Source organism: Ruegeria atlantica (assembly GCF_013032455.1).
Classification (GTDB): Bacteria; Pseudomonadota; Alphaproteobacteria; order Rhodobacterales; family Rhodobacteraceae; genus Ruegeria; species Ruegeria atlantica_B.
Genome location: NZ_WQCF01000003.1, coordinates 1 through 112,327 on the forward strand (window position 1 = coordinate 1; position 112,327 = coordinate 112,327).

The 112,327-nt window shown below is 56.9% G+C and carries 114 protein-coding genes (1 of these 114 cut by a window edge); 64 read left to right on the forward strand and 50 right to left on the reverse strand.

The genetic code is table 11. The annotated features are described in order from the left end of the window. Nucleotides 1-132: 132 nt before the first annotated feature. Complete coding sequence (locus GOW93_RS06840) at nt 133-972, forward strand: EamA family transporter (protein ID WP_170382529.1); 840 nt, start codon at nt 133-135, stop codon at nt 970-972. Nucleotides 973-1,040: 68 nt separating this feature from the next. Further along, complete coding sequence (locus GOW93_RS06845) at nt 1,041-1,811, forward strand: alpha/beta hydrolase (RefSeq protein ID WP_170382530.1); 771 nt, start codon at nt 1,041-1,043, stop codon at nt 1,809-1,811. Nucleotides 1,812-1,828: 17 nt separating this feature from the next. On the opposite strand, the gene GOW93_RS06850 is transcribed toward GOW93_RS06845, so the two are convergent. From GOW93_RS06850 to GOW93_RS06865, 4 genes are all read right to left on the reverse strand, one after another. After that, on the reverse strand, nt 1,829-2,110 hold the full coding sequence (locus GOW93_RS06850) for a hypothetical protein (RefSeq protein ID WP_170382532.1): 282 nt from the start codon (nt 2,108-2,110) through the stop codon (nt 1,829-1,831). Nucleotides 2,111-2,396: 286 nt separating this feature from the next. Next, complete coding sequence (locus GOW93_RS06855; protein WP_170382534.1) at nt 2,397-3,065, reverse strand: hypothetical protein; 669 nt, start codon at nt 3,063-3,065, stop codon at nt 2,397-2,399. Nucleotides 3,066-3,222: 157 nt separating this feature from the next. Beyond that, nucleotides 3,223-5,181, reverse strand: a complete 1,959-nt coding sequence (gene parE, locus GOW93_RS06860) for a DNA topoisomerase IV subunit B (RefSeq protein WP_170382536.1) — start codon at nt 5,179-5,181, stop codon at nt 3,223-3,225. A 148-nt stretch (nt 5,182-5,329) separates the two neighbouring features. Next, a complete protein-coding gene (locus GOW93_RS06865) occupies nt 5,330-6,169 on the reverse strand; it encodes a class I SAM-dependent methyltransferase (protein ID WP_170382538.1) in 840 nt (279 codons plus the stop codon). A 117-nt stretch (nt 6,170-6,286) separates the two neighbouring features. On the opposite strand from GOW93_RS06865, the gene GOW93_RS06870 reads away from it, so the two are divergent. The 3 genes from GOW93_RS06870 (at nt 6,287) to GOW93_RS06880 (ending at nt 9,520) form a co-directional block, all read left to right on the forward strand. After that, complete coding sequence (locus GOW93_RS06870; protein ID WP_170382540.1) at nt 6,287-6,895, forward strand: carboxymuconolactone decarboxylase family protein; 609 nt, start codon at nt 6,287-6,289, stop codon at nt 6,893-6,895. 242 nt (nt 6,896-7,137) lie between these two features. Beyond that, nucleotides 7,138-8,061: a polyphosphate kinase 2 gene (ppk2, locus tag GOW93_RS06875; RefSeq protein WP_170382542.1), complete on the forward strand. Its 924-nt coding sequence runs from the start codon at nt 7,138-7,140 to the stop codon at nt 8,059-8,061. 106 nt (nt 8,062-8,167) lie between these two features. After that, nucleotides 8,168-9,520: an MATE family efflux transporter gene (locus GOW93_RS06880; protein ID WP_254443486.1), complete on the forward strand. Its 1,353-nt coding sequence runs from the start codon at nt 8,168-8,170 to the stop codon at nt 9,518-9,520. Nucleotides 9,521-9,526: 6 nt separating this feature from the next. Here the strand turns inward: GOW93_RS06880 and GOW93_RS06885 are convergent, their stop codons facing one another. Both GOW93_RS06885 and GOW93_RS06890 read right to left on the reverse strand, forming a co-directional pair. Then, the gene (locus GOW93_RS06885; protein ID WP_170382546.1) at nt 9,527-9,928 is read right to left on the reverse strand and encodes a hypothetical protein; all 402 of its coding nucleotides are present in this window, start codon (nt 9,926-9,928) and stop codon (nt 9,527-9,529) included. 13 nt (nt 9,929-9,941) lie between these two features. Then, a complete protein-coding gene (locus tag GOW93_RS06890; RefSeq protein WP_170383184.1) occupies nt 9,942-11,144 on the reverse strand; it encodes a pyridoxal phosphate-dependent aminotransferase in 1,203 nt (400 codons plus the stop codon). Nucleotides 11,145-11,234: 90 nt separating this feature from the next. On the opposite strand from GOW93_RS06890, the gene GOW93_RS06895 reads away from it, so the two are divergent. From GOW93_RS06895 to GOW93_RS06905, 3 genes are all read left to right on the forward strand, one after another. After that, a complete protein-coding gene (locus GOW93_RS06895; RefSeq protein WP_170382548.1) occupies nt 11,235-11,627 on the forward strand; it encodes a helix-turn-helix domain-containing protein in 393 nt (130 codons plus the stop codon). Further along, nucleotides 11,624-11,881, forward strand: a complete 258-nt coding sequence (locus tag GOW93_RS06900) for a succinate dehydrogenase assembly factor 2 (RefSeq protein WP_368039645.1) — start codon at nt 11,624-11,626, stop codon at nt 11,879-11,881. The genes GOW93_RS06895 and GOW93_RS06900 overlap by 4 nt, the downstream gene beginning before the upstream one ends. A gap of 77 nt (nt 11,882-11,958) precedes the next feature. After that, nucleotides 11,959-12,456 carry a MarR family winged helix-turn-helix transcriptional regulator gene (locus GOW93_RS06905; RefSeq protein WP_438826183.1) on the forward strand — a complete coding sequence of 166 codons (498 nt, stop codon included), beginning with the start codon at nt 11,959-11,961 and terminating at the stop codon, nt 12,454-12,456. Here the strand turns inward: GOW93_RS06905 and GOW93_RS06910 are convergent, their stop codons facing one another. From GOW93_RS06910 to GOW93_RS06920, 3 genes are read right to left on the reverse strand one after another with little or no spacing between them, the layout of a single operon-like run. After that, on the reverse strand, nt 12,457-13,167 hold the full coding sequence (locus GOW93_RS06910; protein WP_170382550.1) for a DUF1194 domain-containing protein: 711 nt from the start codon (nt 13,165-13,167) through the stop codon (nt 12,457-12,459). Then, complete coding sequence (locus tag GOW93_RS06915; protein ID WP_170382552.1) at nt 13,167-13,868, reverse strand: DUF1194 domain-containing protein; 702 nt, start codon at nt 13,866-13,868, stop codon at nt 13,167-13,169. The genes GOW93_RS06910 and GOW93_RS06915 overlap by 1 nt, the downstream gene beginning before the upstream one ends. Continuing rightward, nucleotides 13,865-14,293, reverse strand: coding sequence for a VOC family protein (locus tag GOW93_RS06920; RefSeq protein ID WP_170382554.1), 429 nt, complete (start codon nt 14,291-14,293; stop codon nt 13,865-13,867). Before GOW93_RS06920 ends, GOW93_RS06915 begins: the two co-directional genes overlap by 4 nt. Before the next feature lie 176 nt (nt 14,294-14,469). On the opposite strand from GOW93_RS06920, the gene thyX reads away from it, so the two are divergent. Continuing rightward, the gene (gene thyX / locus GOW93_RS06925; protein ID WP_170382556.1) at nt 14,470-15,381 is read left to right on the forward strand and encodes an FAD-dependent thymidylate synthase; all 912 of its coding nucleotides are present in this window, start codon (nt 14,470-14,472) and stop codon (nt 15,379-15,381) included. A 31-nt stretch (nt 15,382-15,412) separates the two neighbouring features. Continuing rightward, nucleotides 15,413-15,619, forward strand: a complete 207-nt coding sequence (locus GOW93_RS06930) for a hypothetical protein (protein ID WP_170382558.1) — start codon at nt 15,413-15,415, stop codon at nt 15,617-15,619. Nucleotides 15,620-15,825: 206 nt separating this feature from the next. Here the strand turns inward: GOW93_RS06930 and GOW93_RS06935 are convergent, their stop codons facing one another. Further along, nucleotides 15,826-16,032 (reverse strand): cold-shock protein, encoded by a 207-nt coding sequence (locus GOW93_RS06935; protein WP_008758035.1) that lies wholly within the window; start codon nt 16,030-16,032, stop codon nt 15,826-15,828. 216 nt (nt 16,033-16,248) lie between these two features. Here GOW93_RS06935 and GOW93_RS06940 point away from each other — a divergent pair, with 216 nt between their 5' ends. Both GOW93_RS06940 and GOW93_RS06945 read left to right on the forward strand, forming a co-directional pair. Then, on the forward strand, nt 16,249-16,566 hold the full coding sequence (locus GOW93_RS06940) for an ArsC/Spx/MgsR family protein (RefSeq protein ID WP_170383187.1): 318 nt from the start codon (nt 16,249-16,251) through the stop codon (nt 16,564-16,566). Between the two features lie 42 nt (nt 16,567-16,608). Further along, nucleotides 16,609-16,977, forward strand: a complete 369-nt coding sequence (locus GOW93_RS06945) for a hypothetical protein (RefSeq protein ID WP_170382560.1) — start codon at nt 16,609-16,611, stop codon at nt 16,975-16,977. 1 nt (nt 16,978) lies between these two features. Here GOW93_RS06945 and GOW93_RS06950 read toward each other — a convergent pair whose 3' ends face one another. The 5 genes from GOW93_RS06950 to thrS form a co-directional block, all read right to left on the reverse strand. Beyond that, nucleotides 16,979-17,506: a DoxX family protein gene (locus GOW93_RS06950; RefSeq protein WP_170382562.1), complete on the reverse strand. Its 528-nt coding sequence runs from the start codon at nt 17,504-17,506 to the stop codon at nt 16,979-16,981. After that, on the reverse strand, nt 17,503-18,264 hold the full coding sequence (locus GOW93_RS06955; RefSeq protein ID WP_170382564.1) for an HvfC/BufC N-terminal domain-containing protein: 762 nt from the start codon (nt 18,262-18,264) through the stop codon (nt 17,503-17,505). The genes GOW93_RS06950 and GOW93_RS06955 overlap by 4 nt, the downstream gene beginning before the upstream one ends. Next, nucleotides 18,261-19,118 (reverse strand): MNIO family bufferin maturase, encoded by an 858-nt coding sequence (gene bufB, locus GOW93_RS06960; protein WP_170382566.1) that lies wholly within the window; start codon nt 19,116-19,118, stop codon nt 18,261-18,263. The genes GOW93_RS06955 and bufB overlap by 4 nt, the downstream gene beginning before the upstream one ends. 71 nt (nt 19,119-19,189) lie before the next feature. Further along, nucleotides 19,190-19,477, reverse strand: coding sequence for a BufA1 family periplasmic bufferin-type metallophore (locus GOW93_RS06965; protein ID WP_170382568.1), 288 nt, complete (start codon nt 19,475-19,477; stop codon nt 19,190-19,192). 222 nt (nt 19,478-19,699) lie between these two features. Further along, on the reverse strand, nt 19,700-21,658 hold the full coding sequence (gene thrS, locus GOW93_RS06970) for a threonine--tRNA ligase (protein WP_170382570.1): 1,959 nt from the start codon (nt 21,656-21,658) through the stop codon (nt 19,700-19,702). Nucleotides 21,659-21,866: 208 nt separating this feature from the next. Between thrS and GOW93_RS06975 the strand changes: the two genes are divergently transcribed. Genes GOW93_RS06975 through GOW93_RS06985 form a run of 3 tightly spaced genes read left to right on the forward strand, consistent with a single transcriptional unit; the run spans nt 21,867 to nt 24,243 of the window. Then, nucleotides 21,867-22,616, forward strand: a complete 750-nt coding sequence (locus GOW93_RS06975) for an alpha/beta fold hydrolase (RefSeq protein WP_170382572.1) — start codon at nt 21,867-21,869, stop codon at nt 22,614-22,616. Next, nucleotides 22,616-23,608, forward strand: coding sequence for an alpha/beta hydrolase (locus tag GOW93_RS06980; protein WP_170382574.1), 993 nt, complete (start codon nt 22,616-22,618; stop codon nt 23,606-23,608). The genes GOW93_RS06975 and GOW93_RS06980 overlap by 1 nt, the downstream gene beginning before the upstream one ends. 2 nt (nt 23,609-23,610) lie before the next feature. Further along, on the forward strand, nt 23,611-24,243 hold the full coding sequence (locus tag GOW93_RS06985) for a hypothetical protein (RefSeq protein ID WP_170382576.1): 633 nt from the start codon (nt 23,611-23,613) through the stop codon (nt 24,241-24,243). Nucleotides 24,244-24,303: 60 nt separating this feature from the next. On the opposite strand, the gene GOW93_RS06990 is transcribed toward GOW93_RS06985, so the two are convergent. Further along, a complete protein-coding gene (locus GOW93_RS06990) occupies nt 24,304-24,888 on the reverse strand; it encodes a DUF6151 family protein (RefSeq protein WP_170382578.1) in 585 nt (194 codons plus the stop codon). Nucleotides 24,889-24,892: 4 nt separating this feature from the next. Continuing rightward, nucleotides 24,893-26,164 carry a polyhydroxyalkanoate depolymerase gene (gene phaZ, locus GOW93_RS06995; protein ID WP_170382580.1) on the reverse strand — a complete coding sequence of 424 codons (1,272 nt, stop codon included), beginning with the start codon at nt 26,162-26,164 and terminating at the stop codon, nt 24,893-24,895. Between the two features lie 114 nt (nt 26,165-26,278). Here phaZ and GOW93_RS07000 point away from each other — a divergent pair, with 114 nt between their 5' ends. The 4 genes from GOW93_RS07000 (at nt 26,279) to GOW93_RS07015 (ending at nt 30,118) form a co-directional block, all read left to right on the forward strand. Beyond that, nucleotides 26,279-28,081 (forward strand): PHA/PHB synthase family protein, encoded by a 1,803-nt coding sequence (locus tag GOW93_RS07000; protein WP_170382582.1) that lies wholly within the window; start codon nt 26,279-26,281, stop codon nt 28,079-28,081. A gap of 130 nt (nt 28,082-28,211) precedes the next feature. Continuing rightward, nucleotides 28,212-28,658 carry a phasin family protein gene (locus tag GOW93_RS07005; protein ID WP_170382584.1) on the forward strand — a complete coding sequence of 149 codons (447 nt, stop codon included), beginning with the start codon at nt 28,212-28,214 and terminating at the stop codon, nt 28,656-28,658. Between the two features lie 135 nt (nt 28,659-28,793). Further along, nucleotides 28,794-29,348 (forward strand): polyhydroxyalkanoate synthesis repressor PhaR, encoded by a 555-nt coding sequence (gene phaR, locus GOW93_RS07010; protein ID WP_170382586.1) that lies wholly within the window; start codon nt 28,794-28,796, stop codon nt 29,346-29,348. An 8-nt stretch (nt 29,349-29,356) separates the two neighbouring features. Next, a complete protein-coding gene (locus tag GOW93_RS07015; protein ID WP_368039646.1) occupies nt 29,357-30,118 on the forward strand; it encodes a serine protease in 762 nt (253 codons plus the stop codon). Here GOW93_RS07015 and GOW93_RS07020 read toward each other — a convergent pair whose 3' ends face one another. From GOW93_RS07020 to GOW93_RS07045, 6 genes are all read right to left on the reverse strand, one after another. Beyond that, a complete protein-coding gene (locus GOW93_RS07020; RefSeq protein ID WP_170382588.1) occupies nt 30,119-31,333 on the reverse strand; it encodes a DegT/DnrJ/EryC1/StrS family aminotransferase in 1,215 nt (404 codons plus the stop codon). 113 nt (nt 31,334-31,446) lie between these two features. Beyond that, nucleotides 31,447-32,751, reverse strand: coding sequence for an NAD(P)/FAD-dependent oxidoreductase (locus GOW93_RS07025; protein WP_170382590.1), 1,305 nt, complete (start codon nt 32,749-32,751; stop codon nt 31,447-31,449). Nucleotides 32,752-32,759: 8 nt separating this feature from the next. Beyond that, the gene (locus GOW93_RS07030; RefSeq protein WP_170382592.1) at nt 32,760-34,118 is read right to left on the reverse strand and encodes a glutamine synthetase family protein; all 1,359 of its coding nucleotides are present in this window, start codon (nt 34,116-34,118) and stop codon (nt 32,760-32,762) included. Beyond that, complete coding sequence (locus GOW93_RS07035) at nt 34,118-34,798, reverse strand: type 1 glutamine amidotransferase (protein ID WP_170382593.1); 681 nt, start codon at nt 34,796-34,798, stop codon at nt 34,118-34,120. Before GOW93_RS07035 ends, GOW93_RS07030 begins: the two co-directional genes overlap by 1 nt. Nucleotides 34,799-34,856: 58 nt before the next feature. Further along, nucleotides 34,857-36,176, reverse strand: a complete 1,320-nt coding sequence (locus GOW93_RS07040; RefSeq protein WP_170382595.1) for a glutamine synthetase family protein — start codon at nt 36,174-36,176, stop codon at nt 34,857-34,859. A gap of 285 nt (nt 36,177-36,461) precedes the next feature. After that, nucleotides 36,462-37,619: an aromatic ring-hydroxylating oxygenase subunit alpha gene (locus tag GOW93_RS07045; protein ID WP_170382597.1), complete on the reverse strand. Its 1,158-nt coding sequence runs from the start codon at nt 37,617-37,619 to the stop codon at nt 36,462-36,464. 132 nt (nt 37,620-37,751) lie between these two features. Between GOW93_RS07045 and GOW93_RS07050 the strand changes: the two genes are divergently transcribed. After that, complete coding sequence (locus tag GOW93_RS07050; RefSeq protein ID WP_170382599.1) at nt 37,752-38,672, forward strand: LysR family transcriptional regulator; 921 nt, start codon at nt 37,752-37,754, stop codon at nt 38,670-38,672. A 125-nt stretch (nt 38,673-38,797) separates the two neighbouring features. Here the strand turns inward: GOW93_RS07050 and GOW93_RS07055 are convergent, their stop codons facing one another. After that, nucleotides 38,798-40,867, reverse strand: a complete 2,070-nt coding sequence (locus GOW93_RS07055; RefSeq protein WP_170382601.1) for an FAD-dependent oxidoreductase — start codon at nt 40,865-40,867, stop codon at nt 38,798-38,800. Between the two features lie 158 nt (nt 40,868-41,025). Here GOW93_RS07055 and GOW93_RS07060 point away from each other — a divergent pair, with 158 nt between their 5' ends. From GOW93_RS07060 to GOW93_RS07095, 8 genes are all read left to right on the forward strand, one after another. Beyond that, nucleotides 41,026-41,841 carry a helix-turn-helix transcriptional regulator gene (locus GOW93_RS07060; protein WP_170382603.1) on the forward strand — a complete coding sequence of 272 codons (816 nt, stop codon included), beginning with the start codon at nt 41,026-41,028 and terminating at the stop codon, nt 41,839-41,841. 149 nt (nt 41,842-41,990) lie between these two features. After that, a complete protein-coding gene (locus GOW93_RS07065; protein WP_170382605.1) occupies nt 41,991-43,271 on the forward strand; it encodes a flavin-containing monooxygenase in 1,281 nt (426 codons plus the stop codon). A gap of 17 nt (nt 43,272-43,288) precedes the next feature. Further along, nucleotides 43,289-43,705 carry a RidA family protein gene (locus GOW93_RS07070; RefSeq protein WP_170382607.1) on the forward strand — a complete coding sequence of 139 codons (417 nt, stop codon included), beginning with the start codon at nt 43,289-43,291 and terminating at the stop codon, nt 43,703-43,705. An 84-nt stretch (nt 43,706-43,789) separates the two neighbouring features. After that, the gene (locus tag GOW93_RS07075; RefSeq protein ID WP_170382608.1) at nt 43,790-44,464 is read left to right on the forward strand and encodes a DUF1028 domain-containing protein; all 675 of its coding nucleotides are present in this window, start codon (nt 43,790-43,792) and stop codon (nt 44,462-44,464) included. Nucleotides 44,465-44,479: 15 nt separating this feature from the next. Then, entirely contained in the window at nt 44,480-45,976 is a 1,497-nt protein-coding gene (locus GOW93_RS07080; protein ID WP_170382610.1) for an aldehyde dehydrogenase, read from the forward strand. Between the two features lie 25 nt (nt 45,977-46,001). Further along, nucleotides 46,002-46,940 carry a LysR substrate-binding domain-containing protein gene (locus tag GOW93_RS07085; RefSeq protein WP_170382612.1) on the forward strand — a complete coding sequence of 313 codons (939 nt, stop codon included), beginning with the start codon at nt 46,002-46,004 and terminating at the stop codon, nt 46,938-46,940. Between the two features lie 125 nt (nt 46,941-47,065). Then, nucleotides 47,066-48,214 (forward strand): acetylornithine deacetylase, encoded by a 1,149-nt coding sequence (gene argE / locus GOW93_RS07090; protein ID WP_170382614.1) that lies wholly within the window; start codon nt 47,066-47,068, stop codon nt 48,212-48,214. A gap of 6 nt (nt 48,215-48,220) precedes the next feature. Continuing rightward, nucleotides 48,221-48,481, forward strand: a complete 261-nt coding sequence (locus GOW93_RS07095) for a CBU_0592 family membrane protein (protein WP_170382616.1) — start codon at nt 48,221-48,223, stop codon at nt 48,479-48,481. A 17-nt stretch (nt 48,482-48,498) separates the two neighbouring features. On the opposite strand, the gene GOW93_RS07100 is transcribed toward GOW93_RS07095, so the two are convergent. From GOW93_RS07100 to GOW93_RS07120, 5 genes are all read right to left on the reverse strand, one after another. Continuing rightward, nucleotides 48,499-48,861 (reverse strand): cupin domain-containing protein, encoded by a 363-nt coding sequence (locus tag GOW93_RS07100; RefSeq protein WP_170382618.1) that lies wholly within the window; start codon nt 48,859-48,861, stop codon nt 48,499-48,501. Between the two features lie 100 nt (nt 48,862-48,961). Further along, complete coding sequence (locus GOW93_RS07105; protein ID WP_170382620.1) at nt 48,962-49,999, reverse strand: extracellular solute-binding protein; 1,038 nt, start codon at nt 49,997-49,999, stop codon at nt 48,962-48,964. A gap of 19 nt (nt 50,000-50,018) precedes the next feature. After that, nucleotides 50,019-50,828, reverse strand: coding sequence for an ABC transporter permease (locus GOW93_RS07110; RefSeq protein WP_170382622.1), 810 nt, complete (start codon nt 50,826-50,828; stop codon nt 50,019-50,021). 3 nt (nt 50,829-50,831) lie between these two features. Further along, nucleotides 50,832-51,761 carry an ABC transporter permease gene (locus tag GOW93_RS07115; protein WP_170382624.1) on the reverse strand — a complete coding sequence of 310 codons (930 nt, stop codon included), beginning with the start codon at nt 51,759-51,761 and terminating at the stop codon, nt 50,832-50,834. Then, nucleotides 51,761-52,852, reverse strand: coding sequence for an ABC transporter ATP-binding protein (locus tag GOW93_RS07120; protein ID WP_170382626.1), 1,092 nt, complete (start codon nt 52,850-52,852; stop codon nt 51,761-51,763). The genes GOW93_RS07115 and GOW93_RS07120 overlap by 1 nt, the downstream gene beginning before the upstream one ends. 418 nt (nt 52,853-53,270) lie before the next feature. On the opposite strand from GOW93_RS07120, the gene dusA reads away from it, so the two are divergent. From dusA to GOW93_RS07140, 4 genes are read left to right on the forward strand one after another with little or no spacing between them, the layout of a single operon-like run. Then, the gene (gene dusA, locus GOW93_RS07125) at nt 53,271-54,266 is read left to right on the forward strand and encodes a tRNA dihydrouridine(20/20a) synthase DusA (protein ID WP_438826184.1); all 996 of its coding nucleotides are present in this window, start codon (nt 53,271-53,273) and stop codon (nt 54,264-54,266) included. A gap of 39 nt (nt 54,267-54,305) precedes the next feature. Beyond that, nucleotides 54,306-55,130, forward strand: coding sequence for a sulfite exporter TauE/SafE family protein (locus tag GOW93_RS07130; protein WP_170382630.1), 825 nt, complete (start codon nt 54,306-54,308; stop codon nt 55,128-55,130). Beyond that, entirely contained in the window at nt 55,127-55,909 is a 783-nt protein-coding gene (locus tag GOW93_RS07135) for a hypothetical protein (protein WP_170382632.1), read from the forward strand. The genes GOW93_RS07130 and GOW93_RS07135 overlap by 4 nt, the downstream gene beginning before the upstream one ends. 34 nt (nt 55,910-55,943) lie before the next feature. Next, a complete protein-coding gene (locus GOW93_RS07140; protein ID WP_170382634.1) occupies nt 55,944-56,672 on the forward strand; it encodes an STAS/SEC14 domain-containing protein in 729 nt (242 codons plus the stop codon). A gap of 272 nt (nt 56,673-56,944) precedes the next feature. Here the strand turns inward: GOW93_RS07140 and GOW93_RS07145 are convergent, their stop codons facing one another. From GOW93_RS07145 to ccmI, 3 genes are read right to left on the reverse strand one after another with little or no spacing between them, the layout of a single operon-like run. Next, complete coding sequence (locus GOW93_RS07145; protein WP_170382636.1) at nt 56,945-57,172, reverse strand: DUF1289 domain-containing protein; 228 nt, start codon at nt 57,170-57,172, stop codon at nt 56,945-56,947. 16 nt (nt 57,173-57,188) lie between these two features. After that, entirely contained in the window at nt 57,189-57,653 is a 465-nt protein-coding gene (ruvX, locus tag GOW93_RS07150) for a Holliday junction resolvase RuvX (RefSeq protein WP_170382638.1), read from the reverse strand. Next, on the reverse strand, nt 57,650-58,870 hold the full coding sequence (gene ccmI, locus GOW93_RS07155) for a c-type cytochrome biogenesis protein CcmI (protein ID WP_170382640.1): 1,221 nt from the start codon (nt 58,868-58,870) through the stop codon (nt 57,650-57,652). The genes ruvX and ccmI overlap by 4 nt, the downstream gene beginning before the upstream one ends. A 195-nt stretch (nt 58,871-59,065) precedes the next feature. Between ccmI and GOW93_RS07160 the strand changes: the two genes are divergently transcribed. From GOW93_RS07160 to GOW93_RS07175, 4 genes are all read left to right on the forward strand, one after another. After that, nucleotides 59,066-60,310: a sarcosine oxidase subunit beta family protein gene (locus GOW93_RS07160; protein ID WP_170382642.1), complete on the forward strand. Its 1,245-nt coding sequence runs from the start codon at nt 59,066-59,068 to the stop codon at nt 60,308-60,310. 77 nt (nt 60,311-60,387) lie between these two features. Further along, entirely contained in the window at nt 60,388-60,717 is a 330-nt protein-coding gene (locus GOW93_RS07165; protein WP_170382644.1) for a sarcosine oxidase subunit delta, read from the forward strand. A gap of 67 nt (nt 60,718-60,784) precedes the next feature. Continuing rightward, nucleotides 60,785-63,799 (forward strand): sarcosine oxidase subunit alpha family protein, encoded by a 3,015-nt coding sequence (locus GOW93_RS07170; protein ID WP_170382646.1) that lies wholly within the window; start codon nt 60,785-60,787, stop codon nt 63,797-63,799. Next, nucleotides 63,792-64,358 carry a sarcosine oxidase subunit gamma gene (locus GOW93_RS07175; RefSeq protein WP_170382648.1) on the forward strand — a complete coding sequence of 189 codons (567 nt, stop codon included), beginning with the start codon at nt 63,792-63,794 and terminating at the stop codon, nt 64,356-64,358. Before GOW93_RS07170 ends, GOW93_RS07175 begins: the two co-directional genes overlap by 8 nt. Before the next feature lie 111 nt (nt 64,359-64,469). Here the strand turns inward: GOW93_RS07175 and GOW93_RS07180 are convergent, their stop codons facing one another. Next, nucleotides 64,470-65,237 (reverse strand): FkbM family methyltransferase, encoded by a 768-nt coding sequence (locus tag GOW93_RS07180; protein ID WP_170382650.1) that lies wholly within the window; start codon nt 65,235-65,237, stop codon nt 64,470-64,472. A gap of 100 nt (nt 65,238-65,337) precedes the next feature. On the opposite strand from GOW93_RS07180, the gene GOW93_RS07185 reads away from it, so the two are divergent. The 3 genes from GOW93_RS07185 to GOW93_RS07195 all read left to right on the forward strand — a co-directional run bounded on the left by GOW93_RS07185 (nt 65,338) and on the right by GOW93_RS07195 (nt 67,483). Then, complete coding sequence (locus GOW93_RS07185) at nt 65,338-65,937, forward strand: superoxide dismutase (RefSeq protein ID WP_170382652.1); 600 nt, start codon at nt 65,338-65,340, stop codon at nt 65,935-65,937. Between the two features lie 3 nt (nt 65,938-65,940). Beyond that, a complete protein-coding gene (locus GOW93_RS07190) occupies nt 65,941-66,822 on the forward strand; it encodes a metallophosphoesterase (protein WP_170382654.1) in 882 nt (293 codons plus the stop codon). 202 nt (nt 66,823-67,024) lie between these two features. Beyond that, nucleotides 67,025-67,483, forward strand: coding sequence for a host attachment family protein (locus tag GOW93_RS07195; RefSeq protein ID WP_170382656.1), 459 nt, complete (start codon nt 67,025-67,027; stop codon nt 67,481-67,483). Between the two features lie 35 nt (nt 67,484-67,518). Here the strand turns inward: GOW93_RS07195 and GOW93_RS07200 are convergent, their stop codons facing one another. Continuing rightward, nucleotides 67,519-68,070, reverse strand: a complete 552-nt coding sequence (locus GOW93_RS07200) for a TIGR00730 family Rossman fold protein (protein WP_170382658.1) — start codon at nt 68,068-68,070, stop codon at nt 67,519-67,521. A gap of 126 nt (nt 68,071-68,196) precedes the next feature. Between GOW93_RS07200 and GOW93_RS07205 the strand changes: the two genes are divergently transcribed. The 3 genes from GOW93_RS07205 to GOW93_RS07215 all read left to right on the forward strand — a co-directional run bounded on the left by GOW93_RS07205 (nt 68,197) and on the right by GOW93_RS07215 (nt 71,801). Beyond that, nucleotides 68,197-69,450 (forward strand): LysM peptidoglycan-binding domain-containing protein, encoded by a 1,254-nt coding sequence (locus GOW93_RS07205; protein ID WP_170382660.1) that lies wholly within the window; start codon nt 68,197-68,199, stop codon nt 69,448-69,450. Between the two features lie 93 nt (nt 69,451-69,543). Next, the gene (locus GOW93_RS07210; protein WP_170383191.1) at nt 69,544-71,334 is read left to right on the forward strand and encodes an ABCB family ABC transporter ATP-binding protein/permease; all 1,791 of its coding nucleotides are present in this window, start codon (nt 69,544-69,546) and stop codon (nt 71,332-71,334) included. A 62-nt stretch (nt 71,335-71,396) separates the two neighbouring features. After that, complete coding sequence (locus tag GOW93_RS07215; RefSeq protein WP_170382662.1) at nt 71,397-71,801, forward strand: DUF2147 domain-containing protein; 405 nt, start codon at nt 71,397-71,399, stop codon at nt 71,799-71,801. 65 nt (nt 71,802-71,866) lie between these two features. Here GOW93_RS07215 and GOW93_RS07220 read toward each other — a convergent pair whose 3' ends face one another. After that, complete coding sequence (locus GOW93_RS07220) at nt 71,867-75,733, reverse strand: efflux RND transporter permease subunit (RefSeq protein ID WP_170382664.1); 3,867 nt, start codon at nt 75,731-75,733, stop codon at nt 71,867-71,869. Then, on the reverse strand, nt 75,730-76,962 hold the full coding sequence (locus GOW93_RS07225) for an efflux RND transporter periplasmic adaptor subunit (protein ID WP_170382666.1): 1,233 nt from the start codon (nt 76,960-76,962) through the stop codon (nt 75,730-75,732). Before GOW93_RS07225 ends, GOW93_RS07220 begins: the two co-directional genes overlap by 4 nt. Before the next feature lie 225 nt (nt 76,963-77,187). Here GOW93_RS07225 and GOW93_RS07230 point away from each other — a divergent pair, with 225 nt between their 5' ends. The 5 genes from GOW93_RS07230 (at nt 77,188) to GOW93_RS07250 (ending at nt 82,558) form a co-directional block, all read left to right on the forward strand. After that, nucleotides 77,188-77,859, forward strand: a complete 672-nt coding sequence (locus GOW93_RS07230; RefSeq protein WP_170382668.1) for a hypothetical protein — start codon at nt 77,188-77,190, stop codon at nt 77,857-77,859. Nucleotides 77,860-77,898: 39 nt separating this feature from the next. Beyond that, nucleotides 77,899-79,221 carry a PQQ-like beta-propeller repeat protein gene (locus GOW93_RS07235; protein WP_170382670.1) on the forward strand — a complete coding sequence of 441 codons (1,323 nt, stop codon included), beginning with the start codon at nt 77,899-77,901 and terminating at the stop codon, nt 79,219-79,221. A 48-nt stretch (nt 79,222-79,269) separates the two neighbouring features. After that, nucleotides 79,270-80,733, forward strand: a complete 1,464-nt coding sequence (gene der / locus GOW93_RS07240) for a ribosome biogenesis GTPase Der (RefSeq protein WP_170382672.1) — start codon at nt 79,270-79,272, stop codon at nt 80,731-80,733. A 164-nt stretch (nt 80,734-80,897) separates the two neighbouring features. Next, the gene (locus GOW93_RS07245; protein WP_170382674.1) at nt 80,898-81,884 is read left to right on the forward strand and encodes a fatty acid desaturase; all 987 of its coding nucleotides are present in this window, start codon (nt 80,898-80,900) and stop codon (nt 81,882-81,884) included. A 95-nt stretch (nt 81,885-81,979) separates the two neighbouring features. Beyond that, entirely contained in the window at nt 81,980-82,558 is a 579-nt protein-coding gene (locus tag GOW93_RS07250) for a helix-hairpin-helix domain-containing protein (protein ID WP_170382676.1), read from the forward strand. Nucleotides 82,559-82,615: 57 nt separating this feature from the next. Here GOW93_RS07250 and serS read toward each other — a convergent pair whose 3' ends face one another. Then, nucleotides 82,616-83,908 (reverse strand): serine--tRNA ligase, encoded by a 1,293-nt coding sequence (gene serS / locus GOW93_RS07255; protein ID WP_170382677.1) that lies wholly within the window; start codon nt 83,906-83,908, stop codon nt 82,616-82,618. 71 nt (nt 83,909-83,979) lie between these two features. Next, on the reverse strand, nt 83,980-85,644 hold the full coding sequence (locus GOW93_RS07260; protein WP_170382679.1) for a mechanosensitive ion channel family protein: 1,665 nt from the start codon (nt 85,642-85,644) through the stop codon (nt 83,980-83,982). 202 nt (nt 85,645-85,846) lie between these two features. On the opposite strand from GOW93_RS07260, the gene yajC reads away from it, so the two are divergent. The 10 genes from yajC to GOW93_RS07310 all read left to right on the forward strand — a co-directional run bounded on the left by yajC (nt 85,847) and on the right by GOW93_RS07310 (nt 92,746). Continuing rightward, nucleotides 85,847-86,134 carry a preprotein translocase subunit YajC gene (gene yajC / locus GOW93_RS07265; protein WP_170382681.1) on the forward strand — a complete coding sequence of 96 codons (288 nt, stop codon included), beginning with the start codon at nt 85,847-85,849 and terminating at the stop codon, nt 86,132-86,134. A gap of 33 nt (nt 86,135-86,167) precedes the next feature. Beyond that, nucleotides 86,168-87,829 (forward strand): protein translocase subunit SecD, encoded by a 1,662-nt coding sequence (gene secD, locus GOW93_RS07270; RefSeq protein ID WP_170382683.1) that lies wholly within the window; start codon nt 86,168-86,170, stop codon nt 87,827-87,829. A 1-nt stretch (nt 87,830) separates the two neighbouring features. Then, nucleotides 87,831-88,799 (forward strand): protein translocase subunit SecF, encoded by a 969-nt coding sequence (gene secF, locus GOW93_RS07275; protein ID WP_170382685.1) that lies wholly within the window; start codon nt 87,831-87,833, stop codon nt 88,797-88,799. Next, nucleotides 88,792-89,538, forward strand: coding sequence for a sulfite exporter TauE/SafE family protein (locus GOW93_RS07280; protein ID WP_170382687.1), 747 nt, complete (start codon nt 88,792-88,794; stop codon nt 89,536-89,538). Before secF ends, GOW93_RS07280 begins: the two co-directional genes overlap by 8 nt. 8 nt (nt 89,539-89,546) lie before the next feature. Then, nucleotides 89,547-89,900, forward strand: a complete 354-nt coding sequence (locus GOW93_RS07285; protein WP_170382689.1) for an Mth938-like domain-containing protein — start codon at nt 89,547-89,549, stop codon at nt 89,898-89,900. A 56-nt stretch (nt 89,901-89,956) separates the two neighbouring features. Then, nucleotides 89,957-90,571, forward strand: a complete 615-nt coding sequence (gene ccmA, locus GOW93_RS07290; protein WP_170382691.1) for a heme ABC exporter ATP-binding protein CcmA — start codon at nt 89,957-89,959, stop codon at nt 90,569-90,571. Continuing rightward, nucleotides 90,568-91,224, forward strand: a complete 657-nt coding sequence (gene ccmB, locus GOW93_RS07295) for a heme exporter protein CcmB (RefSeq protein ID WP_170382693.1) — start codon at nt 90,568-90,570, stop codon at nt 91,222-91,224. The genes ccmA and ccmB overlap by 4 nt, the downstream gene beginning before the upstream one ends. Nucleotides 91,225-91,285: 61 nt before the next feature. Then, nucleotides 91,286-92,059 (forward strand): heme ABC transporter permease, encoded by a 774-nt coding sequence (locus tag GOW93_RS07300; protein ID WP_170382695.1) that lies wholly within the window; start codon nt 91,286-91,288, stop codon nt 92,057-92,059. After that, nucleotides 92,056-92,214, forward strand: a complete 159-nt coding sequence (gene ccmD / locus GOW93_RS07305; RefSeq protein ID WP_170325323.1) for a heme exporter protein CcmD — start codon at nt 92,056-92,058, stop codon at nt 92,212-92,214. The genes GOW93_RS07300 and ccmD overlap by 4 nt, the downstream gene beginning before the upstream one ends. Continuing rightward, on the forward strand, nt 92,207-92,746 hold the full coding sequence (locus GOW93_RS07310) for a DsbE family thiol:disulfide interchange protein (protein WP_170382697.1): 540 nt from the start codon (nt 92,207-92,209) through the stop codon (nt 92,744-92,746). Before ccmD ends, GOW93_RS07310 begins: the two co-directional genes overlap by 8 nt. 117 nt (nt 92,747-92,863) lie before the next feature. Here the strand turns inward: GOW93_RS07310 and acnA are convergent, their stop codons facing one another. Beyond that, complete coding sequence (gene acnA, locus GOW93_RS07315; RefSeq protein WP_170382699.1) at nt 92,864-95,554, reverse strand: aconitate hydratase AcnA; 2,691 nt, start codon at nt 95,552-95,554, stop codon at nt 92,864-92,866. A 222-nt stretch (nt 95,555-95,776) separates the two neighbouring features. On the opposite strand from acnA, the gene GOW93_RS07320 reads away from it, so the two are divergent. Next, nucleotides 95,777-96,478: a DUF1223 domain-containing protein gene (locus GOW93_RS07320; protein ID WP_170382701.1), complete on the forward strand. Its 702-nt coding sequence runs from the start codon at nt 95,777-95,779 to the stop codon at nt 96,476-96,478. On the opposite strand, the gene GOW93_RS07325 is transcribed toward GOW93_RS07320, so the two are convergent. The 4 genes from GOW93_RS07325 to purB form a co-directional block, all read right to left on the reverse strand. Further along, nucleotides 96,479-97,402, reverse strand: coding sequence for a lysophospholipid acyltransferase family protein (locus GOW93_RS07325; RefSeq protein ID WP_170382703.1), 924 nt, complete (start codon nt 97,400-97,402; stop codon nt 96,479-96,481). Between the two features lie 98 nt (nt 97,403-97,500). Further along, on the reverse strand, nt 97,501-98,589 hold the full coding sequence (locus GOW93_RS07330; protein ID WP_170382705.1) for a flagellar motor switch protein FliG: 1,089 nt from the start codon (nt 98,587-98,589) through the stop codon (nt 97,501-97,503). 68 nt (nt 98,590-98,657) lie between these two features. Beyond that, a complete protein-coding gene (locus GOW93_RS07335; protein ID WP_170382707.1) occupies nt 98,658-99,200 on the reverse strand; it encodes a tetratricopeptide repeat protein in 543 nt (180 codons plus the stop codon). Nucleotides 99,201-99,576: 376 nt separating this feature from the next. Continuing rightward, nucleotides 99,577-100,881: an adenylosuccinate lyase gene (gene purB, locus GOW93_RS07340; protein WP_170382709.1), complete on the reverse strand. Its 1,305-nt coding sequence runs from the start codon at nt 100,879-100,881 to the stop codon at nt 99,577-99,579. Between the two features lie 76 nt (nt 100,882-100,957). On the opposite strand from purB, the gene GOW93_RS07345 reads away from it, so the two are divergent. The 3 genes from GOW93_RS07345 (at nt 100,958) to GOW93_RS07355 (ending at nt 102,294) form a co-directional block, all read left to right on the forward strand. Continuing rightward, entirely contained in the window at nt 100,958-101,302 is a 345-nt protein-coding gene (locus GOW93_RS07345; protein ID WP_170501872.1) for a hypothetical protein, read from the forward strand. A gap of 65 nt (nt 101,303-101,367) precedes the next feature. After that, a complete protein-coding gene (locus GOW93_RS07350; RefSeq protein WP_170382712.1) occupies nt 101,368-101,928 on the forward strand; it encodes a hypothetical protein in 561 nt (186 codons plus the stop codon). A gap of 12 nt (nt 101,929-101,940) precedes the next feature. After that, the gene (locus GOW93_RS07355; RefSeq protein ID WP_170382715.1) at nt 101,941-102,294 is read left to right on the forward strand and encodes a hypothetical protein; all 354 of its coding nucleotides are present in this window, start codon (nt 101,941-101,943) and stop codon (nt 102,292-102,294) included. A gap of 10 nt (nt 102,295-102,304) precedes the next feature. On the opposite strand, the gene GOW93_RS07360 is transcribed toward GOW93_RS07355, so the two are convergent. Beyond that, entirely contained in the window at nt 102,305-103,519 is a 1,215-nt protein-coding gene (locus GOW93_RS07360) for a bifunctional alpha/beta hydrolase/OsmC family protein (protein WP_170382717.1), read from the reverse strand. Between the two features lie 235 nt (nt 103,520-103,754). On the opposite strand from GOW93_RS07360, the gene GOW93_RS07365 reads away from it, so the two are divergent. Beyond that, entirely contained in the window at nt 103,755-103,946 is a 192-nt protein-coding gene (locus GOW93_RS07365) for a hypothetical protein (protein WP_170382719.1), read from the forward strand. Here the strand turns inward: GOW93_RS07365 and dddP are convergent. Beyond that, nucleotides 103,943-105,283: a dimethylsulfonioproprionate lyase DddP gene (gene dddP / locus GOW93_RS07370; protein ID WP_170382721.1), complete on the reverse strand. Its 1,341-nt coding sequence runs from the start codon at nt 105,281-105,283 to the stop codon at nt 103,943-103,945. The two genes, GOW93_RS07365 and dddP, sit on opposite strands and share 4 nt — an antisense overlap. Before the next feature lie 123 nt (nt 105,284-105,406). Here dddP and GOW93_RS07375 point away from each other — a divergent pair, with 123 nt between their 5' ends. After that, nucleotides 105,407-106,147, forward strand: a complete 741-nt coding sequence (locus GOW93_RS07375) for a heme-dependent oxidative N-demethylase family protein (protein ID WP_170382723.1) — start codon at nt 105,407-105,409, stop codon at nt 106,145-106,147. A 36-nt stretch (nt 106,148-106,183) separates the two neighbouring features. Here GOW93_RS07375 and GOW93_RS07380 read toward each other — a convergent pair whose 3' ends face one another. From GOW93_RS07380 to GOW93_RS07400, 5 genes are all read right to left on the reverse strand, one after another. Next, a complete protein-coding gene (locus GOW93_RS07380) occupies nt 106,184-107,098 on the reverse strand; it encodes a hypothetical protein (protein ID WP_368039647.1) in 915 nt (304 codons plus the stop codon). Nucleotides 107,099-107,297: 199 nt separating this feature from the next. Then, nucleotides 107,298-108,086 (reverse strand): lytic murein transglycosylase, encoded by a 789-nt coding sequence (locus GOW93_RS07385; RefSeq protein ID WP_170382728.1) that lies wholly within the window; start codon nt 108,084-108,086, stop codon nt 107,298-107,300. 66 nt (nt 108,087-108,152) lie between these two features. Next, entirely contained in the window at nt 108,153-108,797 is a 645-nt protein-coding gene (locus tag GOW93_RS07390; RefSeq protein ID WP_170382730.1) for an MSMEG_1061 family FMN-dependent PPOX-type flavoprotein, read from the reverse strand. 100 nt (nt 108,798-108,897) lie between these two features. Continuing rightward, nucleotides 108,898-110,304: a type I glutamate--ammonia ligase gene (gene glnA / locus GOW93_RS07395; protein WP_170382732.1), complete on the reverse strand. Its 1,407-nt coding sequence runs from the start codon at nt 110,302-110,304 to the stop codon at nt 108,898-108,900. 41 nt (nt 110,305-110,345) lie between these two features. Next, the gene (locus tag GOW93_RS07400; RefSeq protein WP_170325301.1) at nt 110,346-110,684 is read right to left on the reverse strand and encodes a P-II family nitrogen regulator; all 339 of its coding nucleotides are present in this window, start codon (nt 110,682-110,684) and stop codon (nt 110,346-110,348) included. Nucleotides 110,685-110,853: 169 nt separating this feature from the next. Between GOW93_RS07400 and GOW93_RS07405 the strand changes: the two genes are divergently transcribed. Beyond that, nucleotides 110,854-112,327: the 5' portion of an NAD(P)H-hydrate dehydratase gene (locus GOW93_RS07405; RefSeq protein ID WP_170382734.1), read on the forward strand. It continues 131 nt past the right edge of the window; the window shows 1,474 of its 1,605 coding nt (coding positions 1-1,474); the start codon lies at nt 110,854-110,856; its stop codon lies beyond the right edge, outside the window.

A 112,327-nucleotide genomic window follows, 5' to 3' on the forward strand; every position in this document is an offset into this window, starting at 1 on the left:
AACCCAGTAGAACTCAACAAAGAAAACCTCAGCGAACTCTTTAAGAACGCGTTGTGAGAAGCAATCAGCTGTGTCAACAACAACACCGGTCCGTTTTACGGGCCGGTTCGTTAATGAGCAGGAGAGTCGAACGTGACTGTGTTTGTCATCGTCATCATTCTGACGGCGGCTTTGCTGCACGCGGTTTGGAATGCCATCGTCAAAACTGCTGCTGACCGGACAACAACCCTTGGTCTGGTGGCTCTGGGGCATGTCATACCTGCGTCAGTCATGGTGATGCTCCTGCCGCTTCCGAGCGCCGAGAGCTTTATCTACATCCTGCTCTCGACCGTGGTGCATTTTGGGTATTATTTCATGCTGGGTAAAGCCTATCAGCATGGTGATTTGAGCGTCGTTTATCCGATTGCCCGTGGCATCGTACCCGCGCTGGTGTCGCTTTGGGCGATGCTTTTGGTAGGCGAGGTTCTACCCCTGCAGGCCTGGGGTGGGATCGCATTGATCGCACTGGGAATACAACTAAGCAGCTGGAAAGCGCTACGCTCGGGCGTGGGCCGTGCGGCGTTGGGTTTTGCTGTCGGCACCGGTTTTTGCATTTCGGTCTATTCCGTGGTCGACGGGATTGGGGTGCGGTTGTCGGGTAATACGCTTAGCTATTGGGCGTGGGGCGCGTTTTTGCATCTGTTCATCGCCGGGTTCGTTGGCGTGCGGAAACGAGACACGCTGGCGCAGCTACCAGCAAAAGTGTGGATGATCGGCCTTTTGGGTGGTCTGGTGTCGATGACCGCTTATGGTCTCGTTCTTTATGCCAAGAATTTCGCTCCATTGGGCGCGGTATCAGCGCTGAGGGAAACCTCCGTCATATTCGCCGCGCTGATCGGATTTATTTTCCTGCACGAGGGCAATTGGATGCGCCGTCTGGGCGCGGCCGTTCTGATGGCGCTTGGCGTGGCACTGATCGGGTTGGCTGTATAGCCTCGGAACGTTGCCTTGCTGAATACGCCCTTTATATCTCATAGTGATATAAGTAGAGGGGCGTTTTTATGACCAAAGAGATTGTTTTGATCCACGGAGCCTTTGCCGGGCCGTGGTGCATGCAGGATTATGCGGGGTTCTTCCGCGATCGGGGCTGGACCGTACACACCCCGGCGCTGCGGTATCATGACAAAGATCCAAGGGCCGAACCCGATCCCCGACTGACTGATACCAGCGTGATGGACTATGCAAATGACATTGCCGAATTCGTGCAGGGGTTGGAGAGCAAGCCCGCCATCCTCGGTCACGCCATCGCGGGTGTTGTGGCGCAGCAGGTGGCGGCGCGTGGGTTGGCCAGCGCAATCGTCCTGATCAACCCGAACGCGGCGTGGGGGACGTTGCCCGAAACTGACGACGAACGCGCCATCCCGCGCGCGCTGATGGAGGGTGGGGCGTTTTGGAAACAGCCTATGCGGGTTGAGTTTGGCCTGATGGCCCCCTTCGCGCTCAACAAAATGCCGCGTGCGCAACAGCGCGAGGTTTTCAAGCAGTTGGGCGCCGAAAGCGGGCGGGTGATGTTCGAGATGTTTTTCTGGATGTTCGACGACCACCACGCGATGAAGGTGGATATCGGCAAGGTCGACTGCCCGGTGCTGATCGTCTCGGGTACCGAGGATCGAGCCGTGAACCCCGACACCTGTCGTGCGCTTGCAAAGCTATATGGAGACCGCGCGACATTCATGCCCGTGGAAAACCACGCGCATTTTCTGTTCATGGAACCCGGCTGGGAAAAACCCGCCGAACAGATCGCAGACTGGCTGGACCAGAAAGTGGGCTAGGGCGCCCACCCGCGGCTTTAGTTGTTGGTCGAGAATGTGCTCTGTGGTTTCCATTTTAGCGTGCCGTCACTTTCGCGATGGCAACGGAGCAAGCGTTCCTGGATCGTGCTGATCGTTTCAGTGACAGTGTTGTCGCCGGTCAGCAGAACAAAGGCGTCCTGCGAATAGGCCATGCCGTCGTAATAGCAGAACCGCGTCTCAGCGCCGTCCGGTATTGGTGAAGCAGTGCTGAGCGTCTGCTGTGCAGTCGCTTGTGTGGCCAGTAGGGCAAAAGCCAGCCCGAGTGTTAGTGTTTTCATGTCGTCCTCCCGTTCGGATATCCGTTTTTCAAATTGGGTCTTGGACGCTCGGAACCTCAAATGTCGTTCTTCAATGACGGTTTGAGAGTAAGTGTGAACGAGATCAACGGGTTAGGCAAGGGGTGTGTTTGTGTGCCGCTCGTTGGGACGTCCCGCGCTATCCGCCCAATGTTTGATGCAAAGCATCAATCACGCGCCCGACCCGACCCATGGACGGGTGCCTTACGCACGCACCCTCTGGCCGGGCGCGAGATATGTTGGGCAGTGCTGAGAATGTTCAGCCACTTCATTGTTTTCCAGTCCAATTCGCCTCTATCGAAACGATACGATTGTCCTCGGAAAGTCGCATATTGAATGCGTACCCACCGATTCTATAGCCGTTGGCGAAAATGTAGAACAGCAGGCTTTTGCGTGCCATGTACCGGTCTTTGAACACAGCCCCACTCCATTTGGCCGAAAGGGTTTGCATGGGTTGAGTTTCGTATCGCGGTTTGTAGCTTTCGGAACGTGAATTATTTGGTCCGTTTATTCTGAAGCCATGGTAGTCAAACCAGTCTTTTAGAGATTCTACGTCTCCTAAGCTGCGCGCGATGCGGAAAACGCAGACTTCAGCAGCGTGACCAAACCCCACTCGATCCCAATCTATCTTTAGTAGGTTCGGTTTTTCTTTAAGCTTCTCACTTTTCATAAGGCAATCGCGTACGTCAGAGTAATTACGTATGGAGCGCCTATAACTTAGCCACTTGTTGCTGTGTTTATCGACGACATGCCCGGAAAACATGTAGGGATCAGTGGCTTGAGTGGCTAAGTGATTAAATTCGATTACGCAGTTGTCATTAGGGCGGCAATGCTCCCAATTATTCTCTAGGTTATTCTCTGATAGTGCGGCCAACGCACTGCCAAGCCAAAAAACTAATGCCGCACAGACATTAAAAGAAAAAAAGAGCTTCGCCATCCACTTCACCGACACAGCTGAAAGGTTGATGAACTTGACCTTTTTAACCTATATGCGGCGCAAAATGATACCAGTCAGGTATACCCGACCGTCTAGGTGAGCAGGTAGAGATAGCAGAGTTACCTTTCGTCTTTTGTGGAAGAGTTGAACCTCGTCCTCAAACATCCAACTCCTCCACAAACCGCGCGTTCTCCTGAATGTACTGGAACCGCAGTTCGGGTTTTTTGCCCATCAGGCGTTCGACAAGGTCACCGGTCTCGCCGGGTTCGTCCTCGTCGATAGTGACCCGGATTAGTTTGCGCGAGGCCGGGTCCATCGTGGTCTCTTTCAGGTCCTTGGCGTCCATTTCGCCCAGACCCTTGAAGCGGGACACGTCGATCTTGCCCTTGCCGCCCAGACCTTTCTCAAGCCACTCATCTCGCTCGGCCTCGTCCAGGCAATAGACGCGCTTGGCGCCTTGGGTCAGACGATACAAAGGCGGGCAGGCGAGGTACAGGTGGCCCGCGTCGATCATCGGCCGCATCTGGGTAAAGAAGAACGTCATCAGCAAGGACGCGATATGCGCCCCGTCCACATCCGCGTCGGTCATGATGATGACCTTGTCATAGCGCAGGTCGTCGACGTTGAACTTGGTACCAAGGCCCACACCCAGAGCTTGAGTCAAATCGTTGATCTCGGCATTGGTGCCCAGTTTTGAACTGGCTGCGCCCAGCACGTTCAGGATCTTGCCGCGCAGGGGCAGCAGGGCCTGTGTCTTACGATCCCGGCCCATTTTGGCAGAGCCGCCCGCCGAGTCGCCCTCGACGATGAATAATTCCGTTCCGTCGCGTGTTGAACTACTACAGTCCACCAATTTGCCGGGAAGACGAAGTTTCTTAGTGGCGGACTTGCGTTGTGTTTCCTTCTCGGCCCGTCGGCGCAGGCGTTCTTCGGCCCTCAGGATGAGGAAGTCGAGGATCGCCCCGGCGGATTTCGTGTCGGCCGCCAGCCAGTTGTCGAAATGGTCGCGGACCGAGTTTTCGACCAGCCGCTGCGCCTCGACCGTGGCAAGACGGTCCTTGGTCTGGCCCACGAATTCTGGCTCACTGATGAAACACGACACCAAAGCGCAACCGCCGGTGATCAGGTCATCGCGGGTAATCTGACCCGCCTTCTTGTTGTTGATCAGTTCCCCATAGGCCTTGATCCCCTTGAGGACAGCGGCCCAGAATCCGGCAACATGGGTGCCGCCTTCGGGTGTGGGGACGGTGTTACAGTAGGACTGAATGAACCCGTCGCGCGAGGGCGTCCAGTTGATTGCCCATTCGACCTTGCCGGGGGTGCCGAACTTTTCCCGAAAATCCACGGTACCTGCAAAGGGCTGCTCGGCATAGGTGGAGGAGCCGTTCATCGTTTCCTTCAGGTAATCCGACAGGCCGCCGGGGAAGTGGAAGCTGGCCTCGGTCGGTGTTTCGCCGTCGTCGATGGCCGATTTCCAGCGGATTTCTACGCCCGAGAATAGGTAAGCCTTGGAGCGGATGGATTTAAAAAGACGCGCCGGCTTGAACTTATGATGGCCGAATATCTCGGCATCGGCGTGAAAGGTCACGGTGGTGCCGCGCCGATTGGGGGCCGCACCGACTTTTTCGACAGGACCCAGAGGGATACCGCGCGAGAACCGCTGTTCGAACAGCGTCTTGTCGCGGGCCACCTGAACGACCATGGAATCTGACAGAGCATTCACCACCGATGCGCCCACGCCATGCAGACCACCCGAAGTCTGATAGGCTTTGCCCGAGAACTTGCCGCCTGCGTGCAGGGTGCACAGAATGACCTCAAGCGCCGATTTGTCGGGGAACTTTGGGTGCGGGTCGATCGGAATACCGCGCCCGTTGTCGCGTACGGTCAGGGCATAGTCTGCGTGCAGTTCGACCTCGATCCGGTTCGCGTGACCTGCCACCGCCTCGTCCATCGAGTTGTCGAGGATTTCGGCGACCATATGGTGCAGTGCGCGCTCATCCGTGCCGCCGATATACATACCGGGGCGTTTTCTGACCGGCTCCAGACCTTCCAGCACCTCGATCGAGGAGGCGTCATAGGTCGCGGTCGCGCTGGGTGTCAACAGATCGTCGGGCATTGGTGCTGCTCTTGTTTTTGGGTTTGGTCCCATTATGGCAGGTGATGTGGTCCGGGGAAAGAGGGGCGCGAGGTCTTGTGGGAGATTGGCTGAAGTGGGGACCGAAAAGCTGAGCCATAAATGCGCTGACCTGCAGACCAGTCTGGAGTTATTGAGGTTTTTCAGCCGTCAAGCACACCCCCCCGATCCGCCGATTTTGCACGTCACTTACGAATTGAGCGTACATCTTCAGGAAATCATTCCCTTTGGAGGGGTTGCCGGCGCGTTCGGCCTCGGCATCAAGCGTTTGATACATACTGAGCCGCCGCGCCAGAATCTCGCCCCAAGATGCAGTGACATCTTCGGAGGAGATGACCTCGAACCCCGTTTGTTTCAATTGGGCCTCATATTCGGGAATGCTCAGCAGAGACTGGCAGGCAAAGCGCTGTCGATATTGCTCCATTTCGTCTTCGGGCAGTGGTGTGTGCATCACCCAGTCGGTAAAGGCAAAGCGTCCACCCGGGCGCAGAACGCGAAACACTTCGGCCAGGGCTTTGGATTTGTCGGGGATGTGCAGGAAGGATTCCTGGCTGACCGCGGCGTCGAATCTTTCCCCTTCAAACGGCAAGTCCATCGCGCTGCCCAATACCGGGTGAACCTGGTCCTGCAATCCGACCAGGGTATTCAGTTCATTCGCACCATCTACCCGGTTGGGGCTGATATCGACCCCAGTTACATCAACACCAAGTTCGGACGCGTACCAGCGTGCAGGCCCGCACAGCCCGGAACAGACATCCAGCACGCAGTCGCCGGATTTCATCTGTGCCTTTTCCGCCAGCCGGGCATTTGCGTTCAGCCCATCGTAGTGATCCTGATCATAGGGGTAGAGTTCCTGCGGCGTGATATCTGCTGCCGAACCACGAAGGTTTGTCAGTTTCGTCAAAATATGCGGCGCCGAGATTGGATGATTGGCATACCAATCCGCGACAGTTTTTTCCGCCATTTCCATAAGATACTCCCTCCCTTGCCTTTGGTCAGCTTAGCCTGACATGGTAGGCCAATCCAGTTTCGTCTCGCAAAGACCGAGGTCGGGTTTGGAAAGGCAAGGTAATAGCAAGGGGATCATATGAGCTGGATTAAGACCGTTCCATTTGACGAAGCCACCGGTAAGCTCAGGAAGCTGTACGAGCGGGTAACGGGACCGGACAACAACGTGGACAACATCATGATGGCGCATTCTCTGCGGCCGCATTCGATGGAAGGCCATATGGCGCTGTACAAGAACGTCCTTCATCATTCGGCCAATAAAATACCCAAGTGGTTTCTTGAGGTCTTGGGAGTTTGGGTCAGTTCCTTGAATCGGTGTAGCTATTGCGTTGAACATCACTTCAACGGCTTGCAGCGCCTGTTGGCGGACGAAAGTCGGGGCAATGCCATTCGTGCCGCGATCGAGATGGGAACTCCGGAAACAGCCCCTCTGGACTTGGCTCAGATTGCGGCGATGCGCTATGCCCGCAAACTGACCGAAGCGCCAGCGGACTTGGTTCAGGCAGATGTGCAAGACCTACGGGACGCCGGTTGGGATGACGGCGAAATCCTCGAGATTAATCAGGTCTGCTCATATTTCTCATACGCGAACCGGACGGTTCTTGGATTGGGGTGCTCGACCGATGGAGATGTTCTGGGCCTGTCGCCCAACAATTCGGATGATCCGGCGGATTGGGGACACAGCTAGGCGGTCGCTATCCAATCTGGGATGGCTTGCGCGACCTCCGGGATGCGGGTCATGCGATCCCATAGCGGAGCCATGTCATCCGGTCGCAAATGTCCTCCGGACGATGAATTCCGAGCCCATAGTCTGACTTCCTGCAAGCCGCATTCTCCTTGTTTCGAAGGCTGTCGATTTGACCCGGGTCAAAGCGCGAAACCGCATCTTCTGCTAGACGTTTTTGCGGATAGTGAAAAAGGAAAAATTGAATGGAAGCTGTGGCACGAATTGAACAAAATCAACCCTCTGTAAAAATAGCCCCAACACCCGAACTTGAACCGTCGCAACCCAGCCCCGAGCGAATTCGGCAGGCGTTCGAAAGCGGCAAATACCCCTATGCCCGCAAGATGGCGCGCCGCAAGTACGAGGCGCAGAAGGCGCAATTGCAGGCCGAACTGCTCAAGGTGCAGCTTTGGGCACAAGAGACAGGGCAGCGCTTTGTTTTGCTGTTTGAAGGCCGCGATGCTGCGGGCAAGGGCGGTACGATCAAGCGCTTCATGGAGCATCTGAATCCGCGTCAGGCACGGGTTGTGGCACTGAACAAACCGACCTGGGAAGAGAAGGGGCAGTGGTACTTTCAGCGCTATGTTCAGGAGTTGCCAACGGTTGGGGAAATGGTGTTCTACGACCGCTCGTGGTACAACCGTGCGGGTGTTGAGCGGGTGATGGGGTTCTGTTCCCCAAACGAATACCTGGAATTCATGCGACAGACGCCCGAGTTGGAGCGGATGCTGGTGCGCTCGGGTATCCAGCTTTACAAATACTGGTTCTCGGTCACGCAGCCAGAACAGCAGCGCCGGTTCAAGAGCCGGGAAACCGATCCGTTGAAACAGTGGAAACTGTCACCCATCGACAAGGCTAGCCTTGATAAGTGGGATGACTATACCGAGGCCAAAGAGGCGATGTTCTTCTACACTGACACCGCCGATGCGCCTTGGACCATCGTCAAATCGAACGACAAGAAGCGTGCCCGCCTGAACACCATGCGCCACTTCCTGTCGACGCTGGATTATCCGGACAAGGACCACGATATTGTTGGCCAGCCTGATCCGATGATCGTGGGACAGGCGCATCACGTCATTCATCAGTCCGAGCATATTCTGGGCAATTCGCTGCATCCTGACGCCCGATGAGTTAAGCAACCAATTGCCAGTAGTGTTGGTCTCACCTTGAAATTTAATTCATCGCCTCTTGTCCCGGCCTTTGGCCGGGCATAAGGCTGATGAAATGAACAAGGTAATGACATATCGTGCCCACTTCCGGGCGATCGCAGTGTTGGGCTTGCCGCTGGTCGGTGGGCATCTGGCGCAGTTTGCCATTGGTTTGACCGATACGATCATGCTGGGCTGGTACGGGGTCCAGGCGCTGGCGGCCGTGACGCTGGCCAGTAGCTTTTATTTCGTGTTGTTTCTGTTTGGCGGCGGTTTCGGGCTGGCGGTGATGCCGATGGTGGCGACTGCGGCCGCCGAAGAGGATGAGACCAGTATTCGCCGCTCGACCCGCATGGGGTTGTGGCTTTCCTTGCTGTATGCGGTGCTGGTTTTGCCCTTGCTGTGGTGGTCTCATCCGATTTTGATTGCTGCAGGGCAAGATCCGCAAGTGGCTGAAACCGCGTCGCAATATCTGCGTGTTGCGGGGTGGGGGCTGTTCCCGGCGCTTGTGGTCATGGTGTTGAAATCTTATCTGGCCGCGTTGGAGCGCACGCAGATCGTTTTGTGGATCACCGTGACGGCCGCGATCGTAAACGCGCTGACCAACTATGCGCTGATCTTCGGTAATTGGGGCGCGCCTGAACTGGGGGTGATGGGGGCGGCGATTGCCTCGGTGGTGACGCAGATGGTTTCACTGATTGCCGTGGTGGTCTACGCCGTGCGCGTTTTGCCCGAACACAACCTGTTCCAGCGGTTCTGGCGTCCGGATTGGGAGATGTTGTTCAGTGTACTGCGACTGGGTATTCCCATTGGATTTACCTTGCTTGCCGAAGTTTCGCTGTTTGCCATGTCAGCCTTCATGATGGGGTGGATTGGGCCGGTGCCGCTGGCGGCGCACGGAATTGCGCTGAACCTGGCTTCGGCAACGTTCATGGTACATCTGGGCCTGTCCAATGCGGCCACGATCCGAGCCGGGAACGCCTTGGGTCGCAAGGATCGGCCACATCTGGAAAAAGGTGCGAAAGCGGTGACCGTGATGTCTCTGCTGGTGTCTGTTCTGACGATCGCCCTGTTCTTGACCTGCGCCGAACCGCTGATTTCCATATTTGTGGAACCCGACGATCCGCAACGTCCTCAGATTCTGGCCATCGGCACCGGGCTGCTGGCCATGGCCGCCTTGTTCCAACTGGTCGACGGGGCGCAGGTGATTGCGCTGGGTCTGCTGCGCGGTTTGCAGGACGCCAAGGTACCTATGGTGATGGCCGGGCTCAGCTATTGGGTGGTCGGGATCCCGGCGTCCTATTACTTTGGCTTTGTACAGGGATTGAACGGGATCGGCATTTGGCTGGGCCTTCTTCTGGGCCTGGCCTGTGCGGCTGTTCTGTTGATGGCACGGTTCTGGACTCGCTCAGTCCAAACCGTCGGGGCGCCTGCGGAATAGCCGCAACTATCTATTCTTCAGGCGGTCCGCCTTTTTGCGCACCAGAACGGTGCGCAAATCGTGCATAGCCAGCAATAACCGGTCAGTGATGTCCTCAAGCTGGTCTTCCGTCGCCTTGGATTGCGCCCATTGCGTGGTCAGATTCATGTAATCGACTGCGCGGTGGATGTCGTCGATATCGCGCTGAGCCAGCAGGGCTTTGCGCTCTTCCATCCAGCGCGCGATTTCGGCTTGGTCGGCCTCGGACAGGGTGCGCTGCCCTTGCGGCTTCACTTCACCATTGCGGATGTTGATGACCGCGATCTGATCCATTTCGATCCGCCGCTGGCGGTTTTCGGTGTCGATCCGAAAAACCGCGGCGCCATTCTCGCGGACGCGGAAGTAGTATTCGGGCAGTTCTGCGGCCATCTTTACCTCCGGTTCAGGTCAGGGATGCGCAAAAGCGCTGGATGCGGGTGCAGGCCTCGGTCAGCGCCTCATCCGAAGTTGCGTAACTGACCCGGAAATTTGGGGACAGACCAAAGGCCGCGCCAAAGACCACTGCCACATCTGCTTCTTCCAGCAAGGCGGTGGCGAATGCTTCGTCCGAGTCGATTTTGGTGCCAGCGGGGGTGGTTTTGCCAATCAGTCCGGCGATCGAAGGATAGACGTAGAATGCGCCTTCGGGCGTAGGGCAAGTGATACCGTCGATCTCACTCAGCATTCGCACCACCAGATCGCGGCGGCGTTTAAATGTCACGTTGTTTGGGGCCAGAAAAGATTGCGTTCCATTCAGGGCTTCAACCGCCGCCCATTGGCTGACCGAACATGGGTTCGAGGTCGACTGTGATTGGATCTTGCGCATTGCTGCGATTACCTCGACCGGACCAGCGGCATAGCCAATGCGCCAGCCGGTCATGGCATAGGCTTTGGACACCCCATTGCAGGTCAGTGTCCGGTCATAAAGCCCCGGCTCGACCTCCGCTGGGGTGCAGAATTCGAACCCGTCATAAGCCAGATGCTCATACATATCGTCGGACATGATCCACACATGCGGATGACGCATCAGCACATCCGTCAGCGCCTGCAACTCATCGCGGCTATAGCCCGCGCCGGTCGGGTTCGACGGTGAGTTGAAGATGAACCATTTCGTCTGGGGTGTGATCGCAGCCTCAAGCTGCTCTGCCGTCAGTTTGAAATTGTTTTCGAGAGTTGTCTCAACAACGACTGGCGTGCCGCCAGCCAACAGAACCATATCCGGATAGCTGACCCAGTAGGGCGCGGGGATGACCACCTCATCGCCGTCATTCAGAGTCGCCATCAACGCATTATACAGCGTCTGCTTACCTCCGGTCCCGACCGAGATCTGAGCGGGCGTATACTCCAGCCCGTGATCGCGTTTCATTTTGGCGCAGACGGCCTGCTTCAATTCGGGAATGCCATCGGGGGCTGTGTATTTGGTTTTGCCAGCGGCAATTGCTGCAACGGCTGCGTCCTTGATATTCTGCGGTGTGTCAAAGTCAGGTTCACCTGCGCTCAGGCCGATCACGTCACGACCAGCGGCTTTCAGGTCGGCCGCTTTGGCTGTCATTGCGATGGTTGGGGATGGTTTTACGCGTGACAGTGTCGCAGACAGGAAAGTCATGGGGGCCTCGGTTTGTATGTTCAACCTGTCTGTCATAGGGTGCGCCCGAATGACGATCAAGCTGTATGAGAGATTGAATTGGAGACCCCGATGAGCGACGAAAACGACTGGTTTGGGCCAGAAGCAGCGACATTCGGGGACCGGCTGGCAGGCGCGCGCGAGGCGGCGGGTATGACGCAGTCCCAATTAGCGCGGCGGCTTGGGGTTAAAAAGGCGACAATTGCGGCGTGGGAGAATGACCTGTCCGAACCGCGCGCCAACCGATTGTCGATGATGGCGGGGATGATCAACGTTTCGATCAAGTGGCTGCTGACCGGCGAGGGTGAAGGTATGGATGCCCCGGTCGAAGAGGGTGAAGCCAATCTGGAGCTGGCTGATGCAGTGGCCGAACTGCGCGCGATCCGCGGCGAGATGCGGGCGAGCGCGGAACGGGCCGCAAGACTTGAGAAAAAACTGCGCTTGATGTTGGAGCAGGGACAGTGACCGAAACACGGGAAGTCAGAATTAAGCGCATGCAGATGCGCTCGATGCGCCGCGGGATCAAAGAGATGGATTTGATCCTGTCCGCATATGCCGAACGCAATCTTGCTGGGATGGATGCAGCCGGTCTGGATCTGTATGACGCTATGCTGCACGAAAACGATCAGGACCTGTACCAATGGGTCACCGGGCAGGTGCAACCACCTGAAGGTTTCGCCGACCTCATCGCAGACATTGCGCAGACCTTTCAAAAATAAAGAAAATCAAGCTTAACCGATTCTTCGGGATTTCGATTCATGCTGCCTGAAACAGCGCGACTGAATCGGAGGGTCGGATGAGTATGGAAATGCAGGTCTCCGCGCCGGAAACCAAGGGGTTTATGACCAGCTACCTTGAGGCTCTTGCCTTGGTTGAGCGGCTGCACCGTCTTTTGCTGGACGTGATCAAGGATGAGTTTGAACGGGTTGGCGTGCTGGAAATCAACGCCGTTCAGGCCTTGTTGCTGTTCAATATCGGCGATCACGAAGTCACGGCGGGTGAGCTGAAAAGCCGGGGTTACTATCAGGGCAGCAATGTCAGCTACAACCTCAAGAAGCTGGTTGAAATGGGGTATATGCACCATCAGAGGTGCGAGATTGACCGCCGCTCAGTTCGGGTGCGGCTAACGCCACGCGGGCGTGAAATTAGGGATACGGTTGCTGAACTGTTTTCCCGCCATGCCAAAGGGCTTCAGACTCGCGGCGTACTGGGGCTCGAAGGGATTGACGATATCACAACCTCTTTACGCCGGGTTGAGCGCTATTGGACGGATCAAATTCGGTATATCTATTGATCACTGGATGGCCTGGGACAGGTTCAACCCCTGCAGTTCCCGTATCAGTTTTCGGGTCATTGCGTCTTCGTAAGCTTCAAAGCCCAAGGCGACCTCGACAAAAGCATCCGGGCCTAGAATAACCCAAGCCTTGTAGTAAGCGGAAAGCTCTCCGGCCTGAACGTATCGTTTATCACCATGGCTGGGATCATCCGCGCCGATGACAAGCCCATTAATAGTGAGCCCCGAAGATTGAAGTGTGTATTTGACCTCTCGCGGGTGGGCGCCCAGATTGTGCTTGCCGTCCCCTGAAAGGTCCAGAGTGCGTTTCCAGCAGTTTGATTGTTGAGACAGCAACTTGGCCCCGAACAGCATGGCAGGCCCCACGGCAGTTCCTTGAGGTGCCGCGCTGCGCTTAGTGCTGTTCAGCAGCGATGCAATTTGTTTAAGGTCATTGGCCGATCGTAACGAAGTCCAGTTCAGCAACAGACGTTGATGGCCGGGCTCACTCCATTCAAAAATCGCCAACCGCACCGGGTTAGACGTGTCGGACAGGATCAGCTGAACCACTTCGGGCCGTTGCAATGCCGCTGCCAAACCATCCAATTGTAGACGATATTCGCTGCTGTCCACTGATCCCGAGACATCCAGCCCAAGTGCCAGAGCTTGGCGGCACTCTGCCGTGACCGACCCGGCAACTATGGATAGGATGGTTGCCAGAAGCCGCATCATCACTGGTCCGGCTCCTGAAGCGCGCCGATTTGCAAACCCGTCAACTCGCGCTCCAATTTGCGTCGCATTGCGCGCTCGAAGTCCTGAAACCCCTGAGCGACTTCAAGAAAAGCGCCGGGGCCACGTAGAACATTGTTCTCGAAAAAAGGAATTAAATATAATTCGCCTTCGAAGTCGGCTGCATTGATGACCAACCCGTTGACAACGGTGTTTTCGAACGGAAAGTGCCGGTAAGCCGAAGCGGGACCGTAACCGTCATTGTTCGAGCCATCTCCGGACAGGTCTATGGTTTGAAACAAACAAGGTGGCGCTTGCTGCATCAATGTCGCGCCAAAGGCCAAAGCGTGCCCCATGGCCGTAGCCGAACCACTGTCGGACCGCACAGATTGCTGCACGGTCGAGGCCGCTCCCAGCAGATCAGCCTGAGTGTGAACCATGGTCCAGCTCACAATGACACGTTGGGTGTTGCGACCGCTCCATTCATACACCGCGAGGGCAACGGGCATGGGAGAGGAGAAGAAAGCCTCGACCACTTCGGGCGCGACCAATGCTGCGGCCAGACCCTGCCGCTGTAATGTGTCTTCAGTTGCGTCCACTGAGGTCGAGATATCCATAGCCAAAGCAAGGGCCAGGCGGCAGGTTTCGGCCCGAAGCGGGCTGGCCAGTGAGGCCAACCCAAGTGCTGTCAGCCAACGGATCACCAGTGGCCGGTGCTTTCCATACTGACCCAGGGCTCGGCTGGTTCCAGCGCCTCGCCATTCTGCAGCAGTTCGACCGAGATATTGTCGGGGGACCGCACAAAGGCCATACGCCCATCGCGTGGAGGGCGGTTTATCAACACCCCATTATCTTGAAGGTGCTGGCAGATCTCATAAATGTTGTCGACGCCATAGGCGAGATGCCCGAAATGACGGCTGTCGCTGGGCAACGCGTCGTCGCCGTCCCAGTTATAGGTCAGCTCGATCGGGCGGTCCTCTTGCCCCGGAGGCGCCATGAAGATCAGCGAAAAGCGCCCTTGCTCACTGTCATAACGGCGGGTTTCCTTTAGGCCCAGCAGTTCATAAAACGCCATCGACTTCTCCAGATCCTTCACGCGGACCATGGTGTGAAGATATCTCAGCCCCATTGTGGCTTCCTTTCTGTTCAGGTGATGCGCAGCAGCTTAGCGCGCCGACCATTCGTGTCGAGGGGGCAGAAGGGACACATTTTCAAAAATGCGAAATTGAGCGCACATATGGCGGTTCCGGTCAGAGAGTTGCGGATATATAGTGGTGGGCGACTCATTTCAGGAAAGGAACTTTCATGCCGCTGTCCTCTGACCAACTGGCCGAGATCGAAGCGCAACGGGCGCAATCGCATCCAACACGCCGCGTTGTGGCTGCGGGTATGGAAGAGCACCTTTATACTGCCCATCAGGTGCTGGATCACGGCTTTGTGCGCGTGATCGACTATATGGGCGACGATGCAGCGATCTGTCAGGCGGCGCGGGTGTCTTACGGTAAAGGCACCAAATCGGTTCAGAATGACGAAGGCTTGATCCGGTATCTGATGCGCCATTGGCATTCGACCCCGTTTGAAATGTGCGAGATCAAGCTGCATGTCAAACTGCCCGTGTTCGTGGCTCGTCAATGGATTCGCCACCGTACGGCGAACGTGAACGAGTATTCGGCGCGCTATTCGATTCTTGATCGCGAGTTCTATATCCCTGCACCCGATCACGTCGCTGCTCAATCCGAGGTGAACAACCAGGGCCGGGGCGATGCCCTGCAAGGAGAAGAAGCCGCGCGGGTTCTGGATATTCTCAAAGCGGACAGCGCCCGCTGCTATGACAATTATGAAGCGATGATCAGCCAGGATGGCCAGCAGGGTCTGGCGCGCGAGCTGGCTCGTATGAACCTGCCCGCAAATGTCTATACCCAGTGGTACTGGAAGGTCGATTTGCACAACCTGTTCCATTTCCTGCGTCTGCGCGCTGATCCGCACGCTCAGTATGAAATTCGCGTTTATGCCGATACCATGTGCAAGATCGTGGCTGACTGGGTGCCCTTCGCTTACAAAGCTTTCGAGGATTACCGTCTGGGCGCGGTGAATCTGTCGGCGCAAATGGTCGACAGCCTGCGCAGAATGCTGGCGGGTGAGACGGTCACGCAGGAAAACTCAGGCATGACCGCGCGGGAATGGCGCGAGTTCGAAGCTGTCATTCGCGAAGATTAAGCGCGCATATCACTTGTCTATACGAATTGTCATGAAGCCGTTCATTGGCTTCATGACAGTTGCTGCAGCCATCAGAACCGCTTGTCTGTGCCTCGTACTGGCAACGGCAGCTCAGGCCAAGTCGCTGATTGCCGAGGTGATATGCGAGCCTAAATCTCGTATAAATGACAAGCTTGAACGGCAATTCGGCGCAGAGCGTATAGCGACCGGTGTCCGTGGGCCCGAGCAGTTGATGTAGGTCTGGACCAGCAAATCCGGCGATAGGACGATGGTCGTGACTTGTGCCAATTGGACATCTTGTATCTTGGCAATGGGCCAAAACTGATAAACTCATGCCAAGATTGACCCGGCGCGAGGGTAAAGGTCTTGTGACCTCTCGAAGATCGGTCAACGGCCGATAATTGGCCGTTGGCCTGTTTTAGTAACCCGCAAAATGCGGGGCGTTTACAGTGGCTTCAAATCAGCTGCCATTTGGCGGCCGTCACGTCCGTCTTGCAACTCATACGAGACTTTCTGATTGTCAGCGAGCCCGGTCAGACCGGACCGTTCAACGGCCGAGATATGAACAAATACGTCCTTGCCGCCTTCATCGGGGGCAATAAACCCGTAGCCTTTCGTGGTATTAAACCATTTCACGGTGCCAGTTGGCATTTCCCGTGTCTCCTTCTACTTACACGTTGTCCCACATAATTGGTGGGGGCAGTGGTTGACGCCGCCGCAAAACATCACCGTATCGTCCACACGATACAGCCCGATTTGCGTGTTTCGTCTTTTTCAACATTGCACGGTGAAGTAAAAAATCAAGAATTACCGAAACGAGCAGGCACATTTGCCAAAATTTTGAACTTAGAACCGGAGCTCCCCAAAATGCGCCTCTATGGCTTGAAGAACTGTGATACTTGCCGCAAGGCCCTGAAATCGCTTCCAGATGCAGAATTTTTCGACGTTCGGGCCGACGGTGTGCCAAATGATGTTCTGGCGCAGGCGCTGGACCTTTTCGGCAAGGCTTTGCTCAATACCCGCTCAACAACTTGGCGGGGATTGGATGAGGCAGATCGCATGCGCCCTCCGCTGGAACTGCTTGCGGAGCACCCGACCCTGATGAAGCGACCTCTGATCGAACAAGACGGCACGCTGTATCTGGGCTGGGCCGCGGAAACAAAGTCAGGACTTGGCGTTGCATAAGCGGGTGCTTATGTGAATGAACGCAGTTTTAGAGGGTTTTGAATGCGCAACGCAGCTATGATTCTGGGCGTGATCGCCGGTTTGATCGGAATGATCGTGGGTTTTTTCGGTTACGGCTATGTCGAGTTGATTGACCGGTTCGGCGAAATCGAAGGGTTGGCGGAACAGGTCGATAATGCGCAGCTTATTCAGGCGGCGTCGATTATCGCGCCGTTGTTGGCCATTGCCGGTGGCGCGATGGCCCATGCGCGTGCGTTGGTAGGTGGGGTGCTGTTACTGATTTCAGCAGCCGGGATGTATTACGCCTTTGGTTTCAACGTATTTACCATGTTCCCGGTGGCATTTGCGGCCGTGGCGGGCCTCCTTGGGCTGGCCGCGGGAAAACCGGACGAGCCCAAGGCGCATTTCTAAATCATTTTACGCGCAGGATGCGGTCGACTGACAGAGGACCTGCGCCATTGATCACAATCATCAGCAGCAGGAATGTCCACAGCGTCCGCTGGTCCAGAACGTTAGGGGCGGCGGTGAACCAATTGCCCAATGCAGTGCCATGGCCGGTGACGTCAACGATGGTCTGGACCCAGACGAAGGCAATCATGCCCAAGGCCGAGAACCGTGTCAGAAGGCCAATTACGATCAGCGCAGGCAAAAGAAACTCAGCCCAGGTGCCCGCAACTGCGACTGCCCAATGGAATACTCCCAGTTGCGAACTGTCATAGCTGACGGCTTCCATCGCTTTGGGGAAAATCTGCACATAGGCACCGTCCGACGGGGACAGGAATCCGAAGAACCCACTTCCCACTTTGGTCTTCGCCGAGTTCCAATAATACACCAGCAAGGTTGCCGCAAAAACCAGCCTAGCCAGGGTAGGTACCAGCCAGCCCGAGGTTACCTCAAGCCTTCCCAAGGTGTTGTTGTGAAATGAGATCAGGGCAGTCATGTTGCCAGCCTTTCGATAGTCACAGAGGTTATTGCGCCGCCCTGCAAAAGCAGCGCCAGAGTGGCCCCAAGGTCGAATTCGGGGATTTGGGCGGCGGTTTCTTCAAACGCGCCGCCTATGGTTCGCCCGGCCTGTAGGCCCGAGATCCACTCAGCGCCGCCCGGCGGCAGCAGATGCGGAGCCGGGTCATAATCCGGTCGGGTGATCAGAATGTCTTCGGCGACGGCTGCGGGTTTTGGCGCACCGTCTTCGGTGTTGAAACGCCAGATAGAGAATATGGGCCAATCCGAACGCACTACCTGCATTGAAGGTGCAAAGCCCAGCCGCGCACGCATGATGTCCTCGGGCGGAATGGCAAGCGCATCGGTCGGCGCGGCCTCTTTATCGGCCGCGTGGTAGGACTGGCGCAGGGCCAATTCCAATCGCGCGACGTCGGACAGGTAGCCCAGATGCGAGAGCTGTTCCATGCCGGCAAGAAAGCCGGGGAATTCTTCGCCATAGAACATCATCAGAGGTGACGATGGCGGATGTTTGCGCAGGAAAATCCCGGCTAACCCGTCCATATTCTGCGCACCCAGCAGTTTGGTGATAACCGGAAACGCCTGATGCATTGCGTCGGTCAAGGACACTGCGACGTTGTTGCGGTACACGCTGAACCGGCGTCCGGCGGGTTGTGCCGCGGCGTCCAGCAGTCCTTCGGGGATTGCGGCTGCGGGGTCCAGCAGCGCGGCGTGGAAGGTGGTTTGTGAGACGCTCATGCCGGAACCCGATCAAGGGCCGCTTGTGCGCGGTCTGCCTCGGCCCGCAGTATGGGCCAATCAGGCACATCTGTATCCCATTCAATCAGAACGGGTTTCGGGCCGGAACGGTCCAGAACGTAGTCCAAAAGCGCCCAGACCGTATCGACCACCTCGCGTCCATGGCTGTCGATCAGCAGGGGATGGCCGTGGTCGTCTTCATCCTCATCATGACCGCCAAGATGAATCTCGCCCACTTTTTCCAGAGGGTAGGCGTCAATATAGCCCTGAGGTGAGTAATCCAGATTGGTGGCCGATACGAAAACATTGTTCACGTCCAGCAGCATGCCACAGCCCGTGCGGCGCGCGATCTCACGCAGAAAATCCGGTTCGGACCATGTGCTTTCTTCAAACGCCAGATAGCTGGATGGATTTTCTAGCAGCATTTGCCGGCCGACGGTGTCCTGCACTAGATCAATATGCTCACAAATACGGGTCAGCGTGGCGTCGGTATACGGCAGGGGTAACAGGTCGTTCAGGAAATGGCTGTCATGGGTCGACCAGGCCAGATGCTCGGAAAAGCTGGCGGGGTTCAGCCAGCCGATCAATTGTTTCAGTCTTGCCAAGTGATCCGGGTCCAGTGGACCTTCACCGCCAATGGATAGGCCGACACCGTGGACAGAGATCGGGAATTGTTCAGAGAGATGACGCAGTTGGGCCAGTGGACGGCCACCATCGCCCATGTAGTTTTCGGCGTGAATTTCAAGCCACGAGACGGGGTGCGCATTGTCCAGTATCTGCTCAAAGTGCTGAGGCTTATAGCCGACGCCTGGCGCGGCTGGCAGATTGTTCGATCTGGTCGTGTTATCCAACATGTGTGTGCTCCCCAATCACGACGAAGAGGCGGGCGATATGGCCCGCCCCTTCGGTTTTTGAAAGCTCAGGCTTATGCGGGCAGGTCGCGGTCCAGCGGTTCCAACGAGCCTTTGCGGCTGTCCGGCAGTTCGATGTCGGCACAGGTGCCGGCGTCTACCAGAGTCCAGGCGTTGCCCTGATAATCTACGGTCGAGGTACCGGCGCAGGTTGTGCCGGGGCCAGCGGCGCAGTCGTTCTGACCGGCCAGAGACACGCCATAGCACTTCTCTTTGGCTTGGGCGGTGGCAGTGGTTGCTGCACCCGAAACGGCGGCTGCGACTGCGCTTGCGATGACCAGTGTTTTTGCGGTGTTCGACATCTCGGTAATCCCTTTTGATGACTGCGTATGTCTTCTTGTGACAATGACAAAGGTAGTGCTTGTGGGGCTGCAGTTGAATTCACGAGCACGTGTCTCACAACCCCGTCAGGACATGATATGCCCTCTTGCAAGTTAATAAACTGTTTTTGAAAAGAAAAATGGCAATTGTTTCAATCCGACCCCAAAAATGAGGTCGGATTACCAGCAATTTGCTGCCGAATGTTACAACAGGTCGGGCGGAGTTGCGGCCTTGGATAGCTCAATTGTTACAGCTTCAAGCGATTGAACCTGTGTTTGTTTTTCACCCAAGCGACGGACGCTCACAGTACGCTCTTCGACTTCACGGTGACCGACGGCCAGAATGACCGGTACTTTGCCAACCGAATGCTCGCGGACCTTGTAGTTGATCTTTTCGTTGCGAATGTCGGCTTCGGCCCGCACTCCGGCAGCTTTCAATGTTTCGACCACTTCGTTCACATAGTCATCTGCTTCGGATGTGATCGAGGCGACAACAACCTGACGCGGTGCGAGCCAGAATGGCAGCTTGCCCGCGTGCTCTTCGATCAGAATGCCGATGAAGCGTTCGAATGAGCCCAACGTCGCGCGGTGCAGCATGAACGGGCGGTGCTTGGCACCATCTGCCCCGATAAAGCTGGCGTCCAGACGTTCGGGCAGGTTGGGGTCAACCTGCAGCGTGCCGCACTGCCACGTCCGGCCGATGGCGTCGGTCAGAGTGAATTCCAGCTTGGGCCCGTAGAACGCGCCTTCGCCTTCGAGCAGTTCATAGTCATACCCGGCGGCCTTACAGGCATCGCCCAGCGCCTTTTCAACCAGATCCCAGCTTTCATCCGAGCCGATCCGTTTTTCCGGGCGGGTGGACAGTTTGATCGTCCAGTCATGGAAGCCCAGATCGGCATAAACCTTGGACAGGAATGCGATGAACTTGGCGGTCTCGGATTCGATCTGATCCTCGGCACAGAAGATATGGCCATCGTCCTGCGTGAACCCGCGCACACGCATTATCCCATGCAGCGCGCCCGAGGGTTCGTATCGGGCACACGATCCGAACTCGGCCATGCGCAGGGGCAGGTCGCGATAGGATTTCAGGCCCTGATTGAACACCTGTACGTGGCAGGGACAGTTCATTGGCTTCAGCGCGTTGATTGCCTTTTCGCGGGCATGGTCCTCGTCGACTTCGACGATGAACATGTTTTCTTGGTATTTGTCCCAGTGGCCCGAGGCCTCCCACAATTTGCGGTCAACGACTTGCGGAGTGTTGACCTCGACATAGCCGTCACGCTCCTGCATCCGGCGCATATAGTCCTGCAGGGTGGTGTAGATCTTCCAGCCGTTCGGATGCCAGAAGATCTGGCCCGGCGCCTCTTCCTGCATATGGAACAGGTTCATCTCGCGGCCCAGCTTGCGGTGATCGCGTTTAGCGGCCTCCTCAAGCATGTGCAGGTGCGCTTTCAGCTTTTCCTTGCCAGTGAAGGCCACGCCGTAAATGCGTTGCAGCATCGCGCGGTCGCTATCGCCGCGCCAATAAGCACCCGCGATGGACATCAGCTTGAACGCGTCGCCCGGCAGTTGGCCGGTATGCTGCAGGTGAGGGCCGCGGCACAAATCCTGCCAATGGCCGTGCCAGTACATGCGCAGCGGCTCGTCGCCCGGAATGGCTTCGATCAGTTCAACTTTGTAAGGCTCGTTGTTGGCCTTGTAGAACTCGATCGCGCGGTCGCGGTCCCAGACCTCGGTGGTGACGGGATCACGTTTGTTGATGATCTCTTTCATCTTTTTTTCGATGAGGCCGAGATCTTCGGGCGTGAAAGGCTCTTCGCGATCAAAGTCGTAGTACCAGCCGTTTTCAATGACGGGGCCGATGGTGACCTTGGTCGCGGGCCAGATTTCCTGCACCGCGCGCGCCATGACATGGGCCAGATCGTGACGGATCAGCTCATTGGCCTGAACCTCATCCTTCATGGTGTGGATGGCGATGTCGGAATCGGCCTCGATGGGCCACTGCAGGTCCCAGTGCTGGCCATTCACCGTGGCCGAGATGGCCTTTTTCGCCAGTGAGGTCGAGATATCGGCAGCCACCTGCGCGGGCGTTACGCCTGCTTCGTAAGAACGTGCATTGCCATCGGGAAAGGTGAGTGAGACGGATTTTGCATCCAGGGCCATATCGGCTCTCCTCGTCGGTTTGGCGCCCACTGAACGCCCGGTTGCGGGTTATGGTGTGCGGCTCATTTGGCAGGGGTTCGCGGTTGTGTCAAGGGTCGGAGCGAGGGGCCGGCCCCTCGCGCTCCCCGGAGTATTTCGGAAAAGATGAAGTGGGCGAATTGCACTTGGGGGTGGGGCGTGCATGATGCGGAAAAGGAAAGAGGGTTTCATGGCAGCAACGGATTTTCTGGATACCGCTCAGGGGCGGCGGTTGGCGTATCACAAGAGCGAAGGTGTGGGGCCGACCATCGTTTTTCTGGGTGGGCTGAAGTCGGATATGGAAGGTACCAAGGCGGTGCATCTTGAAGCCTGGGCACAAGCACGGGGGCAGGCGTTTTTGCGGTTTGATTATTCCGGGCATGGCGAAAGTTCTGAGGCGTTTACCGATGGTTGTATCGGAGATTGGCATGAGGACACGGTTGCGGCCATGACGGCCTTGACCGAGGGGCCGCTGATCGTTGTCGGGTCGTCCATGGGTGGGTGGCAGGCGTTGCTGCTGGCCAAGGTCATGCCTGAACGGATTGCAGGTATGGTTGGTATCGCCGCCGCGCCGGACTTTACCGAAGATGGGTATTGGGCTTCGTTCAGTGACGAACAGAAGGCTGCGCTGGACAGCGTTGGGCATGTAGAACTGCCTTCGGATTACATGGAACCCTATATCATCACCAAGCGGATGATCGAGGACGGGCGGCAGCGCCTGGTACTGCGTGACGCACTAAGTTTGCCGTTCCCGGTACGGTTCCTGCAGGGCACTGCGGATACTGCGGTTTCCACCGAAACTGCCGTGCGGTTGCTGGAACATGCAACCGGACCGGATATGCGCCTGTTGTTGGTCAAGGACGCTGATCATCGCTTTTCGGACGGTCCCTGTTTGGGTTTGATCGAAAACGCGGTTCTTGAGGTGATGGAGGCCGGCTGATGCGGCTGTTTGGGTGGGTTCTTGGACGCCTGCTGCTTGCGCTGATTGTTGTCGGTGGGCTGATCTATTGGTTTGGGCCGCGAGAAGAGGTCAATCTGCACCCGCGATTTGATCCGCGCAAGTTCGGTGAAGGGGTTCAGGTTTATTTCGAAACTACTGAATCTGCCTATGACGACATCGTGCCTGGGGTCGAAAAACGCGTGATCTGGCAGGATGGGTTCAAGGAACAGCGCACCCCGGTTTCGGTTCTTTATGTCCACGGCTTCTCGGCCTCGTCCGAGGAAATCCGCCCGGTGCCTGACATGGTGGCTGACGCGTTGGGGGCCAATCTGGTTTATACGCGACTACAGGGCCATGGTCGGGATGGCAACGCGATGGCCGAAGGGACGGCTTCGGGCTGGATGTATGACATGGCCGAAGGGCTGGCAGCGGCACGGGCTGTAGGCGACAAGGTTGTCGTCATTTCGACCTCGACCGGTGGAACGCTGGCTGCGGCCGCCGCGCCGGATGATGAGTTGAGCCGGAACGTGGCTGGGATGGTCTTTGTCTCACCGAATTTTGGCGTGAATACGCCGGGCGCGCGGATTCCCAGCCTGCCGTGGGCGCGCAGTTGGCTGCCTCTGGTGATGGGAGAAGAGCGTGACGTTTCCGGCCCGGACCCAGAGCTGAATAAATACTGGTCGGCGGTCTATCCTTGGGAGGCTGTCGTGCCGATGACCGTGTTGGTCGAAACCGTTTATGATTTGGACTTCTCGGACGCGCAGGTGCCCGCGCTATTCTGGTTTTCGGATGACGATCAGGTGGTGCGGCCTGATTTGACGCATAAAGTGGTTGAGGCCTGGGGTGGTCCCGCAACGGTGCAACTGGTGACGATGGGGCCGGGGGATGATCCCATGTCGCATGTGATCGCGGGGCGTCTGATGTCACCGGGCCAAACTGACGCGACTGTATCGGGCATTTTAAGTTGGCTCAAAGGGATCGGAGTGGAGTAGCGATGCGCAAGCCGGGCAGTTTGTGGAGCCTTGAAACGCTGGGTCGCGTGCGCCTGTCCCGCCATTTCTTCATGCGCGATTTTCTGTATTCCGAAATCGGAAATTTCCATAAAAAACAGAACCTTCCCGACAACCCTGATCTTGCCATCGAAACTGGGCGCGCGTTTTGTCAGACCCTGTTGGACCCGCTTGAAGAGACATTTGGGCGTATCGCGGTTCGGTCCGGGTACCGATCTCCCTCACTGAACCAGTTCGGCAACGAAAACCGTCTGAACTGCGCCCGCAACGACAACCCGTTGGAGTGTCACATCTGGGACAGGGGTGAGGGGGATGCGCGAATTGCCGGTGCGTCGATCGTTATTCCGTGGTTTGCTGATCAGTACGAAACCGGGCGCGATTGGCGCGATTTGGCATGGTGGATTCACGATCACCTGGACTATTCCGAGATCTGGTTTTTTCCCAAACTGTGCGCATTCAATCTGGTCTGGCGGCCCAAGCCTCATCGTCGGATCGACAGCTATATTGCACCGCGAGGCTGCTTGTTAAGGCCCGGGGATGAGCCGGCCGAAAGCTTGGAGGCGCGCCGCGCAAGGTATGCCGATTTTCCGGGTTTTCGGGGCATCACCTATCCTTGAAACACCTGAGCGTAAGAGTAGGGTGTTGACTAGAAGGGTGAGCAGACCTGCGCGATTGGATCACGTATATAGCTGAGCGCGCTCAGCCTTGCTGAGTATCTTAGGTGTCGCCACGGGTGCACCGCTGTTTGCATCGAAGAAGGGCGTTTTTTTCCAGCTACCGGACAACCAGGATTTGGTGAGGCGTTTCAGCATCCCAATAGCCGCATAGCGCAGTTTTTCATGGGACTGTTTGCCTCCGGTTTGCGGAACAAAGCCGCGGGTCGTGATGGGGCCTAGCCCACTGGGATCAGCGATGCGCTTAACGATGAACCCGGCGAACGGAACCTTCGCGGTACGCGCCGTCGTCGCCAACGGCGCATTGCAGCAACCGGCATACCAGCGAAGCATCCCCTTGGGGCTGAGCTGCATCAACGCGAGATGTTCGGCACCGCCTTCAATGCGGATTTCTTCGGGGCTCATCTGTAGAATGTCGACCGGACCGGGGGCCGGGTCGGGTTGCTCGAAATACAGCTGCGCCGCACGACAATCATGGCAAAAACAACCAACATGCGTGCCCGAGTGACCCCCGGCAGCAGTAATGTGCCCGTGCAATGAACCGCAATTGCAGGAGAAAGGCGTTTCCTTGGTCGCCCTCCTGCTCATTTTATCAGGCGACTTTGTTGCTGTTGGCAGCACGCTGACGCGATTTGCGCGTGTTTGCGTTCATAAAGTCGATCACCAGCGGCCGGATGTTATAGCGCCAGCTGCGTCCGGCAAAGATACCGTAGTGGCCGGCATCGGGCTCAACATGGTTGGCTTTTTTCTCATCAGGCAATCCGGTGCACAGGTCCAGCGCGGCGATACACTGGCCGGGGGCCGAAATGTCGTCGTTTGCGCCTTCGACCGTCTTGACCGCAACATCGGTGATTTTGCCGATATCGACTTTGTGGCCAGCGACAACAAATTCGTTTCGGGCGATTTCGCGATTCTTGAACACACGTTCAACCGTTGACAGGTAGAACTCGGCGGTCATGTCCATGACGGCCAGATACTCGTCATAGAAACGGTTGTGGGCATCGTGGTCAGAGGCCTCACCCCGCATGACACGCTGAATCTGGTCCGAAAAGGCCTGAGAGTGACGCTCGGCGTTCATCGACATGAACGATGCCAGCTGCAACAGGCCGGGATAAACCATGCGGCCCACGCCCTTGTATTTGAAACCGACGCGCTGAATCATGGTCTCTTCCAGCTGCCCCATTGTGACGCGGCGACCGAAATCGGTCACGTCAGTAGGAGTGGCATCAGGGTCAACAGGACCACCGATCAAGGTCAGGGTGCTGGGTTGAGCCTTGGGCTCGACCTCGGCCAGGTATGCGGTCGCGGCCAGCGTCAGGGGTACGGGTTGGCACACGGCGACAACGTGGGTATCGGGGCCAAGCTCTTTCATAAAATCGACAAGATATAGAGTATAGTCCTCTACATCGAACTTGCCTTCGGACACAGGGATGTCGCGCGCATTATGCCAATCTGTGACATAAACTTCGCAATTGACCAGCAGGCTTTTTACGGTCGATCGCAGCAACGTTGCATAGTGGCCAGACATCGGCGCAACAAGCAAAACCTTGCGGGGTTGTTCTTCGCGGCCGTTAACGCGGAAGTGTACCAGATCACCAAATGGGCGTTCGACAACAGTTGCGACGTCGACCAGATGGTCCTTGCCGTCTTCGCAGGTAAACGTGCGGATACCCCAGTCGGGCTTGACGACCATGCGCTGAAATGTACGCTCAGTCACCTCACCCCATGCGGCCATCATGCTAAAGCCAGGATTGGGGACCATGGAGAACATTGGATAGGATGCCATGGCACTGGCAGTGGCGCCCATCCATTGGTTGGTATTGCGCAACGTCTCCATCAAGTCGTATGTCATCATATAACGCATGGATAAAGGGGCCTCCCAAATGTCAGCATCTTACTTCGGACCATTCGCCGCTTTGCCCCCCGACACCCACGACGTTATTCTGCACAGCAGCGAGGTTAGGGGGGATTCGGTAAAATGACAACAAGTGAAGATCAAATGCTGGAAGTGACCGACGAACACATTGAACGCCTTAAGGAAAATATGGACAAGGTTGAGGCGCTTTCGAAGCGGTTGATCGAGGTTATGACCGAGAAAAAGTCGCATACCCCCGCCTTGGACGGCCCGAATCAAGAGCTTTTCGCACGGGCAGCAACTGCATATTGGTCCGAAGCGTTGCAGAATCCAGCTAAGTTGTTGGAGCAGCAGATAGAGTATTGGGGAAAATCGGTTCTGAATTTCGCCGAAGCGCAGAAGGCCATGACTTCCAGCGACGTTGAAGAGGCAGACGCCAAGCCAACGGACAAGCGATTCTCTAACCCTCTGTGGGACACGAATCCCTACTTCCGATTGATCCGTCAGCAGTACCAAACCAATTCCGAAGCCATCGCCCAAGCCGTCGCGTCAGTCGAGAACTTGGATGACAAGGACAAACGTCGGCTGAGATACTTCTCGCAGCAGATTGTCGATATGATGGCCCCCACTAATTTCCTGGCCACGAATCCAGATGCGCTGCAAAAGGCGGTTGAGACCGAGGGGCAGTCTCTGATCAAGGGGCTTGAGAATCTTGTTGCGGATCTTGAGGCAAATGACGGCGAACTGGTGGTCAAGCTGGCTGATGAGAGCGCGTTTGAGGTTGGTGGCAATCTAGCAACCACGCCGGGCGATGTGGTCTACCGCAACCGGATGATGGAGCTGATCCAGTACAAACCCGCGACTGAGACAGTATATGAAACACCCATCGTTCTATTCCCGCCTTGGATAAACAAGTTCTACATTCTCGACCTCAAGGCCCAGAACAGTCTCATCAAATGGGTTACTGAGCAGGGATACACCCTTTTTGTCGTCAGCTGGGTCAACCCGGATGAAAGCTATGCCGATACCGGGATGGAAGATTACATTCAGGATGGCTTCCTGACCGCGATCGAAGAGGCGAAAAAGATTTGCAATGTCAAACAGGTAAACGCGATCGGCTATTGCATTGCGGGCACCACGCTGAGTTTGACACTGTCTTTGCTGAAGCAGCGTGGCGACAAGTCGGTTAAGTCTGCCACCCTGTTCACGGCGCTGACGGATTTCTCCGATCAGGGCGAGTTCACTCCTTTCCTGCAAAACGATTTCATCGATGGGGTCGAGGAAGAGGTGACCAAAGAGGGTATCTTGCGGGCGTGGATCATGGCTCGAACCATGTCATTCCTGCGGTCCCGCGACCTTATCTACGGTCCGGCCATTCGCAGCTATATGATGGGCGAGGTGCCGCCAGCCTTTGATCTGTTGTATTGGAACGGCGATGGGACCAACCTTCCGGCCAAAATGGCAGTGCAATATTTACGCGGTCTCTGCCAGCGCAACGAATTCACAGGCGACGGGTTTGAAATGATGGGGCACAAGCTGCGTGTTAGCGACGTGGATGTGCCGGTGATGGCGATCACTTGCGAGACCGACCACATCGCGGCTTGGAAAGATTGCTACCGTGGTGTGCAGAAGATGGGATCACGGTCTAAGACCTTCGTGGTTTCGGAATCTGGTCATATCGCAGGGATCATCAATCCACCCAGTAGAAAGAAATACGGTCATTATACGAACCCCGACCTGAAGGGGGATGCAGATACCTGGATGAAAGAAGCTGATTTCCACGAAGGGTCCTGGTGGCCCACGTGGGAGGCTTGGCTGAAGAAGCTGTCCGGCAAGCAGGTTCCTGCCCGCGATACCGGCGATTCGGATCATCCTCGGCTGGCATCTGCGCCAGGCACCTATGTCGTGGCCAATCCAAACGGATGATTTTATTGGTAAATTAAATTTTTTTCTGCAGCGCAGCAAAAAAAACTTGCAATGCTGCGCTGCAGAAATCATATTGTCCTCAAGCTGATGAAAGCCGGGGTGGGCCCGGTTCGGCAAAAGGATTAGGACAATGGCAAAGACTCAAGACTTTACCGCGACCCTGAAAGACATGATGGGCGCGTTCCCCGTTGACACCACCGCTCTGGAAGGTGCCTTCAAATCGACTGCAACCCTGAACGAAAAACTGTCGGGTGTTGCTCTGGAAGCAGCTGAGAAGTCGGCTGAGATCTCCAACAAATGGACCAAAGACACTCTGTCCAAGCTGAACGAGATGTCGAAAGCAAAGGCCGAGCCTGCAGACTACGCAAAAGCCGCCACCGATTTCGCAAGCGCTTCGGCTGAAGTTGCTGCCGAAAACATGGCTGCCTTCGCTGAAATCGCGAAAAAGCTGCAGTCCGAAACCGTTGAGCTGCTGATGGCTGCTGGCAAAGAAGCTGCAGAAGATGCAACTGCTGCCGTTAAGAAAGCAACCAACGACGTGACAGCCGCCGCTAAGAAAGCTGCTGCTACCAAGTAAAAGAATACCGCGACACGCACCCGTTCCTCCCATCTGGTGCAATCGCGTAGGGCAGGTCTAACGACCTGCCCTTTCTTTTTGTTCTGCAGTCGCATAATCTGTGCTGCAACGCATCATACTCGGGGAGGGTAAACGGTGGCAGAACAAGATAAACCGCTGTTGATAAAACGCTATGCAAGTCGTCGGCTGTATAACACCGAGACCAGCGACTATGTCACGCTTGAAGACATCGCCGCCTTTATCCGTGATGGGCGGGAAGTTCAGATCATCGATCTGAAAACTGGGGATGACCTGACCCGGCAATATTTGCTGCAGATCATTGCCGAGCATGAAAGCCGCGGCGAAAACGTGCTGCCGGTAAATGTGCTGAACGATCTGGTACGCAGCTATATGATTCCAGGTGGTGGAATGATGCCGCAATTCCTGCAAAGTTCGTTCGAAATGCTGCGTGAAAGCCAGAACACGATGATGGAAAACATGAACGCCATAAACCCGATGTCTCAGATGCCTGGCTTTGAGGCTTTGCAAGCGCAGCAACAGGCGTTTCTCAAGGCGATGACCGGTGGTCTGTCCGGCGGCTGGTCCGGACCGGAGAAAGATGACGACGCAAAGGCCGAGCCGAAAGAAGATCTGGATGACATCAAAAAGCAACTGGCTGAGTTGCAACAGAAGCTTTCCAAGTTGAACTGACGCCCGTGGTGGCGCGTTGGCTGGTCCTGAGTGTCGCTTTGCTTTGGATGCAGCCTGCGCTGTCGCAGGGTGTCTTCTCTGAAAACTGGTCTCAGATTTGTACGCTGGGCACGCAGTCTGCTGCCGGGTGCGGAGATATTCGGGCGCGTGAAATTCTTGATGCGGCAGAGCGCCCTTGGCGCACTATTGGGCGGATCAATTTCGCCAGCCGAGATCAGAGGTCCCATTGCACTGGTGTTCTGGTGTCAGATCGGCTGGTCCTGACCGCGGCGCATTGCCTTTACAACACAGCGCGACAGCGTTGGATTCCGCCATCCAGCATCCGTTTTGCTGCTGGTTATCAGCGCGGAAAAGCCACGGTCGTCTCAGGTATCAACGGATACCGGCTACCTGCTGAACAGGGTCTGGGCGGCGGGTTTGACAGTCGGGCTGAATTGGATTGGGCAGTCTTGGAATTGACCGAACCGGTTGGTCAGCAGGTCGGGTTCCTGCCGCTCGCAGAGGCGGGAACGGCCGACGCCTTCGTGGCGGGGTATCCCGGCATTCGCCCTCATGTCCTAAGTCGAACACAGACCTGCGCACCGCGAAGCGTATCGGAAGGTGTTTTTTTGGCGATCTGCCCTGTGATGATGGGGGATTCTGGCGCGCCACTTCTGGTCGAAACGTCTGATGGGGTGCGGGTTGCCGCAATCCTGTCTCGCGTGGCTGCAACCCCTAAGGGGATTACAGCACTATTTCTGTCTGTCGACCTGTTCGATCTGGGCGAATAGTCAAGTGCCGTACGCGGGGACCGGACCGGTTACTTCACCCACCGAGGCCAGCAGGATATCAGCGATCACGTCCAGTTCTTCCTTGGTCAGGCGCACCGGCAGGCGTACGTCACAGGCCTTCATCAGCATGTCGCGCGTTTGTGGCAGCTCAAACTTTTCTGGAAGGAACTGCCAGTTCCAAAAGGCGCGGGCATTGTCCTCGCTCAGGCCGAACACCTGCACCTTTACGCCGCGCGATTCAGAGGCGGCGGCGAAGGCGCGGATCTCGGCCTCGTCCATACCAACCAGATTGAACTGGATCGAGTCCGGCGCGCGACGCTCCGGCGCCAGCGGGGCAGGGACGTCGATGTAATCCGACGTGTTCAGCCGTTCGGACACATAGTCGTGGTTCGCCAGCCCGTCTTTTACACGGCGCGCCAGCTCGGGGATTTGCGGGCGGATCACGGCGGCGCTCAGGTTGCTCATACGAAGGTTGTAAAGCGGCAACTGGTTCTGCCAGCGGGCAAAGGCCTGCTCCAGTTCAGGTGAGTTGTCACCATGGGGGCCTTTGTGTTTCTTCCAGTTATGTTCATAGGCACCGGACATGATGACAGCGCGGGCAACCAGATCGGCGTCATCGGTGATCAGGATACCGCCTTCGCCGGCATTGATCATCTTGTAGGACTGGAACGAGAAACAGCCAACTTTGCCGATGGTGCCAATGTTCTGCCCGTGCCATGTGGTGCCAAGCGAATGGGCTGCGTCCTCGATTACGGGGATGTCGCGTTCATTGCAGAGGGCCATGATAGCGTCCATGTCCGAGGTGTGGCCACGCATATGGCTGATAATCACCGCCTGCACGTTCTCCAGCTTGGCAGCAAAGTCGTCCATGTCGATGCGATAATTCTCGGCTACTTCGCACAGCACTGGAATACAATCTGCATGCACGACCGACGACGGGACTGCGGCGAAGGTAAAGCCTGGGATCAGCACCCGCGCATCCCGCGGCAGGCCCAAAGCCTTGAGCGACAAGAACAATGCAGCTGAACAAGATGACACGGCCAGTGCGTATTTCGAACCCAAAAGCTCGGCAAATTCCGCCTCAAGCAAGGCCACGGGCGCATCTTGCGGCGCGGTATAGCGAAACAGGTCGCCCGACTGCATCAGGGCGTCGATGGCTTCTTTTGCTGCTGCGGGGATGGGTTCGGCGTCATGAACGTTTGGAGGAAGCGTCATATTTGGTTTTCCCGAATTCTATCTTTGGGAAACGTAAAGCTAAACGTTGAGCAATAAAACCCCTCAATCGCCGGGTGGGCGAAATTTCACCAATCTGTCGCAATTCTAGCGGGTCAGATCCCCAGCCGGTCCCGCAGCGCAAACCATGTCATCGCCAGCACCAGCAGCGGACTTCGCAGGGCAGGGCCGCCGGGGAAAGGCAGCGCGGGGACGCGGGCCATGGTGTCGAACCCTTCAGCCTGTCCCTGGATCGCCAGAGCCATCAATTGACCGGCATGGGTGGCTGTACCGACCCCGTGGCCGGAATAGCCAGAGGCTGACAGGATGTTTGGCGCAACCCGCGCCAGATAGGGCATCCGGCGCATGGTGATGGCCAGCGTGCCGCCCCAAGCATAATCGATCTTCACATCCTGCAGATGGGGGAAAATCTCGGTCATCGGTTTGCGCACCTTGGCGGCAATATCCGAGGGGAAGCGGTAACCGTAGCTTTCACCGCCACCAAACAGCAAACGGCCATCGGAGCTAAGCCGGAAATAGTTGATGACAAATTTGGTATCGGCAACTGCGACGTCTCGGGTAAGCACACGGGTGGTCTCGGCCCCAAGCGGCTCAGTCGCAGCGATGAAGTTGTTGATGGGCATGACCCGCGCCGCCACTTTGCGGTTCAGATTACCCAGATAGCCGTTGCAAGCCAGAATGACGTGGCTGGCACTGACTGTTCCGTCGGCCGTATGCACTTTGACGGTTCGGCCTTCCTCTATTCCAGTGACTTCGGTGCTTTCGTGAATGCGAACCCCGGCTTTGGCTGCGGCTTGTGCCAGCCCCAAAGCGTAGTTGAGCGGGTGCAGATGCGCTGCGCCCATATCCAGATATCCGCCCTTATAAGCGGGTGAAGGGCACAAGGCATGCCCGGCTGCCTCATCCAGACACTCGATCTGGCGATATCCATATTGGTCGGACAAATGTGCGGCGTGCTTATGTAGCTCTGCCTGTTCTCTGGTGCTTAAGCCTAAGACGGCCACACCCGGCTTCAAGTTACAGTCTATCTGATGTTTCCCGATGAGGGATATGACCAGATCTTTTGCGTCCTCGGCCAAATCCCAAAGCTTGGAGGCGTCATCATTACCCACCAGACGCTCCAAATCCTCTTGATCCATGCGTTGAGCGCTGCCCAATTGGCCTCCATTGCGACCAGAGGCACCAAATCCCACGCGATGCGCCTCGAGCAGCACAACATCCAAGCCAGCTTCTGCCAGATGCAGGGCTGCGGATAGACCGGTATAGCCAGCCCCAACAACACAAACATCGGCTTTGGTGTTATCGGACAGAGCCGGGAACCTATCCATCGAATTGGCCGTCGCCGCGTACCAACTGGCCGGATATTCGGCTTTGCGATCATTGGAATAAAGCAGGTTCATCGTGTGCCTCAGACGTTCATCAGCAGATGCTCACGCTCCCACGGAGAGATCACCTGCAGGAACTCCTCATACTCTGCCCGTTTGACGATGCCGTAAACACGGGCAAACTCTGGTCCCAGAACCTCGTGCAGGGCAGTGGCGCCGTCGAACAGGTCCAGTGCTTCGCCCATCACTTGCGGGATATCGCCTTCGCCTTCATAGGCGTCGCCATAGAACTGGCGGCGAGGGCGTTCCTGTTGGGTCAAACCCAGATAGCCGCAAGCCAGAGACAGCGCGATGCCCAGGTAGGGGTTGCAGTCCATCCCGGCGATACGGTTCTCGACCCTGCGTGCTTCGGGGCCGGACAAAGGTACACGGATGCCAGTGGTACGGTTGTCGCGTGCCCACTCCAGATTGATTGGCGCAGCGTGATCTTTCACATAGCGACGATAAGAGTTCACATAAGGCGCCATTACGGCCAGTCCGGCGGGCAGGTGGTTCTGTAGCCCGGCGATAAAGTGATAGAACGCGTCGGTCTCACCGCCTTGAGGCCCTGAGAAGATGTTTTGCCCGGTTTCAATATCTATGACCGAGTGGTGAATGTGCATGGCCGAGCCCGGCTCATCCTCGATCGGTTTGGCCATGAAGGTGGCGAAACAGTTGTGGCGCAAGGCGGCCTCGCGGATCAGGCGTTTGAAGTAAAACACTTCGTCCGCCAGTTTTACTGGGTTGCCGTGGCGCAGGTTGATTTCCAGCTGACCTGCGCCGCCTTCCTGTGTGATGCCGTCGATTTCGAACCCCTGATATTCGGCGAAGTCATAGATGTCGTCTATCACCGGACCGAACTCGTCCACTGCGGTCATCGAATAGGCCTGGCGTGCAGCTGCCGGGCGGCCCGAACGGCCCATCATCGGCTTGATGCCCTGCGCCGGATCGACGTTCGGGGCGACCAAATAGAACTCCATTTCGGGTGCGACGACGGGCTTCCAACCCTTGTCGTGATACAATTGAACGACGCGTTTCAGGACGTTTCTTGGGCTGAACGGGATCGGATTATCGTCCCGGTCATAAGCGTCGTGGATTACCTGCAACGTCCAATCGCCGGTCCATGGTGCGGCGGAGGTCGTCGAGAAATCGGGTTTGAGGATCATGTCCCGTTCGATGAACCCGTCCTCACCTGCGGCTTCGCCCCAGTCACCTGTGATGGTCTGGTAAAAGATGCTGTCAGGCAGGTGGAAATAGGATTGGCGCGCGAATTTCGACGCTGGAACAGCCTTACCGCGGGCAATTCCGGGCAGGTCCGAGATTATACACTCGACCTCATCCAATCTCTGGTCTTCGATATAGGTGCGGGCTGCCTGTGGCAGTTGGTCTTTCCAGTCGGCCATCAGGCCCTCTCTTTCTTCAAAAAATCCGCCATAAGTTGCCCGATCTTTGGGTTGTCATCGGGGGCGGGAAGGCGATTGGCGGCAGCTTTCATTAAGGCTTCAGGCACAACGCCTTTTCCTCGCGTATCCATCAAACCCTGAATGAAGGCGTCACCATATTCAGGGTGGGCCTGCACCGTCCAAATCGTGTCGCCATACGCCACCATGGCATTTTGGCAAAACGCGTTCGATCCCAACACCCGCGCGCTGTCGGGCAGGGCAACCACCTGATCCTGATGCCAGGCGTTCAGGGTCACGGTCTGGCCCTCATAGTCATAGTCGGTGCGCCCGACAGCCCAACCACCGTTGAATTTCTCGACCTTGCCGCCTAGTGCCTGCGCGATGATCTGGTGGCCAAAGCAGACGCCGATCAGGGGACGGCCGCTTTTCTGAATCGTGCGGATCAAATCTTCCAGTGGCGGTATCCACGGATGATCCTCATAGGCTCCGTGGCGCGATCCGGAAATGATCCAGCCGTCAGCCTGCAGCTCGTTCTTTGGGAACTGGCCGTCCACAACGGCAAAGGTTTCATATGTGAAGCCGTTGCCATCCAGTAGCACGCGAAACATCGCGTCATATTCTTCGAATTGGTCCTGTAGAACCTCAGGTGGATGGCCGGTCAGTAGGATGCCGATTTTCATGGGTCACCAAATTTGATCAAATTTATTCTAGCCGACCAATTCCGGCCGGGCAAGAGGGTCAAACCGCTTCGAGATAGCTGAGCCAGTGCTCTTCGGGCGGGCGTTCGCCAAAGCGTCGGATTTCCTGCCGCTTGGTCATGGCGAAAAAGCGGATCAGGTCGGCGGGGAAGATGCGCGCCACATGCGGGTCGGTTTCGAATGCCGCGATGGCAGAGGCCCAGTCGCCCGCCAGTTGCGGCAACCCGTCAATTTCGTAGGCATTGCCAGAGATCGGGGCAGGTGGCTCGGTCTCGTCCTCGATCCCGTTCAGTGCGGCGCCCAAGACGGCAGCCAACATAAGATAGGGGTTGATATCGCCACCTGCGACTCGGTGTTCGATCCGGCGTGCAGCAGGCGCCCCTCCGGGGATTCGCAGGGCAGCGGTGCGGTTTTCATAGGCCCAGCTTGCGCCGGTGGGGGCGTGCGCGCCGGGCACCAGGCGGGTGTAGGAATTACCGTGAGGCGCAAAAATCAACGTGCAGCCTGGCATGGCGGCCAGACACCCAGCCACAGCCCAGCGCAATAGATCAGTGCCGTCAGGTCCCCCGTTGTCGAACACATTTTTACCTTGCTGGTCCACAACCGAGAAATGCACATGCATCCCATTGCCAGCATCCTCGGCGTAAGGTTTGGACATGAACGTGGCCGTAAACCCGTGTTTGCGCGCAAGCCCACGTGTCAAGGTCTTGAAAAGCCACGTATCATCGGCGCAGCGCAAAGCGCTCTGATGGTTTAGGTTGATCTCGAACTGGCCAATCCCGCTTTCGGATATAGCTGTTTGGGCGGGGATACCCATCGCAGCGCAGCCGTCGTAGAGGTCGGTAAAGAAGGCTTCAAAAGCGTCCATTTCTGCCATGGATAGAACGGCTTCGTCCGCCAGTCGGCGCGCCGTCATCGGGTTGATCGGAGGCTGAGGTTGCGGGCCAGAAGCATCCAGCAGAGTGAATTCCAATTCGGTCGCCGCAATTACTGACCAGCCACGCTGAGCATAACGATCAAGAACGCTGGCTAGAGCATGCCGTGGGTCTCCGGCGAAGGGCACACCCGCATCGTCATGCAGGCACATCGGAACCAGCGCTGTATCAGCCGCCAGCCAGGGCATGGGAACCGGCCCGCGATCCGTGGGCAACAGCATGCCGTCCGCATCGCCCGATTCAAAGACCAAAGGGCTGCCATCGATATCAGCGCCCCACAAGTCGACGTTCAACGCAGAGAACGGCATTCGCACCGTTCCTTTGGCCAGCTTGTCGGCGTAAGAGGGCGGCACGCGCTTGCCACGCATCTGACCGTTCAGGTCACAGGCAGCGACGCGAAAACTGTGCAGGGCGCTCAGGTCCATTAGGGTCTCCATCTCTCGACTTGTCCGAGATGTAATAGAGACTGAGCGTCTTGTCACTAAATTTGATCAAATTATTGGCGCAAGGTAGCGGCACTGAGCTTTTCGCGCCGAAGCGAGGTGTGCAGCAACGAGCCGGAAGCTTTGGCAAACCGTGTGCCCCGTCGACGATAAAGGTCCGACAGATCATTGATGTTTTCATCATGACCGCAACCAACGGCCAAGGCTGCGGTCTAGTTGAATGTTTTGACCATTGCGGCAAGCTGCAGATATTAAACCGGTTGCGGTTTACGGAGCAGAATCCGGTCCGAAGACGCGGTTGAAACCCGCTGTTTTCTCGGCCAGATACTGTGTGAAATCGTAAATCGGCCTTTCAAGATAAGACAGGTGACCGGGTCGTGCGGTCCCTGAATTCAGACCTTTGAACACTTTCTCGGTACAGCCGCGATCCTCGACGTTCACATCGTCCAGCAGTTTCTTCAGCGTGGCGACATACTCATCTGCCTTTGGATCGGCCATGAACTCGGGGGACAGGCCGCCGCCGTAGATGATCGAAACCTGCCCAGTTCCTTTTGGATGCAGAGAAAGATACCAGAAATATCCCGGCGTCAGCGTGATCAGGTGGCTTGGGTATAGCGTCAGCAGGGCTGTGGTTTTGCGCCAGTCACCTTCAAGGCGGGTGTTGTCCGGATGCGCGTTGCCCATCGGCAGCGACGCTTCTTTGGTTATCCAATGATAGTTGAAGTGTCTGAGCCCCGGCGGGCAATCCATCTCTTCCAGTTTGGAGTGTCCACCAACCGTATCTGCATGACAAACTGGCAGGTGGTAACTTTCCATGAAATTCTCTGCCAGAACCTTCCAGTTCGTGTCCCAGACATGGGTTTCGCGGAAGCACTCCACATAGGTCTCCATGCCGTATTGCGAGATCATACTCTCCAGTTCTGAAAGCTGCTGGCTCACAGGGGCAGTGTCCGGATTCAGGATCACATAAATCCACCCCAACCATTCCTCACAACGAATCTTCGGGAGCTTGTAGCTTTCTTTGCAAAACCCTGTGGTCTCTTTCATGAATGGCGCGCCGCGCAGGTTACCCTCAAGATCGTAAGTCCAGGCGTGATAGGGGCATACTAGAACGCGGGCGTTTCCTTCGCCCTCAACGATCGTGGACATGCGGTGCAGGCAGACATTTGAAAAGGCCCGCAACTCTCCTGACCTGTCCCGAAGTACGACGATGGGTTGTTCCGCTATTTCAAGCGAGATGTAGTCGCCAACATTCGCCAGACGACTGGACCGTCCCACACAGACCCAGTCTTTGCTGAAGACATGGTCCAACTCACTACGCAGAAAATCCTGGCTTGTGTAGACAGAGGGCGGCATGGCCACCGCATTTTCCATCGGTCGATGCGCGGCATCTAGCAATTCGGTTACAGCCTGATCCAATGACATGGGTAGCTCCTCAATTGTGCAGTGACACCCACCAGCAGACAGATTCGTCCGGTCTTGTTTGGGTATTTTTAAGTTGCGCTTAAAATGAGAAATATAAAAACTTAAAAAGTATCGTAACGAGAAAGGCAAAATATGGTTCGCTTTACTTTGCGCCAATGCACCTATTTTCGAACCGTTGCCGAGTGTGGCGGAATTGCGCAGGCAGCGCGGGTCTTGAATATCTCGCAGCCATCCGTGGCGCAGGCGATACAAAAACTTGAGGACGTGACCGGTCTGATCTTGTTCGACCGCCACCATGCACGCGGTTTGACGCTGACGCTACAGGGGCGCATTTTTCTGCGGCACGTTCTGGACCTTGAAGCACAGGCTGAGCGTGTCGAGATTCAGGCAAAAGCTCTGGTTTCGGAAACGGCTGGAGAGTTACGTCTGGGCGCGTTTCAGACCCTTGCGCCTTTTTTTCTGCCGACCCTTATTGGTGACTACCAGCGTAGCTTTCCAAACGTCAGCGTGTTTCAAAAAGAATACGGGCTGGCGGCGCTTGGTGATGCGCTTCGAGATGGCGAAATCGATCTCGCGCTAACATACGACAGGGGTTTGTCACTGAATGGTATGAAGGTCGTGAAACTGACCTCGCTGCAGCCAAGAGTGATCGTTTCGTCGAACCATCCTCTGGCGCAGAAAGACAGTGTTCGGTTATCCGACCTGCAGGGTCTTCCGTACGTCATGTTCGACGGACCCGGCAGTCGTGCATATTTCGAAGAACTGCTGGCTGAGGCAGCCCTCTATCCAGACATATCTTATGCCTCGAATTCGCTGGAGACAGTCCGTAGCGCCGTATCCGAAGGCTTCGGGTTTTCTTTTTTGATAATGGTGCCGAAGGCAGAGACGACGTATAGCGGCGGCACTGTCAAAATCCTAACTTTGGTTGAGCAACTTCGACCTTTGAGCATTGTGCTGGCCTATCACGAAGATCGTGCGGGCAAGTTTATCAGCAGATTTCTAACATTAGCGCAGAAGCATTTCGGCAGTCTCCCCGATGAACACACAGAATAGTCAAAGGGTCGATTTCGCCAGCCCCCTGTATCGTGATGCAAGTCAGGATTGGCAGGTCTGTAAGAGAAGAGACGTTAAAGGCGGCGGAGAATTGCCTTTGCCGCCTTCATCCGTTTTAAAAGGAGTTAATCCGCCGCCAGTTCGGTGATTTCCCGACGGAATGGCAAAGCGTCACCGATGTCTTCGCCGTCCAATTCGCGCGCATAGCGGTGACCGGCATATGTCGCCCAAGCAATGGGGCCGGGTGCGTTGGCGTCCCCAATCAGTTTGACAGACTTGATTCCGGCGTCAGCCCATTCCGCCTCTTTCGCCTTCAAAGCGTTAAACACGGCGTTGTTTTCCAACCGCGATGCAACCATCACGACCGCATCTGCTTCGATCTTCCAGGTTCGGTCAGTGTAGACGCAGTTCGATACAACATGATCGGCGTGGATTTCAGTAACACCCTGATTGAGTACAATCTCGACCCCGGCTTCTACCAGCCTCGGGTGGATCGCGATCTGTTCAAGTGTGTTATTCGTCCAGTCACTGACATAGGCCGAGGGCGTGACCAGCGTTACCTGTGCACCGTTTTTTGCCAGCAGCTCGGCCAGTACGCCGCCCATGTAATAGTGGTCGTCATCATACACCACGACACGGCCAGACGGAATGGTTCCATCCATCAAGTCGTCAGGGGTATAGACCTTTGCGCCATCGGCGATCGGAATTGGAACCACGTGCTGACGGGCCACGCCGTCGCGGCGCCAAGTCGATCCTGTGGCGATGCACACGTTTTCAAAACCGAACTCAAGGATGCTGTCGGCGTCCAGTTCGCTTTCGCGATAGATTTCGACATTCGGGCGCTGGCTTAGCTGATAATCCCGATAGTCTACGACGCGCCCCCAAGCCGACAGGCCCGGCAGTTGGCGCTCGCGTGTGACGCGCCCGCCGATCACGTCGCGCGCCTCGGCCACCGCCACATCATAGCCGCGCCGACACAGCGCCCAGGCCGCTTCCAGCCCCGCTGGTCCCGACCCAACGATCAGCACGTTAGAACTGTCGCCTTTCTCGTTCATCTTTTCGGGGTGCCAGCCTTTGCGCCATTCTTCCATGAAGGTCGGGTTCTGAGTGCAGCGGCTGATCGACATGGTCATGTCACCAGTGATGCAGATGTTGCAGCCGATGCACTCCCGAATGTCCTCGATTCGGCCTTCCTCGATCTTCTTCGGCAAGAACGGGTCAGCGATGGAGGGACGGGCGCAGCCGATGAAGTCAAGCGTTCCGGACTTGACCATCTTGGCCATGACATCGGGCGACGTGAACCGCCCAACTCCGACAATCGGTTTATCAGTCAACTCGTGGATGCCGCGCACCAACTGTTCCTGTGCTGCTTCTTCCTTAAAGCGCGACGGCCCCGAGCAATCCTCCCAAGTGCCCTGCGCGAGGTCCCAAAGGTCCGGCAGGTCTTTGTTCATCTCGATATAGTCGCGCACCTCGGCGTTCGAGAAGCCCAGCTCGCCGATGGATTCATCTAGGCTAACCCGCAATGTGATAGCGATTTTGTCGCCGACAGCATCGCGCATATCGGCGATGACTTCCTGGCTGAACCGGGCGCGGTTTTCCAGTGAACCGCCATATTCGTCGCTGCGCTGGTTGGTGGCACGGCTTAGGAAATGCTGGAAGATGCCGAACCCATGCGCACCATAGAGACAGATCAGGTCAAAGCCTGCCTCTTTCGACCGTTTTGCAGCGTTCACAAACCAGCGACGTAAGTCCTTGATATCCTGCTTGTCCAGCGCCCGCGCCTGCACCGGATCGTTGGTAAAGGTCCGGATGGGCAATGCCGAGGGGGCTAGCGGCACTTCCTTGGTGTAGAGGTTCGGGCCATTTATCCCGGAATAGGCCAGCTGAATCCCTGCCAGAGCGCCGTGCGTCTTCATTCTTTCTGACATCTTGCGCAACTGTGGGATGTCCTTGTCTTCCCATAGGCGCAGTTCGATAAACGGTGTGATTTCCGAGGTGTGGTGCATCTCACATTGCTCGGTGAAGATAACTCCCCATCCGCCTTCAGCCTTGATGCCCCGCATTGCGGCCGCTGCCGAAGGGTCACGATATCCGCCACCGTTGCAATGAGGCACCTGGTAGAACCGGTTCTTGGCAGTATGAGGGCCGATTTTCATCGGTTCGAACAGAATGTCATAGCGTGGGTCGCGCATGGCTGGACCTCCCTTGAATCTCTGGCAGTTTCGACCTGTTCGCGGCCGCGTGTCTGAGCGTCAGAGAGGTTTTCAGGCTGCATGTACCCCTCTATACTGGTCATTATTAGTAATTATTGTATTGTTAGGGGTATATACCCCCAGGGAGGTATGAGGCCATGAAGCAGATTTCTGAACCCGCCCTTTTGGCCGATACCATCAAGGCAATTGGATCGCCCGGGTTCGTGCCGCGGCTTCACCTATGGCTCAAGGCCTCACTGCACTTCGACAACGTGACAATTCTCGCGTTTTTCGACGCGCAGCAACCAGAGGTCTTTCTGGCCGACTCCGCCGAACAGCGTGTGTTCGAACGTATGAACAGCCATTATGTGACCGGAGCTTATCTGCTGGACCCTTTTTATGCCCTACACACCAAACGAGCGGCGGAAGGCATGTATCGTTTGGCTGAAATCGCGCCCGATCAGTTTCAGCGCAATGAATACTATAAGTCGTACTACCAACGCACCACGCTGGCTGATGAGGTCGCGTTTTTCTCGTGGCCATCGCAGAACGTCTCAATGACGGTTTGCATTGGGCGTGATGCTACAACCGGATCAAAGTTTTCGTCGCGCGATCTGAAAAAGGCCACACACTTGGCCCCAATTATTAATGCGCTGGTCAGGCAGAATTGGGCAGGGATCAGTTCGCGCGGCCAGGATGCGTCGGCAAACGGGGTTGATCAGTTGCGGCAGCGATTGACCGCTGAACTGGGCATCAGCCTAAGCAACAGGCAGGCCGAGATCGCAATCTTGATTTTGCAGGGCCATTCGTCGGTTTCCATCGGCCTTACGCTTGGGATCAGCCCGCAGACTGTGAAGGTTATTCGCAAGCAGCTTTATAAGAAATGCCAGATATCTTCACAGGGTGAGCTTTACTACCTGATCGCGCCACACCTGTCCCAGCAAGGGACAGTGCAGGGATTAGCCAAAGCCTAATTAGGGGTAAGTCAGACAATTATTTCACCAGTTTCCAACTTGTGGGAACTTGCATGCGAAACGCGCAGGGCGTGCTGGAGCGGTACAGCACGACGCCGCATTCTATGGCCTTTCAGGTCTGATCAGGACGCAAAAAAGGAAACCGATACATGCCCATTGAAAGAACCGACACGCTGGTCGTTGGCGGTGGACAGGCCGGCATCGCGCTGAGTGAACACCTGGGAAACAACAAGGTCCCCCACATTATTCTTGAAAAGAACCGGACTGCCGAAGCTTGGCGAACTGGTCGCTGGGATGCTCTGGTTGCTAATGGTCCAGCCTGGCATGACCGTTTTCCAAGCCTGCTGTTCAATGGCGATGACCCGGATGCTTTCGTGTCGAAAGACCGCGTGGCCGAGTATCTGGTGGAATATGCCGAGATGGTAAAAGCCCCGATCCGTGAAGGGGTTGAGGCGCTCAGGGCCGAACGTCTGCCGAAAGAAGGCGGGTTCCTCGTTCAAACAACGGCAGGTGAAATCCATGCCAAACGCATTGTGGCGGCGACAGGAGCTTTCCAGCACCCGGTTATTCCTCCGATCGTGCCGGAGACTACGGGCGTCGATCAAATCCACTCATTCTACTACAAGAACCCTGATCAATTGGCCGATGGGGCCGTCATGGTGGTGGGCGCCGGGTCATCCGGTGCGCAAATAGCGGATGAGCTGAACCGCGCTGGCCGCAAGGTGTTTCTGTCCGTGGGTCCGCATGATCGCCCGCCGCGGCGCTACCGTGGCCGCGACTTTGTCTGGTGGTTGGGTGTTCTTGGCCTGTGGGATATGGCCGCAATGAAACCGGGGACCGAGCATGTGACCATCTCGGTCAGCGGGGCCTATGGCGGCCACACAATGGATTTCCGCCGTCTCGGCAATGAGGGCGTCACGCTTGTCGGAATGACCAAAAGCTTTGAAAATGGTGTCCTCAGCTTTGCCGATGATCTGCAGCGCAACGTGGCTGCAGGTGATGTCAACTATCATGAGATGCTGGATTTGGCGGACGCATATGTCGAGCGCACCGGAATCGACCTACCCGCAGAACCCGGCGCGCGAGAGGTATTTGCCGACCCCGACAGCCTGACAAACCCTCTGGCCTCGGTCGATTTTGCCAAAGAAGGCATCACCACGATCATCTGGGCCACGGGTTTCCGGCAAGATTTCAGTTGGATCAAAGCGGATGCGTTCGACGCAAAAGGTGCGCCGATCCATCAGCGCGGTGTCTCGGTTGAACCGGATGTGTATTTCCTTGGGCTACCTTGGCAATCGCGGCGTGGTTCGACCTTCCTGTGGGGCGTGTGGCACGATGCAAAATACATCGCTGACCAGATCGCGATTCAGCGGGCATATGCCGACTATGATGGCAATGCTGCCATCGTTTCCTCAGCTGCTGCAGAATAATCAAACGGGGCCCCAATATGGCGCATACACGCATTCGCAAATTCAACACCAAGGAAACTTACCCCGAGCAAAATCTCGACAACGATCTGTGTCAGGCCGTTGTCACGCAAGGCGGTAAAACAGTCTATCTGCGTGGCCAGTGCCCGCAAAATCTGGATGATGCAGTCAACATCGACAGCCATGATCCGGTCGAGCAGACTCACAAGGTGATGCAAAATATCAAGCAGTTGATCGAGGAGTCCGGTGGCTCGATGGAGCATCTGGTCAAGGTAGTCGTCTACATCACCGACGTTCGCCACCGCGAGGCTGTTTATCGCACCATGGGCGAATACATCAAAGGTGTGCATCCGGTCTCGACAGGGTTGGTTGTTCAGGCGCTGGCGCGACCTGAGTGGCTGGTCGAAATTGATGGCACCGCTGTCATTCCCGACTGATCTTGCCGATCATTTCTGGAAACCGGGTCGCGCTAAAACGCTCTCACCCCGCGCGACCCGGTCTTTGTCTTTAAGGAGGCCCGAATGACATTTTCCTTGGTTGCTCGTTGCGCTGATACCGGCATGTTCGGTCTGGCGATTTCATCCTCATCGCCCGCCGTGGCTGCGCGCTGCTCGTTTGCACGTGCCGGGGTAGGGGCCGTCGCCTCGCAAAACGTGACTGACCCAAGCCTAGGGCCGCTGACGTTGGACCTGATGGAGCAGGGCAATACCGCGCCTGAGGCCATTGAAGGGATGAAGGCCCGCGCGAAGTTCATCGAATACCGGCAGGTTCTGGCGGTGGATACCGCCGGTCGAACGGCAATCCATTCCGGTCCCAACTCTTTGGGTATCTGGACGCAGGCGCAGGCCGAGAATGTCGCCTCGGGCGGCAACCTTCTGGACAATGAAGGTATCCCGCAAGCTATCGTCGACGGGTTTCTGTCCGCCTCGGGCCATATTGGTGACCGGCTGATTGCCGCGATGCGGGCCGGTCTGGCCGCAGGCGGCGAGGCAGGGCCGGTGCATTCGGCCGGTATGAAGATCGTAGACAAGGTAAGCTGGCCGGTTGCCGATCTGCGTTGCGACTGGACCGAGGACTGCCCCATCGAGGCCATCGCAACCGCCTGGGACGTCTATAAACCCCAACTGGACGCTTATATCCAGCGCGCGCTCGACCCGCGCGAGGCACCATCCTACGGCGTTCCCGGCGACGAATAATCAGGGAGAGACAATATGTTGGACTATTCACACGATGACTGGAAAAGCCGTGCTGCGGGTCTGTCGTTTCGCGGTCAGGCTTTTATTGATGGCAAGTTCGTCGATGCAGTATCGGGCAAGACTTTTGACAGTATCAACCCTGCCACCGGAGCGGTTCTGACCCCGGTTTCGGAATGCGATGAGGAAGACATCAACCGCGCCGTCGCCGCAGGTCGTGCCGCGTTCGAAGGTGGCCGCTGGTCGCGCATGGCGCCGGGGGATCGCAAGGCGGTGATGCTGAAACTGGCTGATCTGATCCGCGATAACCTCGAAGAAATGGCGCTGTTGGACAGTTTGGACATGGGCAAACTGGTGACGGATGCCGTCACCATCGACGCGCCGGGTTCGGCACATTTCTTCCAATGGTATGCCGAGGCTATCGACAAGGTGTATGACGAGGTCGCCCCGACCGGCCCTGGAGATCTGGCGCTGGTCAGCCGCGTGCCCTTGGGTGTCGTCGGTGCGGTCACGCCGTGGAACTTCCCGTTGGACATGGCAACCTGGAAAGCGGCGGCTGCCTTGGCCGCTGGAAACTCGGTCGTTTTGAAGCCGGCGGAACAGTCACCCTTGTCGGCTTTGCGTTTGGCGGAACTAGCGGCTGAGGCTGGTGTCCCGGACGGTGTTTTCAACGTTGTACCGGGCTTCGGCGCTACCGCTGGTCAGGCATTGGGTTTGCACATGGACGTGGATTGTCTGGCGTTCACGGGCTCGACCGCCATTGGCAAGATGTTCATGCAGTATTCCGGGCAGTCCAACCTGAAACAGGTCTGGCCGGAAACCGGCGGCAAAAGCCCCAATCTGGTCTTTGCCGATTGCGAAGATCTGGATGCCGCCGCCGACATGGCCGCTTTCGGCATTTTCTTCAATCAGGGCGAGGTCTGTTCGGCCAATTCGCGGCTGTATGTGGAGCGTTCGATCAAAGATGCGTTTGTTGAAAAACTGATCGCCCGCGCGCAAGGGACCCAACCGGGCGATCCGCTGGATCCGGCCTCGAAGATGGGGGCCATTGTCGATGAGAAGCAGACGCAGGGCATCATGCGCTTTGTCGAAGCGGGCAAGAAGTCAGCCAATCTGGTGACCGGCGGTGAACGCGTTACCGTGGACGGCAAGGGTTGCTTTGTTCAACCGACCATTTTTGACGACGTGACGCACGACAACCCCTTGGCGCGAGACGAGATCTTTGGCCCTGTGCTGTCGGTTATTCCCTTCGACACCGAAGAGGAGGCGGTGCGTATGGCGAACGACTCGATCTACGGGCTCGCTGCGTCGGTCTGGACTGACAACCTGTCCCGTGCATGTCGGGTTTCGGACAAGCTGATGGTCGGAACCGTTTCGGTTAACACTGTGGATGCGCTATCAGCCCAGACTCCGTTTGGCGGCATGAAACAGTCAGGCTTTGGGCGCGATTTGTCATTGCACTCGCTTGAAAAGTATACTGCTTTGAAGACCACGTGGATTAAGTACAAGGCTTGATCCACGACCAAGCGGAGATGCGCCTTTGCCTTTCAGATACACGCTGCGGCAGCTTGAGTATTTTGTGGCCGTCGGAAAGGCTGGCAGCATCGCTGCCGCCAGCGATAAGCTGAACGTCTCTTCTCCGTCAATCTCGGCGGCGATCACCCAGCTTGAGGTCGAGTTTGGTGTCAGCCTCTTTGTACGTGAACATGCTCGTGGCTTGTCACTGACCAAAGCCGGGCACAAATTCATGGAACGTACCGAGTTCGTGCTGCGTGAGGCCGAGTTGTTGGCCACGCTTGCAGGGGAAATCACCGGCAAGGTTCAGGGTGTACTTTCTGTCGGGTGTCTTGTGACCTTTGCACAGATTATCTTGCCGGGGCTGCGGCGAGAGTTCGAGGACATCTATCCTGAAGTACGTATTGAACAAAGGGAACTCAACCAGGCTGAAATCTTCAGCCAACTGCGGCGTGCAGAGCTGGATATCGCCTTAACCTATGACCTGGATATTCCTGCGGACCTCAACTTTCGGCCTCTGCACGCGCTGCCACCTTACGTCGTTTTGGGGCAGGATCATCCGCTGGCTGATCGGTCCGAGCTTGCGATCTCAGATCTTCAGGACAATCCGATGGTGTTGTTGGACCTGCCATTTAGCGGCGAGTACTTCCTGTCGTTCTTCCGCGAAGCAAACATCAAGCCGAATATCGCAGAACGAACGGCGGATATGTCAGTTATGCGTTCGCTGGTCGCCAATGGGTTCGGGTTTTCAATTGCGAATATTCGGCCTATCAACGCGTTATCGCCCGATGGTAAGAAACTGATTTTTGTGCCGTTGGCGGGTGATCTCAGGCCGATGAAGCTGGGCCTGCTCAGCGCGCGGAGTGAAAATGAAACAAACACAAAGAAGGCTTTTGTCGAGCACTGCGAACAAGCGGTGACGTCGGGCACGTTGCCCGGGTTATATGCTGAGGCGCAAGATTAAGGCGGCTTCGGCTTCTCCTAACCTGTGCTTCGCCATTCTCGGATTTATGTTTTTCGTATGTCGTGTAGGCTGGTTGCCAAGCGTGGATGCGCACTCGACTAAGCGGTAAAGCAGGCTCAATTCGAATGACAGAAACTCTGGATATTCTGGAAAAGCTGGTTGGTTTTGATACCGTCAGCAAGAACTCCAATCTGGACTTGGCGGGCTATGTCGAGGAGTTTTTGGAAGCACGCGGTTTCGCCGTTCACCGCATCACTGATCCTGGCGGGGAAAAGACCGGATTATTCGCGGAAAAGGGACCTGATGGTGACGGGGTGCTGCTGTCCGCTCACACCGATGTTGTACCGGTTGAAGGTCAAAGCTGGACTAAAGACCCGTTTCGTCTAACCCGTGAAGGCAATCGTGTTTACGGGCGCGGTACGACCGATATGAAAGGGTATGTGGCCTCTGTGATGGCGTTGGCCGATCGGGCAGCCGCTGCGCGTTTGCGTGAGCCGCTTAAGATCGCTCTCTCCTATGACGAAGAGGTAGGTTGTGTCGGAATTCAGCACATGCTGGACCGATTGGCCCCAATGCTTGGACAACCTCGGGCCTGTTTCGTGGGCGAGCCCACCGAAATGCAGGTGGCTATCGGGCACAAGGGCAAGGCCGCGTTGCGGGCGGTTTGCCATGGGCAAAGCGGACATTCCGCGTTGGCTCCGAAATTCGTCAACGCACTGCATCTGGCTACCGATTTTGTTGGAAAACTACGGCACCTGCAGAAAACCTATGCCGAAAGCGGAAACAGCGACCCGGCTTACTCGGTGCCGTATACAACCTTCCATGTGGGAATAATGTCGGGCGGCAAGGCGTTGAACATCGTGCCAGACCGGGCTGAGCTGACCTTTGAGTACCGCCATCTTGCGTCGGATCACGGTAGGGACATCCTGCGCCAGATACAGGATGCGGCGGGCAGGGTAGGCGCGAGGTATCAAGACATTTGTGCAGAAACGCGTGTCGAGGTTGAACAATATAACGCATATCCCGGCCTTAATGTCGCTGAAACCGATGCAGTGATCGGCTATGCACAGAAACTGGCGCAGAGCAACGCAACCACCAAGGTTGCCTTTGGCACCGAGGCCGGGTTCTTTAGCGAATTGGGTATCCCCACAGTCGTCTGCGGACCGGGATCGATGGAGGGGCAGGGCCATAAGCCGGATGAATACTTGGAAATCGGACAAATCAGCGCCTGTGATGCGATGATGGACCGTATCCTCGATGACATCAGCAACTGACCGATTATGAATCTGCTTCAAGACCTAACTTTCGTTGATGGCCTCGGCATTCTGGGTTCGGCGATCATCATCTGCGTCTACTATCTGGCGACCCGCAATATCCTTCCTGCGGACAAGATCGCGTTCAATGCGTGGAACATCGCAGGGGGATCGCTGGTTATGCTATCCCTGATCTATCGCCCCAATCCGGGCGCCATCGTGATGGAGGTTATGTTTCTGGGCATTGCCACCTTGGCAGTGTTCAGAAATCTACGCGGCGCGAAATAGCCCGCACCGCGTGCCAGTCATGCTGCAATCATATAGAACTTGCGCAGAGTCTGGGTGATTTCCCAGGTGCAAGGCGTGCCTTTGGCAATGAAAAACGTGTCACCACCCGTGAATGTCTGCGCCGAGCCGTCCGCGTCAGTCAGGGTGAGTGAACCCGAAAGCACCGTCATCATCTCATCCACCGGATAAGCTTCGATCACCTCGCGGCAAGGGGCGCATTCCCAGACACCGACCGATATTTTCTCATCGCGGCTTTCGAAAAAACTGCTGATGGTTTCGGTCTTGTCATCGGTGGTGAAATCATTTTCCGCCACCAGTGAAGATGGACCAAAGCCGGTCTCGGGGTTGCCGTCAGCTAGCAGGCGAATTGGCTTTTGCATTGTACAGTCTCCTTCCATTCGGCCACTGCGGCCATGAATGAAAACAGCCCCCCGAGACAGGTGATACTGACGCGGAGAGCTGCCGCTCAGAAGATTAGGATCATTTCTTCAAATTGGTCCAGATTTGATCGTAAACCGATTGAACTTCTTCCGAGCAGACCTCGATAAAGACACCGGGGCCTGCATCCGCGTGAGGGTTCTTTTCAGGCTGGGCAGCCAGCGCCGGGTCCAAGAAGCTTTCCACGCCGTTAATACCTGCATTGTATTGTGCAAAGTTGGTCACGGCGGCGATGTTTTCAGGCTCCAAAAGGAAATCCATGAAGATCAGCGCGTTTTCACGGTTGGGCGCATCTTTCAGAAGAACAACGTTATCCATCCACGCGATATAGCCCTGCGTCGGATAGGCGTACTCCACATTGGCACCTTCTTCGCGTGCCTTGGCGGCGAACCCATCATAGATCTGACCAACGGCCGCGTCGCCCGAAACCAGCACCTCTTTGGCGGTGTCCGAGTTGAACGAAGCCCAATGCTGTTTGGCCTCTTGCAGCATGGCATTCAGCGCCTTCAGTTGTTCGCGATCGGTCGAGCACTGCGGGATGCCCATATGCAGCGCAGCCATGGCCATCACTTCGCCCTGGCTGTCCAGCATGTTGATGCGGCCCTGCAATTCGGCTGGTGGGTTGAACAGGATGTCCGTGGTCTGAATGTCACCATCATAGTTGTCGCGGTTGACGGCAAAGCTGGTTGATCCCCACTGATACGGAATCGAGGACTGGCGGCCGGGATCGAAACTTGGGTCAGCCCATTCCGCGGAGATGTTGCCTTTGTTCTTCAGTTCACCGTCGGCAATCGTGTCCAGCATGCCTTCACCCGCCATAATCGAAACCATGTAGTCACCGGGTACGGAAACATCATAGGTGCCGATGCCGCCCGCCTTGAGGGATGCCAGCATCGCCTCGTTCGAGTCGTAAGTGTCCATAGTCACGTTGATGCCGGTTTCTTCGGTGAATTTATCCAGCAGTTCCTGCGGTATGTATTCGAACCAGTGGTACAGAACCAGATCACCTTCGGCTGCAGCGGCATTGGCACCGATGGTCAGGGCAAGTGCAGCGACGCCGCTTTTCATCATATGTTTCATGTGTTTCTCCATCTGTTGGCTATTTTGTGTTGTCAGACTTGCTGACGAAATAACTGATCGTGACCATGATGATGGACACACTCAGCAGCATGGTCGAAATCGCCATAATATTCGGTTTGATCCCCTGCTTGACCGAGCCAAAGATCGCGGTTGGCAAGGTCTCAACACCTGCGCCTTTGACGAAATTGGTGATGATGAAGTCGTCTAGGCTGACAATGAAAGCCAGCAGGAAGCCCGAGATGATGCCGGGCATCATCAAAGGTAGCAGGATCTTGGTGAACGCCTGCCGTTTCGTGGCATAGAGGTCCAGCGCGGCCTGTTCATAGCTATCTTCAATCCCTTGCATCCGTGCCGAAATTGGCAGGTAGGCGAAGGGGATACAGAACGCGATATGGGCCAACAGGATCGTCAGAAGCCCGCGTTCGAACCCGACCGAGTTAAAGAAGATCAGGGTCGCAACAGCCAGAACGATCTCGGGCACCATCAGCGGCAGGCTGATCAGCCCGAAGGACAGCGTGCGAAAGCGGAACTTGCCCCCGCGCACCATGCCCGTCGCCGCCAGTGTGGCGATTGCGGTCGCCGTGGTCGCAGCGATGATTGCGATGACAAAGCTGTTCTTGGCCGCCGTTTTGAACTTGCCGCTTTCCGGGCCGGTAAACACATCCGCATACCAGCGCAGGGACACGCCCTCCCAGTTGGTTAGCGATTGCGAGGCGTTGAAGCTGTAGATCGTCACCACGATCAGTGGCGCATAGAGGATGACCAGGCACAGCAGGGTGATCCCCTTAAAGCCGGTGTAGGACTTGATGTCGAATTGCTTGCTTGCCATCGGTCACCCCCCCGCCTTGTCGGCTTTGGCCTGCTGCCGTGCCGAGAACATCAGAATGATCAGCACCATGCTCAGCAGGATCATCGACGCCGCCGCGCCAAACGGCCAGTTGCCGGCATTGCCCTTGAACTGTTCTTCAATCAGCGAGCCGATCATGAAGTTCTTGGCCCCACCCAACAGGTCCGGCGCAAGGAACGACCCCATCGAAGGAACGAAGACCAGAATACAGCCCGCAAACACGCCCGGCTTGACCGCCGGCAACAGGACCCGCCGCAATGTCGTCCACTTCGAGGCGTAGAGGTCAGCCGCCGCTTCGGAGAGGGCGAAGTTGTAGCGTTCCACCGCTGCATAGATCGGCAGAACCATGAAGGGCAGGTAGGAATAGAACAGGCCCAGTTGTACCGCGAAATTTGTGTTCACGATGTGCAGGGGGCTGTCGATCAGACCGATATTCATCAGAAAATCGTTCAGTGGCCCCTGATCCCGCAGCAGGAACTTCATCGATACGGTGCGGATCAGCAGGTTGACCCAATAGGGGATGGTGATCAGGAACACCCAGACAGGGCGCATGTTTTCTGACCGGGTCGCGATGAAATAGGCCGTTGGAAACCCGATCACCAAGCTAAGGAGCGTTGCTGCAGCGGCCTGCCAGATCGAGCGCCAAAAGATCGTGATGTAGGTCCATTCAATCTTGGGCGGTTCATCCCCGAACAAGCCACGATCAAAGAAGAACTGATCGTAAGCTGCCAGAGAGAACTCCCAAATCACGCCGCCACGGAACTCTTTCGTCAGGAAAGAGTAGATCAGCATCATGATCACCGGTGCCAGCACCAGAATGGCCAGCGTGACCCAAGCGGGTAAAAGTAACCACGTGCGAGCTTCTTTGTAGGTATCGGTCGTTGCGCTGCCGCCGCTTGCCGCACCCGCCGCCATCAGTCTGCTAGGAGGCGCGCGGCCCCCAGCTCCATATTGACGAACATCTCTGTGCCCGGTTCAAAGATGCGCTTATTGCCACGGTCCGAGTTCGAGGTGCGGACGATAAAATCCGGCCCCTCATCCAGATGCACAATGGTGGTGATGTCGGTGCCGACAAAGATGTTGTCTTTGACCCGCCCGTGCAACCCTTCGGATTCAACAGGTTCCGAGGACATATACAGGCGTTCTGGCCGGATCGACATATGGACCTTGGACCCAACGCCTATTCCGTCGACTGCGTTGCAGGTCAACTCGTGCCCGCCTCCAAGGTGGCACGTTGCGCGACCGTTTTCGATGCCGTCGACCGAGACTTCCAATAAGTTGGTCTCACCGATGAAATCGGCCACGAACATATTGTGCGGGCGCTCGTAAATGTCGGTTGGCGTTCCAAGCTGCTGCATTTCACCCGCCGACATCACCGCGATACGGTCGGACATGGTCAGCGCCTCTTCCTGATCGTGGGTGACGAAGATGAAGGTGATCCCGGTTTCGCGCTGCAACTGCTTGAGTTCTAGTTGCATTGCCTTGCGCAGCTTCAGATCTAGCGCTGAAAGAGGCTCGTCCAAAAGCAGAACCTTCGGCTGTGGCGCCAACGCGCGGGCCAATGCCACACGCTGTTGCTGTCCACCCGAAAGTTGGCTTGGTTTGCGTGCCGAGAACTGGCTGAGTTGCACCAGTTCCAGCATCTCGCCTGCTTTTTTAAGCGCCTCGGGTTTCGATGTCCCACGCATTTCCAGCCCGAACGCCACATTTTCGAGAATGGTCATATGCGGAAACAGGGCGTAGTTCTGGAAAACTGTATTCACCGGGCGTTTGTTCGGCGGCAGGTTCTCGATCTCATCACCGAAGAGGAAGATTGCGCCTTCTGTCACATCTTCGAACCCGGCGATCATGCGCAACAAAGTTGTCTTTCCGCAACCGGACGGGCCCAGCAGCGTGAAGAACTCATTGTCCATGATTGACAGAGAGATCTTTTTTAGTGCGGTGAAGTCACCATAGCGTTTAACCGCATCCTGCACGTCAATCGCGATTTGTTCTGTATCGGCCAAACTCGCCTCCCTAAGCGCCGCGAAGTCACCGCCGGGTATATACGGGCCGTGCGGTCGTCTTAAGAATTGACTTCCTCATCAAATATTAGGATTAGCCTAATCATTTTATATTGTTGTTTTAAAACAATGGAATAAGCGTTTGGCGACGAATTTCCTCATGCAAAGAAAATCTACACTTTAGATGTTTCATTTACGTTTTGGATGTTGCGCCAAGCTGAGTGTGGGCGCGGAATTCCCGAAATTGTATTACGAAAAATGTTATGGGTGCCGGGTATAAGACGCCTCTGTATTCACGCACTGTTCGCGTCCCTCGGATGTGATAAACCGTAGCACACTCGAATCGAACCCTCTTGGCCGCGCGGCAGGAAACCCAAAGGATCATGCCGTGCCGCACATTTAGGTACTTGGAGCGAACGCTTTGAAAAATAACGCACAAAAAGCAGCGCGTTTAAGCGTGGCACCCATGATGGACTGGACGGATCGACATTGCCGGTATGTTCACCGGCTGCTGAGTGGTCAGACCCTTTTATATACCGAGATGGTAACGGCGCCTGCATTGGTGCGTGGTGGTGCGATGCATCTTCTGGACTTCAGTCCCGAAGAGCATCCTGTTGCGCTGCAGTTGGGCGGGTCTGATCCGCAGGAACTGGCGCAGGCGGCGCGGTTTGGTTCAGACGCGGGGTATGATGAGATCAACTTGAACTGCGGCTGCCCTTCGGATCGGGTGCAATCGGGTACCTTTGGGGCGGTGTTGATGAAAGAACCGGGCCGCGTTGCCGAATGTGTGTCCGCAATGCGTGATGCGGTTGACGTCGAAGTAACCGTGAAATGCCGTATTGGTGTAGATGATCAAGACCCCGAAGAGGTGCTGCCTGCGTTTCTGGAACACATCCGTGCCGCGGGGTGCGCACGCGTAACGATCCACGCGCGCAAAGCATGGCTTAAGGGCCTCAGTCCAAAAGAAAACCGGGATATTCCGCCCTTGGACTATGATCTGGTTCATCGGATGAAGGGCGCGTTTCCTGATCTGCATATTTCGATCAATGGTGGGATTACGTCACTGGAGCAGGCGCGCACCCATCTTGATGCTGGGCTTGACGGTGTGATGATCGGGCGCGCGGCCTATCACCAACCGACAGATATTCTGGCCGAGGCTGACCCGCTGATATTTGGAACCGGGAAGGCCGCCGACCCGATTGAAGTTGTTCACAAGATGGTGCCCTATGTCGAGGCTCACCTTGCCGCCGGTGGCCGCTTGCACCAGATTACGCGTCATATGCTGGGCTTGTTCGCCGGTCGCCCTGGCGCGCGAGCGTGGCGACGGGTTTTGTCCGAAGGTGCTGTGCATGAGGGCGCAGGTCCCGAAGTAATGCTGCAGGCGCTGGAGGGAGTGGCGCCTTTGGCTGAGGTCTGAATGAACTAAAGTACGGCCGAGCGCCGGTATGGGGGAAAGATGCCCGAGACGATGTTGCTGGCCCAGATGCTGGGCCTTTTGCTTGTGATCGGGGCGCTGGCCGGTGTACTGGCCGGGTTGCTGGGGGTTGGAGGTGGCATCGTTCTTGTCCCCGCCTTTTTCTACGCATTCCAAACGCTTGGCTATGGTGGTCCGCAGCTGATGCAGCTGTGTCTGGCGACTTCACTGGCGACTATCATTGTGACCTCGATCCGGTCTGTTCTGGCACATAACAAGAAAGGTGCTGTTGATTGGGATATCCTGCGCGGTTGGGGTCCCGGCATCGCCATTGGCGCAATTGTCGGCGTGATGGTCGCCTCAGCGTTGCGGACCGAAGCATTGCAGGCATTGTTTGGCATATTGGGTATGGTCATCGGGGCCTATCTGGGGCTCGGCAAGTCTGAATGGAGATTGGGCGATGCCATGCCCAGAGGGGTCCGTCGCGCGGTTCTTTCTCCTTCAGTGGGGTTTCTGTCGGTGCTGATGGGCATCGGGGGCGGCAGTTTCGGCGTTCCGTTGATGAGCCTGTTCAATACTCCCATCCATCGGGCGGTTGCGACCGCTGCTGGTTTCGGTGTGATCATCGCGGTTCCGTCGGTGCTGGGCTTTTTGTTTCTGGACATTGCGCCGGAGCACCGCCCGCCGCTAACCATCGGCGCGGTTAATCTGGTGGCCTTCGCCATCGTTGTAGCAATGACGATGATCACCGCACCCTGGGGGGTGAAGCTGGCCCATGCCATGGACCCCAAACCGCTGAAACGCGTGTTTGCAGTTTTCCTGACGCTGGTGGCCCTGAACATGCTGCGCAAGGCGCTGGGTTTGTGAGCGACTTTCTAGAGAAAGGGTGGATCAAGTTCCCCTATGATCCGGTATTGGCGGAATGGGTAGGGCACGCTTTTCCCGCGGCCCGTGCCTCGGTCACCGATCCGGCTCATGCCCAATGGTTGGATTGCGAGGGGACGTGGTTCATTGGTGTGGATGCCTTGGAAAACGATCCAAAGGGTAGGGTGGGGTGCTCGGGTCCACTGTCCGGACAGGCCATGGATTACATCTCTGCCCAGTACGGAGAGCTGCCTCTGCACAAAGGGCAAGTCTCGGTCATCTATCCCGATTACCCGCGCCCTCGACGGGGGGAAAGCGAAAGTGCGGCGCGGTATCGGCTTAAAAGAGACGGTGCTCATGTGGACGGGCTGAGGCCGATGGGGCCGGATCGCCGACGGCGGGTAGATGAGCCGCACGCGTGGATACTTGGAATTCCCTTGACTGATGCCAGTGCGAACGCCGCACCGATGGTGCTGTGGGAAGGTAGCCACAAAATCCTGCGTGCTGCGTTTGAGCGGGCTTTGAACGGCTACCCAAGGGACCGTCTGCACAAGGTGGACATCACTGACATCTATCAAGCCGCGCGTCGCGAGGTTTTTGACACCTGTCCGCGCATCGAACTGCCGGCCAAGCCGGGAGAGGCTTATCTGCTTCATCGCCACTGCCTGCATGGTGTCGCACCATGGGGCGACGGCGCTTCCGCCGGACCGGATGGCCGAATGATTGTCTATTTCCGCCCTGAATTTTCCGGGGGAGTAGCCGAATGGATCGAATCTGACTAACCTCTTGCCATTATTTAGGTTTGGAGGAATTTTTATGATTACGGTCCACACCAATTCCGAAGGCGCATTAATCGAGGTCGAGCTGTCCGGGGAGGTGACCGCTACCGACTACAGCGAGGTATTGGTTCCGGCTATCGAAGCAGCGTTGTCAGATCATGACACAGTGCGTCTGCTGGTCGTCGTGCAACCCGAGTTTAAGGGGTATGAATTGGGTGCGGCCTGGGCTGATACGAAGCTGGGCCTTAGCCATTGGCGTGGGTTTGATCGTATCGCTGTGGCTGCGGATCAGGGCTGGGTTCAGACCAGTGCCCGATTGGCTGCTCCGATTCTTCCTTGCCCCGTTCAGGTCTTTGAACTTTCCGAACTGGAAGCCGCGCGCCGTTGGATGCGCGAGTCACTGGGCGCCATCCACGTCATGGATCTGGGTGGTTCCTGTGTTCAGATCAGTTTGTTGGGAAAATTGGACCCCGAGGAATATGGGCGTGCCGAGCTGGATCTGGACAATCTGTTGGTTGGAAAGGATGGCTTCCGTCTTCTCGTTGACCTCAGAGAATTTGACGGATGGCAGGGGCTGACGGCCCTGGCGTCCCATTTTCAGCTGGTTCGAAAGCACGTCGGGTTGCTGGATCGTGCGGCGATCGTAGGGGATAAAGCCTGGCAACATATGGCACAGCGTGTGGCCAGTCATATTCTGGGTGCAAGAACTCAATTCTTTGCATCTGAGGAAATCGAAAACGCCAAATCTTGGCTTTCAGCTGGTTAGGCCGCCGAGATTGCTTGCTTTCAATAACAGCGCCTTACCTTTACGTGAGGTTACGCTGCGTAATGCCTTCGTACTTCTTGATCCGTTGACCCAAAAAGGGATACCCAGCGCGTACCCTTCAGATTGACCACTTCTTGAGGGTACAAGCTGAAGCACGCCGCTGTGGGTTACCACTCACTCACAACAGGTTTTTGAACTTACCCCTCGAAGTTCTGACCGACCTGCAGCGGCGACGGCTCAGTATGGGGCACCTTCACAGAAATGCTTTGTACCTATTTCATGCGTGCAGCGCGACCGCCCCGCCGTTTTGACAGCTGTGGCGCCCGCGAGGGGAGGCTTTCCATGATTTCGGCACGCTCATTGCTGTCCATTTTGGACCAGCGCGAAATCTCATCAATTGTACGGTAGCAGCCGGTGCAGATGCGTTCGGTCGGATGAACGACACAGATCTGGACACAAGGGCTTTCGACCTCATTCCTTTTCCAAACCATGTTTGTCATCGACGTACTCCGTCCATTATAAAAAGCGCAGCCTATCCAGCGCTCCTTGCAGAATATAGCCAGCAGCCACGTGATCGATAACCTGTCCGCGACGTTTTCGTGTCGTATCCGCCTCAAGCAGTGCCTTTTCGGCCGCAACGGTGCTGAGCCGTTCGTCCCAGAAACCGATGGGCACCTCGGTCAGCCGTGACAGATTTCGAGCAAATGCACGGGTGGATTGGCAGCGCGGACCTTCGGTGCCGTCCATATTCTTCGGTAGGCCCAGAATGACGCCGCCGATCTCGCGATCAGCAATGATTTCCAGCAGGCGGGCGGAATCCAGCGTGAATTTCTTTCGCCGCACGGTCTCCAAAGGGCTGGCCACGCCGCGCATCCGGTCCGAGACCGAGACGCCTATGGTCTTTTCGCCCAAATCCAACCCCATCAGGGCAGTCATTGGCGGCAGGGCCGCCGCAAACTCTTCGAACGCGTCGTGGATCATTGTGCGATCCCGGCCTGCAATGCAGCGGCATCAATGATTTCAAGCGCTTCGGTATTTCCGGCAAAAACGCTCATTGCCTCGTTTTTGATGTCGATGGCACGCTGCCCTTCGCCCAAGACGCCCAAAGCGGCAATCAACCGGGCCCAGTCCTCGGGCGACCCGCCCTCGATGGCCAGTCGGTCCGAGAGTTGGTTGACCATGCCTTTGATCATCTCTTGCCGCTCTTCCGGGGTTAGCGCGGCGGCGGCGTCGATGTCATCCTGACTGGGGCCGGATGCAGGCGGGATATTGGGCGCATTGAACACACCGGCGCGGAACGCCAATTCGTCCAGCTGTGCGCGAATGGCGTCGCCCCACGGCGCACCTGCCGGTGCGTCACGCAGCGCATCTACCCAGATTCGGTAGCCAATATCAGGACGCCCGACCTGAACCATCATCTGCCCAAGATAGTATTGCGCCGGGCCATGACGCGGATCACGATGCAGAGCCTGCCGCAAAGCCTCTTCGGCTTCGGGTGACACGTAACCACCCACCGACAGGATCATCATCTCCGCCAGATGCGAATAGGCATCTGCCGGGGCGGCTTCGCCGGACAATTCGATCACACGCTGTTGGGCTTTGTAAGCGGCGGGGAAGTTGCCCGCATTTGCCTCGTGCTGGGCCAGCAGGATGTGACCTTGCAGATCATCCGGGCGAGCTTCAACAGTTTCGCGCAACTGATTCAGAAGGTTGGCATAATTCTCATCCAGTTGAGGCAACTGCGCTGGCGGAGCCTCGGCTTCGGCTTCGGCCTGAGTGGGGCGCTCTGCACGCAGGGCTTCGGCGTTCTCAAGACGCAGTGTCAGGGGTTGATCCGGCAGACCGGCAGCCCCCATCTGACGGTACATCCCCACAGCACCGCCCACCACGATCAGGGCAATGGCGGCAAAGGCAGCCACAGTAGCCCAACGAGGTGGTCCGGCCCGTTCGGTTCCGGCCTGTATCTGTGCGTCGGCTGCCAGAATACGACGCGAGATTTCCGTGCGCACGCGGTCCGCGTCGGCCTCGCCGATGACGCCTCGGGCAAGGTCCCGGTCCACGCTTGCAAGCTGTTCGCGATAGACCCGCAGATCATAGGCTGCGGCAGGTTCGCGCGTTTTGCGACCTCGCAGCAGGGAAAAGCCCAGTATCACTGCAATCAGCAGCGCGCTTAGAAGTGTCACGACCAGGAACGACATGGTTTCTCCGATATAGCTGCCCTGACTTAGACCTGTCGGCGGGCCGACAAAAGGGACAAATGGCCGCGAGGGGTTCACATCCCGCAATAATGGACCCCATGTCGCAATAGTTCGATATTGTGGCGTTGTCCGGCAGGGGTAAACTGTTCTTGCGCGGCATACCTGCGGCAATCACCGAACCGGATGGATTCGCTTATGAAACACTATTCAGCCTTTGCTGTGGCGCGGGAGGCCCTGCGCTATCACACCGGATGGGAGCGCGCGTGGCGCTCGCCCGAACCCAAGAAGAAATACGACGTCATCATCGTTGGCGCCGGCGGCCACGGTCTGGCCACGGCGTATTACCTTGGAAAAAACTACGGTATTCAAAATGTTGCCGTCATCGAAAAAGGCTGGCTGGGCGGTGGCAACACCGGCCGGAACACGACCATCATCCGGTCGAACTATCTGCAGGACCCGTCTGCGGCGATCTACGAAAAAGCACGCAGCCTTTACGAAGACCTAAGCCAGGAGCTGAACTACAACATCATGTTCAGCCCACGCGGCGTGATGATGCTGGCCCAGACTCAGCACGAGATTCGCGGCTATCAGCGTACCGCTCATGCCAACGCCCTGCAGGGCGTTAAGACCGAGTGGATTACGCCCGAACGCGTAAAAGAGCTGGTGCCGATCATTAATATCGACGGACCGCGTTATCCGGTTCTGGGCGCGCTTTGGCAGGAACGCGGCGGCACCGCGCGGCACGATGCGGTGGCTTGGGGCTATGCCCGTGCATGCTCGGCCATGGGGATGGACATCATCCAGCAGTGTGAAGTCAAAGGCGTTCGTTCGGAAAACGGCCGTGTTGTGGGCGTCGACACCACCAAAGGGGCGATTGACTGCGAAAAGTTGGGCATCGTGGTTGCTGGTCATTCCGGTCAGTTGGCCGAGATGGCAGGCTTCCGTCTGCCGTTAGAGGCTATCGCACTGCAGGCACTTGTGTCCGAGCCGATCAAGCCCTGTATGGACGTGGTCGTGATGGCCAACACCGTACACGGCTACATGTCACAGTCCGACAAGGGCGAGATGGTGATTGGCGGCGGCACCGACGGTTTCAATAACTTCACCCAGCGCGGCAGCTTCCATCACATCGAGGAAACCGTGCGTGCACTGGTCGAGACCTTCCCGATGATCTCGCGCCTGAAGATGCTGCGTCAGTGGGGCGGTATTGTGGACATGACCGGCGACCGCTCGCCCATCCTGTCAAAGACGCCGCTGCAAGGCTGCTTCATCAACGGCGGCTGGGGCACCGGTGGCTTCAAGGCGATCCCGGGTTCCGGTTGGGGCATGGCACAGTTGATGGCCACGGGCCATTCGCCGCTGACCGAGGCTTTCACGCTGGACCGCTTCAAAGAGGGTCGCTTCATCGACGAAAGCGTCGCCGCCGGGGTGGCACACTAAGGGTTCTGCCCGAGGTGGCCAGCTAACAGAATTCTGGTCGGCCCAAGTGCCGACCGACCGCCAAAAAGGATGACCATATGCTGATCCTGAATTGCCCATATTGCGGCGTTGATGCCGAAGAAACTGAACTGGCTGCCGGTGGCGAAGCGCATCTGAAGCGCTATGGCCCCGGCTCGTCGGATGATGAGTTCCACGACTACCTGTTCATGCGCGAAAACCCCAAGGGCGTGCATTTCGAACGCTGGCGCCACGCCAATGGCTGCGGCAAGTGGTTCCACGCGGCGCGCTGCACCCAAACGCTCGAAGTGTTCGGTACCTATACCGCCCAAACCTCCGAGCCGCCGCAAGACATCAAGGACGCCATCGCCGCCAAACGTCCCGGGTGGACGTGGAGAGGGTTCTCCTGATGCTTCATCTTTTCAAAAATACTCCCGCCGGAGGCTCAAACGCCTCCACCTGCGAAAGGTCCGCAACATGAGCACCCGTCTCGCAAAACAGGGCCGGCTGATAAACCGGTCGAAACAAGTCACCTTTACCTTCAACGGCACTTCGATGCAGGGTTATGAGGGCGACACGCTCGCCTCGGCCCTGCTGGCCAATGATCAGATGATGATGGGCCGGTCGTTCAAATACCACCGTCCGCGCGGCGTCGTCGCCAGCGGTGCCGAAGAGCCGAACGCTCTGGTCGGTTTGGGGCAGGGCAACCGGTTCGAGCCGAACCAGCGCACCACCACGACCGAGCTGTTCAACGGCCTGACCGCGATCTCGCAGAACCACTGGCCGAACCTCGAATTCGACATCGGCGCGGTGAACAGTGCTTTCGCACGGTTCTTGCCCGGCGGTTTCTATTACAAGATGTTCATCCATCCGAAACCGTTCTGGAAGCACGTCTACGAACCCTTTATCCGTCAGTCCGCCGGTCTGGGCAAAGCACCCGACAAGGATAGCCGCGATGCGGATACCTATGAGCATTTCTATGCCTTTACGGATGTTCTGGTGATCGGCGGCGGCGTCGCCGGTTTGCAAGCGGCAAAAGCGGCGGCAAGCTCTGGTGCCAAGGTTATGCTGATCGAACAAACAGCGTATTGGGGCGGACGTGCCCCTGTTGATGGCGGTACTATTGATGGCAATCCTGTGGATAAGTTCGTGGATCAATTGGTGGCCGAACTTGAAGCCATGGAAAACGTGACCATGCGCAACCGTTGCATGGGCGCAGGCGTCTATGACCACGGCTACGTGTTGGGGTATGAGCGCCTGACCGACCATACTCCGGGTGTTCAGGGGCCGCGTCACCGCCTGTGGCGCATCCGCGCCAAGCAGGTAGTCACCGCCACGGGCGCGATCGAACGTCCGCTGTCCTTTGCGGGCAACGATGTGCCAGGCGTGATGCTGGCCTCGGCCATGCGTGACTACGTGGTGAACTGGGGCGTGACCTCGGGCGAGCGTGTCATCGTCGCCACCAACAACGACGATGCCTATCGTACTGCGATCATTCTGAAACAGGCTGGCGTCGATGTGCTGCGCGTGGTTGACGCGCGCGACACCGCCGGACCCTTGGCCGAAGAGGCGCGTCAATTGGGTATCCGCGTTGATCCCGGCAAGGCGATCGCCAAGGTCAAAGGCGGTAAGCGCGTCAAGAAAGTTGCTATTTGCAACCAAGAAGGTATCGGCGGTGCCCGTGAGGAAGTCGAATGCGATGCCGTGGCCATGTCGGGCGGGTGGTCTCCTGTTGTTCATATGTGGTCGCATTGCGGTGGCAAGCTGACCTGGGATGAGGCGAACGCCCATTTCCGTCCCGATCCCGAACGTCCACCGCTGGGCGCGAATGGCGAAGGCTTTGTGGTCGCCGCCGGTTCCGCCAACGGTCCGCTGGCGCTGGGTGATGTGCTGGCCGACGCGCAGACCGCAGGTGAAGCCGCCGCCAACGCTGCGGGTTTCAAACCAAAAACGGCTGACGCTCCAAAAGGGGAAACCACCACCGAGGCTCCGATGGAGCCGGTCTGGCTGATGCCTTCCAACGCCGAGATCAGCCTGCGCATGAAGTCCTGGCTCGACTTCCAGAACGACGTCAAAGTTTCCGACGTCCAACTGGCGGCGCGCGAAGGCTATGAGAGTGTCGAGCACACCAAGCGTTACACCACGCTGGGTATGGCGACTGATCAGGGTAAGCTCAGCAATATCAACGGGTTAGCGATCCTTGCTGATGCGTTGGATGCGGAAATTCCCAAGGTGGGCACCACCACATTCCGTCCGCCCTATACGCCCATCTCGCTGGCGTCGATCGGTGGTGAGGCACGTGGTGAGGTGTTCCAGCCGATCCGTCAGACCCCGATGCACGACTGGCACAACAAAAACGGCGCAGATTGGGAGCCGGTCGGCCACTGGCGTCGGACCTATGCCTATGTCCGTCCCGGTGAATCCGTGCATGACGCGGTAAATCGCGAGGTGAAGAACACCCGCGAAAACCTCGGCCTGTTGGATGCCTCGACGCTGGGCAAGCTGATTGTCAAAGGCCCGGATGCCGGCAAGTTCCTGGATATGATGTACACCAACATGATGTCCACGCTGAAGGTCGGCAAATGCCGCTATGGCCTGATGTGCTCGGAAAACGGCTTTTTGATCGACGACGGTGTTGTTGCCCGCATCGATGAGGACACCTGGCTGTGCCACACAACCACCGGCGGAGCCGAACGTATCCATGGTCACATGGAAGAATGGCTGCAGACTGAGTGGTGGGACTGGAAAGTCTATGTCGCCAATGTGACCGAGCAATATGCGCAGGTTGCGGTGGTTGGCCCTAACGCCCGAAAGGTGCTGGAAAAGCTCGGCGGCATGGATGTCAGCAAAGAGGCGCTGCCGTTCATGGAATGGCGCGATGGCAAGATCGGCGACTTCGATTGCCGGGCCTATCGCATCTCGTTCTCGGGCGAACTGTCCTATGAAATCGCAGTTCCCGCGTCTCAGGGTCGGGCGTTCTGGGATGCGTTGATCGCGGCGGGGCAGGAGTTCGGTGTCATGCCTTACGGCACCGAATGTCTGCACATCCTGCGGGCCGAAAAGGGCTTCATCATGATCGGCGACGAGACCGACGGCACCGTGATCCCGCAGGATCTGGGACTGCACTGGGCGCTGTCGAAAAAGAAAGAGGATTACCTCGGTAAACGCGCACATTCGCGCACCCACATGGCCGATCCTGAACGCTGGAAACTGGTGGGTCTCGAGACTGTGGATGGTTCTGTCATTCCCGACGGAGCTTACGCAGTCGGCGAGGGCGTCAACGCCAACGGCCAGCGCAACATGATCGGGCGCGTGACCTCGACCTATTATTCGGCCAATCTGGACCGCGGCATCGCCATGGGTCTGATCAAACACGGCCCCGACCGCATGGGCGAGATTGTCGAGTTCCCGGGCACCGATGGTAAAACCTACAAAGCCAAGATCGTGGACCCGATCTTCTATGATAAAGACGGGGAGAAGCAGAATGTCTGAACCCATCAGCGCACTGAATCACGCCAGCTATGAAGGCATTGCCAAGGTCGAGGAATGCGGCCTGCAGGGTATGATCACCCTGCGTGGCGACCTGTCCGACAAGGTGCTGGCCAAGGCCGTCAAAGACGCAACCGGGCAAAAGGTGCCCGGACAACGCGAAGCCTTGGTCGCAGGGGATACTGGCGTCTGCTGGATGTCTACAGACGAACTGCTGGTGCTTGTTCCTTACGCCGAGGTCGAGGCCAAACTGGCCGCGATGACCAACGCCCTCAGTGGCACTCATGCGCTGGCGGTCAATGTGTCAGACGCACGGGCGGTGTTCCGCATCTCGGGCGCAAGCGCGCGTGAGGTGATGGGCAAGCTGGCACCTGTTGATCTGTCGGTCGACGCGTTCCAGCCCGACCAGATCCGCCGCTCTCGATTGGCACAAGTGGCGGGCGCGTTCTGGATGGACGACGCCGAAACCTTGCGCGTGGTCTGCTTCCGATCGGTGGCGGATTATGTCTTTAACCTCCTCAAGGTTGCGGCGCAGCCGGGCAGTGAGGTTGGGGTTTACTAAGCCCTGATGGCATTGGGCAAAAACGGGTGAGGGGGCTTTGCCCCCTCGGCCTGTGGCCTCACCCCCAGGATATTTTTGGCCAGATGAAGTACGGATCGTGTGTTCCAAGCGTCAGGTGTTTGCGTCGAACAGGAATGTCGGGAACTGGGTGAGTGCCCTTTGGCTGATGAGAGCTGGCTTGCCGGTTTCACCTGTAAATGGGTCTCGGCAATGGCGGTAGAAAGTCAGGTCTTCGGAAAGTTTATCCATCGCAGCTGCGCGGCTTTCTGCACTCAGATAGGGCGCGTGTGTAGAGAGGAACAGCGCGGGGCTTGTCTCTTTTAGCCAGGGCAACAAAGAGGGCAGAACGGAAAACTCGGCACCTTCGATGTCCATTTTTACCAGTGATACGTCAGACAGATCTACAGATTTAGAAAACTGATCCCATCCAATGGTGAGCGCGTCTGTGCCATGGTTACCGCCATGCAGCAGCGACGATGTGGAATCGCCCGCCTCTCCATGCGCCGATGCCATTTGGGTTACTCCAAATCCGTTTGACAGGGCGATGCCGAAGGCCGACACGTTGCGGATGTCGTTGAGTTCAAGGTTCCAGACCAAGTAGCGGTAAGCCACCGGGTCAGGCTCGAAACACCATACATGGCGGGCGCGGCGCGCGGCATAGAGGACAGTGGGGCCGATCCAGGCACCGATATCCAGGTAATCTCTGTCCGGCGATAGGTATTTGTCCAATACGGCGAAGGTTTCGGGTTCCCACTTGCCCGCGGACGCCTTGCGCCAGAATTTCGAGTGATAGGGGTCCAGCCGAAAATGCTCGCCGTTCAGGGTGCCCGCATAGTATCCGCGAGCGCGGTAGAACATCTTGCGCGCCTGTGTCAGCATCGCCTGCCTCCGGGTTTTGTTATCTCGGCCCTTGACCTGCGGCGGCTGCCAAAGCATTTAACCTTGGGAACCGCAACTTACATTTTAACAGGGGGCCGACATGGCTTTTGAACTTCCTGATCTTCCTTATGCACATGACGCGCTGGCAGCCAAGGGTATGTCCGCGGAAACGTTGGAATATCACCACGACCTGCACCACAAAGCCTATGTCGACAACGGCAACAAGCTGATCGCTGGCACCGAGTGGGACGGCAAGTCGCTGGAAGAGATCATCGTTGGCACCTACGACGCCAACGCAGTCGCTCAGAACGGCATCTTCAACAACATCAGCCAGCTGTGGAACCACAACCAGTTCTGGGAGATGATGGGCCCCGGCGACAACGCTATGCCCGGTGAGCTGGAAAAGGCTCTGGTCGAAAGCTTCGGCTCGGTTGACGAGTTCAAGTCGCAGTTCAGCGCTGCTGGTGCTGGTCAGTTCGGCTCGGGCTGGGCGTGGCTGGTCAAGAACGCTGACGGTTCGCTGGCTGTCACCAAGACTGAGAACGGCGTGAACCCGCTGTGCTTTGGTCAGACCGCGCTGCTGGGTTGCGACGTTTGGGAGCACTCGTACTACATCGACTTCCGCAATAAGCGTCCGGCTTACCTGTCGAACTTCCTCGACAATCTGGTGAACTGGGAAAACGTTGCATCGCGGATGTAATCTTTGACCCGGAGAGGGTTCATAAAGGGCCTGCTGGCGGTGACGCTGGCAGGCCTTTTTGCTGCCGTATACGGGTTCTTTGTTGAGCCCGCGCTGCGCCTGCGCGTGCGGCGATGGCGGCTGAGGCGCACAGACTGGACTGCGCCGCCCCTGCGTGTCGCTGTTCTGGCGGATCTGCATGTAGGGGAACCGCATGTCGGGCTGGATAGAATCCAACAGGTGGTGCGACGTACAAACGCGCTGGCCCCCGATCTTGTGCTGCTGTTAGGGGATTTGGCGGCTGGGCACAGGTTCGTCACGCGGCCAGTTGAAATTGCAGAACTCGCACCGGTTTTAGGTGGATTGCAGGCCAAGCACGGTGTTTTTGCTGTGTTGGGCAATCACGACTGGTGGGATGATTTGGCGGCACAGCGGCGTGGCGGCGGGCCAAACCTGTACGCTGACGCCTTGCAGCGGAACGGTATTCCGGTCCTATCCAACGAGGCCGTCAAACTTGAAGGCCCCGGCATTTGGCTGGCTGGTTTGGAGGATCAACTGGCGATTGTACGGGGTGGCGGACGGTTTCGGGGGTTGGATGATCTACCGGGAACGCTGGCGCAGATCACCGACGACGCGCCCGTGGTCATGATGGCACATGAACCCGATATTTTTCCGCAAATTCCTGATCGCGTGGCACTGACCCTGTCTGGCCACACCCATGGTGGGCAAGTGCGACTGTTCGGTTGGTCGCCAATGGTGCCGTCCCGGTTCGGAAATCGCTATGCCTATGGGCATGTGCGTGAGGGCGGGCGCGATCTGGTTGTGTCCGGGGGTATAGGATGCTCGATCCTGCCGGTGCGGTTCGGTGTGACGCCTGAGATCACGGTAATCGAGCTATCGGCCTGACTGGTGAAATCCCGCTTATGAAGAAAGTTTCATATTGAGATAGTGTTGTACGCAACTCCGCAGTGCTTACCTTAGACGAAGCGGAGGGAGAGAACCGCACATCAAATGAAACGAACTCGGGCAACGCGCCAGATACCACTGGCCGCGTCAGGGTATTCCTGCGCCTGAGGAATGGCCACTGAAACCATTACAGGAGAGCACGATGGTTGCACTTGAACAGGGAACTTGGGTTGTCATTGCCGACGGGGAAAAGGCGTTATTTGTTGAAAATATCACTGATGCGGAAGACCCCAATCTGGTTGTTGTTGCGGTCGAAGAGCAGGAGACATCTACCGGCCCAACTGACCGGGCCGGACGGCGTTTCGATGGTGGACCGAACCAGAAATCGGCGATGGAAGAACCAGATTGGAAAACTCATGCGAAATCCCTGTTCGTTCAGGATGTTGCCAATCTGCTGAACCGTAAGGGATTGAAGGGGGCGTTTAACCGGCTGGTTCTGGTTGCCAGCCCGCATGTGCTGGGCCTGTTGCGCCGCCGTCTTCATAGTGAAGTTCTGGCCAAGGTCGTCGCTGAAGTTGACAAGACTTTGACCAACCACCCGTTACACAAGGTCGAAAAGCTCCTGACCAGCCGTTCGAATCCCTCTGCGCAAGCGGTGTAAACTTAACGGGCGGCCCATGGTCGCCCGTCCATACGCTAGGTCAGGAACCCTCGAAGTGTGGACATTGCATCTGCCGGATCGTCCACCCAAGTGATGAAATCTGCAAGCGATCCATCCGCAAACCCTTGGCCAATGACCTGCTGCAACAGATCATGCAGCGCGTCCCAGTAACCGTCCACATTCATCACCAGAATGGGTTTGTCGTGCAGGCCAAGTTGGCGCCATGTCAGGGCCTCGAACAGCTCGTCCAGTGATCCGGGGCCGCCCGGCAGCACAACAACGGCATCAGCGTTCATGATCATGACCTTTTTGCGCTCGTGCATTGTTTCGGTGATGACAAAGCGCGTCAGGTCGGTTTTGCCGACCTCACGTCGCAGCAAATGAACCGGGATCACACCGAACGTATCACCACCTGCAGATTGAGCGGCGCGTGCGACTTCGCCCATCAACCCCACATCGCCGGCGCCGTAGACCAGCCGCCAACCTTCCTGCGCCAGCATTGTTCCAAATGCTCTTGCAGCATCGGAATAGGTGGAATTGGCGCCATTGCGTGACCCGCAATACACACAAACGGATTTCTGAGACATTGTGATCGCTCTCCGGGGTTGTGCCTGAGCTTTTGACCCGTGATAGCGAGATTGATAGATTGGCTCAACCGTCAGGCAGAAGGTGTTGTACTCAAGGCACTTGCGCTGCGGAGTGAAAGGAAAAACATGAACGCCGACTCGGGAAGCGGAAGCGCTGGTAGTGTTGTCTGGGGGGTGATCGCCGGAATTGTAGTTGTGGCAGGGATAGGCGGATTGTTCTTGTCCGGATTGATTGGGGGCTCTTCGGAAGACCCGGTGTCGCAGGCTGATGTTGCGGTTCAAACTGAGGATAGCAACGCCAAGCCTGAAACCGCTGAACAGCCAGCTGAGGTTGCTGTTGAGCCTGAGGAACCTGCAAACGAACAAGAAACGGCCGCAGAGATCCCGCCGCAGGTGGCTCCGATCTTGGATCAGATTTTCGTTGAACCTGATGGCAATGCAGTACTGTCGGGCTCTGCCGAACCGGGCGCAGAGCTGAGCGTGCTGCTGGACGGAGCCCCTGTGCACAGCTTTACCGTTGATCCCAGCGGGCAGTTCGCTGAATTCGTTACTATCCCATTCTCTGAAAATGCGCGGGGCTTGGTAATTGAATCACAAGGCGAACAACCACTTCGATCTGATGATTATTTAATAGCGGCTTTGCCTGAACCCGAGCCCGAAGAAGCGCCAGTACAATCTGCACAGACAGTTGACACTACGAACACGGAAACAGGCACCGCTGATGCCGAAACCGGCGACAGCGCCACTGTTGAAACGGCGGACGCGACTGAGCAAGACGCCCAAGATCAACCCGCCCAAGATACGGTGGCAGAGGAACAGGACAAGCAGGTTGCCATTCTGCGATCGGGTGAGGATGGTGTTGAACTGGTACAGGGCGCGGGCGGTCAAACGCAGGCACCGGAACAGGTAGCGCTGGACACAATTGGCTATTCTGACGCCGGTGAAGTTGAACTGACAGGTCGCGTTCCGGACGGATCGGTCGTGCGGTTGTACCTGGACAATCAATTGGTGGATGACGTGCCTCCTGCAGATGACGGCAAATGGAGGAGTGAATTGGACGGTGTTGAGCCCGGTGTCTACACCCTGCGAGTGGACGAGGTTGCGCCGGACGGAACAGTCGTCAGCCGACTTGAAACTCCGTTTAAGCGCGAGCCGCTGGAGGTTTTGCGCGCCGTCGAGACAACGGACAAGCCGACGCCAGAAACAGATACACCTCCGATCCGGTCGGTTACCGTGCAGAAGGGCGATACCCTTTGGGCTATCTCGCGTGAGCGGTTTGGTGACGGTATCCTTTATGTGAAACTGTTCGAGGCCAATCGGGATGCGATCCGCGATCCGGACCTTATCTATCCCGGTCAGATTTTTACGATTCCTGAATAAGTCCTTGCCTTTGGCGCTTTTCAGGGCGAGGTCTTTCTCTGACCGCAGAACAGGTACGTGATGAGACGATTGGCCCCAACGCATTCGAACGACATGCCCCAGACCGACGAACGCCGGTCTGGTTGGCGTACGATCCGAAAGGTAGCACCTTATCTTTGGCCGGATGATGAGCCTTGGGTAAAACGCCGGGTTGTCATCGCCATGGGGATGCTTGTATTGGCCAAGCTGATCGCGGTCTATACACCGATCCTCTACAAGGGGGCGGTCGATAGTCTGGCAGGAGAGGGCGTACCGCCGCTAGCGCTGGGTGCAGTTGGGTTGACCGTGGCCTATGGCGTGGCGCGCATGATGACCGTGGGGTTCCAGCAATTACGCGACGCGGCTTTTGCCCCGGTCGGACAGAGGGCCTTGCGCGCACTGGCGTTAGAGACCTTTCAGCACATTCACCAACTCTCGATGCGCTACCATGTAACGCGCCGCACCGGGGGGCTTAGCCGGATTATCGAGCGGGGTGTGAAAGGGGTAGAGTTCCTACTGCGGTTCCTGCTGTTTTCCATTGGCCCGTTGATTCTGGAACTGCTACTGGTCGCGATCATCCTGATGTGGTTGTTCGATGTCTGGTACCTGGTTGTCGTGGCGGTGACCATTGCGCTTTATATCTGGTTCACCTTCGCGGTCACCGAGTGGCGCGTGAAACTGCGGCGCGAGATGAACGATCAGGATACCGAGGCCAATCAACGTGCTATCGACAGCTTGCTGAACTTTGAAACCGTCAAGTATTTCAATGCTGAACAGCGTGAAGCTCAACGGTATGACGTATCGATGAAAGCCTATGCCGGAGCGGCGCTGAAAACAGCTTACTCGCTGGCCTTTCTGAATTTCGGTCAGTCCTTCCTGATTACTTGCGGGTTGATCGGCGTGATGGTTCTGGCGGCTATCGGGGTGCAGAGCGGCACGCTGACAGTGGGCGATTTCGTTATGGTCAACGCCTATATGATCCAGATTACTGTGCCGCTGAACTTTCTGGGCACGGTGTATCGGGAAATCCGTCAGTCTCTGGTGGATATGGGGCAAATGTTTGATTTGCTAGAACAGCCCGCCGAAGTCACCGACAAACCCGCCGCGCAGGAGTTGGTCGTCAATGGTGGCGAGGTTACGCTGGACAATGTGCACTTTGGCTATGACGCGGATCGGGAAATCCTCAAGGGCGTGTCACTGACAGTTCCCGCTGGGCAGACGGTGGCAATTGTAGGGGCTACGGGGTCGGGCAAGTCCACCATAGGACGGCTGCTGTTCCGCTTCTACGATGTGACCGGCGGGGCACTGAGGATCGACGGGCAGGATGTGCGCGATGTGACCCTGAACAGCCTGCACGCAGCCATCGGTGTTGTGCCGCAGGATACGGTGCTGTTCAACGACACCATTCGCTACAACATTGCCTATGGTCGTGACGGGGCTACGCAAGAAAATGTTGAGGCCGCGGCCAAAGCCGCCCAGATCCACGACTTTATTGTAACCTTGCCGGAAGGTTATGACACCAAGGTTGGCGAGCGTGGTCTGAAGCTGTCAGGGGGTGAGAAACAGCGTGTTGGTATTGCGCGCACCCTGCTGAAGAACCCGCCAATCCTGCTGCTGGATGAGGCGACGTCGGCGTTGGATACGGATACCGAGCAGGACATTAAGGACGCCTTGGCGCGGGCCGGAGAAGGACGCACTGTTCTGACCATCGCGCACCGCCTCAGTACGATCGCAGAGGCGGATCGCATTGTCGTTCTAGAGCAGGGTGCAATCCTTGAACAAGGCACCCATGACGAACTGCTGCAACGCGAAGGGCGCTATGCGCAGCTATGGAGCCGCCAGCAATCGGACGCGCAGGCTGCCTGAACTGTTACCGGCCTGCGCCCGATCATGTGGTATAATGGCCAGTATTAGCAGGAGGGAATTTGATGCGTAGTTTCATATCAAGAAATGCTTGCCCAGCCGCGTTAGCCCTGTTGATACCAGCTTTGGCGGTCGCTGATCCCATTGTGGGTGTTTGGAAAACTGAACCTGACCGCAAGAACCTGATCTCACATATCAAGATAACGGCCTGTGGCGACAAGTTCTGTGGCCTGATCCAGTCTGCCTATGACAAATCGGGCAAAGAGGTGCAGACGCCGAATATCGGGAAAAAGCTGTTTTGGGACGTCGCCAGCGAAGGGGGCGGCAAATACGGCGGCGGAGATTTCTGGATACCGATGGTCAATGTGGATGTCGCGCCGCAAATGACGTTAAGCGGAGACTCTCTGACCGTGCGTGGCTGTGACCACGCGATCTGCGGGCATCAGACTTGGACCCGGTTGGCCAAGTGAATTGTTCGTAAATTCGGATCAATGTGCTGTAAAAAAATGACGAGCCTGAGGGCTCGTCATTCATGTTATTCTGCGGCTTTCAGCGGTGAGGTGGGTGGCGACCCCGGATCCTCTTCTGATTCCGTACCTGGGTCCGCGATGGGTGTTTCGTCGCCCCAGACCACTTCGGTCGCCTGCGCGTGGCGTACTGCTTTTCCGATTTCCATGTCCTGCGCCACCCGACTGGACCGTCCCCCTGAAACGCGAGCCAGGAATTTGCCGAGCCACACCAGATAAGTCGTTACCCAAACCCGCAGCGCCAGCAGAGATGGCGTTACGATCAATGTCAGAACCGTTGCGATACCCAACCCGAACACAACGGCGGTGGCCAGTTGCTTCCACCACAAAGCCGTCGGGCTGTTGATCGAATAACCGCCATTGATGAAATCCAGTGACAGCCCGAACATCATCGGCGTCAGGCCGGCCATCGTGGTCAGAGTGGTCAGCAAAACCGGGCGGATGCGTGCTTCGGCAGTGCGAACAATCGCCTCGATCCGGGGCATGTAGCGGCTGTATTCCTGATAGGTGTCGATTAGAACGATGTTGTTGTTTACCACGATCCCGGCCAGCGCCACGATACCGGTCCCGGTCATGATGATCGAGAAAGGCTGTTGCATGACAATCATTCCGATCAGAACACCTGTGGTCGACAGCACAACAGCCAGCAGAACCAGAACCGAGTTGTAGAACGAGTTGAACTGTGCCAGCAGGATCACGAACATCAGCCCCAGCGCGCCCAGGAATGCGCTTTGCAGGAAGGCGCCGGATTCCTCCTGATCTTCCTGATCGCCCGTCCATTCCCAGCTGACAGCGTTCGAGAAGGGATCAGTTTCAAGCCACTGTGTCAATTTTTCGATACGTTCATTCGCAGTCATCGGAACGAGCTGAACCGTTGCTTTTCCAGCATCAAGCTGATCTTGCACGACATCTAGGCTGATGGATTGCGCGACTTGTGGTACATGGTACCGCATCGTTTTGGGGCCGAAGATCCATGAAAACGGAAAGCTTCGTTCAATGACCAGTGTCACGTTATAGGGATCACCATTTTCTGCTTCTTCTGCCGAAACGCCGTAACCAAAGCCTACGTCTAACAATCCGTCTTCTACTGGGTTTCCTTCTTCATCCAGCGGAACCATTTGAAGAATTTCTATTCCCTCAACAACATCCGCCTTCACATCGTAGTAACGTTGCTGGTTGATCCGGTTGATCTCGGCCAATTTGGCAACCGGTTGCCGCGTGACAAAGTTAGACAGAGGGACCAATCCGTCCGGTGTGCGCACCTTCAGCGAGTCAAGCGTCGATAGCACCCTGTCTTGTTCGGGCAGGCGCACGCGGATTTCGACTTCTTCATCCGTAGTGTCAGGGCGCATTTCGCCCAGCAGTATGCCGCGCGTGACCAATTGCACCATTGCGCCGACTGTGGCCACGTCAGCACCGAAACGGCCAGCCTTGGCCACATCCACGTCAATCTGCCAGTCGATACCGGGCAGGGGCAGTGTGTCTTCGATCTTGATCAGGCCCGGCGTTTCGTCGAACACTTCGCGTGCGGATTGGGTTGCGAAGGTCAGTTCCTCCCACCCATCTGCCTTGATGCGCAGATGCACTGGCTTGGCTGAGGCCGGGCCCTGCTCCAATGGCAGAATTTCAACGATGAAACCGGGCAGTTTGGCAAGTTCCGCATTCAGCTCATCCAGAACGTAATCACCGTCAAATTCGGGATCGATGATCTCACGATCGAAAAGGCCGAATAAGGCAGGTTCTGTTTGTGTGGGCCGATCTTCCCAAGGGGTGATTTCGAATTGTACGCGGCCCACGGTATCTGCAGGAGCCGAGGCCCCCCCATCGTTCTGGTTCAAACCACCTTCACCAGCAAAGGCGAACACATTGGTCACGGCCGGGTGTGCGCTGATCACTTCTTCGGCGGCCAGCACCAAGGCGTCCTTTTCCTGTAGCGACAGGTTGCCCCGTGCCCGAACATAGGCAGTGGCCTGTTCCGGTTCGGTTTCGACAAAGAACTCAACGCCGCGATTGTTGTTCACAAAGTAAATCATCACTGCCATCACGCTGCAGGCGACAACAACAATTGAGACAACGGGCATGATCGGATTGCCGACCAGGAATTTGACCACAGAACCGAACGGAGTGTGCTCGCGTGCGGAATGGACGCGCTCCTCGTGGTGGCGTTCGATCTTGGCCGCGCTCAGGGTCACCGACCCGGCAAAGCCACCCAGTATGAACAGCAATGCGCCAAAGACCACGCCGCCTGATGCGCCCTCGGGCAGCAAATAGCCTGGGTTCAGCATCTGCATCGCGCCAAGGAAAATCATATACAACGACGGCGGGACGAGCACGGCACGCACCCACCACGGTGCTACACTGCGCAACCAGTTAGACGTCCGGTCGAACGTCCGGCTAAGGCGGCCCGACACGCCGCCCACAATGGGAAGATAGATCAACGCAACAATCAGCGAGGACGACAGCACAAAGATCAACGTGATCGGCAGCATCTTCATGAACTCGCCCGGAACACCGGGCCAGAACAGCATCGGCAAGAAAGCACAAAGCGTCGTTGCGGTGGATGATACGATGGGCCAGAACATCCTTTGCGCCGCCTCGACATAGGCGTGCATCGGGCCGATGCCCTCTTTGATGCGCTTGTCGGCGTATTCCACCACGACGATGGCACCATCGACCAGCATCCCCACAGCAAGGATCAGACCGAACATTACCATGTTCGAAATGGTAACACCCATGACGGCCAGGAAAGCAAAACTCAGCAAGAAGGAGGTCGGGATCGCAAAACCCACCAACAGTGCCGCGCGCGTGCCCAGCGAGGCCAGAACAACGATCATCACCAACGCGATCGCGGTCAGGACCGAGCCCTCAAGCTGGCGTACCATCGAGGCGACGATACGGCTCTGATCGTTTGACGTGCCTACGTCTACTGCGGCACGCAGCTCTGCAGGCCACTTTTCCTGTGCAACGGCCAAGGTCGCTTTAACGTCGTCCACGGTGTCGATAAGGTTGAAGCCCTTGCGTTTGACCACCTGCAGGGCCACCGTCGATTGCCCGTCGAACCGCGCGGTGCCTTCACGGTCTTCGAAGGTGTAGTTGATCTGCGCCAGCTCACCCATTGTCACGACGCGGTCGCCATTGACCTTGACGGGCAGGCTATAGACATCCTCGGCGGTCTTGAATGAAGACGGGATCTTGACCGAGAATGTGCCTTGCGCCGTGTCCACCTCGCCCGCTGCGATCAGCTGGTTGTTGTTTTGTACAACGTTGATCAACTCGTCTGCTGATACGTTATAGGATTCCAACCGCAGCGGATCGATGATCACTTCCAGCATTTCGTCCCGGTTGCCTGCGATACCGGCTTCAAGCACCGAATCCAGTGCCTCAAGCTCATCCTGCAAGTCCTTGGCGATACGCGCCATTGTGCGTTCCGGCACCGCCCCGGTCAGATTGACGATGACAATAGGAAATTCAGAGAAGTTGATTTCGTTGAGCGTATATTGCTCGGCACCTTCCGGAAAATCAGCCTGTGCGCTGTTCATCGCGTCGCGCACGTCGGCCATAATAGCCGTCTTGTCCCAGCCGAATTCGAACTCCAGTGCGATACCGGCATAACCTTCGGCGGCGGTGGCGGTCATTTCCTTGAGACCATCCAAATCCGCCAGTTCGGTCTCCATTGGCTTGATCAGCAGGTTTTCCGAGTCTTCAGCCGAGATGCCGGGGAATTGAACCGAGACGAACAGAGCCGGAATTTCGATGTCCGGCTCTCCTTCCTTGGGCAGTCCAACATAGGCAAACCCACCGACGATCAGCGAGATCGCGATGAAGGCCAGTACCATGCGGGCTCGGTTAGCGGCCCAAGCGACTAGCCCTTTCATTGTGCCGTGTCCCGATAGGTGGGCTTAACTTTTACGCCCTGGGTTACGAATTCCTGCCCGACAACAATGACATCAGCCGTTTCCGGCAACCCATTTACCCAAATACCCTCTGCGGTATCGCGCAACAGTTTGATTGGCATGAAATCGACAATACTACCTGCGCCCACGGTGCGCACACCCACTTGCCCTTCGTTGTTCAGGGTCAGGGCAGACTGGGGCAGGAGATGTGCCTTTGCTCCGTCGGCCGAAATGCGGATATCGGCGGTTTGACCGTCGCGAATGGTCAGGTCCGGGTTCGGAACCGTGATCTCGACTTCGAATGTGCGGGTGGTTTCATCCGCTGAACGGCTGAGAAAGGTCACTCGACCTGCGACTTGTCGTCCGGTGACGAGCTGCGCCGAAGCTTCGGAACCGACAATGATCTTGTTCACGTCAACCTCGGGTACGAAGCCGACCAGCTTGATCGGATCAAGTTGAATTACCGTCGCACAGAGCGATCCGGGCTGCATCAAGCTGCCAAGCTCAGCAGTGTCGCTTTCCAGCAATCCTTTGAAAGGTGCTTCGATGGTTTGCCGGTCAATTTCGCGCTGGGCGGCTTTGACTTCTGCGTTTGCGGCTTCAATTCCCGCGCGGGTGGCTTCAAGGCCGGCTTCAGCGGTTTTGATGCCGGCCTCGGCAGATCGCATCGCAGCCTCGCTTGAAATTCGGCGGGTTTCCGATCCGAAGCCCGTCTCTGACAACTTTTGTGCCGCGGTCAGATTGATCTGCGCTTCGGCGACAAGTGCGTGCGCCTCATCCAAACGAGCTTCGGCCTCGGGGATGCGGCTTTCTGCCTCCAGCTTGGCGGCTACGGCCTCGGCCAGACTGGCGGGGCGGGTGCCTGGGTCCAGCTCGCACAGAAGATCTCCGACTTCAACGAATGCACCCTTACGCTTGGGTTCCGAGATTACGGTCGAGGTGGTTTCGGCCAATACTTCGACCTGTCGATTGGCCCTGGTCTGCCCGCGCACCAACACGGCGCCGTCAATTTCCCGTGCGATGGACCGCATGGCAACCACAGCAATTGCTGATTGGCTCGACGTTTCGTGATCGGCGGTTTCAGCATCGGACGTTACGTCAACTTCGGTGTCACCTCGACCGGCAAATGCAAACAGCGCGTCCCTTTCGAAAACCAGAAGGTACAACGCGGTAACAACCAAGATTGCATTCACGAATGAAATCAGACGCATACACGGCCTCACAACAAAATTATTCGCCGATTTTTTCTCGGCGCGCATGCTAGAAAATGGGGACAAGCATGCATCTTTTCCACACTAAACTGAATAGTTCGGTTCACTTTTTTTCGCAAGGGTGGCGTGTCGCCGCGAAAATGTGCGAATTCCGACCCTTGGCTTGGCCGGGAGGCCGAGGTATGACATGGCGCCATACATCAGCACAAAGCCTGGGGAGCAGGGATGAGCGACGTCGACAGTTTTATTGATGAGGTGACCGAAGAGGTTCGCCGTGATCGTCTGTTTCTGCTGCTGCGCCGTTGGGGCTGGGTCGGGGTTCTAGCCGTGGTCCTGATCGTGGGTGGTGCCGCTTTCAACGAGGTTCGCAAGGCTCGTATCACCGGGCAGGCTCAGGATTTGGGTGATGCGATTCTTAGCGCGTTGTCGCAAAATGACTCGGCTGATCGTGTCGCCAGCCTTGAGGGGATCGAGGCCGCCACGCCGGGCGGAGATGCCGTTTTGAACATGTTGCTGGCGTCTTCGCAAACCGAAGCCGGATCGCGGGATGAGGCGGTTGCAAGCCTGAACGCGGTGGCGGTACAGGGCGAGCTGCCGGAAATTTACCGGGCGATTGCTTCTTTCAAGGCTTTGCTGCTGCAGGCCGATACAATGCCAGCGGCAGACCGCCGTCAGCAATTCGAAGCGTTGGCGACACCAGGTGCGCCGCTGCGGTTGCTGGCCGAGGAACAGTTGGCCTTGATCGACATCTCTGAAGGCAATGTCGATGCCGCGCTCGACCGGTTGCAGGCAATGCGTCAGGATGCCGAAATTGGCGTCGATCTTCAGCAACGCGTCGCGCAATTGATTGTCGCTCTGGGCGGTGAACCAGAACCGCTGGTGGCCCGGCAGGGTTGATCCAGCGGCATAAAGAATGACAGGCGAGTTCGGAGTACGATGGTGACAAGTATAATCTCCCGCATTGGATTGCCGATCGCGGCACTATCGCTGACTGTGCTGGCCGCCTGTGAGGAACCTGAAACTATCCTTTCCGGCCCGCGCGAGGATATTCGCCAGACTACCGACAATGTGACGGTGGCTACGCTTGGTTCGAAACCGATCAGCTTGCCTGCGCAGAAAGCGAATGCCAATTGGCCGCAAAGCGCAGGGACGCCTGCGTATCGCACCACCAATGCGGCTTTGCGTGCAGCACCGCAGCGCATTTGGTCCGCGTCAATCGGAGATGGAGATTCGCGCAAGCGCCGCATCACCGCCGAGCCGGTTGCCGCCGGTGGCCTGATATTTACGTTGGACGCGGGCGCGAAAGTTTCTGCGGTTACCCCACAGGGGCAGGTGGCGTGGAGCACAAACCTGATCCCCGCGAACGATGGCGACAGCGATGCGACCGGAGGCGGGATGGCGTATGCCAACGGCGTGCTCTACGTGTCATCGGGCTTTGGGCGGCTGACTGCGTTGGAAGGCAAGACCGGTGCGATCATATGGCAAAAGCGCCTGAACGCCACCGGCAGTGGTGCGCCTTTGGTTAATGACGGCCTGTTGTATCTGGTAGCAGGTGACGAAACCGGTTGGGTCGTGAACACCAAGGATGGTCGCATTGCCTGGCAGGTTCAGGGCACCCCGAGTGTGGGGAATGTACTCGGCGCTCCGGCTCCGGTGATTGCGTCGGAATTTGCTGTTTTTGCTTTCGGCTCGGGCGATATTTCTGCCGCGTTTCGCAGGGGTGGGATTCAGCGCTGGAACGCATCGGTGGCAGGCGGACGTCGGGGACGTGCAGTATCACAGATTGTTGACGTAACCGGCGGACCTATGGTTGTCGGCAACACTATCTACATCGGCAGCCACTCGGGACGCACCGTGGCGTTCGACTCAGGGTCTGGTGAACGGATCTGGACTGCCGAAGAAGGGGCTGTCGACACGGTCTGGCCTGCGGGCAATAGCCTGTTCCTGATCAGCGATCGTAGCCAATTGGTTCGACTGAATAGCTCTGATGGTTCCATCGTTTGGGCGCGAGACTTGCCGGGGTTTGTCAAAGATAAACCGGGGCGTCGTGGCCCGATTGTCGCTCACTATGGCCCGATCGTCGCTGGTGGGCGCGTTGTGATAGCCTCGAATGACGGCTTCCTTCGGTTCTTTAATCCGGTGGATGGAACGCTGGTCAACAGCGTAGAAGTGCCCGGTGGTGCCACCACCGCACCCGTTGTCGCGGGACAGACGCTGTACGTCGTGTCGTCCAAAGGTGAACTGCACGCTTTCCGTTGACCGCAAGATGCGCTAAAGGGCGCGTCTGAGTCTTGAAAGTTGAGTATCATGTCGCTGACCCTCGCCATCGTGGGGCGCCCGAATGTGGGCAAATCCACTCTGTTCAACCGCCTTGTGGGCAAACGTCTGGCTTTGGTCGACGACCAGCCCGGCGTGACGCGCGACTTGCGCGAAGGCGAAGGGCGTCTGGGCGATCTGCGCTTTACGGTGATCGACACGGCGGGCCTTGAGGACGCGACCGATGACAGCCTGCAGGGCCGAATGCGCCGCCTGACCGAGCGCGCCGTGGATATGGCCGATGTCTGCCTGTTCATGATTGACGCGCGTGTGGGTCTTACACCGACGGATGAGATGTTTGCCGAGATACTGCGCAAACGTTCCAAACACGTAATTCTAGCGGCCAACAAGGCCGAAGGGTCAGCTGCGGATGCCGGTGTGCTTGAGGCTTATAATCTGGGCTTGGGTGAGCCGGTGCGCCTGTCGGGCGAGCATGGCGAGGGGATGACGGACCTCTACACGCAGCTAATGCCGCTGGCTGACGCCGCCGAGGAACAGGCTGCGGACGATGCGCCGGAAACGGATATCGAACTGGACGAGGATGGTGAGGGCGAAACCCCGCTGATCACTGATGCGAAACCACTGCAGGTCGCGGTTGTTGGGCGCCCGAATGCCGGGAAGTCCACCCTGATCAACAAGATAATTGGCGAAGATCGATTGCTGACCGGTCCCGAGGCCGGAATTACACGTGACGCGATCAGCTTGCGGGTGGATTGGGCCGATCCTGACGGCGATAGCACGCCAATGCGGATTTTTGACACGGCTGGGATGCGCAAGAAGGCCAAGGTGCAGGAAAAGCTGGAAAAGCTCTCGGTCTCGGACGGTCTGCGCGCGGTGAAATTTGCCGAAGTGGTCGTCGTGCTGCTGGACGCAGCCATTCCGTTTGAACAACAGGACCTGCGTATCGCTGATTTGGCTGAGCGCGAGGGTCGTGCTGTTGTTGTTGCTGTCAACAAATGGGACATTGAAGAGGACAAGCAGGAAAAGCTGCGTGATCTGAAAGAATCCTTTGATCGCCTGCTGCCGCAGCTGCGCGGCGCGCCTCTGATCACGGTTTCTGCGAAAACAGGCCGAGGATTGGAGCGTTTGCGTGCCGCCATCCTGCGCGCCCATGATGTTTGGAACCGCCGGGTTCCGACCGCTGCCCTGAACCGCTGGCTGACCGCTATGCTTGAACAGCACCCACCGCCAGCACCTCAGGGACGCCGGATCAAGCTGCGCTACATGACCCAGGCCAAGACAAGGCCGCCGGGGTTTGTTGTAATGTGCTCGCACCCTGACAAGATGCCCGCCAGTTATACGCGCTATCTGGTCAACGGCCTGCGCGAGGATTTTGACATGCCGGGCACACCGATCCGCCTGACTTTACGCGGGCAGGGCGACAAGAACCCCTACAAGGGCCGGCGTAAGAAAAACGCGGGCGCTTTGGCAAAACATCTCAAAGGTCGCGCGTAACTGCGCCAATTTTCAGCATTTTTGGCTGAAGGGCGTGACAGCCCCGGTGCCGCAGGTTAGCATTAACCTGCGGGCATTTGTTTTTGTGCGCGCTGATTATATATGAGTAAAACGCAAATAGTTTCTCTTGGATATTAACTGAGCCAGACGTAGGGACAGGCCAAATGAATTTGCGGGAATACACACGACAATACGCAGTGCAGGACAATCGGCTGGCTGCGCTGAGCTATTTTGGAACCTTCGCTGTTTATTTCGCGTCGCTCACGCTGGCGATCATTTATGTCGACCGCTGGTACATCATGATACCCGCCGGGATCGTTTTCGCTTTTTCGGCCGTGCGTCTCTATGTGCTGCAGCATGATTGCGGTCACCATTCCTTGTTTGAAACCCGCGAGCAGAATGAATGGGCGGGGCACGGGCTGTCGCCATTCACCTTTGCACCGTTTGAGGTAATGAAGCAGAACCACAATCTGCACCATGCGGGTATCGGCAATCTGGAACATCGAGAGACCGGTGAAATTCACACCATGACGCTGCGCGAGTGGAATGGGGCGGATTGGAAAAAACGTTTGTACTACCGTCTTTACCGTAACCCGTTCATCTTGGTACCTGTGGGTGCGCTGTTCACATATTTCATCCGCTACCGCTGGCCCAAGAACACAGTGCGGTTCGGAGTGACAGGCGTGTTGCTGCACAATCTGTCGATCGTTGTCTTCCTTGGGGTGCTCTATCTGATCGCCGGACAAACGGGCATTCTGGTCTGGCTGGTGTTTTCGCTTTTGGGGGGCATGTTGGGCGTGTTCCTAGTCTACCTACAGCATAATTTCGAGGACACATACTGGGACCGCCGCCCGGACCTTGACCCGCAACTGGCAGCTTTGCAAGGATCATCTGCCTTGGATTTTGGCTGGTGGTTCGACAATGCGGTGGCTTGCATCACCCTGCATGACATCCACCATTTCAACTCACGCATTCCATCGTATCGGTTGCGGGCATGCCATTATAACCTGCCGCCCGAATACACGCCGCGCCGGATCAAGTTCCCCGAGGCAGTGGCGGCGTTGAATCTGAAACTCTGGGACGAGGACGCCAAACGCCTTGTGCCATTCCCCAAAAATGACAGGACCGGTAAGCTGGCCCATGGCGCTTGAAACTCACGAAGCGTTTAAAAGACCGGCTGGCTTGCAGGTGTGATAACCCAGTGCATATTCGATAGAAGAACTGGGAGAAATAGGAAGGAGCCGAAATGACCGCAGTGACCGAAGTTAAGGGTGTAGGCGAGGCGCTGGAGCGGGCGCTGATTGCCAATGGATTTAAAACCGCAGAGGCCATCGCCAAAGCAAGCCCCGCTGACCTGGTAAAAATCCCCCGAATTGGCGCTGCTCGCGCCGCGGTGTTGATCGCCGCAGCGAAAGAGGCGATCGCAGCTAAACCCGCGACGGGCAAACCTGCTGCGAAACCTGCGGCCCGAAAACCGGTCACGCGTCGCACTGTCGCGCGCAGGCCAAAGGCACGTAAAACTGTCGCCGCTGCTGCTGCCGAGAAACGGGCAGAAGAGGCTGCGCGCAAGGCTGCCGAAGAAAAAGCAGCCGCTGCGGCCGCTGAAGCAAAGGCCCGTAAGAAAGCCAAAGCCAAGGCAAAGGCCGAGAAAGCCGCCAAAAAGCTGCAAGAGATGGAGGCCGCGTTCTCGAAAGCTAAGGAAAAGGTGAAGGCCAAGTCCAAGAAAGACAAAAAGTCCAAGAAGGACGACAAGAAAAAAGACAAATCCAAGAAGGATAAAAAGAAGAAAGACAAGAAGAAGGATAAGAAAAAGGCGAAGAAGTAACTCTCCTCCGCCTTCCGTTCTTTTTGACCGGCACCGCGATGCGCGTGTGCCGGCTTTTTATGCCAGTGTGCCGTCCAGTTGCAGCGTCAGCTTGCCGCCCAGATACGGGGACAGCACCTCGGGCAGTGTCACTGTACCGTCTGCGTTCTGTCCGTTTTCAAGCACCGCAATCAGGCAACGCCCGACCGCCAGACCGGACCCGTTCAACGTGTGAACGTATTCCGGTTTGCCTCCGCCCTCTGGACGGAAACGCGCGTTCATCCGGCGCGCCTGAAAGTCACCACAGGTCGAGACCGAGCTGATCTCGCGATAGGTGTCCTGACCGGGCAACCATGCCTCGATGTCATAGGTGCGGCGCGCACCGAAACCCATGTCTCCGGTGCACAGGATCACGGTGCGATAGGGAATGCCCAGTTTTTCCAGAATACCCTCGGCACAGCGCAACATGCGCTTTTGTTCGTCATCCGATTTGTCCGGATGCGTGACCGAGACCATCTCGACTTTTTCAAACTGGTGCTGCCGCAGCATGCCGCGCGTGTCTTTACCTGCGCTGCCCGCTTCGGACCGGAAACACAGGGAATGCGCGGTATAACGGCGAGGCAAGTAGCTTTCCTCGATCAATGTGTCGTTGACGATATTGGTCAGCGAAACTTCGGAGGTGGGGATCAGCCACCAGCCTTCGCGGGTCTGATAGCTGTCCTCGCCGAACTTCGGCAACTGGCCGGTGCCCTGCATCATTTCGGACAGCACCAGAACCGGGCCGTTCACCTCGGTCAGCTCGTTCTCGTTAATATGCGTGTCCAGCATGAACTGTGCCAACGCGCGATGGATGCGTGCAACGCCACCCGACAGCAGTACAAAGCGCGAGCCAGAGAGTTTGGCAGCCGTTTCGAAGTCCATGCCGTTTTGAACGGCATCGATCTCAAAATGCTCCTTGGGCGCAAAGTCCAGTTCGCGCGGTGTGCCCCAGCGGTTGATCTCGACATTGTCGTTTTCATCTGCGCCTTCGGGCACATCCTCGGCGGGCAGATTTGCAATGCGGATCAGTTGATCGGTCAGTAGGGCGTCCAGGTCTTTGGCCTCGGTCTGCATGCGGGCAATCTCGGCTTTTTTCTCCGCGACCAGGGCGCGCAGGCGTTCGAACTCGGCCTCGTCCCCACGCCCTTTTGCAGCGCCGACCTCTTTGCTGGCCTTGTTCTGTTCGGCCTGAGCCGTCTCGGCGGCCAGAATCTTGGCCCGACGGCTTTCGTCTAGCCGCAGCACATCTGACGACACCGGCGCATCCCCACGGCGCGCCAGAGCGGCGTCGAAGGCGTCAGGGTTTTCGCGAATGGCGCGGATGTCGTGCATGGTTCAGATCCTTAATGCGTGAATCACTAGGATCGCTTATGCACCATCTGAAAGGCGGGGTGTAGCACCGGTTACGACTTATCGGCGTCCTCGTGTGTTTCATGCGCCAAATGGCCGTCCCATTCCTCTGCCGGGATCTTTGGATCGGCAGGATCGGCCATGTAAGACGGTGTCATGATCTGCACGTTGTTCTCATTGAACACGGCCACAATATTGCGGTGCAGGTCCGAGCGGATTTTCGGGATGATGCTGCCCCGCGTGGTGTAGCCGTTGATCTGATAGTTGATCGCGTAGTCCGCCAGAGCGGTCCACAGAACAAATGGTTCCGGCTTGGCCTTGATCCCCTTGGTGCGGTGGGCGGCCTCAATCAGCATGGCTTCGACCTTCTCAGGTGGTTCCTCATAGCCAATACCAACAGTGGTATGCAGCAACAGCCCGCTGCCATCTGTTTTCTTTGAGAAATTCACCACATCCGAGTTCATCAACTGCGCATTGGGGATCGAGATCAGCTCGTTCTTGATGGATTTTAGGTGAGTCTCCATCAACTTGATCTGCACCACGTCGCCGATGTGATCCCCGATCTGGATACGGTCGCCGATCGAGGTCGACCGGCGATATATCACGAACAGACCTGCCAGCATGTTCGACACGACCGAGTTTGCGCCCAATGACAGCATCGCGCCCACAAGAATTGTCAGCCCTTGAAACGCAGCCGAATCCGAGCCCGGAATGTAGGGCACTGCAAAGACCAGAGCGATAAGGATCACGATGACACGGGCAATGTTGAAGGTGGGGCTGACCCAGTGTTTCTCGAAATCGCCCATGTCGAATGAGCCAGCTTCGACCGCATCAAAAAACACGCGCATGCCTTTGATAATGTACATAGTCACCCAGGTGATCAGGCCCAGCATGATCAAATTGGGGAAATAGCTTAGGATGCCTTGGAAAATCAGCAGGACCGGTTCGGTCAAGTATGTAAGCAGAAGCTGCGCGAAATAGCGGGTTTCGGCAAAGGCCAGCAGAACAAAGGAGAGGTAGTAGTAGAAGCCAAGAAAGAAGATAACCAGCAGAACGAAATTCAGACCATACCGAACCAGTGCAGCAATCGCCTCGGCCTGAACGCTTTTGGCGGTGGCGGTCTCTACGTCCTTCAGGTGACGTTTGACGAATTTCAGCGTGCGACGACGAATTCTCCGGTGCAGCCATAGGATCACCACGACAAATACAACAAAGCCTATGGTCCAGGCAGCGGCCTCGATCGCGCCCGAGACACGCGCCTCTTCCGTGCGATTGGCGCGATAGGCTTCAATGGCTTCTTTGATCGCGGTGCCGTGCAACACGCTGAGAACGCTCAGCTCCATCTGATCCAATTCGGCATCGGCGTTGGTAACAATAGATATCCGATCACCATCGGCCAGAATCCAGACACCGAACTCGCTCTCTTCATAAGTGATCTCAACGGAAGGTGCGTCCGAAGCTTCGGCGATTTCTATGATCTTCTCTTGCACACCTTCTGCGCGTTCGGGCGCGGGAAGGGCACTGGAGCCTCGAACCTGAAACAAAACGTCCCCGTCCACGATAACCGGAGCCATGAAAACTTCGGACTCTTCGACTTCTGGTGCTGTGTTTTCGATGGGTGTTTCCTGCGCCCATACCGGGAAGGCAAACCACAGGCTCAGCGCCAGTGAGATCAGGAAATAAAACAATAAATCGAAGGGCTTGAATTGCCGTACCATACGTCCCCCTTAACCCGAACTATACCCAGTTTTTGCCCTGTTCATAGGGCATATCTGCAACGCTTTTCCTATTCTTGCAGCGTTAGGTTTGGGTTCAGGTAGGACACAGAGCTGCCTTCGCTTGCAAAGGGGCAACTCTAAGCATAGGTTCTCGCCAAATTTGCGGAGCTTGTCCGCAACGTCAAAACAAAAGGAATATCCCATGGAAGGTGGCGCAATCGCCCAGTTTCTCCCGCTGATCCTGATCTTCGCGATCATGTATTTCCTGCTGATCCGTCCGCAGCAGAAGAAGATGAAGCAACATCAGGCCATGGTCGAGGCTGTGCGCCGGGGCGATCAGGTTGTCACCCAGGGTGGTCTGATCGGCAAGGTGTCGAAGGTCAAGGAAGGCGACAACGAGATCGAGGTCGAGATCGCCGAGAACGTCAAGGTACGTGTGGTCAAATCGACCATTGCGCAGGTTCTGAACAAGACTGAACCAGCGAAGTAATTTCGCGCGACAATCCCTTGAAAAGGCAGGGTAATGCTGCAAATTGATACCTGGAAGCGGGTTCTGATCTGGTCGGTCTGTGTGATCGGCCTGCTCATGGCCCTGCCGAATGCGTTTTATACGCGCGTCGAGCAATCCAATGACGCCAAGGCCGCGATCGAACTTGGCATCGACACCCCCGAAATGCAGGCCGAAGCAGGGCAGTGGCCGAACTGGCTGCCGTCATCACTGGTCAATCTGGGCCTCGACCTGCGGGGTGGTGCGCATCTGCTGGCCGAAGTGAAGGTCGAAGATGTCTACGAATCCCGGATGGAGGCGATGTGGCCGGAAATCCGAGATGCCCTGCGGGATGAGCGTTCAACCGTAGGCACGATCCGCAAACAAGAGTCGGCCCCGGATGAGATTCGCGTCCGCATCAGTCAGCCCGAGGGGATGTCCCGCGCGCTGGAGGTTGTGCGCGGTCTGGCCCGTCAGGTGCAGACGCTGACCGGCGTCGGTGCCACGGATATCGAAGCCCGTGCCGAAGGCGACACGATTGTCGTGCAATTGTCCGAAGCGGAAAAACTGGCCTCGGATGACCGCACCGTGCGGCAGGCGCTGGAAATCATCCGTCGCCGGATTGATGAGGTTGGCACCCGCGAACCTACCATTCAGCGTCAGGGCGCAGACCGTATCCTGATTCAGGTGCCGGGCATCGGCAGCGCTGGAGAACTGAAAGAAATCATAGGCACAACCGCGCAGCTTACTTTCAATCCGGTGGCTGGTCGCGGCACTGACCCGGATGCCGTGCCGGGTATCGGGCAAGAAGTCGTACCGTCGATAGATGAAACCGGCGTTTTCTATACGCTGGAATCCGCCCCTGTTGTTACTGGTGAAGAGCTGGTGGATGCGCAGCCGTCGTTCGATCAGAACGGCCGTCCGGCGGTCAGCTTCCGGTTCAATACCTCCGGTGCGCGGAAATTCGGTGACTATACACTGGAAAATATCGGTGCGCCTTTCGCCATCGTGCTGGATGACGAGGTGATCTCGGCCCCGGTGATCCAATCCCATATCCCGGGTGGATCGGGTATCATCACGGGTAACTTCACCGTCGAAGAAAGCACCAATCTGGCCGTCTTGTTGCGTGCTGGTGCGCTGCCTGCGGGGTTGGAATTCCTTGAGGAACGCACGATCGGGCCTGAGCTGGGGCAGGACAGTATCGACGCGGGTAAGGTTGCAACAATCGTGGCCTTTGTCGCGGTTCTGGTATTCATGGCGCTGAGCTATGGCCTTTTCGGGGTATTCGCCAACATTGCGCTGATCATCAACGTCGGTCTGTTGTTTGGGCTGCTATCGTTGATCGGGGCAACGCTCACTCTGCCGGGGATCGCGGGGATTGTTCTGACAGTCGGTATGGCGGTGGACGCCAACGTGCTGATCTTTGAACGTATCCGTGAGGAACTGAAATCTGCCAAAGGCCCGGCGCGGGCGATCGAGTTGGGATATGAAAAGGCATTGTCGGCCATTCTGGACGCCAATGTGACCACTTTCATCACGGCAACGATCCTGTTTGCCATGGGCAGCGGCCCGGTTCGCGGCTTCGCAATTACGCTGGGGCTGGGTATTCTGACCTCAGTCTTCACTGCGATCTTCGTGACACGTCTGATGATCGTCATATGGTTCGAACGCCGCCGTCCGAAAATGATCGAGGTTTGACATGAGACTGAAACTCGTACCCCAGAACACCTCGTTCGATTTCTTCAGCCGCTGGAAGATCTGGCTGGGTATTTCGGGCCTGATGATGGTTGTGGCGTTTACGTCCTTCATGTTGCAAGGACTGAACTTCGGCATCGACTTCCGGGGCGGCACCACTATCCGAACCGAAAGCGCGCAAGAGATTGATGTGGGCGCTTATCGCGACGCCATCTCCCCGCTGGAGTTGGGCGATGTGACGATAACCGAGATCTTCGATCCCACATTCGGGCCGGATGAGAACGTCGCCATGATCCGGATTCAGGCACAGGCGGATGCTGAGGCTGTTTCAGCCGCGACAGTTTCGGCTGTTGAACAGGCGCTGAAGGTAGCCGCCCCGGATATCGAATTCGTCTCGGTAGAATCTGTTGGCCCCAAGGTTTCGGGGGAACTGATTCAGACCGCCGTGATTGCGGTGGTCCTCGCGATCGGAGCGGTGTTGGTTTACATCTGGCTGCGTTTTGAGTGGCAGTTTGCCTTGGGCGCCGTTGCTGCGCTCGTGCACGACGTGATCCTGACCATCGGCATCTTCTCGGAACTGCAAATCCGTTTCGACCTGGCTATCATTGCAGCGTTGCTGACCATCGTCGGATACTCGCTGAACGACACTGTGGTCGTGTTCGACCGCGTGCGTGAGAACCTGCGGAAGTACAAGAAGAAAGACCTGAAAGAGGTTCTGAACATCTCGATCAACGAAACGCTCAGCCGGACGGTGATGACCTCGGTGACCACGTTGCTGGCACTGATCTCGCTTTATGTGCTGGGCGGCGACGTGATCCGTGGCTTTGTATTCGCGATGATCTGGGGTGTGATCGTGGGGACCTATTCCTCGGTCTTTGTGGCCTCGACCATCCTGCTGTGGCTGGGGGTCAAGCGGGACTGGTCCAAGCCGTCGAACACCGCTGGTAACCAGTTTGCCAACATCGATGCCTGAGTACTTCGGCCAGTCCCCCACGGGGCTGGCCATTATCCTTTTCGCTGCGTTTCTCGGCGGAGTGGTGCGTGGATTTTCCGGCTTTGGCACCGCGCTTATTTTTCTTCCTATCGCTACGCCGTTTCTAGGCCCGTTCGGGGCCATCATTGGCCTGACCATCATGGACCTTTTCGGCCCATTGCCGAACCTGCGCCGGGCGTGGAGCGCGGTGCATCGCAAGGATTTGCTGCGGTTATTGGCAGGGTGTGCGCTGGCATTGCCAGTTGGGTTGTGGACGCTGACGCAGGTCCAGCCAGAGGTCTTTCGCTATGCAGTCAGTTTTCTGGCGCTTTTCATGCTGGCCGTGTTGATCCTTGGGCTGCGTTACCACGGGCATGTAGGCCGAGCGATGGTCGCAGGCATCGGCGCAGCGGCTGGTTTTCTAGGGGGGGTATCAGGCCTGCCCGGTCCGGCAGTCATCCTTTTCTATATGTCCCGCCCGGTTCCGGTCGAAGTAATCCGCGCCACGATTCTACTGTTTCTGTTTGGCTTTGATTTCCTGATACTCGGATATCTGATGGGGATGGAACGGATTACCTGGTCCGCCGCCGCACTGGGGTTGGTGCTGTCCGTGCCCAATTTGGTCGGCAATTGGCTGGGTGGTTGGCTGTTCCGGCCCGAGCGGGAAAAACTTTATCGTGCTGCCGCCTATCTGGCGATTGCGGCTGCGGCCTTGTCGGGCCTGCCGCTTTGGGGCTAGAAGACGCCATGCGCCTGAATGAGATTACCTACAATAATGCAGCCCCGGTTGATGGATACGGCCCCGGCTTTTTCCGGATTGGTGGACAGGTTCACGAAGGGGCCGTTCTGACCGGCCCAACGGGAACCGCAGCATGGGGTGGATACGAGGATGACGCACCGCTGCTTGAGCTGTCGGAAAACGTGGACGTGGTGTTCATCGGTACCGGAGCGGAGCTTGCGCACATCCCCTCAAACCTGCGCACAACATTGGAAAACGCCGGGCTGGGGGTCGAGATCATGAACTCTCCGGCTGCTTGTCGCACCTATAACGTGCTGCTGTCCGAAGGGCGGCGTATAGCACTGGCCTTAATGCCGGTCTGAGGACCTGCGTCAAATCTTGCCTTTTGCCTCTGTCAGCAATCAGATAAGCGGAACCCATGACACTGACTGTGACCGATCTGGCCATCGCCCGTGGTGGCGTTCCCGTCCTTGAGGGGCTGAGTTTTGCGCTGCATCCGGGCAAGGCGTTGATCCTGCGCGGGCCGAACGGCATCGGCAAGACAACGCTGTTGCGTACGCTGGCGGGATTGCAGCCACCTCTGACCGGACAGATCGAAGGGGCCGAGGACCAGATCGCGTATGCCTCGCATTCCGATGGGCTGAAGCCGACCCTAACTGTAGTCGAGAACCTGACCTTTTGGGCCTCGGTCTTCGGCACTCACGACATTCAACCCGCGCTTGACGCCTTTGCGCTGAATGAGCTGTCGGATCGCCACGCAGGCAACCTTTCGGCTGGGCAGAAGCGACGGCTGGGATTGGCGCGGATGCTGGTGACCGGGAGGCCAATCTGGATGCTGGACGAACCCACCGTATCATTGGACCGAAACGCGGTGCAGATGTTCGCTGATGCCGTACGTGCGCATCTGGGGCAGGGCGGGTCTGCCCTGATCGCCACCCATATCGACCTGGGCCTGGACGGAGAGGTTCTGGACGTTGGCCCCAACAAGGCGAAACCCAAACCCATCGACGATTTCGACGGAGGCTTCCTGTGATCGCTCTGTTGCTGCGAGACCTGAAACTGGCTTTCCGTGCAGGCGGGGGCTTTGGCCTTGGTCTGGCATTTTTTCTGATCGTTACGGTTCTGGTGCCCTTCTCGGTGGGGCCGCAATCCTCGCTGCTGTCGACCATCGCGCCGGGCGTGTTGTGGCTGGGCGCTCTGCTGGCCTGTCTGTTGTCGCTGGACCGTCTGTTGGCGTTGGATTGGGAGGACGGTTCACTGGATTTGTTGGCCACTGCGCCGCTGCCGTTGGAATCGGTGGTTTCAATCAAAGCGTTGGCCCATTGGCTGACCACTGGCTTGCCTTTGGTTTTGGCTGCGCCGTTTCTGGGGGTATTGCTGAACCTTCCGGTGCCCGGGTTCTTCTGGCTGGTTATCTCGTTGCTGATAGGTACGCCAGCCATGAGTGTGATCGGCACCTTCGGTGCGGCGCTGACCGTAGGGCTTAAGCGTGGGGGGCTGTTGCTGTCGCTGCTGGTCCTTCCGCTATACGTGCCAACATTGATATTCGGCGCAGAAGTAGCCCGCCGTGGGGCTACGGGGATGGAGACACAGACGCCTCTGTTGATGCTGGCTGGGATCACGGCAGCCACGATTGCCCTTTTGCCCTTTGCCAGCGCAGCCGTTCTGCGCATCAACCTTCGGTGACGCGTTCAAACTTTGACCAATGTCAATTGAGAACACACCCGACTCGGACTAGATAAGGCCCATGTCTATCGCAGCCAAAGCCAACGCCCTCTGGGAATACGCCAACCCGCGCAAGTTCCTTGCCACCAGTGAACGGGTGATGCCGTTTTTCTGGATAACCTCGCTTGCGTGCATCGTGGTCGGGCTGATCTGGGGGTTCTTCTTCACGCCGGACGATTACAAGCAGGGTTCGACCGTCAAGATCATCTACTTGCACGTGCCGGCTGCGTTGATGGCGATCAATTGCTGGCTGATGATGCTGGCGACCTCGCTGGTCTGGCTGGTGCGCCGCCACCATGTCAGCGCGCTGGCTGCCCGTGCGGCCGCTCCGATCGGCATTGTCATGACGCTGATTGCGCTGGCGACGGGCGCAATCTGGGGGCAGCCGATGTGGGGTACCTGGTGGGCTTGGGATCCACGTCTGACCTCGTTCCTGATCCTGTTCCTGTTTTACTTGGGCTACGTCGCCCTATGGGAAGCAATCGAAGATTCTGATACAGCTGCCGACCTGACCTCGGTCCTGTGTCTGGTCGGATCGGTCTTTGCAATCCTTAGCCGCTATGCCGTGAATTTCTGGAACCAGGGTTTGCATCAGGGGGCATCCGTAATGCGCGCTGCTGCCGTGACAGGCGCGGACACCGAAGAGAAGGTCAGCAATATCTATTTCTATCCGCTGCTGCTGTGTATCATCGGCTTTGTGCTACTATTCATTGCGCTGGTCCTCTATCGCACCGGTACTGAAATCCGGGCACGGCGGATCAAGTCGCTGCTAGCGCGGGAAAGGGTAACCGGATGATCCCTGATCTTGGAAAATACGCAGATACGGTTCTGTGGTCCTATGCGGCCTCGATCGGGCTGTTGGTGCTGTTGATTGTGTTCAGCATTGCGCGTGGGCGCAAAGTGCGCGCCGAAATGGAGAAGGTCGAACAACGGATGACGCGCAATGGCTAAGATATCGCCTCTGATGCTTGCGCCTCCGCTGATATTCGGCGCTTTTGCTGTTATGGCCGGTATCGGCATGTTCCGTGACGATCCCGATGCGCTGCCATCGGCACGGCAAGGTCAACCGTCGCCGCCAGTGGTTCTGACCGAGTTTCCGGGAAAGACAGCCTTCACTGATGAGACATTGCGCGACGGAGAGGTCAAACTGGTCAACTATTGGGCCAGTTGGTGTGCGCCTTGCCGTGTTGAACACCCGAACCTTGAGGCGTTGTCCAAGGAAGGCATTCCTGTTTACGGCATTAATTACAAAGACAAGTTGGACAATGCCGAAGCTTTCCTGAACGAATTGGGTGACCCCTATGAGGGCATCGGGCGGGATGAAAAGGGCCGTATGGCGTTGGATTGGGGCGTCTATGGTGTGCCAGAAACTTATGTTGTAGACGGCGATGGAAAGATCATCCTGCGTTTTGCCGGGCCTGTCACCCAACGCGTCATTGAAAGCACGATCCGCCCGGCGCTTGAAGAGGCAAAGAGCGACTAGATATTGGTTTGGAGTTTGTCTTTTGGGCCAACAAAACCCATTGGGCTGGTCTGCGACAACGTAGCCATCGAATAAACAAAGGGAGCCCGATTGGACGCCCTTCTTTTCTGCGCAAATTCAGCTCGCTTTGGCCAAATTGCGCAGCACATATTGCAGCACTCCGCCGTTCTCGATGTATTCGATCTCGGGCGCGGTATCGATACGGCACTTGAGCGTGATGGTCTTCTCTGTGCCGTCGCCATAGACGATCGTGCAAGGCACTTCCTGCAACGGTTCAACCGAATCCAGTCCGTGGATCGAAACCGTCTCATCACCCGTCAGCGCCAGCGTCTTGCGGCTGTCGCCGTCGGTGAATTCGAAGGGGATCACGCCCATGCCAACAAGGTTGGAGCGGTGGATACGCTCAAAGCTTTCAGCGATCACGGCCTTGACGCCCAGCAGTGCGGTGCCTTTGGCCGCCCAGTCGCGGGACGAGCCTGCACCATATTGCTCACCGCCAAACACCACCAGCGGCGTGCCTTCGGCCTGATAGGTCATCGACGCGTCATAGATTGAGGTCTGCTGACCGTCCGGCCCCTTGGTATAGCCGCCTTCGACGCCATCCAGCATCTCGTTCTTGATGCGAATATTGGCGAAGGTGCCGCGCATCATGACCTCGTGGTTGCCTCGGCGCGAGCCGTACGAATTGAACTCGCGCGGCTGCACCTGACGGTCCATCAGATATTTGCCCGCAGGCGAGGTTGTCGCGAAGGACCCGGCGGGCGAAATGTGGTCGGTGGTGACCATATCGCCCAGAATGGCCAGAACCTTGGCACCTTCGATGTTCGAGATCGTGCCCGGCTCAGGCCCCATGCCCTGAAAATAGGGTGGGTTCTGGATATAGGTCGATGTGGGCGGCCAGTCATAGGTTTCCTGTTGCGGAACCTCGACATCGCGCCATTTCTCATCGCCTTTGAAGACATCGGCATATTTCGACTGGAACGCATCGCGGGTCACCGTCTGCTCGACCAGTTCCGCTATTTCGCTTTGGGTAGGCCAGATGTCCTTCATGAAGACGTCGTTGCCATCCTTGTCCTGCCCTATCGGTTCCGCAGTCAGGTCAATATCCATGGTGCCCGCCAGCGCGTAGACGACCACCAGCGGCGGTGACGCCAGATAGTTGGCGCGCACGTCTGGCGAGATGCGCCCCTCGAAGTTGCGGTTGCCCGACAAGACTGAGGTAGCGACCAGATCACCCTCGGCAATGGCTTCGCTGATCTCTTTCTGAAGCGGGCCTGAGTTACCTATGCAGGTGGTGCAGCCATAGCCCACAAGGTTGAAGCCGATGGCATCCAGATGCTGTTGCAGACCTGCGGCCTCAAGGTATTCCGACACGACCTGCGATCCGGGCGCCAGCGAGGTTTTGACCCAGGGCTGGCGATTCAGGCCCAGTTCATGCGCCTTTTTCGCCACCAGACCGGCACCGATCATCACATACGGGTTCGAGGTGTTGGTGCAGGAGGTGATCGAGGCGATCACAACCTTGCCTGATTCCATGCCGTAGTTTTCGCCTTTGACTTCGACCTGTTTGCCCATCGGGCGTTTGAAGGTTTCCGCCATTTCGCGTGTAAAGGCCGCCTTGGCGTCGGTCAGCGCAACATAGTCCTGCGGACGTTTCGGCCCCGAGATGGCAGGCACGATGGTGCCCATGTTCAGCGAGAGGGTGTCGGTGTAAATCGGCGCGTAATTCTCATCACGCCAGAAACCGTTTTCCTTGGCATAGGCTTCGACCAGCGCCAGGCGATCCTCATCCCGCCCGGTATTGCGCATGTAGCGCAGGGTTTCGTGGTCGATCGGGAAGAAGCCGCAGGTCGCGCCGTATTCTGGGGCCATATTGGCGATGGTGGCACGGTCGGCCAGCGGCAGGCGATCCAGACCTTCGCCGTAAAACTCGACGAATTTCCCGACCACGCCCTTTTCGCGCAGCATTTCCACGACCTTCAGAACAAGGTCGGTACCGGTGGTGCCCTCGACCATCGAGCCGGTCAGCTCAAATCCCACAACTTCGGGGATCAGCATCGAGATCGGCTGACCCAGCATCGCGGCTTCGGCCTCGATCCCCCCAACGCCCCATCCTAGAACAGCCATGCCGTTGACCATAGTGGTGTGGCTGTCGGTGCCGACCAGCGTGTCGGGATAGGCGACCTCGTCCCCGTTCTGGTCGGTGTCGGTCCAGACGGTCTGGGCCAGGTATTCCAGGTTCACCTGGTGACAGATACCGGTTCCGGGGGGTACAACACGGAAGTTGTTGAAGGCCGACTGGCCCCACTTCAGGAACTGGTAGCGTTCCATGTTTCGCTGGTATTCCCGGTCCACGTTCATCTGGAACGCGCGCGGGTTGCCGAATTCATCGATCATGACCGAGTGGTCGATGACCAGATCAACCGGGTTCAGTGGGTTGATCTTTTGTGCGTCCCCACCCAGCGATTTGATGCCGTCGCGCATCGCTGCCAGATCGACTACAGCGGGAACTCCGGTAAAATCCTGCATTAGCACGCGGGCTGGGCGATAAGCGATTTCTCGAGGGTTCTTGCCGCCATTTGCCGCCCATTCGCCAAAGGCTTTGATGTCATCGACCGAGACAGAAAACCCGTCATCCTCGAACCGCAACATATTCTCCAGCACCACTTTCAGGGCAGCCGGAAGCTTTGAAAAATCGCCCAGACCAGCCTCTTGCGCTGCTGGGATCGAGTAATAGGAAAAAGATTTGCCATTAACGCTCAGGGTGCGGCGTGTGTTGGCGGTATCCTGACCGACTTTGATGGGCATATGTTGGCCTCCCTCTCAAATATCTTGGATTTTGGGGTTTGCTGTTTGATTTCTTTAGCATGATCGCTGTGCGTTCAAGGCTTAGTTGCCTTGATGTCAAAATTGTAAGTGCAGGTATATGTGACAAGGGCGGTTGCACAAAAATCTCAAGAAACCTTGATTGGAGGTTGAACGTCGATCCGTTTAAACCTTTTGAACACCTTCAAGATTCCGAGATTCCTAATGTTCAGAATTGCTCCTGCGACTGCGTTTCTTTCCTTGCTTCTCGCCTCATCCGTCGTGGCAGAAAATGACCCGGTCGTGGTTGAGTTGTTCACCTCGCAAGGATGTTCATCCTGCCCGCCTGCTGACAGGTTGCTGCATGATCTGGTGCAGCGCGACGACGTGATCGGGCTGGCGCTGCACGTGGACTATTGGGATTACATCGGGTGGGAGGATGAGTACGCCATTCCTGGTCACACCCGACGTCAGCGTGCTTATGCTCGGCAGGGTGAGAGGTCAATGATTTACACGCCGCAAATGGTGGTGAACGGGCAGCATGACGTGGTGGGGGCGCAATCACGCGAGTTGGATCAGTTGATCAATGCGCATCTTAGCGCTGCACCTGAGGCCGAGGTTAAGGCAGCAAGATCTGGCCAAGACGTTACAGTGAATGTAACCCCGATCGAGTTGGACGAAGATGAAGTCTATGATGTTCGACTGGTGCAGTACTCACCCATGCGTCACGCTTCAATTCGTCGGGGTGAGCTGGCGGGGCATGAACTTGACTACGCCAATGTTGTGGAGTCCTGGCAGCTTGTCGGGCAGTGGGACGGGGTTGCGCCGCAGAAATTTTCAGCGGTGTTGACTTCGGACCTGCCAGCTGTGGTGCTGGTGCAAAGGGCCGGACACGGCCCGATTGTAGCAGCCACCAAGGTCAAGTAATCAGGGCATGTCCTCGGGCTGCACGCCCAAGCGCCTCCAAGCTTTCCAACGCCGGTGAATCCAGAACCATTGCCCCATATGCTGCCGGACGATGGCTTCAAGGTCATCGTTGGTGAACTGGGTCATGGTTGTGGGGTCGGTATGTGGGACCGGATCGTGCAGCACGATTTCAAAGTCAATCCCGTTGGGCTGGCGAATGGCATAGCATGGGATGAGCACGGCCTTATATTTTATCGCCAGTTCCGCGTTCAAAACTGACGTCACGGCGGGTTTACCGAAAAAGGTAAGTTCCTCGCCGCCATGGGCATGCAGGTCCGAGACGATCGCAATAATGCCACCCTTCTTGAGAGAGCGTACCATCTCAACCATACCGCGTCGCCCTTGTTCAAACATGGGTGCACCGGTTTTATAGAATGCCTCGACATACATGTCGTTGAAATACGGGTTTGCCATGCGTCGGTAGAGGCAGCCAATGGGCTGGCCGCTACGGTTTTGCAGCGCTATGCGGGCGGCAAGATAGTGTCCAAAATGCGCTGTTATCATCATAACTGGGCGCCCCTCGGCCACGGCGGCGTCAAACGCAGCTATGCCGGAGCCGGAAACCTTGGCCTTAGCTTGGCGTTTGGTGAAGTCCTCGGGCGAGAAATGTTCCATAATCGCCCGGCCCGCGTTGTCAGGAACAGCCCGGCAGATGCGCTTGACCTCGGAGTTTGGCAGATCAGGGCAGGTCAGTTTTAGATTGCGCTGCACGCGCTTCGTAAAGCCGACTAGAGGAGCAACCCCACGTACAATGGCACCCATCGTTGCGATGCGCCGCTCATAGGGCAGCAGGCGCATTGCGCCTATCAAGCCCTTTAGAAACAGCCCGGTGACATAATATTTCCGAAGCGCCCCTCGGCTGAGTTCCGACTTTTCGACGGGCATAATCTGGTCTCACCGGCTGTTGCGTTTTGCCGGATCAGACATACAAGGCGCGTCCTCTGACCACAAGCGCTCCTGTGCGTTGGTCACGCCAATAGCATTTAGTCTTCAGTTTCTTCTTCAAGCAAAGTGATCGCACGTTCATCCACCAGGTTTCGAATAGCACCTACAATTTGTGTCATTGCCGCTTCTGCTTCAGGTTGTTTGACCTTGCCGCGCTCGGCTATTTCTTCGCGTAGGTTGTCGGCCATTCTCGAAGACATATTGGTGAGCAGAAATTCTACTGTAGCTTGATCATCTTGCGTTTCGGCACCGGCCAGTGCGGTTATCAGATCAGCCTGATCCACACCCCGTAGAATTGCTGGTACATCGCGGGGTTGAAGACGGGTTGGCACGTGGGCAAAAGTAAAGATCGAGCGACGTACAACGCTGGCGAAATCCGAATCCTCTTCATCCAGAGCGGTCAGTAACCCATCACGTGTCGAGGCCGCCGATTGGTTCAATATCGCACCGACCCGCGCCCCGGGGCCGTCAGAAAAGGCTTGTGACGGTCGCTGGTCCAATTGCGCCGCCAGCGACCAGCCGATGCGCTCGACCGCCTCGGGGGTAACATTGCCTGTTTTGGAAACGGCATAGGTAATCCGGCGCGCGATCGGGCCAGGTAGGTGTCCAAGCAGTTGCGCCGCTTTCGACGTTTCCAGCTTTGACAGTATCACGGCGGCAATCTCAGTACTCTCAGCCTGTGCCATCGCGGCCAGATCTTCGGCTGGGATTTCGCGCAGACGCTGCCAGGGATCACCGATCTGGCGCACCCCGGCGACCTTTCGCAATCGCGCTGCCGTGCCCGGGGCAATTTTGCCATCGACAACATCCAACGCACCGGCCAGCCCATGTGGGAAAGACAGGCCGACACTGTCCAGCGCCTCAGAAAATTCCTGCGCCACGGCCTCCAGCGTCACCCGGTCCACTAAACCCATCTGCCCCAGTTGGTGCGTCAACTTTTCCTGTAACTCGTCGGGGAGGTCTTCCAGCGGAATATCCGCACCATCGTTCAACAAAAGGCGAACAACGACTGCGGCTTTCTGGCGGTTGCTAAGCGCACGCGGGACCACGCGCGGCGCTTCGTCATTCTGATCGACCACCGGAGCCGCGCCCGGTGCCACTTGTACCAAGGTGTTTGTATCCTGCATCTGCCTGCGGTGCCAAAATTGCGTTCCACAAGTAGACTACGGAGAGTCGGGTAAAGAAAGGCTGAACCTCAGTAGTTATAGGTTAGCCCGGTACGGATCGCCTCACGCAGAGATACCTCGGCCCAGGTGCCTTCGCCGCCACGCGCCTTGATTTCGCGCCACTGTTCGATGGCAAGATCGGTTTTGCCCTCGGTGACAAAGCCTTGCCCCATATAGCTGCGAGCCAAGATGTTGTCGGGGTTGGTGGAAATGGCATCGTTGTAGAAGGCGTTTGCCAACTTAAGCTCGCCCATTTTCCTGTAGGTAAAGCCCCAATAGGTGAGCACTCGATCATCGTTCTGATCCATGATCCGAAGAATGTTCTGCGCGTTTTCGAGTTGACCATCATAGGCCAGTTCACGCACAGCATCGTACAATTCGTCCTGAGTAAAATTCGTCTTGTTGGGTTTAACGCAACGACCTGCTTCTTCGTCGAAGACTCGACCAAAGAGGCACTTCTTTGTCGTATTCGTCGGCATTGGTGCAGAGCCGTCACCGCCGCCCGCAGCATACGCGACCGGTGCTAAAACAAAGGCATGAAGAGCAATAGCTGAAACTAATACGAGACGCATTTTCCTACTCCGTTCTTTGGGCTGCTCAGGTCAAGCATAGCGCGATTTGACAAAAAGCTAACAACCGCAGTCTCGCTTTTATTCACAAGTAGGAGAACTTTTCTCAGCTATTGACGATTTTTGCGCAAGTTTGGGTCTCAGAGTCCCAATATGTTCCTGACGCACAAGACTGGGTTTGCTTTGAATGTGCGCTGCATGCCAACGCGACGGATGCTGAACAGCAAAGAGCCAACGCGCAAAGGATGGTCCGGATCATCGTGTTTCTCCTGTTGGAAATACGTCGCCACTATAGCTGATTTCGGTCCGTCTGGCAAAACAACAAGGCCCGGAACGCGTCATGCGAACCGAGCCTTGGTACTGTTTGATCTGTTCGGATTTAGTCGCCGAACACACGGGCGAAGATCGTATCGACGTGCTTGGTGTGGTAGCCGAGGTCGAATTTCTCTTCGATCTCTTCAGGGCTCAGCGCAGCGGTGACATCGGCGTCGGCCAGCAATTCCTCTTTGAAATCGGTGCGGTGTTCCCAGACTTTCAGCGCGTTGCGCTGAACCATGGCATAGGCATCTTCACGGCTGACCCCAGCTTGGGTCAGCGCCAGCAGAACCCGCTGGCTCATTACAAGGCCGGGGAACTTGTTCATGTTCTCGAGCATGTTCTCGGGGAAGATCAACATTTTGTCGACCACGCCGGTCAGGCGGGCCAGTGCGAAATCCAGCGTAATGGTGGCATCCGGGCCGATCATGCGTTCGACCGAAGAGTGCGAAATATCACGCTCGTGCCACAGCGCCACGTTTTCCATCGCCGGGATCACAGCCGCGCGTACCATGCGGGCCAGACCGGTCAGGTTTTCGGTCAGGACCGGGTTTTTCTTGTGCGGCATGGCCGACGAGCCCTTTTGACCCATCGAGAAAAACTCGGCCCCTTCCAGCACCTCGGTCCGCTGCATGTGGCGGATTTCGATGGCGATGTTTTCGATGCTGCTGGCGATGACGCCAAGTGTCGCAAAGAACGCGGCGTGACGGTCGCGGGGGATGACCTGCGTACTGATCGGCTCGGGCACCAGGCCCAGCTGGTCGCAGACATGTTCCTCGACGCGCGGGTCGATATTGGCAAAGGTGCCAACCGCGCCGCTGATCGCACCGGTGGCGATCTCGGCACGGGCGTCTCGCATGCGGGACAGGTTACGGTCCATTTCGGCGTAGAAACGGGCAAAGGTCAGGCCCATTGTGGTGGGTTCCGCGTGGATACCGTGGCTGCGGCCGATGCGGACGGTATCCTTGTGTTCAATCGCGCGGCGCTTCAAGGCGGCCAGCAGGCCTTCGAGGTCAGCGATCAACAGGTCGGCAGCGCGAGTGAGCTGCACGTTCAAACAAGTGTCCAGCACGTCCGAAGACGTCATGCCCTGATGCACGAAACGCGCCTCTTCGCTGCCGACATGCTCGGCCAGATGGGTCAGGAACGCGATGACGTCGTGCTTGGTGACGGCTTCGATCTCGTCAATGCGGGCCACGTCGAATTCCACGTCCTTGGCCTTCCACACGGCCTCGGCGTTCTCGCGCGGGATCACGCCCAGATCGGCCATTGCGTCACAGGCATGAGCCTCGATCTCGTACCAGATGCGGAACTTGGTCTCGGGCGACCAGATGGCAACCATATCGGGGCGGGAATAACGTGGAATCATTGGCGGCGAGACCTTTTTGTGATTGGGATAGGACGTTGGCGCGGGGTTTAAACCCAGCGGCACAAGGGAACAAGGCGTGAGTGATGGTATGAGACGGTTTGCCCTGATTTTCACCCTTTGGCCGTGTTTTCTGACGGCGCAAGAGTTTCGCACGCTAACAGGAGACGAGATTCTATCGGCACTGGCTGATCAGAAATTGGATTACGGAAATGGCGTCTGGCAGACCTTCGATAAGGCAATGTTGACGCAATACTTTGCAGGCGGACACAGCGCAGGCCGCTGGTCGGTACGAGATGATAGGTATTGTTCGCTCTGGCCGCCGTCCGATCTGTGGGCTTGCTATGACGTGCACCAAAACGGTGACGTGATCCGGTTTGTCGATGAAAATGGCGCCACAACCGATGGGAAGCTTGCAGATTAAGGTGCTGGACAAAACAGGTCGGCAGAGTCCAATCTGTCGTAGTGAAATCATTAGGTTATTGAGATATGCGTATTCCAATTGGTTCGGCACTGGCCGTATGCGCGGCCTTGTGGCTCGGGGGCGTAACTCCAGCGTCGGCGGATACTCCGATCACTTATTCAGATTCAGGGCGCGGGTTATTCAGCTTTGCAGTGCCCGACTTCTGGGTCGTGCGCACAGGCGGCCCGCGCGAGATTGAAGATACTGAACTGGGTGATCTTCGCGCGGTTGCGCGTGTTATGGCTATACGGCCTGTGACCGATGACAATGTCTGGATGGGGTTTGTGTCACCTGCGGGGGTCGCCTCGATCGAAGGTGGGCTGCGTTACCTTGAAGATATAGACAAGTTTCTCGTCGAAGATCCTGTGGTTTCAAGCACTTCGAACACCCGTATTGGCGGATTGCCCGCGCGGGTTATCCGGGGCACCGGTAACCGCGACGGGCGTGGCATCAACTTTACCGCCACCGTTGTCGACCTGCCAAACGGTCGCGTAGCTGTTGTCGTGGCTATCCTGCGCAACGGTGCCGATCCGGCCTACGTCGACGAACTGAACGCCGTTTTCGCGTCGTTCCGGGCCTTGCAGTAAGGAGTGGCGGAGATGATCAGCAAACGCATCAAACGTGTTGTCCTTGCGCTAAGTCTTGGCGCGGCAGGTTTCACATTGTCTGCCTGCGATGGCACTTCGGTCGGGGTTCGCTATGGGTACGGTTACGACCCTTTCTATGACTCGATGCTGTGGAACGACTATTATCGATGGGGTGGAAGCGTCAACCGTCCACCGAAGCCGAAACCACCCGAGGGAAAACCTCCGCCGCGGCCAACTCCGCCGATCGCCAAACCACCGCCGCGACCGACGCCGCCGATCGCCAAGCCGCCTGCACGTCCGCCAGTCGCACGGCCACCTGCGGCAAGGCCTCCGATCCATCGTCCGGCTCCACGAGCGCGCAGATAGCCTCAGAGGGTCAGGCCAGCAATTCGGTGCTAATATGGGCTGACCCCTCCAACGTTCTATGAACGGGGCATTTATCTGCGATCTCAAGCAGGCGCGCCCGCTGTTCCTGAGACAATGGTCCTTCCAAGCGGATTTTGCGCCGGAATTGGTCGATCTTGCCGTCCCCGGCCAGACCGGCATCTTGCCCGTGCACCTTGTTGTGGCAGACATCGACCGTGATGCCCTTCAGGGGCCACCGTTTGCGTCGTGCGTACATGCGGATGGTCATCGAAGTACATGCACCCAAACCCGATGAGACGAAACCGTAAGGCGACATGCCTTGGTCAGTGCCGCCATAAGACTCAGGCTCGTCCGCCACTGTGTGATGTTTGGGACCGGACTGGATATCCTGCAAAAAGCCTGAAGGATCAACCTCGGTCACGCGTACCACACCTTCGGGCGCGCCCGGTGGCGGCGCGGGAGGGCAAAGCGTGACGTACCTTTTTACCCACGCGGCAATAACGTCCGCTGCATATTCGGCATCAGAAGCGCGAGTAATCAGGTGGTCGGCATCGTCCAGCGTGACAAAGCTTTTGGGGTGTTTGGCAGCAAGGAAAATAGAGCTGGCATTGTCGATGCTGACTGTTTCATCGCGGGGTGCGTGCAGGATCAATAACGCGGCCTTTAGATCAGAAATGGAAGTGGTCAGCGCTGTTTCCGAAATGTCATCCACGAATGCCTTGCCGATGCGGAACGGGCGACCACCTAGCATAACCTCGGCTGAACCGTCCTGTTGGATTTGAGGTAAGGCGTCTTCGAAGTGATGAGACACATGCCCAGGATCCGCTGGCGCGCCCAATGTGACGACAGCCTTGACGCTTGGGATTCCCGCTCGGGCACGCAGAACGGCCGCGCCACCAAGAGAGTGACCTATCAGCAGGGCAGGAGCCATGTTGCGTCCGGCCAAATAATGCGAGGCAGCTATCAAGTCCTCGACATTTGAGGTGAAGGTGGTGTTCGCAAACTCTCCGCCTGAATGCCCTAGCCCTGTGAAGTCAAAGCGTAAAACCGCAATGCCCATCGCCGCCAGGCGTGCGGCGATACGGCGGGCAGCTGGAATATCCTTGGAACAGGTGAAACAATGGGCAAACAAGGCTGTTGCCAGTACCGGCCCATCCGGTAGATCAAGGCGCGCAGCCAATTGGTTGCCGTCGTGACCGGCAAAAGTAATGCGTTCGGTGGGCATGACACTTCCTTACGTATCGGGATGGGACTAATACTGTGTGCTTCGGTCGGGGGGCTCAACCCCATTGTAAGAAGCGTCACGGGAAGGTGAGTAAAATGAAGCCTTTTCGGGGCAGGCTACACGGATTAAGTGACTTCACGTTTTGTGATGATTGGTTAATCAGATATTCGTTTTAATAATCTTATACGCGTGCCTATCTTGCGGCTATCACACAAAGCCAGCCAAGGAGGCACACATGGCACATATCGCATCCGCCCCGCGTGGCATCGTTTTTCGCCCCGATCTTCTGGTCGTCGTCGCCCTGACCGGTATTCTTGGGTTTACACTGGGGCAGAGCTGGCCAGCGGCGACCTCGACCACTGCCGAGACCGCACTGTCTTCTGAAGACTGGCACGGTAATGTGCGGCGTTCGACCTGGCCGGATTAACGCCCCATTAGCTGAGGGTCGAACGGATAGGTGGTCAGGTTTTCGTACCCGTCCTCGGTGATCAGAACCTGATCTTCCAGTTTGATCGAGAAGTCGCCCCCAACTTCGCCCACAGCGGCTTCGACACATAAGACCATGCCGGGCTCAAGCGGATAGTCGTACGAGCCCGCCACAGCCTTGTCAGGATAGGCGACCAGAGGCCATTCATCACACAGACCAACGCCGTGCATCAGGCAGCCGTATTTCTGCGCCTGATATTTGTCATCAAGTTTATGCGCATTGGCAGTCAGCTCGGGGATCATCACGCCAGGTTTCAGCATCTCCATATTGGTCATGATATGTTCATACGCGTGCTGCATGGCGTAGACCATGTCGGGGCGGGGCTGCTTGTCCCCAATCCACCAAGTGCGCGAGATGTCTATGCAAATGCCGTAGGACCCGATCAGGTCAGTGTCGAAGGCGATGATCTCGTTCTTTTGCGTGATGCGTGGCCCACATTCCTGAAACCAGGGATTGGTGCGCTGGCCGGAAGCCAGCAGGCGGGTTTCAATCCATTCCCCCCCGCGCCGAATGTTTTCGGCATGTAGAACGGCCCAGATGTCATCCTCGGAAGTCTTGCCGTCACCTACATTGGCGCGGGCGAAATTCTCCATCTCGGCCACGGCGGTTTCGCAGGCATGGTGGGCGCAGCGCATGGCCAGAATCTCATCGGGGCCCTTGATGGCACGAGTCTTTTCGGTGACCTCTTCGCCTTCCATGATTTCAAACCCCTGCGCTTCCAAAGCGCGCAGGCCATGCAGCATGATCTTGTCGACGGCCAAACGTTTGTTGCCGCCGCCATGCGCGCCGATCAGTGTGCGGACCTCGTTCGAGAACACATCGGCCTGAACATCCACCTTGTCGCCCCGATCGAAATAGAACAGGTCGGCGCCCGAGCGTTGTTCGCGCACCAGAGGGTTGAACTTCGACAGAAAAGGCGAGTTTTTGTAGTCCCAGATCACCATGTAACCATCAGCGCAAAGCAGCACGGCACGGAAGGGGTTATGGGTGTTCCACAACTGCATATTGGTGCTGTCGGTAGCATAGCGAATGTTCAGTGGGTCAAACATCAGCAGCCCACCATACCCGCGATCAACTATTGCCTTGGTCAGGCGCTTCCAACGATATTCTCGCATCCGGGTCAGATCGGGCAAGGCCAGTCCAGCCGCTTCCCATTCGGCAAAGGCCAGTTGCGTCGGGCCTATCTCGATCCGGTCATTCTCGTTGGGGGTGCCGTCGCCAAGAGTCGCGCCCTTGGTCGGGTCGATCTTGCGGGTATCGCGGTAATGCTGGTTCATTAGAGGCCTCCCTGCCTGATTTTGCAGCGTGGAGAATCATTTCCCAAGCGTCTTTAAAGTTTGCGACCGCGTGCCGGTCGCTTTTTGACCGACAACCGGGCGAGCAGGTGGTAGGTCCGACATATGACGATCCTTCAGACATCAATTCCCTATGATCCGCTGTCGCCACGGCCTTTGCCGGGCATTCAGCCGGGCAGCATGGAAAATTGGTTGCATTGTGATGAGGCATTTGCCGGCCAAATGCTAAGACGCGCGGCTCTGCTGGCGGATCGAAAGAAGGATGTTCTGGCACTGGACCCAAGTGCCGAACCAGCCGCGCAAGAGCTTTTGGATTTAGTCCTGCAACACGCCTATCCAGATTGTTCGGATCACGTTACACGCCCAGACGGGCAGATTGTTGAGGTCGACCGATCCCAGCCCATGGAGACGTTGTGCCAGTTGGTACAAGAGGATTTCTGTATCCTTCAAAAGAAAGGGGGCGAGCACGTTCTAACAGGTGCAGTCCTGTGCTTTCCCGCCAGTTGGCGCTTGTCGGAAAAGTTCATGTGCCCCCTGATCGACATTCACGGGCCGGTGGCCAGCTATGATGAAAGCATTGCCCGCAGAGTGCAGCGCTTGTTCGACGGGATTCAGCCGGGGCGGCCCCTGTGGCGGTTCAACGCGCTTTGGTATGAAGACCCCGAACTATTTCAGCCCCGCAGTGCCAGTGAACCACGCGATGCCAAAGCCCCCGGAGCCGCGCCTTACATGCGCAGCGAGCGGCAAACATTGTTGCGCCTTCCACGCACACGAGCCGTGGTCTTTTCGATTCATACTTATGTGATTGAGGCTAAGCGCCTGCAAAATATGGAAAACCCCGCCTGATGGCGGGGCCTCCAAGGAGGGTCTTCTGGTTTAGTGCTAAATGCCCAACGCGTTGGCGACACCGGCGATTGCTCCGCTTGTGCTGAGAGCAGAGATTGCGACGGAGTAGGCAAGAACCTGAGTGTTGAGGCGAAAGTCTTCACCCTTGATCAGGTTAACTGCGGCGAGGGAAGCCGCGATGGGAACCGACACGCTGGCCACGGCACCGGTCAATCCCCACGTGGTTAGTCGCAGGATATCGCTGGGCTGGTCGTGGTCGAGGGGGGGCGTGTCTTCATCCCCATCAGTGGGCTGCTCGAATGGTTCTGTCCGAAATGCGATGTTGAGCAATTGCTCATCCGACAGCTGGATCGGCCGGGCTGCTGGTTTCAGCGCCTTTTTTTGTGGCTCTTCCGGGTAGTCTTCATAAATTATATTCAGCCCCGCGAACGGGCCTGAAACTGCCTCAAAAATCTGTTTCCTGTTTCGTGGCTTGGATGGCGCCAAAGTATCAAAGGCGCTCATGAATTGTTCGATTGTCAGAACCGTGTTCGACGATAGCCATTCCACGCGCTGCGTCGCGCAGATATCGACCATTCGATATAGAATAACCACCAGCATAAGTTCAGATATCTCGCTGTCATCAAGCAGCGCAGACACAGGCGTGATGGTGATAGCCAATCGGTTTTGCGGTAGGGTCACGATGGGCCTGTGAGCTGTTTTTAGCCCCACTGCGCGATCAAGGCGTTCGAAGCGATCGACGGTTTCTGCAACTTGCGTATCCAGAGTCAGTCGAACCAGATACTGGCTGGACACAATGCTGGCCTCTGTCGCGCTTAACTCGTTCTTGCGCTCAACCAGATGGCCATAGTCTTCCAATGTCGCCGCGACGATCGAGCTGAAGCGTTCGATCGAGCCTTCGGTCTCACCGTTGAATTGAAGACCACCATGATAGCTGTGCTTCGGAGACACGGCACATTCCTTTGTCACATCCTGCCTTGAGAAACAGGTTAACAACGGAAATGGGACAGATTTTGGCGAAAATGGAAAAAAATTAGAAAACGCCCGGATTGATTACTCATTGGAAACCTAGGCATTTTAGGGGCCGTTTGATGTCTGTGGCAACAATGTGGCTGGATTGAGGAAGGTGCAGTTTAGTTTGTGGCGAAGGTCAGCCGTCGATTCGCGCTGCCATGATCGCGATGGATTTCTGGTAGACAGAGGCCGCGTTCCATTGCTGGATCACCTCAAAGTTAGGCTGCCCTGGTTGATAGCCGCGCCCCGGTTTCCACCCTTTCTGGCGCAGAAAATTGGCTGTTGAGGCCAGCGCGTCGGTCATATTGTAGAAATCGACCCAACCGTCGCCTGTAGCATCGACGCCATAGGTCAGCGCGTTGCCCGGCAGGAACTGAGTGTGCCCCAATTCGCCATGCTTCGCCCCTTTGGTGGCCGTCGTAATGCTGCCTTGATCGACCAGTTTGAGTGCTCCGATAGCATGCGGAATAAAGAACTCGGATCGGCGACAATCATAGGCGAGCGTCGTGATTGCTGAAACAACCTGACTGTCGCCCATAAAATTCCCAAAGCCCGTTTCCATTCCGTGAATAGCGATAAGCACGCCGCTAGGGACACCATATTGGCGTTCCAACGCGGCGTAGAACTGTGGATTGCGGGCTTTGCGCTTGCGCCCCTGAGCAACGATAGTGTCAGCGCCGCGGATCTGCATGAACTTGTCCAGCGAGTATTTGAAGCTTTTCTGATTGCGGTCCGCTGCAATTGTTCGGGTTGCGTATTGGCTTTGGGCCAGTGCCTGCAGCCCTTTTTTCTTTACGCCTGCGCGCTTGGCCTGTTTTGCAAAATCCTGTTTCCAGGCATCAAAGCCATTGCTGGTGTTACCACAGGGCGCTGCAGCCGCGTAGGAGGGCAGGGCCAGAACGAACAAAAGTACAAATCGAAGCATCGACAAAATCCAGGTCACTAAAATGCTGAGAAAAGGGTACGCTGCATTTCCTTATCAGCAAAGGCGTTAATACAGGTCTAGTTCGTCCGTGCCTTTTAGGGTTTCGAACCACTCCTCGGGTGTTTTGTTGATCTTGGCATGCTTGACCATCATTGCGTTCATGTTGGGCAGGTCCGACGAATCCGGCCAAGCCTCGGGTTTCCAAAGGTTCGAACGAATGACGCATTTGGGGCAGTGGGCAAAAACCGTTTCGATATGAACTAATAGAGACAGTTTGGGGGCGTGGTCGTTGACTGCCATGGTTGCAAGCAACTCGGGGTCCTTGCAGATGCGCGCCGATCCTCGAATGCGCAGCGTTTCCATTTTGCTGGGAACGAAGAAAATCAGGCTTACGCGCGGGTCCTGCAGGACATTGTGAAACGTGTCCACGCGCTTGTTGCCGGGGCGGTCTGGGATTGCGATCAGTGCATCCGACAGCACTTGTACGAAACCCTCAGGATCACCGCGAGGGGAGATGTCCAAATGGCCTTCGGGGTTGGCCGATGCAATCAGGCAAAACGTGGACTTGGCGATAAAGTCGCGGCACATCTGATCCAGCGCCGACAGCTCTTTGGCGATGATCTGGGGCAGAGGCGCGCCAGTTATTTGCTCAAGCTTTTCGGCCGAAGTTACAAAGTCAGTATAATTGGAGAAGGGGTTATCTGAAGGCATACGATCGCTCCTGGCCGGGTGACCCGAGTGTGAAAGATCCTGCGGAATGAAACAAGGGCGCCCGTTTGGACGCCCTTGCCATAGTGACTCTGCAACCGGATTAGCAGCTGTAGTACATGCCGTATTCAACCGGGTGCGGAGTGTGCTCGTAGGTTTCGACCTCTTCCATCTTCAGTGCGATGTAGCCGTCGATCTGGTCTTTGGTGAACACGTCGCCCTGCAGCAAGAAGTCGTGATCCGATGCCAGAGCTTCCAGAGCTTCGCGCAGCGAGCCGCAAACGGTCGGGATGTCGGCCAGTTCTTCGGCAGGCAGATCGTACAGGTTCTTGTCCATGGCTTCGCCCGGATCGATCTTGTTCTTGATGCCGTCCAGACCGGCCATCAGCAGAGCGGCAAACGCCAGGTAGGGGTTTGCGGCCGGATCGGGGAAGCGGGCCTCGACGCGCTTGGCTTTCGGGCTTTCGGTCCACGGAATACGGACACAACCCGAACGGTTACGGGCCGAGTAGGCGCGCAGAACGGGGGCTTCGAAGCCCGGGATCAGACGCTTGTAGCTGTTGGTCGCCGGGTTGGTGAAGGCGTTCAGCGTTTTGGCGTGCTTCAGGATGCCGCCGATGAAGTACAGCGCTTCGTCCGACAGGTCTGCGTATTTGTCGCCAGCGAACAGAGGCTTGCCGTCTTTCCAGATCGACATGTTCACGTGCATACCGGTGCCGTTGTCGCCATATATCGGTTTTGGCATGAACGTGGCCGATTTGCCGTAGGCATGCGCGACGTTGTGGATGACGTACTTGTATTTCTGCAGTTCGTCGGCTTGCTTGGTCAGGCTGTCAAAGATCAGGCCCAGCTCGTGCTGACACGAGGCAACCTCGTGGTGGTGCTTGTCCACCTTCATGCCCAGACGCTTCATGGTCGACAGCATTTCGGAGCGCAGGTCTTGCGCTTCGTCGATCGGGTTGACCGGGAAGTAGCCACCCTTGACGCCGGGACGGTGGCCCATGTTGCCCATCTCGTATTCGGTATCGGTGTTCCAGGATGCGTCGGTTGCATCAACTTCGAAGGATACCTTGTTGATAGTGTTCGAGAAACGCACATCATCAAACAGGAAGAATTCAGCTTCTGGGCCCATGTAGGCCACATCACCGATGCCCGACGATTTCAGGTAGGCTTCGGCCTTCTGCGCGGTGCCGCGCGGGTCGCGGCCATAGGCTTCGCCGGTGTCGGGCTCGACAATCGAGCAGTGCAGGCAGAGCGTTTTTTCGGCATAGAAGGGATCGATATATGCTGACGTGGTGTCGGCGATCAGTTTCATGTCCGAGTTTTCGATCGACTTCCAGCCTGCGATTGAGGAACCGTCGAACATGAAGCCTTCTTCAAGGAAGTCTTCGTCGACCAGATCCACGTCCACAGTTACGTGCTGCAGTTTGCCACGCACGTCGGTGAAACGGATATCAACATACGCGACGTCTTCATCGCGGAGTGTTTTGAGAACTGCTTCTGCGCTCATTCCCTTTGTCCTTCTGGTAGATGTTTCAGTATTCAGTTAATTTACAGCGCTTCAGAACCGGTCTCGCCGGTCCGAATGCGAATGGCTTGTTCAACGGGCGAGACAAAGATCTTGCCGTCGCCGATTTTGTCGGTCTTTGCGGCGGAAACGATCGCCTCAATGGCGGCGTCGACCTGATCGTCATCCAGCACAACCTCGACCTTAACCTTTGGCAAAAAGTCGACCACGTATTCCGCACCGCGATAGAGTTCCGTATGGCCTTTTTGACGCCCAAACCCCTTGACCTCGATCACACTGAGACCCTGAACACCTACGTCTTGCAGCGCCTCTTTCACTTCGTCCAGTTTGAACGGTTTGATGATCGCTTCGATCTTCTTCATCACTGGCTCCCTATAGCACTTGTCACGATGGGACTGATCACGTCTAAGATCAGTGGGCAATCCGATTGCGAAAATGACCGTGCAGAGGTGCGGAGAAAATAGGCGGCAGGTGAATTTTTGAACGACTTGCTTAAAAAGTAATCAGAATTGAATCGCCGAGGGATTTGAGATGACGGAATTGCTGACAGCCGCGCAGATGCGCGCCATCGAACAGGCCGCGATTGACGCCGGTGAGCTGACAGGCCTTGAGCTGATGGAGCGGGCCGGGCGGGGTGTTGTCGAAGCGATTTTTGAAGAATGGCCGGAGTTGGACAGGCGAGGGGCCAGCCCCTCGCGCTCCCCGGGATATTTGGGGCCAGATGAAGGGAAGCCCTTGCGCGCTGTTGTGCTGTGCGGGCCGGGAAATAATGGGGGTGACGGTTTTGTTGTAGCGCGGCTGCTACACGAGCTTGGTTGGGAGATTGATGTTTTTTTGTATGGCGATCCGGAGAAGCTGCCCTCAGACGCGCGAAAGAATTATGAGCGGTGGGCAGATCAGGGCATAGTTAAGGTCTATTCGATCAATCCGCCTCCGCTAGTGGATGAATACCTGAAGTTGCCAAACAAAATTGACCTGATTGTTGATGGGCTATTCGGAACCGGACTCACACGGCCTCTACAGGGGGTGTTTACGCTGTTGGCGGAGGCAGAGATCAGAAGTCTTTTGCGAAAACACAGTGTACGTGTCGCCGCAATTGATACGCCAAGCGGTTTGTGCGCTGATAGCGGGCGTGTCATCGGACAAATTATTACCGCTGATCTGACTGTTACATTTCATAGTAAGAAGATTGGGCACATGACAGCCAAAGGCCCCGCGAATTGTGGTGTTGTTCGAACCAAACCCATTGGGTTGAGGTCTTCGGAGGGGGATGAAATTGTGCGCTTGGTTGACCCTGAGGGCGAATTGCATCCCAAGGATACGCCTAGCAACAAATACGCTCACGGCCATGCCCTCATCCTTTCGGGCGGCTCATCGAAAACCGGTGCAGCGCGGCTGGCGGCGCGGGGTGCTTTGCGCGTTGGAGCTGGTTTGGTGACATTGGGGGTGCCTCTATCCGCCCAGATGGAAGTCGCATCGCAGGTGACCGCCGTCATGATACAGAGAGTTGAGGGCGCTGATGATTTGTCCGGGGTGCTTTTAGATGAACGGTTGAATACGCTGTGTCTTGGCCCCGGATTGGGGCTGGAGCGCGCACGGGAGTTGGTGCCGGTTGTTTTGGACGCAAAACGCGCAACGGTGTTGGATGCGGATGCGCTGACGGCTTTTGCGGATGACCCTTCAGCATTGTTTGCTCAACTGCACGAAAAATGTGTTTTGACGCCGCATGGCGGGGAGTTTGCGCGGCTGTTTCCTGATCTGTCCGAAAAGCTCGCGGCTATGCCAACCAAAGGGCCAGCCTATTCCAAGGTGGATGCAGCGCGAGACGCGGCCAAACGGGCAGGCTGTGTGATCCTGTTCAAGGGGCCGGACACTGTGATCGCCGCCCCAAACGGTCGTTGCTCGATCAACGCGGCGGTGTATGAGCGCGCGGTTCCGTGGCTGGCGACGGCTGGGTCCGGTGATGTGCTGGCGGGGTTCATTGCCGGACTGTTGGCACGAGGGT

Excerpts from the sequence above, each read along its gene's own strand:
- GOW93_RS06845 (WP_170382530.1), top strand. The coding sequence starts at position 1,041 with ATGACCAAAGAGATTGTTTTGATCCACGGAGCCTTTGCCGGGCCGTGG.
- GOW93_RS06850 (WP_170382532.1), bottom strand. The coding sequence starts at position 2,110 with ATGAAAACACTAACACTCGGGCTGGCTTTTGCCCTACTGGCCACACAA.
- GOW93_RS06855 (WP_170382534.1), bottom strand. The coding sequence starts at position 3,065 with ATGGCGAAGCTCTTTTTTTCTTTTAATGTCTGTGCGGCATTAGTTTTT.
- parE (WP_170382536.1), bottom strand. The coding sequence starts at position 5,181 with ATGCCCGACGATCTGTTGACACCCAGCGCGACCGCGACCTATGACGCC.
- GOW93_RS06865 (WP_170382538.1), bottom strand. The coding sequence starts at position 6,169 with ATGGAAATGGCGGAAAAAACTGTCGCGGATTGGTATGCCAATCATCCA.
- GOW93_RS06870 (WP_170382540.1), top strand. The coding sequence starts at position 6,287 with ATGAGCTGGATTAAGACCGTTCCATTTGACGAAGCCACCGGTAAGCTC.
- ppk2 (WP_170382542.1), top strand. The coding sequence starts at position 7,138 with ATGGAAGCTGTGGCACGAATTGAACAAAATCAACCCTCTGTAAAAATA.
- GOW93_RS06880 (WP_254443486.1), top strand. The coding sequence starts at position 8,168 with ATGACATATCGTGCCCACTTCCGGGCGATCGCAGTGTTGGGCTTGCCG.
- GOW93_RS06885 (WP_170382546.1), bottom strand. The coding sequence starts at position 9,928 with ATGGCCGCAGAACTGCCCGAATACTACTTCCGCGTCCGCGAGAATGGC.
- GOW93_RS06890 (WP_170383184.1), bottom strand. The coding sequence starts at position 11,144 with ATGACTTTCCTGTCTGCGACACTGTCACGCGTAAAACCATCCCCAACC.
- GOW93_RS06895 (WP_170382548.1), top strand. The coding sequence starts at position 11,235 with ATGAGCGACGAAAACGACTGGTTTGGGCCAGAAGCAGCGACATTCGGG.
- GOW93_RS06905 (WP_438826183.1), top strand. The coding sequence starts at position 11,959 with ATGAGTATGGAAATGCAGGTCTCCGCGCCGGAAACCAAGGGGTTTATG.
- GOW93_RS06910 (WP_170382550.1), bottom strand. The coding sequence starts at position 13,167 with ATGATGCGGCTTCTGGCAACCATCCTATCCATAGTTGCCGGGTCGGTC.
- GOW93_RS06920 (WP_170382554.1), bottom strand. The coding sequence starts at position 14,293 with ATGGGGCTGAGATATCTTCACACCATGGTCCGCGTGAAGGATCTGGAG.
- thyX (WP_170382556.1), top strand. The coding sequence starts at position 14,470 with ATGCCGCTGTCCTCTGACCAACTGGCCGAGATCGAAGCGCAACGGGCG.
- GOW93_RS06930 (WP_170382558.1), top strand. The coding sequence starts at position 15,413 with ATGAAGCCGTTCATTGGCTTCATGACAGTTGCTGCAGCCATCAGAACC.
- GOW93_RS06935 (WP_008758035.1), bottom strand. The coding sequence starts at position 16,032 with ATGCCAACTGGCACCGTGAAATGGTTTAATACCACGAAAGGCTACGGG.
- GOW93_RS06940 (WP_170383187.1), top strand. The coding sequence starts at position 16,249 with ATGCGCCTCTATGGCTTGAAGAACTGTGATACTTGCCGCAAGGCCCTG.
- GOW93_RS06945 (WP_170382560.1), top strand. The coding sequence starts at position 16,609 with ATGCGCAACGCAGCTATGATTCTGGGCGTGATCGCCGGTTTGATCGGA.
- GOW93_RS06950 (WP_170382562.1), bottom strand. The coding sequence starts at position 17,506 with ATGACTGCCCTGATCTCATTTCACAACAACACCTTGGGAAGGCTTGAG.
- GOW93_RS06955 (WP_170382564.1), bottom strand. The coding sequence starts at position 18,264 with ATGAGCGTCTCACAAACCACCTTCCACGCCGCGCTGCTGGACCCCGCA.
- bufB (WP_170382566.1), bottom strand. The coding sequence starts at position 19,118 with ATGTTGGATAACACGACCAGATCGAACAATCTGCCAGCCGCGCCAGGC.
- GOW93_RS06965 (WP_170382568.1), bottom strand. The coding sequence starts at position 19,477 with ATGTCGAACACCGCAAAAACACTGGTCATCGCAAGCGCAGTCGCAGCC.
- thrS (WP_170382570.1), bottom strand. The coding sequence starts at position 21,658 with ATGGCCCTGGATGCAAAATCCGTCTCACTCACCTTTCCCGATGGCAAT.
- GOW93_RS06975 (WP_170382572.1), top strand. The coding sequence starts at position 21,867 with ATGGCAGCAACGGATTTTCTGGATACCGCTCAGGGGCGGCGGTTGGCG.
- GOW93_RS06980 (WP_170382574.1), top strand. The coding sequence starts at position 22,616 with ATGCGGCTGTTTGGGTGGGTTCTTGGACGCCTGCTGCTTGCGCTGATT.
- GOW93_RS06985 (WP_170382576.1), top strand. The coding sequence starts at position 23,611 with ATGCGCAAGCCGGGCAGTTTGTGGAGCCTTGAAACGCTGGGTCGCGTG.
- GOW93_RS06990 (WP_170382578.1), bottom strand. The coding sequence starts at position 24,888 with ATGAGCAGGAGGGCGACCAAGGAAACGCCTTTCTCCTGCAATTGCGGT.
- phaZ (WP_170382580.1), bottom strand. The coding sequence starts at position 26,164 with ATGCGTTATATGATGACATACGACTTGATGGAGACGTTGCGCAATACC.
- GOW93_RS07000 (WP_170382582.1), top strand. The coding sequence starts at position 26,279 with ATGACAACAAGTGAAGATCAAATGCTGGAAGTGACCGACGAACACATT.
- GOW93_RS07005 (WP_170382584.1), top strand. The coding sequence starts at position 28,212 with ATGGCAAAGACTCAAGACTTTACCGCGACCCTGAAAGACATGATGGGC.
- GOW93_RS07020 (WP_170382588.1), bottom strand. The coding sequence starts at position 31,333 with ATGACGCTTCCTCCAAACGTTCATGACGCCGAACCCATCCCCGCAGCA.
- GOW93_RS07025 (WP_170382590.1), bottom strand. The coding sequence starts at position 32,751 with ATGAACCTGCTTTATTCCAATGATCGCAAAGCCGAATATCCGGCCAGT.
- GOW93_RS07030 (WP_170382592.1), bottom strand. The coding sequence starts at position 34,118 with ATGGCCGACTGGAAAGACCAACTGCCACAGGCAGCCCGCACCTATATC.
- GOW93_RS07035 (WP_170382593.1), bottom strand. The coding sequence starts at position 34,798 with ATGAAAATCGGCATCCTACTGACCGGCCATCCACCTGAGGTTCTACAG.
- GOW93_RS07040 (WP_170382595.1), bottom strand. The coding sequence starts at position 36,176 with ATGGACCTGAGCGCCCTGCACAGTTTTCGCGTCGCTGCCTGTGACCTG.
- GOW93_RS07045 (WP_170382597.1), bottom strand. The coding sequence starts at position 37,619 with ATGTCATTGGATCAGGCTGTAACCGAATTGCTAGATGCCGCGCATCGA.
- GOW93_RS07050 (WP_170382599.1), top strand. The coding sequence starts at position 37,752 with ATGGTTCGCTTTACTTTGCGCCAATGCACCTATTTTCGAACCGTTGCC.
- GOW93_RS07055 (WP_170382601.1), bottom strand. The coding sequence starts at position 40,867 with ATGCGCGACCCACGCTATGACATTCTGTTCGAACCGATGAAAATCGGC.
- GOW93_RS07060 (WP_170382603.1), top strand. The coding sequence starts at position 41,026 with ATGAAGCAGATTTCTGAACCCGCCCTTTTGGCCGATACCATCAAGGCA.
- GOW93_RS07065 (WP_170382605.1), top strand. The coding sequence starts at position 41,991 with ATGCCCATTGAAAGAACCGACACGCTGGTCGTTGGCGGTGGACAGGCC.
- GOW93_RS07070 (WP_170382607.1), top strand. The coding sequence starts at position 43,289 with ATGGCGCATACACGCATTCGCAAATTCAACACCAAGGAAACTTACCCC.
- GOW93_RS07075 (WP_170382608.1), top strand. The coding sequence starts at position 43,790 with ATGACATTTTCCTTGGTTGCTCGTTGCGCTGATACCGGCATGTTCGGT.
- GOW93_RS07080 (WP_170382610.1), top strand. The coding sequence starts at position 44,480 with ATGTTGGACTATTCACACGATGACTGGAAAAGCCGTGCTGCGGGTCTG.
- argE (WP_170382614.1), top strand. The coding sequence starts at position 47,066 with ATGACAGAAACTCTGGATATTCTGGAAAAGCTGGTTGGTTTTGATACC.
- GOW93_RS07095 (WP_170382616.1), top strand. The coding sequence starts at position 48,221 with ATGAATCTGCTTCAAGACCTAACTTTCGTTGATGGCCTCGGCATTCTG.
- GOW93_RS07100 (WP_170382618.1), bottom strand. The coding sequence starts at position 48,861 with ATGCAAAAGCCAATTCGCCTGCTAGCTGACGGCAACCCCGAGACCGGC.
- GOW93_RS07105 (WP_170382620.1), bottom strand. The coding sequence starts at position 49,999 with ATGAAACATATGATGAAAAGCGGCGTCGCTGCACTTGCCCTGACCATC.
- GOW93_RS07110 (WP_170382622.1), bottom strand. The coding sequence starts at position 50,828 with ATGGCAAGCAAGCAATTCGACATCAAGTCCTACACCGGCTTTAAGGGG.
- GOW93_RS07115 (WP_170382624.1), bottom strand. The coding sequence starts at position 51,761 with ATGGCGGCGGGTGCGGCAAGCGGCGGCAGCGCAACGACCGATACCTAC.
- GOW93_RS07130 (WP_170382630.1), top strand. The coding sequence starts at position 54,306 with ATGCCCGAGACGATGTTGCTGGCCCAGATGCTGGGCCTTTTGCTTGTG.
- GOW93_RS07140 (WP_170382634.1), top strand. The coding sequence starts at position 55,944 with ATGATTACGGTCCACACCAATTCCGAAGGCGCATTAATCGAGGTCGAG.
- GOW93_RS07145 (WP_170382636.1), bottom strand. The coding sequence starts at position 57,172 with ATGACAAACATGGTTTGGAAAAGGAATGAGGTCGAAAGCCCTTGTGTC.
- ruvX (WP_170382638.1), bottom strand. The coding sequence starts at position 57,653 with ATGATCCACGACGCGTTCGAAGAGTTTGCGGCGGCCCTGCCGCCAATG.
- ccmI (WP_170382640.1), bottom strand. The coding sequence starts at position 58,870 with ATGTCGTTCCTGGTCGTGACACTTCTAAGCGCGCTGCTGATTGCAGTG.
- GOW93_RS07160 (WP_170382642.1), top strand. The coding sequence starts at position 59,066 with ATGAAACACTATTCAGCCTTTGCTGTGGCGCGGGAGGCCCTGCGCTAT.
- GOW93_RS07165 (WP_170382644.1), top strand. The coding sequence starts at position 60,388 with ATGCTGATCCTGAATTGCCCATATTGCGGCGTTGATGCCGAAGAAACT.
- GOW93_RS07170 (WP_170382646.1), top strand. The coding sequence starts at position 60,785 with ATGAGCACCCGTCTCGCAAAACAGGGCCGGCTGATAAACCGGTCGAAA.
- GOW93_RS07175 (WP_170382648.1), top strand. The coding sequence starts at position 63,792 with ATGTCTGAACCCATCAGCGCACTGAATCACGCCAGCTATGAAGGCATT.
- GOW93_RS07180 (WP_170382650.1), bottom strand. The coding sequence starts at position 65,237 with ATGCTGACACAGGCGCGCAAGATGTTCTACCGCGCTCGCGGATACTAT.
- GOW93_RS07185 (WP_170382652.1), top strand. The coding sequence starts at position 65,338 with ATGGCTTTTGAACTTCCTGATCTTCCTTATGCACATGACGCGCTGGCA.
- GOW93_RS07195 (WP_170382656.1), top strand. The coding sequence starts at position 67,025 with ATGGTTGCACTTGAACAGGGAACTTGGGTTGTCATTGCCGACGGGGAA.
- GOW93_RS07200 (WP_170382658.1), bottom strand. The coding sequence starts at position 68,070 with ATGTCTCAGAAATCCGTTTGTGTGTATTGCGGGTCACGCAATGGCGCC.
- GOW93_RS07205 (WP_170382660.1), top strand. The coding sequence starts at position 68,197 with ATGAACGCCGACTCGGGAAGCGGAAGCGCTGGTAGTGTTGTCTGGGGG.
- GOW93_RS07210 (WP_170383191.1), top strand. The coding sequence starts at position 69,544 with ATGCCCCAGACCGACGAACGCCGGTCTGGTTGGCGTACGATCCGAAAG.
- GOW93_RS07215 (WP_170382662.1), top strand. The coding sequence starts at position 71,397 with ATGCGTAGTTTCATATCAAGAAATGCTTGCCCAGCCGCGTTAGCCCTG.
- GOW93_RS07220 (WP_170382664.1), bottom strand. The coding sequence starts at position 75,733 with ATGAAAGGGCTAGTCGCTTGGGCCGCTAACCGAGCCCGCATGGTACTG.
- GOW93_RS07225 (WP_170382666.1), bottom strand. The coding sequence starts at position 76,962 with ATGCGTCTGATTTCATTCGTGAATGCAATCTTGGTTGTTACCGCGTTG.
- GOW93_RS07230 (WP_170382668.1), top strand. The coding sequence starts at position 77,188 with ATGAGCGACGTCGACAGTTTTATTGATGAGGTGACCGAAGAGGTTCGC.
- GOW93_RS07235 (WP_170382670.1), top strand. The coding sequence starts at position 77,899 with ATGGTGACAAGTATAATCTCCCGCATTGGATTGCCGATCGCGGCACTA.
- der (WP_170382672.1), top strand. The coding sequence starts at position 79,270 with ATGTCGCTGACCCTCGCCATCGTGGGGCGCCCGAATGTGGGCAAATCC.
- GOW93_RS07245 (WP_170382674.1), top strand. The coding sequence starts at position 80,898 with ATGAATTTGCGGGAATACACACGACAATACGCAGTGCAGGACAATCGG.
- GOW93_RS07250 (WP_170382676.1), top strand. The coding sequence starts at position 81,980 with ATGACCGCAGTGACCGAAGTTAAGGGTGTAGGCGAGGCGCTGGAGCGG.
- serS (WP_170382677.1), bottom strand. The coding sequence starts at position 83,908 with ATGCACGACATCCGCGCCATTCGCGAAAACCCTGACGCCTTCGACGCC.
- GOW93_RS07260 (WP_170382679.1), bottom strand. The coding sequence starts at position 85,644 with ATGGTACGGCAATTCAAGCCCTTCGATTTATTGTTTTATTTCCTGATC.
- yajC (WP_170382681.1), top strand. The coding sequence starts at position 85,847 with ATGGAAGGTGGCGCAATCGCCCAGTTTCTCCCGCTGATCCTGATCTTC.
- secD (WP_170382683.1), top strand. The coding sequence starts at position 86,168 with ATGCTGCAAATTGATACCTGGAAGCGGGTTCTGATCTGGTCGGTCTGT.
- secF (WP_170382685.1), top strand. The coding sequence starts at position 87,831 with ATGAGACTGAAACTCGTACCCCAGAACACCTCGTTCGATTTCTTCAGC.
- GOW93_RS07280 (WP_170382687.1), top strand. The coding sequence starts at position 88,792 with ATGCCTGAGTACTTCGGCCAGTCCCCCACGGGGCTGGCCATTATCCTT.
- GOW93_RS07285 (WP_170382689.1), top strand. The coding sequence starts at position 89,547 with ATGCGCCTGAATGAGATTACCTACAATAATGCAGCCCCGGTTGATGGA.
- ccmA (WP_170382691.1), top strand. The coding sequence starts at position 89,957 with ATGACACTGACTGTGACCGATCTGGCCATCGCCCGTGGTGGCGTTCCC.
- GOW93_RS07300 (WP_170382695.1), top strand. The coding sequence starts at position 91,286 with ATGTCTATCGCAGCCAAAGCCAACGCCCTCTGGGAATACGCCAACCCG.
- ccmD (WP_170325323.1), top strand. The coding sequence starts at position 92,056 with ATGATCCCTGATCTTGGAAAATACGCAGATACGGTTCTGTGGTCCTAT.
- GOW93_RS07310 (WP_170382697.1), top strand. The coding sequence starts at position 92,207 with ATGGCTAAGATATCGCCTCTGATGCTTGCGCCTCCGCTGATATTCGGC.
- acnA (WP_170382699.1), bottom strand. The coding sequence starts at position 95,554 with ATGCCCATCAAAGTCGGTCAGGATACCGCCAACACACGCCGCACCCTG.
- GOW93_RS07320 (WP_170382701.1), top strand. The coding sequence starts at position 95,777 with ATGTTCAGAATTGCTCCTGCGACTGCGTTTCTTTCCTTGCTTCTCGCC.
- GOW93_RS07325 (WP_170382703.1), bottom strand. The coding sequence starts at position 97,402 with ATGCCCGTCGAAAAGTCGGAACTCAGCCGAGGGGCGCTTCGGAAATAT.
- GOW93_RS07330 (WP_170382705.1), bottom strand. The coding sequence starts at position 98,589 with ATGCAGGATACAAACACCTTGGTACAAGTGGCACCGGGCGCGGCTCCG.
- GOW93_RS07335 (WP_170382707.1), bottom strand. The coding sequence starts at position 99,200 with ATGCGTCTCGTATTAGTTTCAGCTATTGCTCTTCATGCCTTTGTTTTA.
- purB (WP_170382709.1), bottom strand. The coding sequence starts at position 100,881 with ATGATTCCACGTTATTCCCGCCCCGATATGGTTGCCATCTGGTCGCCC.
- GOW93_RS07350 (WP_170382712.1), top strand. The coding sequence starts at position 101,368 with ATGCGTATTCCAATTGGTTCGGCACTGGCCGTATGCGCGGCCTTGTGG.
- GOW93_RS07355 (WP_170382715.1), top strand. The coding sequence starts at position 101,941 with ATGATCAGCAAACGCATCAAACGTGTTGTCCTTGCGCTAAGTCTTGGC.
- GOW93_RS07360 (WP_170382717.1), bottom strand. The coding sequence starts at position 103,519 with ATGCCCACCGAACGCATTACTTTTGCCGGTCACGACGGCAACCAATTG.
- GOW93_RS07365 (WP_170382719.1), top strand. The coding sequence starts at position 103,755 with ATGGCACATATCGCATCCGCCCCGCGTGGCATCGTTTTTCGCCCCGAT.
- dddP (WP_170382721.1), bottom strand. The coding sequence starts at position 105,283 with ATGAACCAGCATTACCGCGATACCCGCAAGATCGACCCGACCAAGGGC.
- GOW93_RS07375 (WP_170382723.1), top strand. The coding sequence starts at position 105,407 with ATGACGATCCTTCAGACATCAATTCCCTATGATCCGCTGTCGCCACGG.
- GOW93_RS07385 (WP_170382728.1), bottom strand. The coding sequence starts at position 108,086 with ATGCTTCGATTTGTACTTTTGTTCGTTCTGGCCCTGCCCTCCTACGCG.
- GOW93_RS07390 (WP_170382730.1), bottom strand. The coding sequence starts at position 108,797 with ATGCCTTCAGATAACCCCTTCTCCAATTATACTGACTTTGTAACTTCG.
- glnA (WP_170382732.1), bottom strand. The coding sequence starts at position 110,304 with ATGAGCGCAGAAGCAGTTCTCAAAACACTCCGCGATGAAGACGTCGCG.
- GOW93_RS07400 (WP_170325301.1), bottom strand. The coding sequence starts at position 110,684 with ATGAAGAAGATCGAAGCGATCATCAAACCGTTCAAACTGGACGAAGTG.